The sequence below is a fragment of the Prolixibacter bellariivorans ATCC BAA-1284 genome (assembly GCF_000621705.1).
Classification (GTDB): Bacteria; Bacteroidota; Bacteroidia; order Bacteroidales; family Prolixibacteraceae; genus Prolixibacter; species Prolixibacter bellariivorans.
In genome coordinates this window covers 230,686-346,028 of record NZ_JHXO01000009.1, presented here as the reverse complement: position 1 = coordinate 346,028, position 115,343 = coordinate 230,686, and the positions used below count along the sequence as shown (strand labels likewise).

Genomic DNA, 115,343 nt, shown 5'->3' with positions numbered 1-115,343 from the left:
TCTTCCGCAAATAATGGGCTCTTGGGGTGAAAAAATATAAGCTCACTACTAAAGCCGTCCTGTTTTGCTAATTGTCTGTTTAATCGAATGGCTGCACGTTGAGCTCCACCTGGCTCGTAGTTGGAGCAGAGTATCAGGATTTTCATTTTTCGATTCGTAGTTATAGGTTAAAGTGCTTCAGCAGGTAGATTTTTTTTTGAGCCGCTGTTAGTCCTTTGGTCAAAATTACTTCTGATTTTATTTTGTTATAATAGTCAGTTGTGCTTTTTATTACTCTTGCTGGAATACCTACAGCAACTGAATTATCTGGAATATCTCTTGTGACAACGGATTTCGCCCCGACAATTACATTATTGCCTATTCTGACTCCAGGCATGATAAGGGCCTCATATCCAATATATACATTATCCCCAACCTCGATTCGGTTGATCTTATCCCATTCAGGATGTTTATCTCTGAAAATCCACATTCCTCCATCATGAGTTTCAAAATGCACCCGTGTTGCGGAAACGTGGTTCCCTATTTTTACCAAATAAGGTTCAGAGCTAAATGAAACATTTAGTAAACGACAATTGTCACCTACCCTAACCCCCATTTTTCTAGCCCATTTAATTTCATTTATTTGCTTCAACGGAAGTAAAAGCAGCTTTTTAATTTTTTGTTTCATGTTTCACTCTTTTAATGTCGTGTTGTATAATTCTATGAATTTTTGCACCATAGACTCCATTCCAAATTGATTTTCGACGATTTGCTTTGCTGCTAGTCCCATTCGTTTCTGTTCCTTTTTTTCTGATAGGATGATCTGAATTTTTGCAGCAAGTTGTTTGAAATTAAAAGGTGGAATTAAATACCCATTGATAGAATTTTTAATCAGTTCCGGACTCCCTCCAAAGTCCGTTGCGATTACCGGAACGCCAAGAGAACAAAACTCCAGTAGAGCATTGGAAATACCTTCTCCATGTATATTCGAGTTCGTTGTCAAAACCCCGATATCACAAATGTTCATAATTGATTCAATATCGTTTTGCTTGCCCAGAAATCGAATCTTTTTCTTATTCGTGCTTATTGCTTCAAGTGCCGAATAATCTCCAGCACCGATACATAGAAAAGTTACGTCCTCTCTTTTCTTTACTAATTCATTGGCAGCGTTAATATAGGTTAGATAGTCTTTTTGTGGATAGAAAGTACCAACCATCGCTATTACATGAGGAGTGGTGATGTTAAATCTCTGTCTTACTGTTGAAGGCGAAGCCAGTTCTGCTATTCTTCTAAAATCAAATCCATTATGTATGGCTGAACTTTTGCGAGTGGGAGCTTCATACGCTTTTAACCCCGCTATTGTATTCGATGTTATTTTATCTGCAAACTTGAAGTTTATTTTTCTAAATAATGGCAGATACATCGGTTTGGTGTTCGAAATTTCACTGTCAATCAAAGGGGTATTTAGTAGTGCTTTCGTTGGTAGAGCATAGAATGTAGTCATCGTGCTCCATGTATGTATAATGTCAGGCTTAAACCTCCTGGCGATAGCAAAAATTCGATAGAAAACAGTTGGATCTTTTTTTAAAAACAACCTGGGTACAAAGTGTAACTTAATCTCTGTTTCAAATATATCTTTATAATGAATGTCTTTTTCAGTTAGGATAAGTTCCATTTTATAATTTCCGGCTTGATGCAATCCTTTTATTAATTCGCATAGTCGACGTTCTCGTCCACCCGATCTTAAGGATTCTATAAAGAATAATATCTTCATCTGTTTAAGGTAGTTGTGATTGTGGTGTAGTGAAAAATAGTTGATGCTCAATTTGCCAGGGATTCCCCAATTTAGTTGGCTTAATTTTTACTTATTCGGTTGATTAGTGTGATTATTTTTTTCGATACAATCTTGAAATCGAATTCGTTTGCTGCAACTTTTTGGGCATTTTGTACCAGTGAGTTTGTATCTGTATTTAAGCATTTACTTATCTGTTCTGCGAATTCCTCCGTATTATAATGTTTTGCGAGAAAAGCACTTTTTTCATCCAAATAATTGCTTATTTCTCCCCATTTATTAGATATTATTGGGCTTTTGCATGCTGCATATTCCCCAATTTTATGAGGAAAACGTGCTTTATGTTGAACTGTCTCGGGTAGTGGTATTAGTAAAGCGTTTGCATTTTTATAGTAACTTATAAGTAGACTATACGGAATATTACTTTCAATTGTTATTAGATTAGCTTTGGAACTTTTTTCTACATAAATTCTCACCTTTTGTATGCTTTCCTGTTTACCCGAGATGATAAGTTTAAGACTTACTTTGTCTTTTGTGATACAAAATGAATCGATAACAAAAAATATGGACTCCAAATAGCTTGCTGAACTACAGTATAAGATGAAGTTTTGTTCGTTTGTAATTGGTTTGATGCTATCAATGTAATTAACATCACATATGATTGGTACCTTCGCAAATTTCAGCGACGGCTTTTTATTTTTATAGAAATTAATTAAATAATCGCTTATTAATATCATTCCGTCGCACAAATAGCTGCTAAAAGTATTGAATAGGCGATGATTCAATACTTTGTTCTCCATACCCAATAGTTCATTGACATCTATAATGTACTTATACCCTAATATTAAGGACAGAATACGGTAGTAGAGGGTTGTAAAAAATGGAGAGCGTACACCCAACATCACATTTATCTGACCTTTCTTTTTGTAGTGGGCAAGCAATCGGGGTTCATTGAGGGTGCCGATGAATTTGTTTACGTTTCTTGTTATAAATCGCTCAGATCTGTATGCTTTCGGTGCGGCACATTCATAAGGTATTATGTTTTCGTAGTTTCCTTTTCTTAAAACTCTTTTATTTGCTTCTGTTCCGTATCTCGTTATTACCCTGCAATTCGCTCCGCTGTGAATTAATCCTCTCGTAATTAATATTTGTCGTTGTATTGTGGCCAATCCGTAAGGAAATCCTAAGGAGCCTACATATATAATGTTTTGTTTCATTTATTAATTATTGATTGGAAAGACTGTTATAAAGATTTTGGGAGTGCGTATATACATTACGCACGGTTAGCGATTTACCGAGTAGAGTTTCTCTTTCAATATCTGAATTTCTTTTATACGGCTTTCATATTTCGTTCCATCCTCAATGTACCAAGCTTTCCGATTTTTAATAATTTTAGCCGGTGTACCTCCCAACATTACCCCATCTCTTTCACAGTTCTTATTGACCATTGAATTTGCACTTATTGTAATGTTATTACCCAGGTTTATTCCTCCACTTATGATTACACCTGTTGAAATATAGGCATTGTCACCTATTATCTTTTTTTTAGATCCCGCGATACAAACACACGTGTGAAGTACGCAATTCGCTCCTACCTTAACATTGTTATTAACTACTATGGTTCCATAATGAGGTATAAACAAGCCTGGACCAAAGACATTGATTGGTATGCTAAATCCTAACTTTAGACTAGTCCTTCTAAATAGGTAGTTGAACCATTTATAACGAAGGCTCCCTACCAGACCTTTGGAGCAATTATGAATATATTCTGTCCTTCTTAGCAAATAATGAAAGCGATCGATCTTACTCCGTGAAAAGAGACTTACAATGGGGCTGAAAAATGGAACCTTTTTCCTACCAGCAATTATTCGGTCTGCCTCAAGGTAATACCTGTAATCAGTAAGACTTTTTATCATAGTTTAGTTTTCTATTCTGGAGATTACTTTTGCTGGATTCCCTGCTGCGATGACGTTTTCTGGTATGTCTTTGGTTACGATACTTCCTGCTCCAATTACGCTATTTTCACCAATTGTCACACCTTTTAGTACCTTAACGCCTTCTCCAAGCCATACATTATCTCCGATTTTAACGGGTCTACATTTTCCGCTTCTTGGGTCCTGTAGATGCCAGTCCGAATCTGTTATCAATGTATTTGCTCCGCATTTTACGTTTTTCCCGATTTTTATAGACATAAATGCACCTATTACTGTTCCGCTGAAGCCGCTATAATCTCCTATTTCTAAGTTGGATTGAGATACATGGGTAGCAATTATACAAGGTCGGTTAATGCCTATTAAGTTAAAACTATTTGCAATAGATGTAAAACGGCAATGGTTGCCAATTTTGATTGAACTATCTGGAGCCTTTTTTAATATCGCATTGCCACAACAACGACAGGCTTTTCCAAGTTTGATATTCCACAGGTATTTTGCTTTAATATAGAAAATGAGGCTCCAAAGGGTGCATTCAGTGCTCATTCTTATGTGGCGAAGTTTGTTAATACCAATCATCTTGATTTCACTTTAAATGTTTATCACGTATGTTTTATCGCAAATATTTATGCGTGATGATAAAGGCGCTAATACGATTTTAAAAATTCATTGTATATGGATATCTGGTTGTCAATAAAGTTTTCGGGGGCGTTTCTTATTATGCCTGTTTCCCGCGCATTTTTCCCCAATTTCGTTGCAAGACTTTTATCGCTTAATACCTTTTCAACCTGTGCTGCACATGATATATGATCGCCTATTGGAAAGTATAATGCAGATTCTCCGTCTTTAGCTAGTTCTGTCATAGCGCTGCTATATGACACCACTACCGGTGCGCCAAGGTACATTGCCTCTGCCAAAGCCAGGCAATAAGTTTCGATATAAGATGGAATAACAACAACGGAAGCTTGTTGGATCTCCTTTATAATTTCATTCACGTCTAAGGGGCCTAGCCACTCGATTGCGTCCTCAACGTTGCATTTTTTTGCCTCACTTATCAGCCAATTAGTATATCCATCCCTTCTCCAGGTACTTTTCGTTGTAGGAATATTTCCAGCAATCCGAACTTTAAGATTGGGGTATTTTTCTTTTAAAACAGACAAAGCTCTGAATACTACATAAAGTCCTTTGTAGGGGACAGAGCCAGAACTTGACGTAAAGATTGTCGGTTCTGACGATGACGAGTGTTGCCATGTTGCAGCATTATAAAACTGTTTCCTTAAAAGCATTTTGGTTGAATAAATCTTGGCAGATGGATTTGAGTGCTGCACGACAGAATTCACCCATTCCGATTGAACCGAAATATGATCAGTTCCTTTAATAATAATCTGTTCCAGCTTTCCCCGTTCACGAAAGCTCTTTTTTTTCTTTTGTAGCAATAGCTTGGGAAATAAAATCTCCTTTAGTCCAATACAACTAAGTACATCTTTAGTTGAAAGACCGCCGTAGTATACTTTTTCGTATAAATGAAGCATACCTTGCATTTCCAGGATAACAGGCGATTTTATTATTTTATTTACGGCGAGCATGCCCCAGTAACTTTCTGTTCCCCATATCTGTATCAAATCCGGCATTAGGTGGCTTTCGATGTCCTTAATAGCTCGGATTGTTTCTTTTGAGGGTAATCCTTTCTTACTGAGCTTTTCCTTTGGTACTAGCCATTGCTTTATTGCTCCGGCGTCCGATCGGGTAACTTTTTTGACATTGCCAAAAGTAATATTGGATAATTCGAATCCTGAATCTACCAATGCTTCGCTGGTTGCCTCGAGCCAAGTACCAGTCCCTCTCAGTTTCTTATTACTGAATGCTACATTACATAACCATAAAATTTTTTTCATCGGCACGTTATTCAATGTTAACTTTTATTTTTCAAGTTTGAATTTTTGAATGGCAAGAGCGGGAAGCTGTTGCATAATCTCTTTGTATTTGAAATTTATTATTAGCATCTGTTCAGATAAATTTCTAAAACTTGCATTGTAACATAACATCACGCAACACCATATCAGTATTTGCCTAAATGAAAATTCGAGCGTATTACCTGAGAATAGAAATATCACATTAGCAAAAAGGACTAATGACATTGCCTTGCAAATGGTATTTTTTGAGCGGAAAAAACCAAGGAAAGCTCCTTTTAACAAGATGTAAACGTATAAAAACAGCAGGATTAATCCTCCTTTTAAAATAAATTGTAAATAGCCTGTTTCGATTACGTTTCGATATGACTGTCCTTCAAGTACTGGACAATAGTATGTTCCATTTATTCCCCGACCAAATATCCAGTCAAGGGGTTTTCCTTTGAAATCAGTAAAGAAGTAATCCTCCACACCGCTTCTTGTATTCTGATTAAAACGATCCGCTAAAACATTAAACGCAGATGAATCGGAAAATGAAGCAGCAATTATGCTAACCAAAATGAGTACTGACAGGATAATGAACACTTTCTTCCCTTTGGATTTTTTGTTTGTGAAGAAGTACATATAGCCAATAAAAATCAGATAGGTCAAATGAAAGGCAATATAGCTTCTTCTTCCATAAAGGATGGCTGTAGCCAAACTTAATATGAGTCCTATAAAACCAACTTTAATGTATTTGGGTGGAGCAAACTTGTATGACATTACCAAGAAGGCACTCGGTAGTGTGAAATACCCAGGAACCTGTCCCATATTGACATCGTCCCTTATATCGCTCCAGGCTCCGGTTAATAGAGACATATGTGAAGTTAGAAATATCTCTTTGAAATTGAATAGAATAAATAAAATTCCAATTAATGAAGAGATATAAGAAAGACGGAAGATGGTTTGAATATTTATACGTTTACTTCCCAAGAAAACAATCAAAGGTGTTAAGAAGCCCATTACTCCATACTTATCCGTCACTATACGGATAATGGTTACCTTGGTAATTGGTGCGTCTCCCCACCTTAGAAGAACAGAAAGGATGTATATAATCAGAAGATAAAAAATAACTCTTGTGCTATTGTCTAGTGGGGGAAATAACGTAATTCGATAATAAGCAAACGCACAAAAGAAGATTAATACTCCAAATAAAGAGGTGAAATTGGCTATTGAACTTGAAATTTGAAAAATGATATTGTGAGCTATTGTGCTAATTAGGACTCCGGAAATAGCAAATGCTAATGGGTAGGATATTTTTTGATCTGTAAAATAGAGCATATGGTAACCTCTTTTTATGGGAAAATTAGTCTGGTGGAATCTTTTGCTGTTTAAACTATTTTTAGCTTAAGATTTTTCAGTTCCCAATGCTTTTTTGAGAAAGGCTTTTGAGATTATTCGTTCTTCTCTGATGATTTTATGTGTAAGTTCATAATCCGGAGCCCCCCTATTAATGCAATTTCTGGCGAGGGCCTCGCTAACGCTATTCACGATGTTCGATTTTAAATTGAACCGAACACTTAAGTCTACAAATCTTGATTTTCGCTTTTCATCAACATAGTAAGCCAAAAGATTGACATTGGATTTAACTCCAAAGACTACTCCATGAAAGGAGTCGGTATAGAAAAAGTCTGCACTGGCAATTAGCGAAACCCATTCATCCGGAGTTAAGGACCAATAGGTCTTATCTGCCCATGGGAAGAATTTGATATGGTTTTCGCTTAAGATTATCGCAATAACAGGGATGTTACCCCGTACTTTCTTAATTTCCCTTATCATGTTTTCATGTCCTCCCTTTATTTCGTTTCCAATAATGTACGCTAGTATATATTTCTTATACGGAGCTTTAAACGAATGTAAAAACTGAGGGAAATCAACTAAAAAAGTTGGATCCAAAACAACTGGTGTGTTCAATCCTGTTAGTTCTTCAACGAAAGCTTGCGTTTCCAGATTGCGAACAGATAGGAAGTCAAATTGATTTAACGAGTTGGCAATATTCGCTTTATATTTCTCATCTGTTTTGTTGATTGCACAACACGGTGCATAACTAATCCGTTTGCCTTTAAATTCAGGTTTCCAACCGATGAAATATGTTGCATTTTTATGGTGAGCGGGGCCCCAAACCTGGTCACTTCCCACAACAATTGCATTATACCTTTGGGAAATTTCTCCAATTGTATTTAAGTCACATGGCTCTGTCAGATTCAAATGCTTTTTTTGAAATTTATTGAATCGGTTAACCATTTTCGAAGCATAAACCAGCTTCACGAATGCGTGTTTTAGTGCAAAGGACAAACCGTTTTGCTTAATTCCAATGTTTCGGTAAAAAGGCGCTTTCTTCTTGGTGAAGTCAGGATTATACTGAAGTACTTCTACATCATGGCCCATTTCTTTCAACACTTCTTGTAGGGCAAGGCATTGCAATTGAGCTCCGAAGTTTATAGAGAATTGGAATGTTAAAGTGGCTATTTTCATAAATATCTCGTTGATTTTTTATCAGGAAAAAGAGGTAAATCGGGGAATAGACATAGATTAACTTATAAATCTATTGGTTACATCTATTTTGTACCGCTTGGAGGCTGCTATTTTGAATTTTTGAGGAGGGAGGCCGCATGCAACCATTGCTATAAAAACCTCAGAATCTTTTATTTTGCAGAGTTTCCTCAATTCTACGTCCTTTTCCGGCCATGTACTACAATTGAGTATGCAGGCAGCAATTTTTTGAAAATGTAGTGAATATAATAAGTTCATTGCATACAGCCCTCCGTCAATATATGCCTGATTACGTTCATAATGCCTGTTGAAAACTCCGAGCTCAGCTGTAATTACGATTAATTTATTTGTTAAATGTCCGAAGCCCCTGTTACCTCCTTGCTCTTCCAGTATTTCATTGATTTGCTCACTTTGGGTATAGACATAAGTCCTCCAGCATTGCCGATTGCAGGCCGAAGGTGTATTCTGTGCTAGCTTAAGTGATTCAGTAAGGGAACTCAATGGTATATCTTTTCCTGTGAAGTTTCGAACACTTGCTCTTGAATTCGAAAACTCATCAAATGAACTTTCTGCGTTTTTGAAATATAGAACGTCAGTTGTTTCGATTTGTGATGAAGCAGTGAGAGCAGGAGCATAGTTCCTTATATTTTGAATTTCATTTTCTGTTTCGGGTTGTAGCGCAAAATTTAAACTATTATGAAATGTCTTATATTCTAAGATGACCTGGACTGCATATTTCAACTGCTCCTCATTGTCGCCATATTTTTTTATGTAGTTTATGCAGTTATGGCATAATTCAATTACTTTTTGTTGTCCAAATCCAGGTCGAAACTCAGGCATTGTTAATCCCTTCTCAATTGTATGATATGTCTTTATGATGTTGCCAATCATTTTTGTTGAAGTGTTTGGCGAGAAGGAATCTGAATGAGATAGATATTTTTTATAATCGTAGTCATATGATTTTCGTAAGATCTTCTGAGTCAGAAAAAACTTCTTTTTATCTTTCAAATATATATATATACTGTTTGGCACAATTTGTAACAGAGCCTTTTTTATCATGATCTGAAGATTTTGATTTTTTTAATTGTTTGAAGAATCGGTTGCCTTTCGTTTTTGGACAAGCCTAGAATATAAATTGAAGCTGCGGTTGTCAAAAATCCTGATAGAATAATTATCACAAAGCGTAATATTCCAATTTCAAATTCTCTCATTAAGAAAAATGGTAAAATATAAGAAATACAGGATACTAATAATGTTGGTAGTACAACTTTTAAGACAAACTGTGTAACAGATAGTCCTATCATTCTCTTTAGCATTTCCAATCGTAGGAAAAGACAGATAATAGAGTTTGCAATTGTTAAATAAAATATGGTTTCTACCGGGTAATTCATTTTATATAGGAAATAAGACAGAGGCAGTGTAATGAGCATGACACTGCCTACAGTTGCTTGGTATACCTTTATTTTTCCGGTTGCTTGCGCTGCTGTTTTTAAAGAGAAGGAGAGGGAATCAATTAGTGCTGTAATTATAATAAGCCTTGTAAATAGTATCGTGTAATTAGGCACTTCTTTTAACCAAATGTTGAAAATGAAGTTCGTTTCTAACAAGACTGGCATCGAAAGGATGAATAATAAGTAATAGGAGATTTTCGAACTCAGAAAAACTAGATTCAACATTTCAACATTTTCGCCTGAAGCATAATATTTAATGATTTGTGGACGCGTAGCGGTCATGAAGTTTTGTACAAATTGACTAATAGTACTATTTATACGATATGCTATTGCTCTTGCGCTATTTACTACCGGTCCGAAGAAGATATTTAGAATGATATTGACTCCCTGATTGCTGAAAATGGATGCTAATGCACCAAATAGATTCCAGCCTGAATAACTGAAGAGTTCTTTAAACAGTGTCTTCTCCCAATAAAAAGACAGATGGCACTCTTCAAATTTTTTAATGCAATAGGTTCTGTAAATAAACGTTACAATGGTTGTTACACCAAACATAAGAACAGCATACAGCTTTAACTTGTCGAATGGAAACAATACCAGTAGGTAGACAATTAATAGTTTCAGTGTAACTTCGATAATACTTACCCAGGCATATACATTCATTTTTTCGTGGGCAATGATGGAAGCATCGTAGGGTATGGTGAACATGGTCATCAGGAAAGACAATACAGCAAACTGATAGACCCAATGAGCTGCCACTATTCGATCCGGCGGAATGGTCATTCTATGGTTTAAAAACCAAAGTCCTACTGTCTCAGCCAATATCAAAATGACTATTCCCAAAACGATATAAATGTTCATGGTCATGCTAAAGGTTTTCTTTAGCTGCTCCATGTTGTTTTTCCCTATCTCAAACGCAAAGAAACGTTGAGATGCTGAAGCCATCGTTCCACTCAGGAACGAGAACATTGTTACTACGCCACCGACTACATTGTAAATTCCATAATCAATAATTCCTAATGTATCCAACACAACTCTCACGGTATAAAGGGAAACTCCCATCGTAAGAAGCATACGGATATAGAGCATGAATGTATTTTTCGCAATACGCCTGTTGTTTTCAGTAGCTGACATTCAGAATTCGTTTAGTGTATGATTTCTGCTACAATATTTTAGTTGTAGAAGCGCTGATACCACGTTGCAAATTGCTGAATGCCCTCAGGTAACTTAACACAAGGTTTATAGTCGATTGCTTTCTCCAGACTCAAGGTATCGGCCCAGGTTCGTGGTACATCCCCTGGCTGCATAGGGTGCATTATTTTGTTGGCTTTCTGGCCTATGGCTTCTTCTATGGTTGAGATAAACTGAAGCAAACTTACCGGAGCTCCATTGCCAATATTGTAGACTGCGGCCGGATGATCCGTTGTTGTAGATGTGGTCAATGTACGTTTAATCCCTTCCACAATGTCGTCTATGTAGGTAAAATCGCGTTCCATTTTACCATTATTGAATACCTTGATTGGCTCATCGTTCGAAATTGCCTTGGTAAATAGCATCGGGGCCATATCTGGTCTTCCCCATGGGCCGTACACCGTGAAGAATCGCAAGCCTGTTGTTGGAATTTGATAAAGATGACTGTAGGTATGTGCCATCAATTCGTTACTCTTTTTGGTGCTGGCATACAAGCTTACTGGATGATCTACCTGGTCGACTTCGGAAAATGGAATCTTAGCGTTTGCCCCATATACCGAGGATGACGATGCATAAACAAGGTGTTTGACGGGGTTGTGGCGGCATGCCTCTAATATATTAAAGAAACCGACGATATTGCTTTGGATATAAGCTTCCGGGTTTTCAATGCTGTAGCGCACTCCCGCCTGAGCAGCCAGGTTCACCACACAATCGAATTGTTCTTGCTCAAATAATTGATTAAGCTTGTTTTTATCTTCCAGGTTTAACCGGATGAAGCGGTATTCGGGATGAGTAACCGAAGTCAACAATTTCCCGAACGGGATCTCCTGATAGGTCCTGTTTTTTCCACCCGAGTGGTCGTGCTCATTGTCAGAGTAAATACCCGTTTCTGCTAAACGGGCATATTTCAGGCTAACATCATAGTAGTCATTAATGTTATCTAATCCAACAACTTGGTTTTTGTCTTTTAAAAGCTTTTGAACCAAGTGGAACCCGATAAAACCGGCTGAACCTGTTATAAGAATTTTCATATAATATGATTGAATATTGATTGATGTAAGTTGTTGTTTAGCACTATAGTCTTCATCATCTTTCTGACATGATGAGAACATCATCCTGTTACCTTCTTCTTTTTGGGGCGTTTTTAAGCTTTAAACCTAATAGTCTTTTCATGGCAAGCATACTTTTTTTACCCCTGGGGTTCAATTTCCTACCTTTAGGGTGAGCTTTTCTATGTTGTTCCTGGAATTTTTCTGTTTTAGGGAGCGCTATCCCATTCCGGAGGCAGACTTCTCTGTTGTTAACCCGCGGCTTCCTAATTTTTTGGTATGAGCTTTCGGCTTTGTGCCGGAAGGTTCTTGCTCTGGAGGTACACGATTTTCTCTTTTTTGCGAAATATTCCGGCTCAATGAGAGAAGATGCAACGTTTTTCGGAGAAGTTTCTCGCAAAATCACGAAAAACTCCACCTTTGAAGGCTCTCGTTTCTCTCTTTTTTTTGAATCGGTCTCTGTTTGATGTTCTGCATCCTACCCCGGAAGAGAAACTTCCTATTTAAAGAGAGGTTAGACGGTAGCTGTTATAATGTTTTCAGATAAAAAAAATGTTAAGTTTTAAAAGAGATTCCGATCTCGACGCTACGGTCGGGATTTCGCTTCGCTCAACTTCTTTCTTTAACCTTGTATCTTTGAGGTTCAGTATAATCTTTATACTTAATTGTTCATTTTTCATTATTAATTACTCATTGATTCAAAGGTTTTGCTTTGTCTATCTTCTTTCTCACATTCCCAGGTTCTTTCCGTTGTGATAAACTTCCCCGGAGGTTATGCAAAAACCGGGTCGGTTCGGATTTAGCCTATTTCGTTGTATCCGGATTTTTGTTTATCCGCCACGAGAAGCGCAGACTCAATTCGTCGGCGATAGCTTTGGCACCCGGAACATTGTTGTGAGCAGCTGTTTTAATCATGCTGTAGAACAACAGTGCTGCCTGGTAAGCTTCGGAACCAGCTGCCATGATGCTGTCATCAAGCGCCTCCATCAATGGGGTCAGCTGTTGGGCATACTCGCGTAGACTGGTCGTAGCATTCAAATCGGTTGTGAATTCGCCAACTGATATGTACGGTGGCACCAATTCTTCCTTCTGTTGTGCGTATTCATTGGCCTTGGTTGTGAAGGCCAGTGTTTTGTCACCCATCTTGGGTAACCCAATGCGCTCCTCTTTGGTTAGTGTGATTAACTTCGGGAGCAGGGTAGTGTTTAATGTTGCGATGGCTTGCTTAATGGCATCATCTTCTTCCTGTGTCAGGTTAAGTGAAATTAAATTATTCATATCGAATAGATTTGATTAGTATAAATAATCTGTCGGCATAACCTTTTGTATTATTAAGTTAATCAAAATATTCGAATGAAATCATTTAATGGTCTAATTTTTTGCTTCCCTTTTATGATTAGAATGATGAACCGGTGCTTGTATGAGCTTGATAATATGATTTAAACCATTGTGTGAAGTACTCCATGCCTGTTTCCAGATCGGTTTGCGGTGCATAGCCCGTTGTTGTTTTTAATACATAGCTTTCAGCCCATGAACGTTTGGTTTCTCCAAGCTGCATCAGACATTCCTTCTTCCTAGCAGTTCCTCCCAATTTCTTCTCCAATATTTCGATCATTGTCAGTAATGATTCGGGTTGGCTTCTCCCTATGTTTATAACCTTAGAGAATGGATTCTCAGAGGGAGTTTCTGATAAGATCCGGACTGTGGCTTCAACAGCATCGTCGATGTAAGTGAAGTCACGTGTCATGTCCCCTCCATTATATAAGTTAATAGACTCCCGGTTAACTATTGCTGAAGCAAAACGGGTGGGGGCCATATCGGATCTTCCCCATGGGCCATATAGCGTGAAATACCGTAGGGCGGTTGTTGGAATATGGTACAGATGACTGTAAACATGGGCCATTAATTCATTGCTCCGTTTGGCTGCAGCCAAAATGCTGACCGGCTTATCCGCTTTGTCGGTTTCCATGAAGGGTATTTTGGGATTCTCTCCGTACACGGAAGAAGAAGAAGCATAAATCAGGTGTCTCACCGGGTGTTTTTGGCACGCCTTCAATAGGTTGGTGAAAATGAGTATTTCGTTTTGGAGACAGTCATCAGGATTATTGATGCTAAGACGGTCGCATGAGTAACCTGCCAGATGTACAACATAATCGAACCGTCCGGCTGCGAAGAGTGTAAGTAATGCCTTTTCATCTTTCATGTCCAGTCGGATGAAACGATAATTGGAAGTGAAGATAGAGCTAAGCATTTTTCCAAGCGGAAGTTCCGTATTTCCCCGGGATTCCTTTTGGGAGGACAGACTTTCCTCGGGCAAATGGATGCCGGTTTCGGCTAACCTCGCGTATTTTAGTTGTGCATTTTCGTCGAATTCAATGCTATCCAACCCCGTAACCTGATGAGGGGTTTTTAGTAATTGTTGAACTACATGATATCCGATAAAACCGGCTGCACCGGTCACTAGAATTCTCATATCAACAGCATTAAATTATTAAGTGGCAATAGAGGAGAATCTTGACTGCCTCCTCATGCGTCATTTGTTTTATCCCCTTCCAATTGATTGGAGTTCGAATCCGATGTTATTCAGTTCTTCACGATTGAGAATATTCCGCCCGTCGAACACGAATGCCGGTTTTCGCATGGCATCGTATATTTTCTGCCAGTCGTAGGTGCGGAACTCGTCCCATTCAGTTAGTACCGCTATTGCATGGGCTTGTTCCATTGCCGCGTACGGTGTTTTGTGCACGTGGACGAGACGACGAATCGCTTCTGAACTGAGTGTTTCCGGTGGGTCAGATTGTTTCGCTCTGTCCGCAATGACAGCTTGTGGGCGACGATGTTGCTGTAAGTATTCCAGGTCGGCGTAAATGCGTTCGGTCGGTACCTTAGGGTCGTAGATGTGGATCTCGGCTCGATCCTGGAGGAGTTCGTCGGCTACGTAAATGGCAGCTGACTCTCTTGTATCATTGGTATCCTTTTTGAAAGCCCAGCCCAGAAAGGCTATTTTCTTACCTGATACGGTATTAAAGAGGGTATCGATAATTTGCTTGGCAAAACGCTGTTTCTGGTAATCGTTCAGTTTTACAACCTGCTCCCAGTAGTCGGCTACCTCGGGCAGATTGAAATGGCGACAGAGGTATACGAGGTTGAGAATATCCTTTTGGAAGCAGCTTCCGCCAAAACCAACGGAAGATTTCAGAAACTTGGGGCCGATGCGGCTATCGGTTCCGATGGCGTGTGCTACCTCGTCTACATCGGCGCCGGTCTTTTCACACAAGGCCGAGAGGGCGTTAATGGATGAGATACGCTGTGCCAGGAAGGCATTCGCTGTGAGTTTCGACAACTCGGATGACCAGATGCGGGTGGTGAGGATACGTTCGCCGGGCACCCAGTTGGCATAGATCGTTGCCAGTGCCTCGATGGCTCGTTGGCCATCCTCGTCTTCTTCGCCTCCAATGAGTACGCGGTCGGGGTTATGTAAATCCTTCACGGCGGTTCCTTCTGCCAGAAATTCAGGATTGCTTAAAACTGTGAATCGGGGAGCGGGAGAAGGGGAGTTGGGGCGAGCGGGTGCTGCATTCATGATGGTACGAATGGCCTGGGCGGTGCGAACCGGCAGGGTGGATTTTTCGACGATGATTTTGTCCTCTGTGGCGACATCGGCAATCTGCCGGGCGCAGAGCTCCACGTATTTCAGGTCGGCGGCCATGCCCTTGCCAATGCCGTAAGTTTTGGTGGGGGTATTGACGGAGATGAAAATCATCTGTGCTTCGCGGATGGCACCTTCCACATCGGTGGAGAAAAAGAGGTTGCGATCGCGGGATTCGGCTACTACCTGGTCGAGACCGGGTTCGTACACCGGCAGCTTGCTGAGGTCGATGTCGTTCCAGTCGGCAATACGCTTTTCGTTAATATCTACTACGGTTACTTTGATGTGGGGGCATTTCTGCGCGATAACGGCCATAGTCGGCCCACCCACGTATCCGGCGCCTATGCAGGCGATGTTTGTTACTTTATTCGGAATCATTTCTATTTTGCTTGAAAGTTTTTAAGCTGTTTGAGTTGTAAAATCACTATGTAAAACCGGGACATGTACACTGTTGGCTCACTGATGAATTGAAGAATTAGAAAACCCAAATTACCAATCTTAAAACCAATTTCAGGTCACCTTCCAGATTGCTCATATTTTCCCGTCCGGTTATACATAGTTTATTTTGAATATCAATTATTTTACTACAGATTTTTGTTTTTTGCCATAAGTATACAGTGCGCATCCGGCAGCATTTGTTGCCCACATTCCCATCGTTATTCGAGATGAACCAATCCTATATCAGCGAACCAGGTTATGTTTGCGAACGGTTGCTTATTCCGGATACGCCTGTAATGCTCTTGTATTCTGATCTTATTCATATTTGGTTGGGAATTATAAGCTCCTATTTAACGTCATTGGTCGTGTATGTTGTGTTTTTCATTATCTGGTGACTTTATTTAATTGCGACAAGTTTCCCTGGCCTCTCATTTTTTCTCAAATAATCGAAGCAATACGCGTGATGATGATGTAGCCATGAGAACCCAGTGTGGAACCAATCTTAAAAAAGAGAGAAATTGTAAAACCCAAATACAAACTTATTCCACAAAGGTGGGAGGTTCTGCAATGGCTATCATCATCAATTTACTACTGCTCTGGTAGCTTTTTAGTCACTATTTGCGAGGGTGGCGGACGTTTTCGAATAAAATACGTTTGCAGCCAAATGTGACCAAAACACCAACTGGAAAATCGGTACTTTCCAATATTTCGTACATATCAAAGCGGTGTTCGTCCTCGATACAATTCGTGGTAAGTATGCGAATTGCTATGTTGTTAAATGCGATAAAATCCGGATGCATTTCGTTTTTTATTTGTTGCTCCATCGGATTGTCTTTTGTGAGACGACGATGGGGGAGGTTCATTCGTAGGAGCTCTGTTTCTAGCGCATTTAGGTAGAGTATTTGTTGAAGTCCGGGCCCAAGGACGTTATGAATGTTGATGAATGCAGTGATAAGTTGTCTTGTTTCTTTTGCAGCTGTTGTTACCATTGGTCATTCGTTTTATTTGGTGAACAAATAGTTTGTCAATGGTTTAGATGAATATCCGGATTTTACAATCTTGTGGTAGCTTTGCTCGTTCGTATTCACTTTGTTGTGAACATCGAACGATATTAAAATAATGGAGAAACCTGGGGGGCCAACCCAAAAGGCAAAATAGGTTGGCAGAATTTGCACGTTGACATGAATTGCGGATTAAGGAGGATCAGGGAGCACTGATCCAGAAAATTGGAGTAAAAAGAAAAGTTCATGTCATTGAATAGAATAAGGAAGGTTTCCCAGGTTTCATCCACTATTTCTTGTGTATCTTACGATTTGTTTTGTTTACGATTGGTGAACAACAAATTGAGCGGCTTTCTTTTTCTTTTTTTAGCCGTGTTTTGTTCGTAACTGCCGTACCCGTACCCATATCCGTACCCATATCCGTACCCGTATCCTGAGCCGAATCGCGAATGCTGAACATCGTTGTAGAGTATGCCCACGTTTTTCAGTTGTTGCTTTTTAATTTCAGATACTGCTCTTTCCAGTGCGGGGCGGAGGGTAACCCCTTGTCGGATAACATAGATAAATCCATCTACATATTGTGCATATTGGAATATGTCGGCGACCAATACAGGCGGAGAATCGATGATAACCACATCAAACTGTTCTTGCAATTGTTCAATGAGTACGCCCAATTTCTCTTCTGTTAATAGTTCTCCCGGGTTCGGCGGGTAATCGCCCGACGGAATTATTTTCAGCTTTGGGTGTCGGCTCCCGAAAATAATTTCCTCACGTGTATGCTGTCCGGTAAGATAGGATGAAATACCGATGCCTTTCGGAAGGTGAAGCTCACTGGCCAGATTGGACCGCCGGAGATCTAAATCGAGAATGACGGTTGAGCGCCCCATTAGTGCAAATGATGCCGCAGTACTTAATGAAGAAAAGGTTTTTCCCTCCCCGGGGCCTGTGGAGGTAATGGCGATGACAAATTCTTCTTTTCCCCTGATCAGATAACGAATCTTTTGTCGCAATGCCCTGTAGGCTTCGCCGACCGGACTGTTGGGAGTATCCAGAACCGAGGTGCGTTTGTTTTCTCCTTCCGGGGAGTGAGGCACATTTGCCAGCACTGGGATATTCGTTAGTTTTTCAATTTCTTCGTCGCTTCTGATTTTGTTGTCCATTAATCCCCATACGGAGAACGCTATTGCTGGTAGAAGTACTCCCAGGAGAAAGGCGAGGAGGTAGTCCATTTTTTTGTTGGGGCTTACCGGTTGATTGCTGTCAGGCATCGCGGGGTCAATAATATCATTGTCCGGTGTGTTGGATGCTTTGGCTATTTTCGCCTCCGACAATTTTTGTAACAGAAAAGTGTATGTGTCGTTATTAAGGCGGTATTTACGCTCTATGTTCACATAGTTTCTTTCAATCCCCGGTAATTGGTTTGTGGCTCTCTTTAGGTTATTCAGTCGCTTGGAAATGTCTGACAGTGCCATGTTGTTTTGTTTGAGGATGTTGAGACTATTTTCCACTACTGCTTTTTGAGTGACCCTAATTTGTGTCCGGAGTTGGATAACGGAAGGGTGGTTCGGATCAATTACCGCTGTCTTCAGCGTTTTTAAACTGAGTGTTTGGCTGGTGAGTTGCTGTAAAAGATTTACTATCATCGGGTCGTCAACTCCCATGGTCGAGGGAGCGGCGATTTGTTCAATGCTGTTGTTCGATTTCAAGTATTGGAGCAAGTAACGATAATATGCCTGTTGTGTTGTTAATTGTTCTTTTTGTTCTTCCAGGGTGACCATTTGGTCGAGCAACTGCTGTGACTGATACGAGATGTCGAGTAATTTATTCTTGCTCTGAAAGCTTTCCCTGCGTTGTTCGGACTTGACGAGTGAGTCACTAACACTGGAGAGTTGACTGCTGATAAACTGTATGGTACGGGTTGCCATCGCATTTTTCTTCTCCAGGTTTTGGTCTTGGTAAACCTCCATTAGTTGATTGATAAAATCGATATCTTTTTGCGGAGTTGGAGAGAGCATGGATAATTTCAGCAACGTCGCATCTTTATTTACCGTTTCAATGGTTAGATTTTTTCGGAAAACATTAACCAACCCGTTATGATTATGGAAGGAAAAACGATAGGTTCCGGAAGGAATTGGCTCTCCGTTTTTAGGAACAACGCAAAATGAGAACTGGGAATCTGTAGTAGTTTTATTTATTGAAAAGGGAATTGTTTTATCTATTTCCTCTGGTTTTTGTAAAACTGTTTTGTTTTCGTAATTATAGATGGCTGGTTTTTCCCCTTTTACTTTTAGTTCGCTGGTGTGCCCCTTGTCGTCGACTGTAAACTCGAATGTTGCTCCTATGAGCTGTGGATGCCCTTTGTTCCATTTTACCACAAAGGGGCTTTTGTGATAAAGTTCGCTGGTATGCCCCCAGTTAACAACATAATATGATACTTCGTCATGTAGTTTGTCAACTGCATCGCTAATGATGGTCCATGATTTTAGTATCTGTCTTTGGTTTTCCAGGTTTTGCTTTCCCTGGAACAGGTCGAATCCCTGAAAGACATCAGATGCGTTAAACGAAGTGCCGGAACTGGAACCATCCAGGGGGTTGTTTCCCTTACTTTCATTGACTAACAGGGAAGCAGATACGGCATATTGAGGATTGGTAAGCTTGTGGTAAAACCATGCGGTAATAAGCGCTATACCAGCGGTTAGTGCAAATACGTACCAATATGAGCGGTAGATGGAAAAGTATTTGCGAAAGTCTATTTTTTCTTCTTCCTCGAAGAACGGAACGGAAACAAGTTGTGGTTGCTTTTCTTTCATTTTGTATCGGGTGGGGTATTTAACTTTTTCTAATATTGGTTTGGGAAATAAGAGATCGCTACCACTTTATTTTTTCATGGCATTATACAATAGAACCGCTGTTGATATGGTGCTGAAAACGGTGGTGAACGGCAGTGTTTTTGCTCCATATACCCGATGTTTGGGTGGTACGTAAATAACATCGTTGGGTTGGACAAGGTAGTATGCTGATGTGAGGATGCGACTGTCGGTTAAGTCCAGTGTTACGATATTTTGTTTCCCGTCAGTTTTGCGTATTAGTCGTATTTTCTTGCGATTTCCAAAATCATTCAAATCCCCGGCTTCGCCCAATGCTTGAAAAATCGTCATACTATTTTTCAGCATATTGTATTGTCCCGGGCTCTCCACATCTCCCAACACCGTAATTGTTCGATTCACTAATTTGACAACAACCGATGAGTTATTAATGACCTGATTGATTCGGTTTTGCAACTGGGTTCTTAACTCTTCAATCGTTTTTCCTTCGGCGTGGATATCCCCAAGATAGGGGAGGTGTATGTTTCCTTGAGAATCGACGACATATGTGACTAATTCTAGTGAAGCCTCCGATGTAATGTTTTGACCGGGTTGGCTGAGATTTAGAAAGTCGGTAGTTTGTTGATTTTCTGTGATAAAACTGATATAAAGATTGTCATTCTTACTGATCTTGTATTGCTTAGTGGGGGGCATCATAACAGTGGAATCGCTCTCCTGCAGATTATGTAAGTACGTTATTTCTTTTAGCGGTGTAGTGCAGGAGGATAAGAAAAGAATACTTAGGATGAGTGCTGTATAGATTAACTTTAATCGTTGCATTTTTGTTTTTCGAATTTTGTGGTTATTCATTGTAAAATGAAGAATTAATTGTTTTAGGTGAGCCATGGGGCTTTTGGTATGAAATGGTTTTGCTAATTTTTGCTTTGATTTCAAAAACAGTTAATACATCACTTAATTTCACCTTCTGTTTAATGATGTTGCCATCGTCGTTTCCGAGTAATAATGCAGTATGATCCTTTGTAACAGCAGATAATCTTCTAATTAAAAGTCCGTAGGAACAAAGAATAACATAAAGTCTATGCGGAATGAGGTTTTCGATATTTTCCTGGTGTTGAATAATTAACCAGTCATTGAACATTAAAGTGGGCTCCATAGTGTCTTCGTTGTACTGATAACAATAGAGTTTCTCCTTTTCTTTTGTTAGTAGCGGAATTTGGAATTGAGGGAGTTGGTCATAGAATTGTTGTTGGTTGTAATTCTTTATCCATTCCAGTGTCAAGCGACTCTCGATGAGTCTTGCCGTCGCAAGATCTTTTTTTAGGTTTTCTCCTGGAAGGCTTAGTGTATTGCCTAATAGCCGCTGTTGGGTGTCGAATACATCGATAGGATTTACTTGGTAATGCAAGAAAAATTGTCGTAATACCTCGATGGTTACATCCCGTCTTCCTTTTAGTATTTCATTCAGTGATTGCGGACTATAATTAATGCTCTTCGCAAAACGCGCATAGGATACAATTTGTCCTGAGTTTTTCAGATGCTCAACGAATTTCGCAAAATTTTGACTTACTGTGCTTTGTTCTTTCCCGTTCATTGAGTAAATACATTTAGCTGGAATTAACACTTCGAGTGTTTCGACACAAAGGGTTTCCTTGTTATCTGTAGTGACAATTTTATGTTGTTATCAAATTTTATAACGCATAGCTTCGCCACTTCAGTCCCAATACTTGGCTGTCATCAATAAAAATATATGTGTTTGATGCCTAGTGGTATATGATGCTGTTACTAGGGATAATGATTCGTCTAATATGTTTTCTCCGGAGTTTTTACTGCTAATTATAGACAAAGCTCCGCCTTTTCAATCCCTTTGTGGGAATGACTTCGAATAATATACGTTTAACTAACTGTTATACAGTGTAACTCTATCTATTTGAGTGTCTTTTATTTCATAGTTTTCAGATAAATAGTTCTTTAAGTGCATCTGATACAGCTTCGCCACTTCAGTCCCATGACAGAGATGAGTTTGAAAAGATTGTACCTATAGTTGTTTTTGAAAAAGGATGAGGTCGTTATTTAATAATGCTTTTTTTATTAAACAAGCTGAATTTTCCTCATTTTTTCTTCGGTTATAAATCGATAATAGGAATTGATATGGAGCAAATATATGCATTGTTTTTGGTTAGACAAATTACGGATTATTTATTTTGTTTGTTTTTTATAATGTTTTTGTTTGGATAACGTTATTTTTACATAGAGGGGGATGTAAAAGTGAATGGGATGATGATGATTTTGTTTGTTTGATAATGTGTATGTTACTCGTTTAAAGCTGATTGAGTGTTTGCGTGTGATTTGTTTTAATGTTGATGCATGATGGCTCCTTGATGTCTTTTTGTTAAAGTATTGTTAATTATATCCTATTTGTTTATAGTATAATCTGTGATGCATGGATAGTTTATATTTGTTTTGTGTTTTATAAATAATGGGGTTATGTGTTATAGTATATTTAGGGCTTGTATGATCGAAATAGTTATGTGATGTCGTTTTTGGATAGATTCATACTCGTAATGGTTATCTTAGGAGGCGTTTGTCTTTTTTTGATTCTCAGCATATGATTCTTGCTTTTCGTAATCAGATTGTATGCGAAAGAATTTATGAACTTAGTTTATGCATATTCGAATACGTCGGTTTGCACTGGTGATTTGCTATTTAGGCTTTGTTTTGCTTAAATTACGTTGGGGCGGGTTTTTCAAAACATGTCTTGAGAAGATTGGATTAAAAGAAGCACTTTTTAACTCCTTAAGTGGTGACGAGGTTTGTTGAAGCTCTATTTCATCGTACAGTAAAGAAAAGTACGATGAAATAGAGACTTTTTCGAAGTTGAATTGTGAGGCAATCGTGTTTTAGAGGTAGTGAGTGATTGGCTGACTGTAGTACATGTGTTGCTTATTGTACTTGAGAATGCTTATTGATTGCCAAGTTTTGGAGTAATCTTCGCTGTCACTTGGTACATCGCGTGTATTTCGGACTCGTGAATCTGTAATTTAATTTTACTTTGATTGTCTCCCTGTAGAATGATTTTATTGTCGTCCGAATATTCATCTAATCTTAATATGTGAAGGCCGTGCAAACTTAATACAATATATATTTCGCCATTGGTTAATTCGCCACTACTTACATTCTTCTTTTTGGCGATCAGTATATCGTTGTGCTCCAAGGTAGGATGCATCATATTTCCCCCATAGCATATGCTTATAAAATCTTGACCTTCATCTTTTTTAATTGGAATCTCAATGTGGTGAAGGTTTTCGTAGAATGACGGGTCATTGTAGTTCAGCATCCAATTTAATATTTGAGAACTTTCTATGAATTTTATTCTGGGAAACGGGTTTGCCGGCAGATGTGATGCGTTCCCTTCCTTATTATCCTGTAATTCTTCTGAAGAGTGAAAAGTATCAAATAATTGTCTTGGATCGACCGTGTAGTTCTGGAAGAATTGGTACAGAACTTCAATATTCACATTCCTTCTTCCTTTTAGTATTTCATTTAGTGATTGTGGCCTGTAGTTGAGATTTTTAGCGAGTTGAGCATATGAGTTTATTTTTTTCTCTGCTTTCAGTGCTTTCACTATATCAGCAAACCTTTGGCTGATGAAATTTTGTTTAAAGTGGTGCATCTTTTCGAATCGATTATTGAGTGATTTTTAAGTTTTTACAATACTTGATATAAACATAATATTAGAGTCTGTGCCAAAAACAATTGCATCATTTTTGATGATTAAATATTTTGTAAACCTCTTCTGATGTTTACGCTTGTTTTGTTTCAGAGAGACATCATTTGATGAGGTATGCTTTTCGTATAGTCAAGTTGGAGGCTTCTATTTGGCTGTTCTTGCTTCATAATTCAGACATTTTTTCTTTTTAAAAAGACTAAATAATCTATTATGCCTTTCTATCAAAGCCTATTGATGTTAATGAATTTTTAATTTTTTTTGTGTGTTTTGTCACTGTTTCTTGTTAAAATATTTTTCCGATGAGGCCAAGAGTTTTAAAATGTTTGTTTGGTAATTATTTGTTTTCTGCTAATGTGTCTCATCGCGAGTATGTCGTTGCGCTGTTTGATACGTGTTTTCAGCAAATGTGTGATTACAAGTACATTTTTGCCCCTTCATGTGGAGGTGAAAAAATCCTTTTGTTCTAACGGAAATCCATGATTTTCTGTTATTTTCGTCTGTAACTAACCAATCAACTAACAAACCAAACACATGAAAACACGCATATTCTTCTCCCTGCTTTTTTGTTTGATGGCTACAACCGCTTTTGCGGGAAGCGGTCAATGGCAGAATCTTTTCAATGGTAACGATCTATCCGGTTGGAAACAGATAAACGGCAATGCTCCCTTTGAAGTAGTTGACGGGAAAATTGTCGGGACGACCATCACCGGCTCACCCAACTCGTTTCTGGCTTCGCAAAAGAGTTATGGCGACTTTATTCTTGAATATGAAATGAAAATGGATGAAGGCCTGAACTCGGGCGTTCAGATTCGCAGTTTGAGTACACCGGATTATCAGAATGGCCGTGTACATGGCTACCAGGTAGAGTGTGATGATTCGGAGCGGGCCTGGTCGGCCGGCATTTACGACGAAGCCCGTCGTGGCTGGCTCTATCCGATGGAGTATAATCCGAAGGCAAAGACGGCTTTCAAAAAAGGTGGGTGGAACAAATACCGGGTAGAGGCGATTGGAAATACCATCCGGACCTGGTTGAACGGCGTGCCCTGCGCTAACCTGGTGGACGACATGACGCCCGAAGGTTTCATTGCTTTGCAGGTGCATTCCATTGGTGATGATCAGACGCATGCCGGTAAGCAAATCCGGTGGCGAAATATCCGCATCATGACGGATAACCTGGAAAATGAACGCCAGCTGATGCCTGATGTACGAGAAGTCAGCTATCTGAATAACAAACTTACCGACTGGGAAAAAGCACATGGCTGGAAGTTGCTGTGGGATGGCAAAACCACCAATGGCTGGCGAAGGGCACGGGCAGAGGATTTCCCCGATAAAGGTTGGATTATTGCAAATGGGGTATTGACGGTGAATGCGTCGGATGGAAAGGAATCTGCCAATGGCGGTGATATTATTACGACCCAACGGTACCAGAACTTTGTACTGGAAGTGGATTTCAAACTCACGGAAGGAGCCAATTCGGGTATCAAGTATTTTGTGCAAACCGGTTTGAATAACGGCCCGGGTTCATCCATTGGGTGTGAGTACCAGCTACTGGACGACCAGAGGCATCCTGACGCGAAACTGGGTGTGGATGGCAACCGCACGCTGGCTTCGCTTTATGACCTGATTCCGGCCAATGCCCAGTATTTTGATCCGGCGCAGATGGTGAAGCGTTTCAACGGGATTGGTGCCTGGAACCGGGCACGAATCGAAGTGCGCGGAGATACGGTGATGCATTTTCTGAATGGGGTGAAAGAGGTGGAATATGTCCGGAATAACCAAATGTGGGATGCGCTGGTAGCTTACAGCAAATACAAAAAATACGAGAATTTCGGGAACTTTAAAGATGGACATATCCTGCTGCAGGACCACGGGAATGAGGTTCATTTCCGGAACATAAAGATCAAGCCGTTGTAATCAGTTTTGGACCGGCCGGGTGTATCAATCCGGGGTCGTCTGCCTGCGGATTCTTGATGGTGGGAGCAATGGGATAGGCATTCATGCGTTCAGCCGGATAAGGTTGAAGCATGGCAGCTATTTCATTAAGTGGTGTCGATGTGTTGAGCCACTCTCTTTCCTGTTCCCGATGTAGAATAACCGGAGCCCTTTCGTGGGGAAGTTTTCTAATCAGCTCATTGGCGGCACTTGTAATAATGGAGAAAGAAGGGATTTCTTCCCCGTTTTCAGGATTCAACCACGTATCGTATATTCCTGCGAAAGCGAAAGGACGGACTTTGTTGCGGAGATAAACCAGGAAAGGTTTGCTCAAACCATGGCCATCGGTTCCCTGGATATAGGCATCCGCTGGAACGAGGCAGCGCTGTTGCTGAATGAGGTGCCGAATTCTAGGTAGTTTTAAATCTTTTACGTCAATGTGACTGACGAATGCGATTTTATCTTTTGAGGGAAAAGGCATAGAACCCCAAAGATAGTGTTGCAGAGTTTCCGGTTGTTGAGACGTGATGACTGGGGCATATTTCCCGGGAGCGATGTTGTAAGATGGTGTCCATTGTATATTCCCGGGTGCGAAAACCTGAAACCTTTTCCGGATAGTATTTGGTTTTTGTACGAAAATATATCGGTCACACATAGTTTGGATTTGAGATGATTATTCAAGTTACAAAAATTATAAACAAAAGATTGTCAGGGAATATGCTGCCAGTATAGATTGGAACTTTTTCTTTTTTATGATAATTTTATGAAGCTTATTTTCGGTGACGTAAATCCGAAAACATTGAATACTGACAACCGAACTGTAACTAAATCTGATACGATGAAAAAAAATGTTTTTAAGTGGATGGGAGTAGCTGCTCTGGTGGCGTTGTATGCCTGTGGTGGCGCCGGACAAAAAGAGAAAAAACAGGAGAGTGCTTTTACCGGAGCTGCCGGTGAGGTCAAGCTCCTGGTACTCGATCCCGGGCATTTCCACGCCGGCCTGGTACAAAAAAGGATGTACAAGCAAATTTCACCCGATGTACATGTGTTTGCTCCGGAGGGGAGCGATGTTCAGGCTTACCTCGCCCAGATGGAAGGCTATAACAGCAGACCGGAAAATCCAACCACCTGGAATGAGATTGTGTACACCGGGCCGGACTTTCTACAGAAAATGTTAGCTGAAAAACCGGGCAATGTAGTTGTTCTTTCGGGAAATAATCAGGCGAAAACAGAATACATCAGCCAGTCGGTTAGTGCCGGACTAAATGTGCTGGCCGACAAGCCGATGGTTATCTCACCGGAAAAGTTCCCGGAACTGGAGTCGGCTTTCAAAAAAGCGGAAGAGAAAGGCGTATTGTTGTACGATATCATGACCGAGCGGTACGAGGTAACTACACGATTGCAAAAAGAACTATCGCGCCTACCCGATATTTTTGGGGAACTTCAGACAGGAACCCCCGATGAGCCAGCCGTTGTGGAAGAGAGTGTTCATCATTTTTATAAGACCGTTTCCGGGAAACCGGTACAACGGCCTGCCTGGTTTTTTGATGTGGAACAGCAGGGCGAAGGCTTGGTTGACGTGGGAACGCATTTGGTAGATTTGGTACAGTGGACTTGTTTCCCTAATCAGGCATTGCAGAAGGCTGATGTTCAAATTCTGAAGGCCAGTCATTGGTCTACTCAGGTTACTACCGATGAATTCGAAAAAGTGACCGGCATAGCGGACTTTCCTTCTTACCTTGATAAGTATATAGTGGAAAATCAATTGGAAGTTATGGCCAACGGAGAGATGACCTATCAGCTGAAAGGTGTCAACGCGCGGGTGAAAGTGGAATGGAACTATGAGGCACCTGAAGGAGGAGGTGATACGCATTATTCGTTTATGCGGGGGAAGCTTTGCGACTTGGTCATCCGGCAGGGGAAAGAGGAAAATTACCTGCCAACGTTGTATGTGGAAGCACATTCGGAGGTGGATTTGGGGACCTTTACCGGAAACCTGGAAAAAGCAGTTATTCAGGATATGCCGATAACCGGTTTGTCGCTGGAAAAAACGGGAGACCGGGCCTGGAAAGTAGTTATTCCGGAGCAGTATCGTGTAGGGCACGAAGCACATTTTGCCCAGGTAACTGAAAAATACCTGCAATATCTGGTGAAGGGGAAAATGCCATCGTGGGAAGTGCCGAATATGATCACAAAATATTATACCACTACCGAAGGCCTCAGGATGGCCAGACGAATTGAGTAAGAGAATATTCTCGCCTTAGAAAAGCCACCTTGCGTAGGTGGCTTTTTTTAATCTTTCTCAGTTCTTATTAAAAAGCGAACCAGCTTAGCGTAAAGCTCAGCAGGATTAATGGGTTTGGTCATGAAGTCATTCATGCCTACACTTTGCGCTTTTCGGCGGGTTTCGTCCATTGTGGCAGCCGACAGGGCGATGATGGGAATTTTTTGGATTTTCTCATCCGATAGCTTCCGGATGTGAAGAGTCGCTTCCAGGCCGTCCATTTCAGGCATTTGAATGTCCATTAGAATCAAATCGTATGTATTGCGGCTGATCTTTTTCAGAGCAACCAAACCGTTTTCTGCCCGGTCGATGGTTAGGTTCCATTTCTTGAAAAGCTGGGTTGTGAGGTAGTAGTTGATGTCGTTGTCTTCTACCATTAACACTTTTTTATCGGTAAAATCGGCAACCGGTATGTTATCTGATTTCAGCTTCTGACGTTTGTCCTTCATGACCAGCTCCGGTGGAACTTTTTCCATCCGAAGGGTAAAGAGAAACTCTGAACCTTCACCTTCTTTACTTTTGACGGTAATGTTACCACCCATCAGATCGACGAGTCGTTTGCTAATGGTCAAGCCAAGTCCTGTCCCGCCATAGTTTCGTTGCGTACTCAAGTCAGCTTGTGAGTATAGCTTGAATATCTCCTTTTGTTTGTTTTCGGGAATGCCGATGCCCGTATCGCGGATTGAAAAGTTCAGATATACGTAATGTTCACTCTGTTTTTCCGTTTTTATCGAAATCCGGACCGAACCTTCTTCAGTAAATTTTACCGCGTTACTGGTCAGGTTATTCAAAACCTGAGTCAGCCGGGTTTTGTCTCCTTTTATCCATCGGGGAACGTCATCATCTATCTCTGAAACCAATTCCACACCTTTTGGCTTTGCTGATGGTCCGAAGGCACCAGTGAGATCTTCCACCAGGCCAGGTAGATCGATGATGGTTTTCTCTAGCTTGATTTTCCCTGCCTCAATTTTGTTGAAATCGAGGAGATCGTTAATGAGGAACAGGAGATTTTCGGCGGAAAATTTCAGCGTGTGCAGGTTCTTCAGTTGTGATTTGCTGGGCTTCTGATCGAGAAGTAAGTCGGTCAATCCGATGACGGAAGTGAGTGGCGTGCGTATTTCGTGTCCCATGATGGACATAAATTCCGCTTTCTCCCGCATGGCTTGTTCTGCCTGTTGTTTGGCAATCAGAAGATGTTCGTTCAGCGTCAACTGCTGTAAAATGATGCTGGCCTGATGTAACAACGGTTCGATAAGCTCTCTTTCAAGTGGAGCAGCGCCTTCCTGTTTCAGAAAGTGAATTCCACCATAGATTGACTCTTGCTGCACAATTCCTGCCGAGAATACATCGGTAATGGACAGTTGTTGTTCCAGTTTTTTAGCCAGCTCTTCCGGCAGATTTTGCCGGGTAATGGCTGACCAGCCATCTTTATGTTTTAGAATTCTGTTATGCGACAGGAAGTTTTGAATGTCCCGGGTCAAATTAAATTCCTTTTGAAAAAGATTCTCTCCCAGCTCCTCATTTATCTTGTCTATTCGTTCATCGGAAATGCCGGAAATGGCGTGAATTTTATAGTTCTTTTCTTCTTGATTGACCTTTAAGTAAACAGCCAGGTATCCGGGAAGATGCGGTTTCAGCATACTTTCGAGATAATGGAATACTTCATCGATGCTGTTTAACCGAATGAAATGCATGGCGGTACGTGCCAGTACGGTAATCTTTTCGCGGATAGCTCCAACGCGGCGCTCGCTTTTTTTCTGGTATGAAATATCGAACAATATGCTCAGGAAATTTCCTTTTTCACCGGTTGCCTCGCTTAGCAAATGTGAATGGGCAAGCACCGGAACAATACCTCCGTTTTGATGTACAAATTCCAACTCTGCCGGACGAATTTCCTGCCCTTTGGCCATTGCTTTTAAGCGGCAGTGAAGCTTTTGCTTGCTTTTGTCGGTTAGCAGGTTAAAAACGTTCAGTTGCTGAATGGGATAATCCGGAGGTAACCCCAGTTTTTTTAATCCTATTTTATTCAGATGAATAAGCTTTCCATCAGTTGTATATTGCATATAGATCTCCGGAAAATCTTCCAGCAAATCATGGATGGATATGTTTGCAGCTGCACTTTCTGATTTTTCGGTAAAGGGTTCTATGCTCAGGAGATTTACTTCGTTGTACCGAATTGCCTGGATTAACAACATTTTATCGTTCGTGCCGCGGATCAACTGTTTGGCTTTTCCATCATCTTCCAATTGATTGGAAAAATGTTCGTAATCAGCTGGAGTGGCAAAGAAAAGGTCAACCTTTTCGGGAACCTCTCCAAAAAGCTCACTGACCTGCAATGTGTACTCGACAATTTCTCCTTGTCGGGTTTCAATCAGCAAGCCGATTTGCGTATGCGGGGTGCCATTTACTCGGTGTCCGGGGGAGACTTTTTCTGGTTGATTTTTCATTACTTTTCAGTTCGGTATAATAATTTACAAAATGTTTCCGAGCTGGAAATGCGGCAATTACATAATTTTCCGGACAAGTGTGTTGATAACCTTTATCTGAATTAAGTATGTATTTATGGATGGTTATTGTTAATGTGTTGCAAATCAGTCGTAAATAAGACTGGTGGGGAGTTTTAGGGGACTACGAAATCTGGATTTTGTTTGTTAAAAAAAAGCAGATCAAAAGAGAGTTATTTCCCTGATGACCTGCATGTAAGGACTTTTATTGTTCATTTGCCGGATACATGACATTTTTAATTTGTCGCCAGGTAACCAGTTTGATGTTGTTGTCGGAGAGTAGTCTCTTCATTTTATCACTTGTCATCAGGTCATAATCATTTTGTCTCCATTGAGCGCCAAAATCATCGTGGTGGATCATCACTGCCCGGCTTTCATCATTGTCATAGGCCAAATGAACGATAATCTGGTTGAGGCCGGGCTGCATATTTTCGACAAATTCCCGATAAGGTTGTAGCCAGTTACCAGCAACAGGCGCCTGATTTAGCATGAACAGATGATCAACCAGGACGTTATCTTTGGCAATCTGTTCCAGAAATTGCGGAGCGGCAGCCAGTAGCATGTCTTTAGGGGCGAGGACGGGCACGCGGTATTCATGACCCAGTTTCAGCAATATTTGGTAAAAGGCCGGATTCACCATGACAGATCCCATATGATTATCGAAATGAGTGGGATGGATGCCAAATGCCATAGCCCGTTCGATTTGCGCACGTAGCTCTTTTTCCACCTCAGCCGGATTGGCCTTTGCCCCAAATGCTTCAACTGTCGGATAAAAATAGCCCTGTTTATTTTGTAATGATGGTACCAAATCGGCGGAGGTTACCGGTCCGAATTTGTAGTTTTCCCATTCGGAGGTAAGTGTAAGATGAATACCGATATCTGCTTTCGGATTGGTTTTGGCGAAAGAAGCGATTTCGGGAAACCAGGGACAAGGAACCATGATGCTTCCCGAGGTAATCCCTCCTTTGTTAAAAGCACTGATGACCGCGCTGTTAGTGCCGTGTGATAAGCCTAAGTCATCGGCATGAATGATGAGTAATTTGGCATCTTTGTCATAGCCCAGTTTTTCGGCGAGATTTTGTGTTTGCTGTGCAACGAGTCCCTGAGTACTCAGAGATAACATAAGAATTCCAATTAAGATAGTTTTTAGTTTCATGACGTTCTTAGTTAGTTTTCGGTCATGAAATTACAAAAGCCGGGGGAATTCCGGCAGAATTGGGAAAGAAACATTACGTTATATTGGTGTCGGCTCAGTTGAACTGCTTTTTAAAGCACATCTTCCGTTTCAAATGGGAGGTCGAAAAAGAACAGAGAACCCTGCTCGTTGTTTTTTCCCAGCCAGATGTCTCCGCCGAGCATGTGAACGTAGGCTTTGGATATGGCCAGTCCCAAACCGGCACCTTGGTGATTCCTGGTCCGGGCGTGTTCGGCCTGTATGAAGCGTCCAAAGATCTTGTCCCGCATTTCATTCGGAATGCCAATACCGGTATCCCGGACATAAAATAATATCCGATCGTCTTTATGGGAATAACCGAAGGTGATCTCTCCCTCTTTTGTGAATTTCAGGGCATTCTTAATCAGGTTCGTTAGAATCTGGTTAAGCTTTAGTTTATCCGTGTTAAACACGATATTGGTTCGATCACCCCTATTGCGGGTATAGCTGATTTTCAATCCTTTCTTTTCGGCTTCGGGCTTGAAGAAAGCAAGTAATTCCTTCATTAGCTCTTCGGCGTCGACCTTTTGTTTGTGGATAGTGACCTGTCCGGCTTCAATCTTTGATATATCAATCAAGTCACTAATGATGTTCATTAGTCGATTCCCACTTTCGTTGATGATTTTGAGGTACTCAAGTCGTTCGGTGTCGGTTTCCGATTCCTGAAGTAATTCCGAAAATCCCAGAATACCGTTCATGGGAGTCCTGATTTCATGAGACATGTTTGCCAGAAAGGCGCTTTTCAGGCGATCACTTTCTTCAGCTTTCTCTTTAGCCTGCTTGAGTTCGCGATTATATTTTTCAATTTGTTTGTGGCTGCGCGCTAATTCCAGTTCGGCTTGTTTTCGCTGGGTAATATCGATGATTGTCCCGATGTATCCCACGATTTTTTGGTGCATGTTGTATTCCGGAATGGTCATTCCCATCACCCATACAATGGTACCGTCGGGTCTGACAAACCGGTATTCAGCCCGCGAGGGTTGTTGGGTTTCCACACTGACATTCCAGTTGTATTTAACGGTTTGAATATCATCCGGCATAACCGCTTTCAGCCAACCGTTCCCCAGGGCTGATTGTTCGTCGATACCGGAAAGTTGGCACCACTGTGGATTCACGTATATTGTGTCTCCCTTTGCATCGGTGCGAAAAATACCTACCGGAGAATAATTGACCAATGTATAAAACAACCGTTCACTTTCCAGCAGTTTTATCTCCATCTGCAGGTGTTCAGTAATATCGTTGGCAAGAATTAATTCTGAAGGCCTGTGTGAGAATTCAATGCGCCGCGTGTAGGTTTCCATAAAAGCAACCTGGCCATTTTTTAACAGGAAAGCCCGAATGTGCACATGGTGAAATTTGGAGTATTTCCGGGAAGTTTCATCCATTATGCCGGCCGAATTGTCTTTTGGTTCTAAGTCGGAGAGGGATAGTTGCAAAAATTCTTCCTTCGGATATCCGAAAGCTTTAATGGCTGCATCATTAGCGGCAGTAATTTTATGGGTCTCCAGGTCATGAAGGAATACCGGTTGCGGGTTCTCTTCAAACAGTAACTGGTAGTTATTTCCTATTTCGGCAAGTTGCTCTTCTGTATCTTTCAGCCGGGTAATATTGATGGTCGTAACCAAAATAGCCGGCTTCCCATTCCATACAAAATCACTCAGCGATAATTCCAGCCAGATTTGATGCCCGGATTTGCTTATGCTTTTAACTACGGTTCGATCTTCAATGTCATTCTTGTTGATATTTTCAACAATATCGGATAGACACTGATATTCAACATGGTCTCTCCCAGCAATTTTAATGCATTTTGATTTTGACATTAGCTGCTCTTTCGGAAATCCCGTTATTTCTTCCAGCGCGTGATTGGCATAAACAACTCTTCTATCAGCTATAATGATGATACCGGAAGTTGTTGTTTCCAGTAGAGCTGCAAAGCGTTGTTCCGATTCCTGCAACTTTCGTGTGCGCTGATTTATTCTTATTTTCAGGAGGATGGAGATGAGTAAAACAAAAATGCCAAGCCCCGATACCAGCAATAAAACATTCAGATAATAATTGGCGTTGTGTTGAATGATATGAATGTCACTGTTACTGCGCACCCAAATTTCGTAGTTCTGGTTAAGCTTTGGGCTGTCATCACGTTGCGCCATAACTCCTGTAATGCTGACAATGTCTCCCCGGCTAAAGCGCTCGACTAATGATTTGGTAAAATCACTGCTAAATACCTTAACCTGGTTTTCTCCATTGTTGTATTCCAAGATCAGGAAGTCGCCCCGGTTCCCTCTGCCTTCACTGATGATGCGAGCTTGCAGCCTGATAAGCCTTCCTTCCAATTGTTCCAAAGGCTGAGTCGTTATTTCCAACGGAGACATGATTCTATCGTCCACCGAGTCAAGCATGGTAATCCTGGCTGAGTCGATTTCTGTTAGTCCCCAGTAATGGCCAATTTTTCCATATACGGCTATGCTATCACCTTCTTTTACAGGGAAGTCGGGGAAATTGCGGTCGTAGGCAATTATTCCACCAGTGGAATCTTCAAGGGCAATAATCATCTGACTCTTAACGAGTAGCCTGGACGGAATGGTGACTCGACCTGTAACCTTTACCCATTGACCCAGGCGGTCGGGAACGAAGTTGCTGTCGCAGTCGGCTTTGGCTTCACCAATAGACATAGTTTTGACTCCATCCTGGCAAAGTGCAGGCTGAGTAAAGACAAAAAATGTCAGAAGCAGATAGACTAATATCAGTAATCTGTTTTTCAAATGGTGGTGACGTTATGCGTGCTAATTGTTCACTGTTTTCCCCTTGTATGCCTTCTTAAAACGATGAAAGAATACGATTGTTTAAATATCAAAATAGAACTTCACTACCATCGGTTTAGGTTTCTTGATTCATTGCGCATGCAGTCTGTTGTCAACACTACAATAACGCGTGTATGCGAGAAATATTATGTTATAATCGGGTGTATTGAAGATTAAAGGTTGAATTAAAACAAAAGGGTTGCGGAACCAATATGCTCCGTAACCCTTTTATTTATTTTCTTGAAAGTCGTTATTTATTTCCCGGCCCGTGCTTCGAGCTGATCTCTTTTCAATGTGATGAGGTGTCCAATGGGGTGTCCATCCCGGTAGGTAATTGCCCTAAGTGTAATAGGACCATCCGGTAATTCGACCGGACCGGTGTATTTGGGGCAGAAATTGTCGGGCATGGTGTCATCGATGGTGTAGTAAATTACCAGATTAGGGATTTCGGTGCTCATGACCAGCATCAACTTGCCGTTTTCCTTTTTGGTAGTAATCTCTGCATCGTATACTGCCTTGGAATAATTGATTTCTTCCACGTCGGCACGGGAAAACTGATTCTCCATCCGGCTGGCAAAGTTATTCCAGTTTTTGGCTGATTTAGGTGACCAGAAGACCTCAGAAAGGGCCCAGGCGCGTGGATAAGTCATATAATCCACATACCTGAACGTCGGGGTTTGCTCTGTCCATAAATTCCCCTGACCTCCGAGAATGTATTTGGGATCGACTCCATCTGGTACCGGCTCGAAACTATACGCTTTCGATACGCGAAGATTGGCATAAATTGGCGGGTCGACCGTTGGGTCGCCCTGGCAGTAATCGAGATAGGCGTATGTGGTCGGAGTCATGACTACTTCGTGCTTCATTTTTGCCGCTTCAATACCGCCTTTCATTCCGCGCCAACTCATAACGGTGGCGTTGGGCGTGATACCGCCTTCGAGAATTTCGTCCCATCCAAGTAACCGTTTACCTTTCGATTCCAGAATTTTTTCTACCCGGTTCATGAAGTAACCTTGAAGCTTTTCTACGTGGGTAATGTGGAGTTTCTTCATGAGTGCCTGGCAACCCGGATCTTTTTCCCAATAGCCTTTGTAACACTCATCTCCACCAACATGAATGTACTGATTGGGAAAGAGTGCAGCCACTTCCGTGAATACTTTGTCAAGAAACTCGTACACCTTTTCATTTGATGGATCAAGCGTATTGTCAACAAACATCTGGAAAGTACCGTCGTCATTCCATTTCGCAAAATTTGAACCCGGATTTACTTTCACACTGGTATCCTGTGTACAGCAGAGTTCCGGATACGAAGCAATCGCAGCCATGCTGTGGCCCGGAACATCAATTTCGGGAATGATGGTGACGTACCGCTCTTTGGCATACTGAATAATTTCCCGGATGTCATCCTGCGTATAATAACCGCCAACGGTTGCTTTCTCGCCGGGTTTCGGAGCTTCCCGATCGCCAAAATGTCCTTCGCGTTTTACCCGCCACGCGCCTACTTCAGTGAGCTTCGGTAACGATTTGATTTCGATGCGCCATCCGTTATCGTCGGTCAGGTGCCAGTGGAAGGTATTGTATTTGAACCGGGCCATCTGGTCGATGTATTCTTCCACCTGTTTTTTGGTAAAGAAGTTGCGACTCACGTCGAGCATCAAACCACGCCAGGCAAAACGCGGGTAATCAGTGATAGATACTGACGGGACATTCCAATCTCCAGCGGTTTTTACTTTGCTCTCAATCTCTTTCGGGAATAATTGCAGGAGTGTTTGCATTCCATAAAACAGGCCAGCTGGTTTATTGGCGGCGACAACAATTCCTTTGGGATTTACATTCAGGGTGTAACCTTCGTCTCCCAGTGTTTTGTCTTCTTTTGAGTTGATGTTGAATTGAATGGTTCCGCCGGTTCCCTTCTTCGCCTCCAGGTTAAAACCAGTTGGCGTATTGATTTTTGCCGTGAGCATATTCGCGACATGTTCCGCATTAGGCATGTTGTAGGTGACAGAAGATGCGGGTGTGAGGGAATAAAATCCGTCAGCCGGTTCCACATTGACCGGTTCAGGAATCAGGTTCAGACTGTTTGTTTGCCCGTTAACAGTCGCAACTGTCCAGACAAGCAACAGTAAAAGCAAGTTTCTCATCGTTTTTATTTAATGGATTAATAATCAGTTGAAGATTAGGTCTGCGTTGTTGAAAACGAACAACGTTGCCGATAAATATAGAAAATGTTCAGAATGATCAGGCAGGTTTTAGAAAGGTTCTTGTCATCACAACAAGGTGTCAAAAATGTATTTGCCAGAGCTGGCTATTGTGTACGACTTCATTCTTTGCTTCAACCGGAATCGGGTAATCATTGCCTGGCTTAATTCTTTCCTAAATTTCATAAGTGATGAGTTATCTTTTCATCCAGTTTTGTATTTTAGGCGGCGCTTGGATGGTCTTCCATTTTGTAAGCTGTTTTTTCGGTTAACCGGAAATAATCACTAATGAACAAATTTCGTTTTCCATGACAGATATTATTAAATCCATTATCCTCGGTATTATTGAAGGGATTACCGAGTTTCTGCCGATTTCATCTACGGGGCACCTTATTATTGCCAATCAGTTTATCTCTTTCGAGGAGAGTTTCACCAACATGTTTGATGTGGTGATTCAATTGGGCGCTATTCTTTCTGTAATTTATTATTTCCGAAAGGATATTATTCCCAAAAGCCTGAACATTGCTGAAAATAAACGCATTTTCGATATTTGGTTCAGGGCGGCTGTCGGAGTGGTACCTGCGTTGATATTGGGAGCTGCCTTCGGTTCCTTCCTGGAAGAAAAATTGTTCAATCCGGTGGTGGTTTCTACCATGTTGGTGATTGGCGGTTTGGTTTTGATTTTCATTGATCGGAAAGACCGGCCTTCCCGCTTTCACGATGTGGCTACGATGGATTACAAAACCGTTCTGCTTATCGGTTTGATTCAGTGTATGGCCATGATTCCCGGAACATCGCGTTCGGCGGCTACCATTATTGGTGCGATGTTGCTGGGAGCTGACCGGAAAACGGCAGCTGAATTCTCCTTTTTCCTGGCCATCCCGACCATGATTGCGGCTTCCGGTTACTCGTTGTTGAAACATCACGCTTCGTTGAATAGCCATGATTTGCTTGTGCTGGGAGTTGGTTTTGTTGTTTCTTTTATTGTGGCATTGCTGGTCATTGCTTTCCTGATGAACTTTATTCGGAAACACACTTTCCAGAGTTTCGGTTACTACCGGATTGTGCTCGGAATTGTCATCCTGGCCTGGATATTTCTTTGGTAAAACAACCTTCTTTTTCAACTAAAATATTTGCCCCGTTTTCTTTCCATTTTTGATGGAGGATTCGGGGTATTTTATTTCGTTTTCGCTGCTTCAATTTTTATTGGAATTTGGTTCCAATTGGTCCTAAAATCCTTTGATTTTTGAAAAAATTTCAATTCCGGTAACCCGCTCGCAACGATACCGCTACAGTAATTTCCATGCTTGCCAAACGGCGCCGCTTATGGCTAACTGCCGAATTATTAGTAAATTTGCATTGTTTTTATTCAAACGTCCGGTTGAAAATCGACCATTTGACCGGTCTCAAAATTGCCTTTCACCAGTGCATGAAAATTGCATTCAGAAATAAGAAAATCGAAAGTTTATGATCAAAAAGAAAAAGCCTGTAATTCTGTTTAAGTACGGCGGGAATGCTATGACCGATGACGAGCTGAAGGAACAGGTGCTTGAGCATATGTGTTCGCTGACAAAAAAGGGATATCATGTGGTCATAGTCCATGGAGGAGGACCGTTTATTAAAGACATTCTGGGAAAAGTTGGCGTTGAATCGGAATTTATCGATGGTCACCGTAAAACTACGCCGGAAGCCTTAAAATATGTGGAGATGGCGTTGAAAGGCGAAGTAAACGGCAGTCTGGTCAATCTGGTCAATCGTATAGGATACAAAGCGGTTGGCCTTTCCGGAAAGGATGGAAAAATGGCTGTTGCAACCAAACGGCTTCACCGGAAGATGGTTGACGGAAAATGGACGAGTTTTGATCTGGGACAAGTGGGAGACGTGGAACATATCAATCCGCAATTGCCCGAATATTTGTTGAATGATGGGTACATCCCGGTCGTCACTTGTATTGCGTCGGATGAAGATGGAAACGACTACAACATCAACGCCGATATGTTTGCCGGTCACCTGGCCGGAGCATTGAATGCCGAGCAATACATTGTCCTGACAGATGTCGATGGCTTGCGGATGGACAAAGACAAACCGGAAACGCTCATCGACAAACTGCATGTGGCGGAAATTCCGTCATTGGTTGAGGATGGTGTTATTCAGGGAGGAATGCTTCCGAAGATGGACGCCTGTCGCATTGCGCTGGCTGACGGAGCCGGTTCAGCACGTATTATCAACGGAACCCAACCCGAACAGATATCAGACCTAATCGGGAAAAACCCGGTTGGCACAACTATAATCAAATAATCATGACGTTAAAAAACAATCAGGCGTATCACGACGTCGATCAGAAGTATTATTTACAAACTTTCAGACGATATCCGATTGTTCTAGAGAAAGGAGACGGGGCAACCGTCTGGGACGTGGAAGGTAACCGCTATGTGGATGCTTTGGCTGGCATCGCGGTGAACAACGTGGGACACAATCATCCCAACGTGGTGAATGCTATTCGCGAACAGGCCGGGAAACTCATTCACATCTCCAATTTCTACCTGAGCCGGCCACAAGCGGAGCTTTCGCAGAGGCTGGTAGAAATGTCCGGCCTCGATCGCGTGTTTTTCAGTAACAGCGGTGCCGAGTCGGTTGAAGGAGCGATTAAAATTGCCCGAAAATATGCTCACAGCAAAGGACATGGCGGAACAGTCATTTCCATGAGCGGATCATTTCATGGCCGAACACTGGCTACCATTGCTACGGGTAAGAAGGCGATGCAGGAAGGATTCGAACCCATCCCGCAAGGTTTTACTCAGGCCACTTTTAATGATATTGAGTCGGTTAAGAAGCTGGTTGATACGGAAACAGCTGCCATTATCGTCGAACCCATTCAGGGAGAAGGCGGAATCAACGTGGCCGATAAGCAGTTTATAACGGATTTGCGCGCCCTGTGTGACGAAAAAGATCTGGTGCTCATTTTCGATGAAATTCAGTGTGGGATGGGACGGACAGGCCGTTGGTTTGCGAAAGACTATTATGGCGTGCAGCCCGATATTATGACCCTGGCCAAAGGACTTGGTGGCGGTGTTCCGGTAGGAGCCATTCTCTCGAATGAAGAAGTAAGCCAGGCGCTCAACTATGGTGACCACGGAACAACGTTTGGCGGAAATCCGCTAGCTTGTGCTGCTGCACTGGCAACCATTCAGACCATCGAAGAAGAGAACTTATTGAAAGCAGCCGTGGAAAAGGGAAAATGGCTGAACGATAAACTATCGGAATTGAATGATTCTTCCATTAAACAAATCAAAGGCAAAGGTTTGATGGTCGGTGTTGAATTCGATTTCGAAACGAAACCGCTGGTGGCTGAAATGTTGAAGAATGGTGTGCTGGCGAACGCCACCGCCGGAAATATCCTGCGTTTGGTGCCGCCATTGAACATCACTTATCCGGAGCTCGAAGAAGTGCTCAGGGTATTGAAGATTTCGTTACAAAATTTAAGAGAGCATGGGTAAGAAGAAAAGAATAGGCATCATAGGAGCCACCGGATATACCGGCTCCGAACTCGTCCGCATTCTCGTTAACCATCCGGAGGTCGAGATTGCACTGATTACTTCCGAAAGTCGCGCCGGCGAAAAATTCTCGGACATCCATACTTCCTTCCGGGGAATTGTCGATATCGTACTGCAGCCGGCTTCTCAGGTTGAACAGACTGACCTCGACCTGGTTTTTTTGGCATTGCCGCACGGAGTTTCCATGGATTTTGTCAAAAAGTATCATCAGAAACCTTTCAAGATTATTGATCTCTCAGGAGACTTCCGACTCGATTCACCGGAGATTTATCATGAGTGGTATCAAAAGGGGCATGTTTACAAAGAAGGTTTTGATAGTGCCGTCTTCGGTTTACCGGAATTGAACCGCGAACATATTAAGCAATCCGAACTGGTAGCCAATCCTGGGTGTTTTCCTACAACTGCGATTTTGGGATTGGCACCGCTGCTCAGTGAAGGCATGATTGAAAGCCGCGGAATTATAGTGGACTCCAAGACCGGCGTTACCGGGGCAGGGGTGAAGCCCAAAGAGGTAACGCATTTTCCGAATGTAAACGATAATTTCAAGGCTTACGGCCTGAAGAAACATCGCCACACCATTGAGATTCAGGATACCTTGAATAAACTCTCTTCCGATGAGGTAAATCTGCAATTTACACCGCATCTGCTACCGGTCGACCGCGGGATTCTTTCGACCATCTACGCACGTCCTGTAAAGGAGGTCACCACTGCTGATTTGAATGCATTGTATTTGCGCTATTACGAAGGTCATCCTTTTGTGCGCATCACACCGGAAGCTCCGTCTATCAAAGATGTGCGGGCATCGAATTATTGCAACATCTACATTACGCATGACGAGAGAACCGGGAATATCATGGTACTAAGTGTCATTGACAACCTGGTAAAAGGAGCCGCCGGTCAGGCCATCCAAAACATGAATCTGATGCTGGGATTCGATGAAACTGCTGGATTAAAGCAGGCCCCGCTGAATCCATAAACCTAATATAATGTTCCGTTATTCTGAAGAGCGTTTTTATGAGCCTCTTCTGAAAACGATGAAAAATGTACTTGCAGAAATGGAGTCAAAACAACGAAACACGATGATTAAGAATATTACGAATGTAAGGGGAATCAAGTGTTGGGGGGCGCACATCGGTGTGAAGTCGATGCGGCGTGACCTGGCCCTTATTTATTCGGAGGTGCCTGCCAGTGCCGCTGCTGTTTTTACGCAGAACCAGGTAGTTGCCGAGCCGATAAAAGTATCGCGCAAGCATATTGCAGACGGCAAGGCGCAGGCTATTGTGGTAAATGCAGGAAATGCCAATGCATGCACCGGTGAACAAGGTCTCGCAGGAGCCGAAGCCATGGCAGAAACCTATGCCAGTGAACTGGGGATTGACAAGGATTTGGTACTTGTTGCATCGACCGGAATTATTGGCGAACCTTTTCCTACCGATGACATTGTGGAAGGGATCAAGGAAAATGTAGACAAGCTGACGAATAAGTCGAATGCCGGGGCTTTTGTGGCCAATGCCATTCTTACGACAGATACCTTTGCTAAAGAGGGATTCATTGAATTCGATGTGAATGGTTATGAAGTAAACCTGGGCGGTATTGCTAAAGGTTCCGGTATGATTCATCCAAACATGGGAACTATGCTGGCTTTTTTGGTAACCGATGTGGCTATCGAACCCAAGTTGCTGAAACGTTTGGTGAAAAAGGCAGTCGACCGTTCATTTAACATGATTACGGTTGATGGTGATACTTCGACCAACGATATGGTAGTAGTATTGGCAAACGGAATGGCCGGGAACGAGGTGTTGACGAAGGAAAAAGATCCGGGCTGTAAAGTATTTTATGAAAACCTGGAGAACATGATGATTCACCTGGCCAAGCTGATTGTTTCGGATGGTGAAGGTTCATCGAAATTTGTGCAATACCAGGTCACTCATGCCCCTGATGAATTAACTGCCCGGAAACTGGTTCGCACGATTTCGGACTCGTCTTTGGTGAAAACGGCTATGTTTGGCCGGGATCCAAACTGGGGACGCATTATCTGCGCTGCAGGAAATGCCGGTGTTCCTTTCGATTACGAGAACGTGGATCTTTATCTCGGAGATGAAGAAACGCAAATTCAGGTGTTGGAGAAGGGAGTTCCGCAGGATTATGATCGTCATTACATGAAGAAACTTCTTCGCGAATCGCACATTTACGTGAAGCTCAATTTAAATAATGGACGTGCTACAGCAACTGGTTGGGGAAGCGATTTGACAACTGACTATGTATTATTCAATTCGGTATATACTACCTGATTTGGAAGGCAATCCGATAAATCATAATTTTATTTTCCCTCTGGTTTTCACACCAGGGGGATTTTTTTCGCTCTAGTGTTTAGTTGGTCTGCACCTGGATGGTAAACATCAATACTCCCAGAACCAGATAGACAATACTCATCAGTCTTGACAAGGATTTCTCGCTGATTTTACTGGCCTGCCGGGCACAGTAGATGCCTGTAAAAATAGCTGCCATCGCAATGGTCAGTCCGGCTGAAATACTCACGTTGCCCATGCTGGCATGGCCAATAACTCCAGAGGCGGCGGTTAGTGACATGATTAAAATGGATGTTCCAAGCGCTTTGTGGATGGGAAAGCGATTGACAAACAGAAGAATCAATAAAATATTCGTTCCTCCTCCGGCACCCATAAAACCCGTCATGAATCCACTTCCTCCGGCAAGCACTGCTGCTGCAACGTTACGCCAGACCGGAATATCTGGTATTTCTGTATCCTGTCCGTCACTGTCGTCACTGTGACGATCGCGGCGAATCCCGTTAATCCAGATGACAATGGCTAATATGATAAGAAGTGACGCGAATGATGAACCTAGTCCATGGTCGGGAATTTTATCAGAGAAACGTGCACCTACCAGTGCCATAATAATAGACGCTAATGCGACAAACCCGCCGGATTTCATGTCGATGTTCCCATTCTTGTAAAATGTATACGCTATGGCGAGTGGAGTGAGCACATCGACCAGTAAACTGGTACCAATGGCTTCGTGAATGGAAAATTTCAAAAGGAGGTGGATGAGGGGAACCACAACCATAACGCCCGAGGCTCCTGTGAGGCCGGTAACCAAGCCGGTAAAAATGCCGATGATAATCAGAAAAGCAATATCCATCAGATACTTATAGGTCAAAAAGACATTGGTGTGCCCTGTAAACATAAGCATTCTGTCAGGTAAATAAAAATCGAAAGAGCTGGTTGAATCGCTAAATCCTTGAGTCTTACCCAATGAATGCTTAAATTTGGCTAAAACGAAATATGATGAAACTTCGGGAATTAATTATGAGAAATCGCAGCTACCGGCGGTTCATAGAGGAATTCCGGATTGACCGGAAGACATTGCTTGATTTGGTTGAATTGACGAGGTATGCCGCATCGGGACGGAATGCACAACCCCTGAAATATAAGCTATGCTACGAGCCCGAAGTTAACGAAAAGGTATTTGAACACCTGGCATGGGCGAGTTACCTGACCGATTGGCCCGGTCCGGAAAAAGGTAAGCGTCCCTCTGCATATATCCTTGTTTTGCTTGACCGGGAAATAGCCGAACATTGCTTTTGTGATGACGGCATTGCTATGCAGAACATTTTACTGGGTGCTGTCGATAAGGGGTTGGGAGGATGTATTTTGCGGGCAGTGCATAAACCGGCTTTGCGCGAATTGTTTCAAATTCCCGAACGATATGATATAATGGATGTTGTTGCGTTGGGAAAACCTGCCGAAGTGATACAGATTGAAGAAGTAGGGCCTGATGGAGACACAAGTTACTACCGTGACGAAGATGATGTTCATCACGTACCCAAACGCAAGCTGGCCGATCTTGTCATTGATTAATGCGTTCTGCGGCAGTAAATTGCTATTTTAGTTTATCCTTGAAGACTTTCCGGAATTTCTCCAGTTTTGGGGTAATCACCAGACGACAATAGGGTTGGTTGCTGTTGTTTTCGTAGTATTCCTGGTGATAGTCTTCCGCCGGATAAAAAATCTTGAATTTCGTAATCTCCGTCACAATCGGGTTATCCCAAATGCCTGCGCTATCAAGTTTCTTCTTGTAGTCTTCAGCTAACTCCTTCTGTTTTTCGTTGTGATAGAAAATCACGGAGCGATATTGCGTTCCTACGTCATGTCCCTGCCGATTCAGTGTTGTTGGGTCGTGGGTTTGCCAAAATACCTTGAGTAATTCCGGATACGAAATGACTTTCGGATCGTAAATTACCTGGATGCACTCGGCATGTCCGGTCTTTCCGGTACAAACTTCCCGGTAGGATGGATTTTTAACGGTACCCCCCGAGTAGCCTGAAATAGCTTCCTTCACTCCTTTTAACTCGCTGAATATAGCCTCGGTACACCAGAAACAACCCGTACCGAAAGTTGCTGTATCGTATTCGGCTTTTTCGTTCATATTCGCTGTTTTCTTTTGAGCATGCCCATCTTGATTTCCATTTTTGGGAAACGAAAATGAGGCAATAATTCCCGCCAAAAGAATGACGGGAATAAATAACATGTATCGGGATGCTTTCATACCTGTTTTGTACGCTGCTTTAGCTCGAAAGTTTCCGGTTGCTATTGTGAAAGTAAGCATCCAGAATGGCCAGGTACCTTTGTTTCTCTTCGGGAAGAAGGAAAGCGGACTCGAAAGAATTTCGTGCCAACCGGTATAAATGATCTTTATTTAGTTGGAGTGCTTTGGTAACAGCCAGGTAATTCTCGTTGACATAGCCTCCAAAATAAGCAGGATCATCTGAATTGACGGTCACTTTCAACCCTTTGTCAAGCATAAGTTTCAGAGGGTGTTCTCCCATGTCTTTAACTACCTGCAACTTTAGATTTGACAAGGGACAAATGGTAAGCGGAACTTGCTCATCTGAAAGTAAAGCAACCAAATCGTTGTCCTCCAGGCTACGGTTTCCATGGTCGATACGAGATACATTCAGGTCATGAAGGGCGCCCCATACATATTCCGAAGGACCTTCCTCGCCTGCATGGGCAACGGTTAAAAATCCTAATTCCCGTGCTTTATCAAAAACTCGCTCGAATTTCTCTGGCGGATTACCTTTTTCAGACGAATCGAGACCAACAGCTACAATTTTATCACGGTAGGGCAGTGCTTCATTTAATGTTTCGAAAGCAGATTCTTCAGAAAGATGACGCAGAAAACTCATGATCAATTTGGAGGAAACTCCAAACTCTTTTCTTCCATTATTCAGCGCATCAATAATTCCTTCGATAACCAGCTGAAAAGGTACGCCGCGGGAAGTATGTGTTTGCGGATCGAAAAATATCTCGGTATGTAGTATTTTATTCTCATGGGCCTTTTGCAGGTAAGCCCAGGTCAGGTCGTAAAAATCCTGACGGGTTTGCAGCACATTGGCTCCGGCATAATATATATCGAGAAAATCCTGCAGTTTGCTGAATTGATATGCATTGCGTAAGTCTTCAACTGAGGAGAAAGGTATTTTCACCTGGTTACGCTCAGCAATTTTAAACATGAGTTCAGGCTCAAAGCTACCCTCAATGTGCAGGTGCAGCTCGGCTTTAGGGAGATTTTTAATAAACTGTTCCATTCGTAAAATTAACGATTCTTGACTAACTCGGTCTGGTTGGTCATCCATCATAACGCATAACCGGGCAAGAGGTTTCATTGGTGCGCCGGGAAAATATCGAAATAGAAGCTATTTGCTTGATATTTTGCTTGTTTTCATTGACTTTGTTGAATGCTTGCCGTAAATTTAAGAACTAACTGACAAAACCAAATCATTAATTAGCGTTCTTTCGTATAGACCAGATTAAATAGAAGGGTAGCGAAACCCCGGAGGCGTTCGTTTTTTATTCAACTGTATGATGCGATAAGTTTTGGGCAATTTATTACTTCCTGTAGTTAATTGAAACAGTTAATTCACTGTTTGCAGCTTAATTAAGTTATTTGCGATTATGCCCCTGGTCTTTCTTACCCTTTTATTTTTTTATCAATACTCGTTTTCTACGAAACTGAAAATGTAGTGCTTGCCTAGGCAGAAGGCAATCTTTTTTGTTGTATCTTCATTCTATTCCGACATAAATCCTGTCAGATTTCTTTTTGAAAACGAATGGAGACTGAGTGTGTTGGACCGGTTTTCTCTCTTTTTAGGGGAAAGAGGTTTTTTCAGGTAACCAGTCCGTTGCCCCTGTGGTATGTGATAAACTAACGATTATTTGTGATGACACGATTGAAGTATCAATTTACACTGGATGATATGCCCCGGGTAGCTGAGTATATTTATCAGACTTTTCAGCGGGATCATGATGATTTTGAGCATTATTCTTCCGATTTTAATCAGGAATTTGAGGAGGCATTGGAAGAACGGATAAATGCTATTCGCGAACTTCCTAATCTGGATTTTCTGGATGAAAAAGTTGCCGAGAAGCAGAAGAAGTTGCTGATTATGACTAGCCACCTGCGTCCCTTACTTAATATTACCGAGATTTATTTGAAGACGACTAAAGATGACGCTCTTGAACAAAATGATGATTTAGATAATATTAATTCATTGCGAACCATCCTGATTGAAAAACGCATATGGGAAATTCAGTCAGGTATTTCCAAACTATTGAGCTACATCGAACAACGTTTGCCGGAATTGGAAGAACGTGGTTTTCCATCCGGGATAATCGATGATTTTCGGTTGTTGTCGAAAAATCTTCAACAGATGGAGATCGAATTGGCTGAAACAATACACGAAAAAGAGGTCATTACCCACGAAAGCGTTCAGGCAATGAATGATTTGTGGGAAGCACTGGAAGATATCTGGTTGGCGTGTCCGGAAGTGTTTGCTAAAGCCCATCCGGAGAAGGTGAGAGATTATTCACCGGAAGAGATCAAGCGTCATATTCACCCAAAGCCTTCACGAAAGGTTATACATTAAAATGATTTGTGAATGAAAAGATTTGAGGTTGCCCGAAAAGGCAGCCTCATTTGTTATACCTTCAGCTCTTCTCCTTCCGATTTGGCAATAATAACCGCACCGCAGGAGTCACTCCACACGTTGGTGGCTGTTCGGAACATATCTAATATCCGGTCGACCGGAAGCACCAGGGCGATTAGTTCGAAAGGCAATCCTAACACATTCAGTAGAATCGTAATGATAACCAGGCTTCCCATAGGTATGGCTGCTGTGCCGATACTGGCCAGCAAAGCGGTAATCAGAATGATGAATTGTTCTTTTAATCCCATGGTGGCACCTTGTGCCTGAGCGATGAACATAACGACAGCAGCGATATAAATGGCTGTTCCATCCATATTGACCGTGGCACCGATAGGCAGTGTGAAATTGGTTATCTTCTCCGAAACACCTGAATTTTCATGCGTATCATTCATGTTCAGGGGTAAGGCTGCAGCCGAGGAAGCAGTGGAAAAGGCTGTCAGCAATGGAGTGGTCACGTTTTTCATGTGCTTGAAAGGCTTCGCCCTTCCTACAAATTTGACCAGTAGCGGTAACGTGATGAAAGCATGAATGAACAATGCTACCAGGACCGTTAGCATAAAAGCGCCCAGACGATAAACCAGATCACCGAAATCCTTTTGGTCGGCAATAACTTTCACAATCAATCCAAATACTCCGTAAGGTGCCAACTTAATGATGAACATGGTAATCTTCATGAACAACTCAAAGCCGGAAGTAAATAAATCGACCAGTAACTGACGATGCTGACTTCCCAGTTTGGCCAAAAATATTCCGATGATTATAGCGACAAAAATGATGGACAACAACTCGTTATCAACCATTGCTTTGAAGATATTGTCCGGGACAATATCAATCAGGGTTTCGCTGAAACTCTTATGCTGAATCTGCAGTTTATCAACGTTTTGTATGGCTGTTAAATCGACGCCAACACCCGGTTTAACTAAATTAACCAAAATTAAACCGGTTGTAATGGCCAACATGCTGGTCACTACATAATAAGCGATAGTTTTTAAGCCGAGCCGACCAAAGTTTCCGTGCCCTCCAATGCTGGCAATACCTGAGATAATAGAGGTGAGGATCAGTGGTATGACAATCATTTTCAGCAGCCGGAGAAAAATGTCTCCCATCCAGCTCACATACGGAACGACGGGTTTAAAAAAAATACCAACTATTACTGCAAGTACAAGAGCAATCAGAATTTGCCAGTGAAGGTCTATCTTTATTTTTTTCATAAACTTACGGGTTATGCACAGCGAAAGGCACGGCATCGAATATAGCGAGAATTGTAGAATCGGCAAAAAACACTGGTATCACGCGGAAGGCGATGCAAACCTGTATTTGTCATTCGAGCATAAGTTTGATCGTCTAAATCCATTTTTTCTTTTTGAAAAAAAACGCCAGGATGACGACGATGCTAATCATGATTCCCCATAATATAAAGTAGGCGTATTTCCAGTGAAGCTCGGGCATGTTGTCGAAATTCATTCCGTAAACGCCAACTAAAAAGGTGAGTGGGATAAAAATGGTGGCAATGATGGTGAGCACTTGCATCACTTTGTTCATGCGAAAACTAATACTTGACAAGTACAAATCTTTCAGCCCGGAAACAGTTTCCCGGTAGGATTCAATGGTTTCGATGATTTGTGTAATGTGCTCATAAATATCGGTGAAATATTTGCGGGTTTTATCTTCAATCAGTTCAATTTCATCGTTCTCCAGTTTTCGCATCGATTCGCGGATCGGATAGGTTATTCTGCGAATCTGAAGCAAATCACCTTTTAATCGATGAATTTCCTGCAGGGCATCTTCGCCCGGCTGATTAAAAATCCGGTCTTCCAGTTTCTCCAAATCATTACCGATGTTTTCGATAATGGTGAAATAATTATCGATGATGACATCGGTTAACGCATAAAAAAGGTAATCTGCTCCCCGTGAGCGAATGGTTCCTTTGGACGAAGAGAGACGATTGATAACAGGTTCAAATACAGTATCGGGCTTTTCCTTAAAACTGATTACATAATTTTTTCCCAGTATGAGACTGATTTGGTCGGTGGTTAAACTGTCATGTTGCTCGCTATAATTAAGCATCTTCAAACTCAACATCACGTAATCGTCTTCATCCTCTACTTTTGGACGTAAATCCGTATTCAGGATATCTTCCATCAATAATGGATGTATTTCATAGTGATTGCCAAGTTTCTCCATCAGTTCCACATCATGCAGCTGATCGATATTAATCCAACTAACCGGAGCCGCATCTTTCCGAGCCATTGCATCCTGTACGGTGGCATTTGCATTTGCCTCAAATTTCGAAGAATCGTAGTCGATGATGGTTAATTCAGGAGCTTCTTCGTGCTTGTCTCCGATAAAAATCATACTGCCAGGTGGTAATCCTGTTTTTTGAGATACCTTCTTTTTCCGTGTACTTTGTTTTTTGGTGTGTGGATTTTTCATAAGTGTTGGTTCTTACTTCTGTCATTATCAGAGATAAGCAGTTTTTGGTGCGGTTTCATCGAGCCGTTGATCATCTGACAAGTCCTGTTTGTACATCTAGTTTAATGCAGAACTAAATTAAGTAAAACATTTAGTATGATCATAGTGGAACAGAAAGGATAGACCATATGAGTTTTGTAAAAAGAAAATGCTCATTCTGTTGTAATCAATCTACATAAGCTTGATCTATTGGATTGTTATGCTAAATTTTTTAACTTATGGTTCAATTGTTTCTAAACCTGACAACCCTCTTCCTTTTTTTGGTTTGTTGTATTGAATAGTAAAAAATAACCAAACGAATATTTGCAATGATTGAACTCTGTATGGAATTAATGCATATCAGGAAGATGGTTTTTAGGGGGAGAATATCTGCATCTGTCAAAGGAACTCCAAGTGGTAATTTATTAGGTTTTTGTTAACTGTGTTTGTAATCAGTTGTTTGTAATAATAAATGTAAACATAGTACTATGTAAATAAACTGTTTTTGAAGGAAAATAAACGATAACCAAAATATGCGAAGAAGTCTGTTGAATTCTGATTTTCGCATTTGAGGTTGCCACTGGTATGTTGTGACTCATTTTTGAAAACTAACCTTGACAACTATGAGTGGTGAGAAGTGAAAGTTTCTTCAAAAAAAACGATAATTGTTTGTGAAATTAGCCTAACAAATGTTCCTATGCTTGATAGAATTATTGAATTTTCCATCCGGAATAAGTTGGTCATAGGTTTGCTGACTCTTGCCCTTATCGGACTGGGAATCTACAACTTTACCAAACTGCCGATTGATGCAGTTCCTGATATCACCAATAACCAGGTGCAGGTCACAACAGTATCTCCATCGTTGGCTCCGCAGGAAGTTGAGCAGTTCATCACTTTTCCTATCGAAGTGGTGATGGCCAACATTCAGGGAGTGAAAGAGATTCGATCCATTTCGCGGTTTGGCCTTTCGGTGGTAACCATTGTGTTCGAAGACCGAATAAACACCCATATTGCCAGGCAGATGGTGAGTGAGCAGATAAAAAGGGCGGAACAGGATATTCCGGCCGGTTATGGTACCCCTGAAATGATGCCGATCACTACTGGCCTTGGCGAGATTTTTCAGTACGTTTTGGTTCCTGAAAAAGGGTATGAAAAGGCATTCAATCCGATGAAGATCCGTACGGTTCAGGATTGGATTGTTAAGCGGCAATTGTCCGGAATTCCCGGTATTGTTGAAATCAGCAGTTTTGGAGGAGAGGTAAAACAGTACGAGGTTGCTGTAAAACCCCGCGATTTGGTGGGAATGAATGTGACCATTACCGAAATTTACAACGCGCTGGTGCGGAACAACGAGAATACGGGTGGTAGTTACATCGAAAAAGGGCCTCACCGCTATTATATACGAGCAGAAGGATTGGTGCGTGATGAAAAAGACATCGGGGATATTTTCATTAAGAATGTAAATGGTTACCCGCTGTTTATTAAAGATGTTGCTAGTGTGAAGCTTTCGTCTCCGCCGCGTTTTGGTGCCATGACAAAAGATGGTAAAGGAGAAACGGTTGGTGGAATCACCTTAATGCTCAAAGGAGCTAATACTTCTCAGGTAATCAAGGAGGTAAGAAAACGGATTGCTCTGGTTCAGAAAAGCCTCCCCGAAGGCTTGATAATAGAACCATATCTCGACCGTTCGCAATTTATCGCAAAAACAATTAATACCGTTAAACAAAACCTGCTGGAAGGAGGTATCATCGTTATCTTCATCCTGATTTTGTTGCTGGGAAATTACCGTTCGGGACTTATTGTTGCGTCGGTTATTCCTCTTTCGATGTTGTTTGCCTTTATCATGATGAACATTTTTGGGGTTACGGCAAACCTGATGAGTTTGGGCGCCATCGACTTCGGTCTGATTGTCGATGGTGCCGTCATTGTGGTGGAGGGAATTGTCTACCTTCTACATCAGCGATTTAACGGCAAGATACTTAAGGCCGCCGAAATGGATGACACTGTTTCGACGGCCACACACCGGGTTGGTCGCTCTGCCGCGTTTGGCGTCATTATCATTCTGATAGTTTACTTGCCAATTCTGGCCTTTACGGGCATTGAAGGAAAGAACTTCAAGCCCATGGCACAAACAGTAAGTTTCGCTCTGTTGGGGGCATTGATTCTGTCGTTAACCTATGTTCCCATGATCAGTGCCGTATTTCTCTCCCATAAGGTGAAGGAGGAACGTAATTTGGCCGACCGGATTATCGATTTTTTGAATCGTTCTCATCAACCGGTTCTAAAATGGGCGTTGAGGCACAAAATAATGGTTCTACTCGTCACCATTGTGTTGTTTGTCATGACCATGTTCTCGTTTTCCCGACTGGGAGGTGAGTTTATGCCGACACTGGAAGAGGGCGATTTGGCTTGTCAAATGACCATCGCCCCGGGGGCGTCACTGGGGCAGAGTATTAAAACCACCACACAGGTCGAAAAAATTCTCCTGAAGCAGTTCCCTGAAGTAAAAACGGTTGTCTCGAAAATCGGAACCGCAGAGATTCCCACCGACCCGATGGCAGTGGAAGATGCGGATATCATGATTATCATGAAGGATAAGAAGGACTGGGTGAGTGCGGATAACCGGGAGGAACTGGTTGCCAAAATGAAAAAGGCACTGGACGTAATTCCAGGGGCATCATTCGATTTCTCACAACCCATTCAGTTGCGATTCAATGAATTGATGACCGGTGTGAAAGCGGATGTGGCTGTTAAGATTTACGGCGACGATATGAATCTGCTTTTCGAGAAAGCGAATGAAGCAGCTACGATTATTCAGGGAGTTCAAGGCGCAGGTGATGTTCGTGTGGAACAGGTTACCGGCCTTCCGCAAATGATGGTTCGTTTCGATCGGGATAAACTGGCTCACTATAATCTCGATATTACAGATGTCAACAATGTTATTCGGACCGCATTTGCCGGCGAGAAGGCTGGCTTGGTGTTCGAAGGAGAACGACGGTTTGATTTGGTTATCCGGTTGGATGAAGCTTACCGTAAAGACATCCGGGCTTTAGAGCGATTACGCATTAATAAACCGGGTGGCGAACTGATTTTGTTGAACCAGGTGGCTAAAGTAACTATGGAGAATGGTCCGATGCAAATTAGTCGCGACAACACGCACAGGCGAATTGTTATCGGTATCAATGTTCGAAACCGCGACGTAGAATCCTTTGTCAATGAAATCAACAATAAGTTGCAGTCTGAAGTAAAATTACCTCCGGGTTATTATTTCAGTTATGGTGGTCAGTTCGAAAACCTGCAATCGGCCAAGAAAAGCTCATCCATTGCTGTTCCGGTTGCGCTCGTGCTGATTTTCATTATGCTCTATTTTGCTTTCAGCTCATTGAAACAGGCTACCATGATTTTTACAGCAATTCCATTGGCTGTTATGGGAGGCGTTTGGACGTTGTTTATGCGAGGTATGCCTTTCAGTATCTCCGCCGGCGTTGGATTTATTGCCCTTTTCGGGATTGTGGTTTTAAATGGTATTGTGCTTATTTCATATTACAATCAACTGGAAGAGGAGGGCGTTAACGATATATATGAACGCGTTCTGCAGGGAACGCGAATGCGCTTGAGGCCGGTGTTGTTAACTGCATCGACTGATGCGCTGGGTTTCCTTCCGATGGCCGTTTCGACGGCAGCTGGTGCCGAAGTGCAGCGTCCGCTGGCGACGGTGGTTATCGGTGGTTTGATAACGTCAACATTCCTCACGCTGGTTATTCTGCCGGTTATCTATTACCTGTTTCATTCCGGAGAGTGGCGGAAGCTTCTCAAATTCAAAAAGAAACCGGTAGTTACGGTGATTCTCTTATTTATGCTCTTCCCGGTAGGAAAAGGTTGGGCACAGGAGCCAACTAAAACGATTACGTTGGATCAGGCAGTGGAAATGGCACTCAATAATAACCTTTCGGTGAAAGCTCGTTCGTTATTGGTGGAACGGGAACAGGCGTTGAAGAAATCTTCCTTCTCTCTGGATCCGCTTATGCTGCAGTATGATAAGGGAAAGATAAACACCAATTATAACGACTACAATTTTCAGGTGCGGCAGCGATTTGAATTTCCAACGATGTACGGAGCGAATGCCCGCCTGGCAAATGAGAATATCCGGCAAAGTGAGTTGGCACTTGGAAAGGAAAAATCGATGCTGACGACACAGGTGAAGATGCTTTACTCCCGCAGTCAGGTTGCGGGTGAGAAGCTCCGCTTACTCAGGCAGCGTGACAGCCTCTTTGGAGCATTAGAGCAAGCGGCTGACATGCAATTGAAAAATGGAAGTATCGACTTGAGTGAGTACAATTTGTTGAAAACAGAAGCACTAAGATATCGTCAGGAATTGATGGCTGCCGAAACAGCTTTTGAGACACAGTTGGGTCAACTGCAGGTTTTCCTGTATTCCGAAGAACGAATCATACCTGTATCTGACGAATTGGAACATTTTCAACCGGTCCGTGTATTGCCTGATACAACATCGAATTCATGGGATTACCGGATGATGCTGCAAGGTGTGGCACAGAAAAATGCGGAAGTCAAACTTTCGGGAAACAACTGGGCTCCAGCTTTTTCAGTCGGTTATTTCGATCAGAGTTTTGATGGTCGAAAAGGTTACGATGGTTGGAGTGTTGGACTTGAAATTCCCATCTGGTTCTGGTCGCAAACAGCCAAAACCAAAGCGCTGAAACTGGAGCGTGAATCAATGACTTATCAGGCAGCTCAGCAGCAGCAACAAGATTGGGCGCTTCAGAAGCAATTGATCATGCAACAGCAACAATTATCCAAAAGCCTGAATATGTATGAATCGGAAATTGTTCCCCGAGCCAGGCAACTGCTAAAAGCTGCAATAAAAAGCCGTGAAGTAGGACAGACCGATTACATCGGATTTTCGCGAATGGCAGGTGAGGCATTTTTGTCCCGGTTCAATTACCTCGATATCCTTCAGCAATATAATGAGATAGTTTTGCAATTGAATTTAGTAATGGGTTCCCCGGAAACAAAATAACCATGAGAAATCAACTTTTTATCATCCTTGCTGCAGTTGTGCTGATTTTTACAGCCTGTGGCAAAAATAAAAACAGTAACAACGAGGAAGCCGGAGCTTCTGACCAGTTGAAACTTAGCCGAGAACAAATTGCCCATACCAATATTGCTTTCGGTCTACCGATGGAGAAAAATATGTCGGACGAAATACCGGCGAGAGGAGTGGTGGCGTTGCCACCGGATGGGCAAGCGCTTGTCAATTCATTCTCATCCGGTATTGTGAAACGGGTTTTTGTGCATATGGGGCAGAAGGTTAGTCGCGGACAGGTTCTGGCGATGCTAACCGGACCGGAGTTGATTATGATGCAGGAGAGCTACCTTAAAAGTGTATACACACTGGAAATGCTTGAGAAAGAATATCAACGCCTTCAGCAACTTGAAGGGGATAATATTTCTTCGCGGAAGCAAATTGATCAGGCGAAGGCGGCTTACTTATCGGAAAAAGCAGGAGCGCAATCGCTTCGCGATAGACTGCGGCTGCAACACATCAATCTTGAAAAATTAATGAGTGATGGCATTCAGAGTGAAATCCCGATTATCAGTCCAATTGATGGGATGATCAACAAGATTAATTTTTCTGTTGGGCAGATACTTTCTCCCGACCAGGTGCTTTTTGAAGTGCTGGATTTAAGTCGATTAGTATTGAAAATTTCCGTTTTGGAACGCGATATTCCCCATATTTCAGTGGGACAAAATGTCATGTTTGTTGCTTCCAATTTGGGCGATAAACCCTATCCTGCCAAAGTAGTAGCCATTGGTGGTAAGGTGGAAGAAACCGCCAAAGTGGTGAGTGTGGTTCTGAAGCCAGCCGAGATGCCCGAAAAACTGCTTCCGGGCATGTTTGTCGCCGCCATGATTCGGGTGGATGCTCATATGGCGCAATGTGTACCTGAAGCTTCGCTGATTTATGATGAAAACAATAATTCCATCCTGTTTTACACGGAAGACGATCCGAAAAAAGCCGCACAGGTAACTTTCCAGCACATCAAAGTGGAACCGGGATATCGGAATAACGGTTTTGTTGAGGTTCGCGGCCTTAATCAATTGCCTGCTAATGCGAACGTTGTTTTCGATGGTGGGTATTATCTATATTCTGAACTGTTGAAAATGCGGGAATAAACCATCGAAAATCTTTTGATTTTCATGTTGGTGGGAATCTTTGTTAAAAAAAATAATTGTCAATAGCATTAAATTTGCCCGGGAGAGTTGATTTCCCGGGTATTATTTTGTTATTTTGAAATGGTTTTGAGCGCATTGAGGCCTTATCTGCCAAAACATTTCTGGCATGATAAATGTATTAATGTAGATATATAAAACAATAACAGAAGCGATTTAGACGTTTCAGAATCAGAAGGTAAGATAATAAGTTTGAAGTATTATGAAGAAAATTTTTGTAATCGTAGCGTTGGTTGCCTTTGTGGCTCAGGGAGTGATGGCAGCAGCACCCGGTAACGGGGACGCAGACGTCCAGCCGGTTAAGCTGACAAAAGCCATGTTCCTGGAGAAGGTGATGAACTATGAGAAAAATCCGAATGAATGGAAATACGAAGGAAGTAAGCCATGTATCATCGATTTCTATGCCGATTGGTGCGGACCGTGTAAACAGGCTTCTCCTATTCTGGACGAACTGGCCAAAAAGTATGCCGGCAAAGTACAGTTTTACAAAGTGGATACACAGGTAGAGCAAGAATTGGCCTCAGTTTTTGGTATTCGTGGCATTCCTGCTTTTTTGTGGGTTCCCATGGATGGTAAACCGACCATGACGAGTGGTATTGCGCGAAGCAAAGAGGAAACCAAAGCTATGTTCGAAAAATTAATCAACCAGGTTTTGTTAGGCAATAAACCAGCTGAATAACTGAATAGCATATATTCAAAACGAAAGAGGCTTTCCTAATCGGGAAGCCTCTTCTTGTATTATGGTATACTTGAATTTTCTCAGATTTCCATGACTACGACGGTATCATACATTTTTCGCTTGTTTCGCGGAATATTGATGGTTGTACCGAATTTGTTTTGCTGAAAATCCACCGGAGTTTTGTCGTCATACAAATAGGCCTTTTTCACTTTCTTACCAAAATCCGGAAGTAAGAGGTTTGTATCCGGCAAATCGAGAACATGTACAAAAATTTTATTGCCTTTCACGGTGGTAACTCCCCAGCTATGCGGAGAAACAGGACCGCCTCTGGTACCATAAACGGTTTCACCATATTGGTCCATCCACTTCCCAATTTCACCAAGCGTTTTAACGAACTCCGGTTGTATTTTCCCGTTAGGCATAGGACCAACATTTAACAGGAAGTTGGAGTTATATCCCGCGGCTTTTACCAGGTAATGAACGAGGTCTTTTGTTGATTTGTAATTATTGTCTTGTAAGTTAAAGCCCCACGAATGGTTCATCGTTTCGCAGGTTTCCAAAGGAAGCTGGCCAATTTCTGATTCACCGCTAAAACCAGTCGTGTTGTGTCCGGGCAGATCTTTTTCGAACATCTGGAAATCTTCTCCCGGTTTGGGCGCCTGATGATGGTTGCTTCCAATAAGGCACGACGGTTGCAGTTTGTGAATGAGGCTGTATGTTTTGTCGAGCCGCCAGTCAGCATCCTTTTTGTCCCACCAGCCATCGAACCAGATGCCGGCAATATCACCGTAATTCGTTAGTAATTCGGTTAGCTGGTCATCCATGTAGTCGAGGTAAGCGTACCAGTCTCCTTTTTCCGGCCGACCGGAATAATGACCAGTGTTACCTCTGGGGTAATAATTATTTTGATACCAGTCGAGCTGGGAATAATAGAAGAAGAGCTTAATGCCCTGTTTATGACATTCATCCGCCAGTTGTCTCAGAACGTCCTTCCCGTAAGGTGTTCTGTCCACAATGTTCCAGTCGGTCAGCTTCGTATCCCACATGCAAAAGCCGTCGTGATGTTTGGAGGTAATGGTGATGTACTTCATTCCGGCCTCTTTGGCTGTTTTCACCCACTCGGCGGCATTAAATTCAATGGGATTGAAGAAAGCCGGAAGCTTCTCGTAGTTTTTCTTATCGATATGCTGGTTGTTCATTACCCATTCGCCATCGCCCAACACCGAGTAAACACCCCAATGAATGAACATACCGAATTTTGCATCCTGGAACCATTGTCGGGCTTCCAGGTTTCCGGGGGTAGGGTGATATGATTCCTGTGCCATAGTCATCGACGAAATCAACGAGATCAGAACGACCCCTGCTATTTTTCTGAAACGCATAGTGTGTTGGTTTAGTTATGATTGGACTAAGTTAATCGAAACTTTCCGGATTTGCAGTGGGAAATGATTATCCTGTTGCCAGTAAATGATTTATACTTCTCCCCGAAGTCCAAGTGCATCAGCTTCCTTTTGCATCCCGGCGATGGTCTCGGCTATCAGTTCTTCCAACGGCATGTCCAGCATTTCTGCGCCCTGCATAATGACTTCGCGGTTGGCACCGGCGGCAAACGATTTGGTTTTCCATTTTTTCTTCACCGATTTCACTGTCAAATCGAGAATGCTGCGCGATGGGCGAACATAAACTGCTGCTGTAATCAGGCCGGTTAGTTCGTCGGTAGCGTACAGCACTTTTTCCATCGGTAGTTGTGGTTTATCATCGGTGCACATTCCCCAGGCGTGGCTCATAATGGCCCGGATGTAATCTTCAGGCCATTTCTGCTCTTCCAGTATTTGGCGGGTCATGGTGCAATGTTGCTCCGGATACTTTTCGTAATCCAAATCGTGCACTAATCCGATAATGCCCCATTTTTCGGGGTCTTCGCCCATCTTTTCAGCAAAGTGTTTCATCACGGCTTCTACGGCCATTCCGTGTCGGACCAGGCTGTCCGAGTCATTGTACTTTTTCAGAAGCTCGAGTGCTTCATCCCGGGTAGGAATTTTCGACATCTGTTTTGTTTTAGATTAGCCTTAAATTTAACAAGAGATTATCGATCGCCCAAGTACTGGAAAAATCATTTTCAGGAGAAATGGGATTAATGATTTTTAATGGGAAAAAGGGTGGGGTAATATCAGGTTTTTCGGCGTGAAGAGCCTGTTTAGAAACAGATGAAAATCCTTTACCGGATTGGCGAATCAGCTAATTTAGCATTTCATGACGCACATCGACTTACAGACAATTCTGAATGAAATTGCCCATGAAGTAGAAACTTTCTACGGCAAGGGTAGTGTGGCCGATTATATCCCGGCATTGGCCAAAGTCCCGGCCCGGCAATTTGGCATGTCGGTTTCGTTATTGAACGGTCAGGAATATGCGGTCGGTGATGCCGATGTACCTTTTTCCATTCAGAGTATATCCAAGGTTTTTACGCTGGTGATGGCTTTTCGCGAAAAAGGCGACGAGGTATGGAATCGTGTGGGACGCGAACCTTCCGGGACACCGTTTAACTCACTTACGCAATTGGAAACGACGGGTGGTTACCCACGTAATCCGTTCATTAATGCCGGAGCGCATGTGGTGTCGGATATGTTGATGGATTTCCTTCCCAATCCGCGCCAATCGCTGCTTGAATTCGTGCGTATGCTAACGTTAAACGATGTCATTGATTATGACCAGGAAGTAGCTGAATCGGAGCGAATTCATGGTGACCGTAACCGGGCATTAGCTTATTACATGAAGAGCTTTGGGAATATTCATCATGAAGTAGACCAACTGCTGGATGTTTATTTTCACCAATGTGCGTTGTCTATGAGTTGCCGTGACCTTTCCCGCAGTTTGCTGTTTCTGGCCAATCATGGTATTGTTCCCCATTCGGGTGAACAGATTTTGAGCGAAAGTCGTTCCAAGCGTTTGGCCTCTTTGATGCTCACCTGCGGTTTGTACGATGAAGCCGGAGAGTTTGCTTTTCGCGTTGGTCTTCCTGGTAAGAGTGGCGTAGGCGGCGGAATTGTCGGTATCATTCCCGGATTGCTGAGTGTTGCAGTTTGGAGCCCGGAACTGGATGTATCGGGAAATTCGGTACTGGCCATGGAAGCGCTGGAACGTTTCACTACCAAGTTGGGCATCTCCGTTTTTTAAGTGAGTAAGTTCGAAGCTCATTTGATCAAGGTCGAAGCTATACCTGTAGAGTTCGAAGGTCACTTGCTCAAGGCGGAAGCTCTACCTGTGAAGTTCAAAATGAATTTGTTCAAGTTCGAAGCTCAACCTTGACATTCCGAAGCTTAATCTTGCAAGTCCGGAGTTGAACCATTCCGAAGAGTTGGCGTTGGCCCTGGTATTTTCATGGCAAAAATTCCGTATTTTCGTTAAAAATTATCATTTCTATGGGCATCGAACGCAAAGACTTTTTGGTACGCCAGTTTGAAGAGCTAGGGCGTGTTATCGCTGTTCTGATGGGGTTTCGTGATAAAGGTGAACCCGAAAGGGCCTTGCATTATGCGACTGACTCGTTGAAAGGCATGCTGGATAATGATCCTGATTATTATTTGTCCTTTTCCGATGAAGAATTCCGGGGTAATCTTCAACATTTGTGGAAAACCGGTATTGCCGGAATGGAAATCCTGTCGGAAATGCTATATCAGCTTGGCTGGATTTATGACGATTTGGGGAAACCGGACCTAGCTTCGAATTGTTTTCGAAAAGTGAAGATTACCTGGGAGGTTCTGGAAAGCGATCAGGGGACGTTCAACATGGAACGTAACATGAAGCTGGAAGTGTTGGACCAGTATATCTCAAATCATGAGTAAAATATACCTTCTGTTAATCCGGTTGTAACTTTTTAAAGCGATTCCTATGCCACTAAATATCTTAAAAAATTATCGCGAACGAAAAATTAAGGAAGCCTGGAAGTTGTATCATGATGGTAAACGGGAAGAGGCTTTCCGGAAAATCCGGTTACTGCTGAAATCAACGAACAAAGAGGTACAACTGGAGGCTTTGCAGATTGCCGGAATGGCCATGTACAAGCTGAAGCGGTTCGATCAGTCTATTAATTATTTTCAAAAAGCCTGTAAACTGGGCAATGCTCGTCATGACTGGTTTAACTTGTCCATGGCTTATGCCAAATCAAAACACGTTCTGGAAGCGGAGGCTGCATTTAACATGATCAATGGAGCATCGACCAAGCACAATTACCAATATGCTATTTCGCAACCGCAGATGTTGTATCAGTATTTTCGCGTCTTGCGCGATTCGGGATTCATGCGCGAAGCTTTTGGTCGTATTAATGAGTTGAAGGCAATGTATTGTGCATTGTACAAATCGGATGACGAATACCTGGCTTCCCGTGGAATGCCCGGCCTTTCATTAATGCTGCGGGAGGCTTTGCCCGTGTTGCAATCATTGGCGGTGGAAAGAGACATGACCTCCTGGCTGGAGGATTTTGGGAAAAGAATAAAAGAGCCGGGCAGCCAGGTTTTGAAAGAGTATGTGACGTTATTGGATGTCTGAATATGTTGACATACCTTTTTTTACCGGCATAGGTCACGTCCGGAATGCTATAAATGTGTTGTCGTCGCGGGTGATTGTTGCTATCGAACCAGGGCCCGGAACCATATCGGAAGTTGGCATGGCTATCAAGATGAAGAAGCCGGTCATTCTGGCTCACATGAAAAGATGATGTTCAGTTTTTCAGTCGCTTAGGAGAAGTAAGCGTTGCTGACACCCCAGACGAAGTTGAACTCTTGTCAGGCACAAACACACCCCTGATGTTCATATTTAATATTGTTCCAAATAAAAATTATTTTATCTTCGGTCCGGATAAATAAATTGGGCTACCTAATCTTTTGTTGCCATTCGGGTAAGAGGATTAGGTACAAATCCATTCCGGACCTAACCGAGTATATGGGGCTGTGCACACCTGCAGCCCCACTACTTAATCATTTTTCTTCCCACTCTTTACCCTGTTCGCTTTTTTCAGCAGATAATAGCCTGTTGCCAGTGCCAGAACGATAAAACCGATTCCGAGCATGGTCAATCCTTCTGTGTCAGCATAATCCAGCAATACGACCTTCCGGGCTACCGCAATGATGGCAACTAGCAGAATGATTTCGGCGTGGAAGACGTTATCTTTCAGATAGACCTTTACGGTTTCAAACAGTTCCAGACCAATCAGGATACTGAAAAACAATCCGAAGACAGAATTGAGATGACTGATATCGAAAAGGACTGCATTTTGATGTGGTTCAAAGAAAAGCACGGTGAAAATCAGGACAGCAAATTCAAAAACCGAGACAACAACGACAATGCCAAGTAGGAGTAACATTGCCCATATAACAAAACGTTCAAATTTCTCAATCAGGTTGTTCATATCCGGCTTCTTTTCAGTGTGATTATTATCTTGCAAAAACGAAGTGTTTTCCCATGTCCGGGACTTCAATGCTAAAGATAGCGTTTAAAATTTATATCTTTTGCCTAACCAAACCAAACTACCAAACCATGCGTAAAAAATGGCTTCTTATCATTTCCAGCGTTGTGCTGGTGCTCGTAGCCGGCGGAATTGTACTTTACTACCAAATGTTTCCGAAACCTGCGATTGATGATACCGTTCGGGCGTCACTCAAGGTAATGCCATTACCGGCTAAGGTAAGAATGAGCGGAAGTGCTGTACCTGCCGATATGGGACTCTCAGTCGTGTTTACCGATTATTCGAGCCCTGTGTTGGACAGAGCTGTTACCCGATTCCGGGAACGTCTTGAGCGAATTACCGAATCAAAGATTCAGGAGAATCGTGCCATCCGGCTCGAGATTCAATGTGGTGGAGAACCGATCTCACCCGATCCGTTGAAGAACAATGAACGATATTCTTTGCGTTTTAAATCAGATCATATCATTCTGGAAGCACCGGGTGTAGAAGGCGTTTTGCATGGCTTGGAAACATTGTCGCAATTACCGGTTAGGGAAGAGGAGCATTACATATGGCCCGGTTACAAGATTGAAGATGCACCAAGGTATGCATGGCGAGGACTGATGATCGATGTTTGCCGACATTGGATTCCTAAAGCGGTTATTCTTCGGAATCTGGACGGAATGGCCGCATTGAAACTGAATGTTCTCCATTTGCACCTGACCGAGTACCAGGGATTTCGGATCGAGAGTAAACTGTACCCGAAACTGCAGGGAATGGGTTCCGGAGGAAATTACTATTCGCAGGATGATATGCGGGAAATCATCCAATATGCTTCAGACAGAGGAATTACGGTTGTTCCGGAATTCGATATTCCCGGACATTCAACCAGTTGGTTTACCGGATATCCGGAACTGGCGAGCGCTCCCGGTCCTTATGTTTGTGATACTGTTTTTGGCGTACTTCATCCGGTTATGGATCCCACAAAGGACAGCGTTTATCTGTTTCTTGATCGTTTTTTGGGTGAGATGGCCGGGCTTTTCCCCGGAAAATATCTTCACATCGGAGGTGATGAGGTCGAGCCGACACAATGGGAGAATAATCCTGACATTCAGTCTTTCATGAAGGAGAATAATATTACGGATGCTCATGGATTGCAGGCTTATTTCAATCACCGGATAAATGAAATTGCGAAAAAACATGGAAAAGTAATGGTTGGCTGGGACGAAATTCTTCATCCCGATTTGACTTCCGATGTGATTGTGCAGTCATGGCGTAGCCAGAAATCGTTATTCGAAGCAGTGCAAAAAGGTGGGCGCGCTATTCTTTCTGCAGGCTGGTATCTCGATCATAAACTTCCGGCCGGGAAACATTACCAGGTCGATCCGGAAATATTGCCCGGTGCTGTCGACATTGAACCGGATAGTGTGAATTGGCAAACATGGGATCTTGAGCTTCAGATGAAAGCCAGTGAAGGAAAGCTTTCTGCTAAGCTTGCGTTATTCGGTACACCCGAAAATGTGCGTGGATTTATGCAGATAATGGGAGCAACTATTGGCTTTAAAACGGTCGGCTTTGATGGAAGGAAACTGGATTTCACCATGGATACAGATTACGGAAAAGCTGAGTTTTCGGGAACGCTGGAAAGCGATTCTCTTACGGGAAAGATGTCTGTCAGCATCATGGGATTTGAAGTGAAGGGCACGAAAGTTGGCGGACCAGAAATGGCGGGAACCAGGCCGGTTGAGTTTGAGAAAATACGACCGTTAAATGAGGAAGAGAAGACACGCATCATAGGGGGTGAGGCATGTATGTGGAGCGAGCTGGTGAATGCCCGGACGATTGATTCACGAATCTGGCCGCGTATGGCAGCTATCGCAGAAAAACTTTGGTCTCCGGCTGCTTTGACAACCAGTGCAGATGATATGTACCGTCGGCTTCCATTTATCTCAGCGGAACTGACAGCAAGAGGATTGACACACGATTCCGATTATCCGGTTTTTCTTGCTGAAATAGGTGGACCTGAATATGCCAGACCATTAAAGATTTTAGCTGACCAATTGGAGGAGGTGAAATATTATGAGCGGCTTGGAATGTATGAGAATCTTACGGTTTATACTCCTCTCAATCGGGTTGTTGATGCAGTGCGACCGGAAAGTTTGCCGGCCCGGCATTTTAATCAGATAACCAGGGAATGGGTAAGTGAACCTGAAAATAACCAGCATTTCCAGGAAATAAAGGGATTGCTTGAGAAATGGAAAGGGAATCATGCCCGATTAGAACCAGCTTTTGCAATGCATCCCCGAATAGCAGAAGTAGCTCACCTTTCAGAGAGTTTATCCTTTCTGGCGGAAGCCGGATTGGAAGCGGTAGATCTGAGAATGAACAAAGAAAAGCCGACTTCTGAGCAGACTGAAGAATGGAATCGAATCATTGATAAAGCTTCTCAGCACAGCGGAGGTTGTCAATTGGCGGTTGTGGACGGATTCCGAAGTTTATTTCAGTTTGAATAAAGAAAATTTATATCCCCTGTTGTGTGAAAAACATGCCTAATCCGCAGGTGAAAAGCCAAGCTCCGTAAAGCGAATGCTCAATAATGCTGGCGACCAATGATTTTGTTTCGATGTAGCGTTTGGTGAATAGTATGCCACCAACGAAGGTGAGGATAATAGCCAGCCAGTTATGGAATATAATGTGCCCAAAAGCGAACATTGCGGCACTGGCCAGGATAATTGTGGTGTTCCTCTGGAAGAGATTCCGGTAACGGTGAACAAAAAATGCCCGGAATGCGATATTTTGCGGAATAACGGAAAAAAGCGGGTAGAAGATAAGCAAGCCCAGCCATAGTAACGGGTGCTTTCGCGGCAGATAAAAAAGGTGTTCCGGTTCCCAGAAATAAACGACAGCCGTCATTAGAAGGGCCACTGGGATGAAATAGAGAAAGATGGTTCCGATGGATTTTCTTGCTTTATTCCAGTTCCACAGTCGTTTTCTCCGAAAGGAGGGATCACGGATGAGTTGTATCAGAAAAATCAACGCTCCGATGGCCAGCACTGGCATGAATGAGATGTCGATAACTTTTGTGAACAATAGAATAGGAACAATCACAAAGATTACCAGAAACTCTGCTATCCTGAATATGCGTTTGCGGTAAAATGAAATAAGTCCTCTCATTAGTGAAAATTGTAACGTGGTTTTCGACGGGGGCGATATTATATATACGTTACAACGAGAGAGATAGTTCAAAATGATCTGAGGTTTTCGGATTTCGAAGTCCGTTTTCTCGCCTTTTTATACCGCTCAGGACCAGAAAAGTCCCTTGAAGAATAGGAAAAACATGGTGCCTGAAATGAGTATTTTTATGAAGGTGGCTACCAGGAATCCAATGAACGAACCAAATCCTGCCCGGAACATTTCTTTGGAACGTTTGCCGGCATACATTTCTCCAATTACCGCACCGGCAAAAGGTCCGATGATGAATCCAACCGGTGGGAAAAACAAGCCTACCAAAAGCCCAATGATGCTTCCCCAAACGCCATATTTACTGCCACCGAATCGCTTCGTTCCCCAAATGGGAATTACATAATCGAGAACGGTGACGACCAAGGCAACTACTCCCCAAATAATGAAGAATTTGGTTGAAAAAGTTACTCTGTCGGAAAAACTGAGGACCACCAGACCGAGGTACGAAAGTGTTGGTCCGGGGAGAGCCGGAAGGACACACCCAATTAAGCCAACTAACATTAAGATGGCACTGGCGGCAATGATAACATAATCCATTAAAATGAGATTTAGTTCAGTGAATTGTAGTATTGTACCAGCTTAATCAAATCCGCTTTGTCTTTGGTTGATAGCTTGTTGGATTTGTAATAATCTGCTATTTCTTTCTGATGTTTTGGGAAAGCTTCCAACAGGTTCTTTTTCTTACTGACATGTTGAGCAGGGAAAGCGCCTACCTGGATGTAAAATTCTTCCAGGGGCCAGTCGAACCGGGCTGGCTTGGGCTCTACGTAAGGTTTCTCTTTTTCTTTTTCGAAGAACTTGATGGTATGTTGTGCCAGGAGCCTGACATTACCATCAGCCAAAATTTCGAAGTAGCCTTCTTTTATTTTTTTATCAGTGAACTGGTATTTAGTATAGGTAAATACGCGATTGCCGAACTCCGCTCTTTTTACGACATCCCTGGGTGAAAATGTCATTGCTTTTCCATCCTTCTCAAACTGCAGTTCATCCTGGTATTGGTCGTATCGCAACGGAACATCTACGTATTTTTCATTCTTAGTCGTAATAACAGTTCCTTTTACAAATTGGTCGTTCAGGTAAGGTGAACCTTTGATATCTTTCAGAGAAAGGTTTTGGATGCCGAAATGTTCTCCTTGTATCATTTTGGAGAATCGTACATCGTCGATGGTTCTGAGAATAACATTTTGTGATTTTCCAATGATTGGTAGTACAAGGAGAAGAAGGATAATGATCTGTTGTTTCTGTTTCATGGATTTCAGGTTATTTGATTTCGTTCGTCTGAAAATATAAAAAATCATAGGATTATGCATCGTTCTTCAGAAGTTTTCAATTGGAGTACTTCTTCTCTTAAAATTGAATTTAATCAAGGGTGTTTTTTTTCGCTTTTAGTATCAATTTTCAGGTCAATTTGTAAACCTTTTTATTGCTGTTACGTTTCAGAGAATGAGTACAGTAGTTTTTTCTATGGTTTGTTTAGTTAAGTTAGGTTAGTTGGTTTAATTCTTGATTGATTTCCTTTGCGTTGGTGTTTTAAGGGTTACAACCCCGGTTCGATTGAACCGGGGTTTTTTTAAATTTGTATTCTTATGAGTTCACATCATCATAACCACCATCATCACGAGCATGCCGCGGTCGATAGTATGACCGGGAAGAAGCTTTTCCTGACCATTATTCTGAACTTCATTATCACAGCCGCTCAAATTGTGGGGGGAATTCTGTCGAACAGTTTGGCACTGATTTCAGACGCGTTACATAATCTGAGTGACGGCGTTGCGGTATTGCTTGCCTGGATTGCTTACCGCTTGGGAAAAAAGCCGGGCACGCCACGCCAAACTTTTGGCTTTCGCCGAAGTGAGATTCTGGCAGCGTTCATCAATTCGGTTGCTCTGATTGCCGTTTCGGCTTACCTGATAGTGGAAGCGGCGCAACGTTTTACCGATGCTACTCCGGTTAACGGTGGCATCATGTTGTGGATGGGGATTATTGGATTGGTAGCAAATGTATTTTCGGTGCTTCTCTTGCAAAAGGATAAAGGAAGCAACATCAATGTCCGGGCAGCTTATCTTCACCTGTTAGGTGATGCACTTACCTCACTGGCCGTTATTATTGGTGCCGTTGTGATTGAAATGTGGCAAATTTACTGGATTGACCCGCTGGTGACTGTCGTCATCAGTGTTTACATTCTTTATCACACAATTGGATTGTTGAAAGAATCAACTTCGGTACTGATGCAGTTTACCCCGTCGGAGGTTGATTTGGTAGAGGCCAAGAAAAAACTGGAAACATTGCCGGAAATCAATAACGTCCATCACCTTCATTCATGGGCGCTTTCGGAAGGAAGTCTCTATTTTGAGGCACATGTTAACCTGCAAAATGATTTACCGACCAGTGAAACACTTAACGTGCGTCACGATATCGAGGAATTGCTGCATCACGAGTACGGCATCGAGCATGTAACACTGCAGTTTGAATACAACAGCCATCACCATCCGGGTATTCTGGTAGATGGTAATGGCTGCTGTTGATCTGTTTTAATCGCCTGTTTTAGTTTACCTGAACGACAAATTCTTTCGGAGCGGTAAGCAAACCAAATGACTCCGGTTGCATTCCATAACGTGAGGTTACCTCAAGAAATTTCTCCCGGTGGGCAGGATCGACTGCAACCAAAAGTCCGCCGCTGGTTTGCGGATCGCAAAGTACCACCTTTTGTTCTTCCGTCAGGGGAGAAATCTTGTGTCCATAACTGTCAAAATTTCGGAAGGTACCACCCGGGAAGGTTTTGTGCTTGATGTAGAAATCAAGATTGTTCAGTGTCGGCACTTTTGCCGAATCGATAGTCGCACTTAGATTGCTTCCTTCGCATATTTCGGATAAATGTCCCAGCAGCCCAAATCCGGTTACGTCGGTAATGGCTGTTACTCCTTCCAGTTCTCCCAGTTCCTGGCCAATTTTATTCAGGGTAATCATCGAGTTGCGGGCGACATCCAAGTCTTCTTCTTTGAGGATGCCTTGTTTTTGCGCTGTGGTTAAAATGCCAACTCCCAATGGTTTGGTCAGGTAAAGTTCGGAACCGGCAACTGCGGAGCTGTTCTTCTTTATGTGCTTTCTCGATGCTATTCCCGTAACAGCCAAGCCAAAAATTGGCTCCGGGCCGTCGATGCTGTGTCCGCCGGCAATGGCAATACCTGCCTGTGCACAGGCTCTTTTCGCTCCTTCAAGAACTTTCCCTGCGGTTTCAGCCGGAAGCTTATCCACCGGCCATACCAAGATTGCAATGGCCATCAGTGGTTTTCCGCCCATAGCATAAATATCACTTATGGCGTTCACTGATGCAATGCCTCCAAAATCATATGGATCATCTACAATAGGAGTGAAGAAATCGGTGGTGGAGATGAGTACCTTTTCATCATCGATGGCATATACCGCAGCATCGTCGAGTGTACCGTTACCTACCAAGAGATTGGGATCGTCAATCTCCGTTTCTGTTTCGGCCAGAATGTTTCGTAAAACCTTTGGGGATATTTTGCATCCGCATCCCGCACCATGTGAATATTGCGTAAGCCTTAGCGGCTTAATGACTGGTTGATTATCTGATTTTTTTTCCATTTTCCGTTTAAAACTTTAATTCGTTTGCTTTTTCCACGAGCTTTCCGGCATCTTCGCGGATATTATTCCCGCTCAAATCGACGCTGGCGCAACTCTTTTTGTATTTATCACGGCTGTAGCGATATGTTTTATCGTAATAACTGAGTAACATGGCTGCGACCTGTTCCAGCTTATCCGTTTGATATAATTCGAGAATCGTGTTGGTTTGTTCTTCCCCAAGCCTTTTGTGTAAAGATAAAATAGCCTTCTCCATTTGAGGTCTTTCAAGCATCCCGTAATCTTTGACAACTCGCTTGACTCGCTCTTCAATTGGTACGTCAATTTCAATGATTCGGGCTTGATTCATGTTTTTCCAAAAGGAATCGGGTAGGAAAACGCGACCGATGCTTTTGCTTTCACCTTCTACCCAAACACGTTTTTCACGGTCGAGTTTCCGTGAAACGGCCAGCAAATTATTCTGGAATTGTTGTGTGGTGGGTTGTTCTCCTTGTCCCACACCGCCAAAAACGGAACCGCGATGATTGGCCAGACCTTCCAGATCCAAAATTTGTTCGCCTTGTTGGTCCAATTCCTGCAACACCTCTGTTTTCCCACTGCCGGTAAATCCTTCCAGAACAATTAGGCGGGGAATGGTCCCAAGTTCTTCCAACAACAGATTGCGGTAAGCCTTGTAACCTCCTTTCAGCGTGAAGCATTGTATGCCTACCCGCTCGAATAGCCAGGCCATACTTTCTGAACGCATTCCTCCACGCCAACAGTGAACAAGCAACTCTCCACCGGAAGCTAAAGCTTGTGCTTCTTTCACAAATCCTGACATTTTAGGACCAACGATATCCAAACCTAGTTCAATGGCCTGAAGCCGGCCCTGCTGCTTGTACACGGTTCCTACTTTGGCTCGTTCGTCATTTGAAAAGAGTGCAATGTTGATCGCTCCCGGAATGTGTCCTTCGGCGTATTCGGCGGGTGAACGAACATCAACTACAGGTGTATATTCTGCTTTATCAAGGAATTCGTTGGGAGACAATATTTGCATGTGGTGAAATTTGGCATAAAATTATGCTTTTCGGGGCGTAAAACAAGAATGTGTTGATTTGGAATTAATGATGTGAAAGTTTTAAGGTTAATTCTTAATACTAGATGATGCTGAAAAGGATTACATCGTCACTTTCAGGAATTCAAGTTCTTTACTCGTCATCGTGGGGACAAATTCGATAATTTCATAATCAGCCACATCATTGATATTGAATGGGTCCTGTGAGAGTACATTTTCGAGCTCTTCTTTGGAGTCCGTATTTGAAAGAATCACTCCACCGGTACGTGGCACTTTTCTTCCGGAAGCAATGAAACTCCCTGCTTCATATTGTTTTTTCAGGTATTCAACGTGCGCTTCCAGATGTTTTTCCACCTCCTCAATCGCGACTTTGTATGTTAGAATTACAATAAACATAATAACCCCTTTTTAATTTGTGGCTCAAAGATATGGAATGCTCAGAAATTGGAGAATTACATACCGATAATGAAAAAGAACCGGAAAAAGTTCTGATTCAGAATAATATCCGGTCCTTTTCTCAAATGTCATTTTATGCGTATTAAATCTGAATTTTAGCGCCCATTATTTTCAAAAACTCACGGATGAAAGCCGGATGAGCTGGCCACGCCGGCGAGGTAACCAAATTCCTATCAACATAAGCATCGGTTACCGGGATATCCTGATATTCGCCTCCGGCCAGAGTTACCTCGGGTCCAACCGCCGGATAGCAGGTCAGCTTTCTTCCTTTTACCACATTGGCTGCTGTTAAAATCTGGGCTCCGTGGCAGATAGCCGCTACGGGCTTGTTTGCAACAAAGAAATGCTTCACAACTTCCAGTAAGTCTTTATTCAGACGCAGGTATTCAGGGGCTCTTCCTCCCGCAATTACCAACCCGTCGTATTGTTCCGCTTTAACATCTTTGAAACTGTAATTCAGTGCAAAATTGTGTCCCGGTTTTTCTGAATAGGTCTGGTCGCCTTCAAAATCATGAATAGCCGTTTTAACGGTTTCCCCTTTTTTCTTTCCGGGGCAAACGGCATGAACTTCGTAGCCTACCATTTCGAGCATCTGAAACGGTACCATGGTTTCGTAATCTTCTGCGAAATCACCGGTTAAAAAAAGAATTTTCTTCATCTTGTTGAATTTTAATTAGTACTGAATGTTATTCGGTTAGATTGGTGAGACCAAGGCAGTGTATAGCTAGAAAACAATTCCTTAACGCATAAAGTTTTCTGGCTTTCCGATTTTAAGATTTGTTATTCAAAGCAAATTGGTCTTATTAATCGGTGAGTTTTTTTCCGAGGAAACTGGCTAAAATTAGCTTCTGTTTCAATACCTTTTGAGCAACATGTTTGGGAGGTGACTCAAAGAAATTGGTTTCGATGTTTACGTTATCTTTTTTGATTGTTCTTTTCCACAATCCTTCCACTTTTCCGTTTACCACAACGACCGGCCAAAATAAGCCATTCCGGGAAACCGCTTTTTTATGGTGCTCAGAAGTAAGAATAGCGCTTCTGTCGCGGTAGCTGATAATAAACTCATCAAATGCTGGTAGGAGATGAACCGACTGATGATTTGTTTTAGAGAATTGAGTATTCGATGAGAACCAATATTCCTGTGAATCTATTATTGCAGATTGCAGTTGCTGTTTTGCCAGTTCGATAGCAAGCTTCACTTGTTTTGCTCTAAGGCCCGACCACCAGGCAAAATCATTTAGGGTGGCAGGTCCATGGCTGGAAAAATATCTCATGGCCAGTTCAGCTAACGCTTCTTCGTAGGGCAGTGTCTTTTTCTTTGGAACTCTTTCTTCCAGCAAGGCGTAGGTTTGTTTGTTGCCTTTCATTGGTCCGCTGCAAATGATTCCGTCCAACTCTGTGTGCATAAGCAAGTGTGCAGCCCTGTTATCCTCATTCGGAATGCCGGCTTCTTTCAATTGAGAGACCAATTCTTCGCGTGGTGAAGCACCGTTTCTCATCAGGTATTCGATGAAAATGTCTTTTACTCTTTTCAGGATATCATCAGTTATGCCTAACTGTTTGTGGCGTGTTTTTAAGGAGTTTTTAATCTGGGGTGCAGTTAATTCAAGCATCCAGTAAATATCGTCAGCCGATACATAGTGCCAGGTGGGACGCATGAGATGTGTGCGGATTATTTCTCCTCGCTCACAAGCCTTTATGACGGATGATATGGTTGAATAGGGTGTTCTTAGTCCAATTGCCCACAGGGCCATGGCAGCATCCTGAGCCTGCATGGCTCCAAGCCATTTGACACTTTGAGATGGTGATGTTCTATTGGATGCAGAAATTTGTTGGTTTAGCAGTCGGGCTGACGCAATTTCGTGTTTCTCCATATAACGATGTTTCCAAGATTGATGGATTTTACAATGTTGTTGGAAGATAGTTCGCTTTCAGAAGAAATGAAAGTTTTCGAATAGATGGATTTAGTTAGTTCTGGTTTGGATTTGAACATAAAAAATGCCGCCACGAAATACAGTCTCTGTATTGAGTGACGGCTTATTTTGTTAAAGTTTTGTCTTCTTTAGTTGTCAGAAACCAAAGTAATTGCCGGGAAACAGTCAGTGAACCAGCATTAGTGCATCGTTCTGACTAAAAGTTTACAGCTGATTACTGATCGAGAAGTTTTACCCTGACAGCAACCGGGCCTTTTGGACCAGGTTCCACTTCGAAGGTAACTTTACTACCTTCAGTAATTTCATCCAGCGTGTTGTTTACATGCACAAACACACTATCCTGAGTCTCAGTATCCCTGATAAAACCATACCCTTTGGAATCGTTGTAATACGTAACCTTTCCTTTTCTGATGGGATCAGGTTGCTCCATATCTTCTTTCTTCGGAATGCTGATTTCAATATCTTCTGCCTTTGTCTTCGTTTTCTTACCAGGATCGGGAGGAGTATCCGTAATCATTCCGTTTTCGTCAACGTAAGCAATCATATCGTCGAGGCTGCCTTTCTTCTCATTGTCCTTCTTGGCTTGCCTTCGCGCTACTTTCTCTTTTCTCTTTTTCTCTTTCTTGTTTCTTACTTCTTTTTTGTTGAAAGTTTCCTGTGATCTACCCATAAATAATTTTAATTGATAATAAACCTGACTGTTTGTATTTACTCCATTTTAGTACCGAATGTTTCGGTCTTTCGTGCCCCGAATGTCAGAAGTGGACAGTTTACTAAAAGGTCCTTCCTTTCATTCGGAAATATTGTTTTGTATGTTGATTACAGTAATTCGGTCCGGTTAAATTGGTTGACTACCAGTGGAAAACAACTGGTCCGCATGTAGCGGTGCCGAAAAAGGATTTAAAAAAAGTGCAGTGATTAACTAATGCGAATGTGGAATTAGTATATGTGCGCTTAATATCAAATCAGAATCAGTGCAAATATAGCGTTTATTTTCAGTGATTTCGAATTAAACAATTTTTTCCTGATTCTGATGCTTTGCGCATATCAGATCGGGCAGATGCCTGCAGATTGTTTGATATGAAAGCAGAACGAAATTATTTCTGACAGTTTTTCTCATTCAGTCAAACGATTACAAGCAGTCCTGCCTATAGTTCCTGCGACTCAAAATAGTTCTCGATTTTTGCCAGTAGCTCAAAACGGTTGACCGGCTTTACAATGAAATCGTCGCAACCTGCTTCCAGACATTTATCCTTGTCTTCAGACATGGCATATGCCGTAACAGCAATCACCGGTAAATCGGGATTCAGACTTTTGAGTGTCTGGGTCGCATCGAGCCCGTTCATAATCGGAAGTTTAATGTCCATCAAAACCAGATCGATGTCCGGATTGTCCCGGTAAAATTCAATTGCTTCCTTACCATCGGAAGCCCAAATGATTTGAATTCCGGTTTTACCAAGTACACTATAAATGTATTGGTAGTTCGATTCCACATCTTCAACAATTAATACTTTGTGCTGCTGCCAGTCGGGCACAAAATGATACTTGTTATCGGTAATGTTGTGTACCATGTTGTTTGTTGTTTTCAGATTTGAAGGTTGAAATGGAAAAGTGACAGAAAAGACTGTCTTTTTTCCCGGAACAGAATTAACGCTCAGGGTTCCACCTAATAGTTCGGCTAATTTTTTAGAAATAGATAAACCCAGTCCGGTTCCACCAAATTGTCTGGTAAGACTGTTGTCGGCCTGTCGGAAAGGTTCGAAAATTACCGGAATTAAATGAGCTGGGATGCCAATTCCGGTATCTTCAACGTAAAACTCAATTTGATTGAAACTATGAGAGGACGGATGTAGCCTGTATCCACATTCGATATGACCTTCACTGGTGAATTTAACCGCATTGTCCATCAGGTTGGTGAACAATTGTTTCATTCTTCTTTTGTCAGTCATAAACGAAACCGGGGTTTCAATGGCGCGACAACAGTTAACTTGCACGCCTGGCTGTGCCAGTTTTGCATATTCCTGGCAAAGACTTTCCAGCATTTTATTGATGTCGCACGGCGATTTCTCGATATCCGTAAAACCGGCTTCCATCCGCGAAATTTCCAAAATATTATCCAGAACACGGAGTAATAAATTGGCATTATTGGTTATGTGTCCGGCAAATTCTTGCCGTTCATCTTCTTCCAGATCGTTGTCAATAAGTAAATTGGTAAAACCAAGAATGACATTCATCGGCGTGCGGATTTCGTGTGAAATATTGGCCAGAAATGCAGATTTGAGCCTTCCTGATTCTTCGGCCATTTCTTTGGCCGCACTTAATTCCGATTGTATTTGCTTGATGTTGGTAATGTCACGTCCACTGGATTGTATCTCACTGATTTCTCCGTTCTCGTCAAGTATCGGGACATTGATCCATTGAATCCAGTTTTCCGGCTGTCCATTGAGAGCTGGTATATAAACTTCGAATGTATGGACCTTCCTTTTTGTGCTAATCGTCTGGATTTGTTCTTGAATGAAGTCCAGCGAAAACTCCGGAATGAAGTCAATCCATTTTTTCCCAATTAGTACCTCACGAGGTTGACCAATGTAACGGGAATAGGCTTCGTTAACAAAAAGAATAGTCGTATCGGGAAGCGAATGACAGACATAATCGGTCATTTCCTGGATAAGCGTTTCGTAGTAATGTCTGCTATTATTCAGCTCGGACGTTCGTTGCTGTACGAGTTCATTAATGTTTTCGCGGTATTGCTTTAGTTCTTTACTAATGTTTTTCTGTTCTGTAATATCCTGAACGGAGGATATGACCAGCATTTCTCCGTTGCTCATAAAGGCGGACGCGCTGTATAATCCAAATTTCAGCTGATCGCCAAGGTTAATGGTAATCTCTTCATTAACAAATTTCTTATCTCTTAATAATCGTTCTCTCAGGTACTCCTGTGTTTCTTGCGAGAAAAATCTCAGGTCGAAAAAGTTGAGTCCCAGTGCTTCCTCTTTCGTTTTCCCCAGTAGGTCTAGAAAACGTTGATTGGCGTCAAGAATCACCCCCGTGGACATTTGCGTAATGGCCATAATTGAGGGACTCAACTGAAATGCCTGGTCAAAACGCTCCTGAACTGAACTTACCTGAGCAATTTCACTCAGTACCCCGACGATACGTGGTTGTCCTGAATGATGACTGAACATCGTTTTACCTTTGCAGGTAATTGACTGGTATTCACCATTTGCCTTTTGGAAGCGAAAGTCAGTTTCGAAAACATGATTTCGTGCTTCTGAAGGAATGTCCAACAGCTTGACAAATTCATGCCTGTTGTTAGGGTGAATATAACGTAGGAAGTCCTCTTTTGGGAGATGATTTTCGGTATAGCCGCATTTAATCATCCAATGCCGGTCAATTACAAATTTTGCCTTGGATGGATTGTACTCCCAATACCATTGCCCGGTTGTATCGAGCATCCAATCTAATTTCTCTTTGTAATGAATGAGCCTTTTGCGGTTGCTGTCCGATATCCAGGCGATGGATAATAAGCGGCTTAATTCTTCCCACAAAGCTTCATTCACCTTGCCTGCGACCTGGGGTACGACTCCCAAGCAGGCGGATTGACTATTGTGGGAGGTGATTGGAAACAGATAAAGTTCTTCGATTTCGATATTTCTGAACTTCATGGCTTGTTCTTCCGGTAGATCCGACTGGCGCAGGTGTATCTTTTTCTGATCTGGCTCAATATAAAAGAGTAGTTCTTTCCAGGTATTTGTCAATGTCCTGGTTTGCTCCGGGACAACCTGAAATTGTTCCTTATCCGATGAACAACTGTACACCGAGGCTTCAGTATGACCTTGCGTATGATATATAAACAGATGTTTGATATCCGGACGAGGACATACGACGTGCAAAAAATGATTTAATTTTCGGTCAAGAGATGTGTTCTGGTTAACCAGCTGGATAATCTGTTCCAGTAATTCCTGATTATTATCTTGCTGTTTGGGTTGTTGATGCTCTTCACGCAAGGTAACCCGAAGAAGATTTGTTTCCGCATCGTCAATGGAGATGAGTTGTGATGCAGCAAGATATTCGACAGATGTTCCTGAGTGGGAAGTTATGCTGAGTTTCTGAAGAATCGGATTGTAGGGTTCCAGAAATGCTTGTTCAAACCAGGTTAACCATTTTGTTCGATCTGATTCGTCGATGATTTGCAGCCATTTGTCCGAATCTGCGGGTAAATCAACTTGCCGGAGATTGGCTATATGGAAGCTGGAGGGAGAGCAATAGAGCAGTTCTCCACGACCGGAAAATAAAAATTCAGGGTCGCGGGAACGAGCCAGAAAACTCTTCCACTTTTCTAACATTTGGCTTGTTCCGACATTCATAAATTCTCACAAAATTCAGTGGGTACGTAACATTACAACGTAACTTTTTTCATTATATGATATTTTAACTGATTTAAATTCAGTGGTTCTTCGTCTGACATCAAACCGTTCTGTTCTGATTCCCCCTCAAAATCCTATTTGTTTTCCACGTTCAAGGTTCTTGGTTTTCCGGTTTCATTCTAATTTTAAATTCCCTATCTTTTTGCCTCGAAAAATTGCGTACTTTACGCCGTTTTTGAATTGTTGAACCTGAATAAACAGATATTTTTGATGGGTAAAGTGTTGATCATTGGTGCCGGTGGAGTGGGAACCGTTGTTGCTCACAAAATGGCCGGACTTCCTGAAGTATTTTCAGAAATTATGCTGGCAAGCCGCACCAAATCAAAGTGCGATGCGATTGCTGAAAAAATAGGTGGGAACCGTATTCAAACGGCTCAGGTAGATGCTGACAGTGTACCTCAATTGGTCGGGTTAATTCGTTCGTTTCAACCGGACCTGGTGGTGAATGTGGCTTTGCCTTATCAGGATTTGACCATCATGGATGCCTGCCTCGAGACAGGAGTTTCCTATTTGGATACGGCTAATTATGAACCGAAAGAAGAAGCCAAATTCGAATATAAATGGCAGTGGGCTTACCACGATCGTTTCAAGGAAGCAGGTTTGACTGCTATCTTAGGTTGCGGTTTCGATCCGGGTGTGACCAGTATTTTTACAGCACATGCGGCAAAACATGTGTTCGACGAAGTTCAGTATCTCGATATTGTTGATTGTAATGCCGGTGATCACGGTAAAGCTTTCGCTACCAATTTCAATCCCGAAATCAATATTCGCGAGGTAACCCAGAAAGGAAAGTACTGGGAGAATGACGACTGGGTTTTGACCGAACCACATGAAATTCACAAGCCTTTGAATTATCCGAATATTGGTCCGAAAGAATCTTACCTGATTTACCATGAGGAGTTGGAATCGCTGGTGAAAAATTTCCCAACGATTAAACGTGCCCGTTTTTGGATGACCTTCGGACAGGAATATCTGACACATCTGCGCGTTATTCAGAATATCGGTATGGCAGGAATCGAGCCGATTATCTATGAAGGAAAAGAGATTGTGCCGATTCAGTTCCTAAAAGCGGTATTGCCGGATCCAGGAGGTCTCGGTGAGAATTACCACGGCGAAACATCCATCGGTTGCCGCATTCGTGGATTGAAAGACGGTAAAGAAAAATCCTACTACATTTATAATAATTGCAGTCACGAAGAGGCATACAAAGAAACCGGTATGCAGGCAGTTAGTTACACAACCGGAGTTCCAGCCATGATTGGAGCCATGATGTTCATGCAGGAAAAATGGAGAAAGCCCGGAGTAAACAATGTAGAGCAGTTTGATCCGGATCCGTTCATGGAGGAATTGAACAAACATGGCTTACCATGGCATGAATTACATGATGTCGATCTGGAATTATAAAACATTGAAAAATATATTTGCTGGAGAGCTGTTTCGTTTTATTTGAGACAGCTCTTTTTTTAAGTGCTATGGCTGAAGATATCAGGAATATTGAAGCGTTTAGAAGGTCGTTGTTCGGATGTGCCGTATTGAAGTTTTTAAACTAAATTAGTAAGTTAAGCGTTTCAGGATGGTGATAACAGTAGTGTTTCGCTGTATGCACCTCACGGATTGGTTTGCTTATTCGAAATCGATCAAATTCACTTGTATGTCGGCTCTCTTCAGAATTTTTCTATTCTCTTTCATTCTTCTGTTGCCATTTGAGACTTTTGCTCAAAAGGAGCCTGTTGTCAAAAAAGTGACCTTCGAGGGAAATGCGACATTGGAAGATGGAGATCTTGCCGGACAAATGAATACGGAAGGCCCCACATTCTTTGATAAATTGCAGTTTTGGAAATCAGCTCCGGCTTTTTCAAAGTACATTCTGGATGATGATATCGAACGGCTGAAAAAGTACTATCAGCGCAATGGATTTTTGCATCCTAAAATCGATTACTCGCTTGATTCTAATAAAGTAGGCAGACGAATTTCAGTTCTAATCCAGATCAACGAGGGAAGACCTTATCTTATCAGTAACGTAGAAGTACAGGATGATACAACACGACTGGATTCGACCATTATAAGCGCTGCCCGAAAAAATTTTCCGGTTAAGCCGGGAAATCGTTTTGTTGATCAGCAGGTATACCAGGCCGAGGATAAATTAACCAATGCTTTTACCAACAAAGGTTATCCGCTGGTGCAGGTTAAACGCGATATCCAGGTCGATACTACAGAACATTCCGTTGGGCTTAACTTTCAGGTGCATCCGGGCCCGGAAGCCTGGTTTGGCAAGATAACCTTTCATGGAGATTCCCTGGTACCCGAAAAATTTATCCGGAACAAGCTTCTGTTTTCTTCAGGTGATCGTTTCTCCCGTAAACAATTGCAACGAACCCAGCAGAAGATTTTCGATACCGAATTATTCAGTTATGTCGTTGTTCGCGCACAGGCAGATAGTATCAGGGGCGATAGTATTCCCGTTGCTATTTATTTAAAGGAAAAACCACGTTGGTCGCTTCAGGCTGGTGTGGGATACGGTTCCGAAGACCGGGTGCGGGTATCGGCGGAACTTACCCGGTTGCATTTTCTGGGAGGGGCGAGGCGACTGATTCTTAACGGGAAACACTCTTATTTTCTTCCTTTTAGCTTCGATGCCAAGTTTATTCAACCTGATATTTTTCTGGATAATCTTGATTTTATTCTGAACCCATATTACATCCGTGAGAATGAAATTGGATTCGAAGTTGATCGGTTAGGATCCGGCGTGACATTTCAAAAAACATTCTCTTCCGGTACTTCAGCCTATCTAATGTATTCACTGGAAAAGGACTGGTTGACTGATAATACACTGGTAACTGCTGATTCGACAGTTAGTCCGCAGGATTCAATTCACAATAAATCGGGAATCACTTTCGGTGTCAGCCGGAATACGACCAACGATATTTTTGATCCGACGAAAGGTTGGAAGTTGGATACCTACATTACCTATATGGGAGTCGGATTTCAATCGAAATATCACTATGTCAAAGTGGAATCGGATGTTCGGCATTACATTCCGTTTAACGGAAACTGGGTGTTTGCTGCGCGTTTGCGTGCTGGTGTGATTCGTCCGCTCAAAGGAGATGAGGAGAGTCCGTTGGAAGACCGGTTTCTTTTGGGAGGAGCCAATTCCTTGCGGGGCTGGGGCCGTAACCAGGTTTCTCCGGTGAACGAAAATGGAATTCCCGTGGGTGGTAACAGTGTCCTGGAAGGAAGTGCGGAATTCCGGTTCCCGGTTTACGAGATTTTTGGAGGGGCGGCATTCATGGATTTTGGTAACGTATGGCCCAATGCTTTTGATTATCGGTTGGGCGGTTTGAAGTACGACGTCGGTCTGGGGATGCGGATAAAAACGCCGATTGGTCCTATTCGACTGGATGTAGCAACTCCGGTTTTCGAGAATAAGTTTCGAACACAATTTTTTATATCCATTGGTCAGGCATTTTAGTATGATGAAGAAAATAGCAAAAATAGTAGGTTGGGTAATCGGCGGAATCCTTGTTTTGATTCTGTCCCTGCTGCTTATTCTTCGTGCCGGAATGCTCAATCAATGGCTGGCTTCCGTCGTTTCGTCCAAAGGAAGTGAAATGCTGCATGCCAACGTGCAACTCGATTCTATCAGTGGAAATCTGTTTGGCGATTTCTATTTGAAAAACTTCTCGCTTTCGCGGAATGATACGATGCTTGTATCGTTCGAAAAACTGGAAGTTCACTATTCCCTGATTTCAATTTTGAAAAAGGACGTTCATATCGAATCCGTCAGTCTTGAAGGCCTTCGCGTATTTGCTCAACAGGAAAACGATTCTACCTGGAACCTGGAACATCTCATTCCGGCTGACACGACAAATGTGCAAACAGATTCGCTTTCAAAAAGCGGGAGTTTCTGGAAAGTAGATGTTGCCGATTTTCAGTTGAAAGATTTTCAGGGAACGGTTTCGTCGCTCGATACTGCTGGCGTTATTCCGAAAAAGCTTTTGGCGAACTTACAACTGGCCTTCCGGTTCGAACCGGAAAAACTGAAGCTCAACTTGCAGCACTTTCAATTGCAAACTCAATCTCCCGATGTTCAGATAAAAACCTTAACGGGAAAAATGGAAATGGAGAATCGGCGATTGAGTTGGTCTGATTTGCACTTTGAAACAAACCGTTCCCAGATGTCTGGTCGGGGAGAAATTCCGCTCGATTCCCTTAACCTGGCTCAAGTGCAATTGGCGTTTCATCCGCTAGATTTCGCAGATATACAACCATTTGTCAGCCAGTCGCTTTACGGTGCGCCTAATATTCAGCTTTCGCTGAAAGGCGGTTTGCAGCAAAACGAGGTGCAATTCAACGTTCAGGAGACAAAGCAACGGCTTTCACTTGATGGTTGGTTCAGTAATCTGCAATCGAACCCGCGGTACAATTTTCAACTGAACATCGACAGTGTAAACGCAGCAACGTGGACCGGCGACACGACATTGACTTCATCCATTTCCGGCCGTTTTTCCGTTGAGGGTAATGGGTTTGATCTGAAAACCAACCAGCTGAAATTGGATGGACACCTGAACGATGCCCGGTATTCCGGTTATACCGTGAAAAAACTGCAGATGAATCTGGATAAACAAGCCGGCAGCATGCATGCCCGGGTCGAGGCAGATACCTGGTTGGGAAGCATGGAAGGTGTTGCGCAGTTAGACAAGATATTTACGCAGCCGGTTTACGAGCTAAAAGCGAAACTGCGGCATCTGGATCCGGCTGATTTTCTGTCCGCCGATACGTTGAAGTCAGATTTGAATCTGGATGTAGAAGTGAGTGGTTCCGGCAAGGATTTGAATAGCTTGCAAGCACAGGCTGAAATTAAATCGGCTGCTTCGGTTCTGTTTGGTCAACCGGTTTCCGATTTCCACACGCGAATTAGTTATCATGCCGGCGACTATCGGATCGACAGTTTACTCTTTGAAGTTCCTGCTTTCCGTCTTTCAGCCAATGGCAAGGGAAATATCCATTCTGCAAATGATTTTTCGGTAACCGTTCAGGCACGCGACATCAACAGTCTGGCTAAGCCCCTGGGATTACCGCCATCGGAAACGACAGGCGCTATAGCCGGTAGCGTGACCGGACCTGCTGATTCACTTCATTTTGTCGGAAATTTGAATCTCCATCACCTTCGTTACGATTCTATCAGGGTGGGTTCTTTTTCAGGAAAAATAGAGGCCATGCTTCATGACAGTTTGTATCATGGTGACGTAAACTTGCAGGCAAACGCGATGAATATTAATGGCATGGCGCTAGAATCGTTGGGATTGAAGAGCCGGTTTAGCAATGGAAGCCTTGAAAACCAGATTGATCTGGTGATGAACGATTCACTTCAGGCGCAAGCCATCGCAAATGTGTATTATAAAGGTGTTCCCCGGATCGATCTAAAGCGGCTTCATCTGAATCTGATTCATTCGGAGTGGACGGGCGGTAGCGATTCTACATCGATAATACCTACCCGTGATTCTATTGTTGTTCGAAATCTGACACTGAGTTCAGAAAAGCAACAGATTGCGGTGGATGGTCGGTTCGCTTTCAAAGGAGCAGAGGATCTGAACCTGTCGCTCGATAATCTGGATTTGTCCCAAATCCCGCATTTTAAGGGAGTGCCTCAAAACATGGGCGGAATTGTTTCTTCCGGTATCCGACTGACAGGCGATGCATCCAGCCCGGAAATACAAGGCTTTCTGGATGTACAAAAACCAGCTCTTGACACCATCAGTTTAAAGCAAATTGCGGCTGACGTGAATTACCAGGACGAACGGCTGACTCTACAGTTAGGTGTGATAGGAGAGCAGGATTCGCTCTTAACCGCCGAACTGGACCTTCCATTGCATCTTTCATTTGCCGATAGCATTTACCTTCTTCGGAAAACTGAACCGGTTCATGGTAGTTTGCGGATCGACAGTTTGGAGATTGCCCGGTTCAACCGGTTTATTGAGAAGCAGGGAATGAAAGTGAGCGGGCTGTTCTCGGCGAATGTTCAGCTTTCGAATACTATTGATGATGTGAAAATTGGCGGCCATGTCCGGCTTGATGGCGGGCAATTTAGTGATGATGAATACGGACTAAAATACCGGGACATCATGTTGCGTAGCGGACTTGAAGGAAACCGGTTTTCTATCGATACGTTGGGGCTAAAATCGGGGAAAGGTTACCTGGGAATGCATGGTTATGTGCAATTGAAATCACAATTGGGAGCAGAGCCGGAGTATATTAAAATGAATATCAGTGGGAAAAATTTCACGCTGACGAGTTCCGATTTACTCGATGCTGTTATTAATACGAATATGCTGCTGGAAGGAACTCCAAAACAGCCCAAATTTTCAGGAAAGCTGACTGTTGTTAAAGCGCATTTGAATGCTGACGCGTTACGTGCACGCCTGGCGGTCAAATCGGCCGATCCGAATCCTCCCTTATTGGTTCAAGCTGTCAACGACGCTTCCTCATTGGATACTACAGGTAGTAAACAGATAACGGTAAAGGATACCGTTTCAGCATTTCAGTCAGTCGATTTTTACCGAAACCTGAGTGGAACCTTCACGGTCCATATCCCAGGAGACTTCTGGATTAAGGGTAAGGATATGAATTTTGAGCTGAAAGGTGATTTACGGGCCGTGAAAGAAGGAAAACCGGTGGATCTTTTTGGCACCTTGATGGTTCAGCGGGGATATTATAAGATGTATGGCAAGCGTTTCGATTTTGAATCGGGGAGCCTGACTTTTACCGGTAGTGATGAAATCAATCCGCAGGTGGATTTTACCATTGTTTATTCTTTCCGGGATGTGGAGAAAAAACTTCGAAAACTCACCTTGCATATTACCGGCCGGGCATTGCAGCCTGAATTTAGCTTCCGGCTCGATAATTCAACCATCGATGAACAGGATGCATTGGCTTACATTTTATTTGGCCGGTCATCAAATCAACTGAGTTCTAGTCAAAGTTCCAGTGTGAACAGTGCTTCCGGTGTGGCGAAAAATTTGGCACTCGGACAGGTTTCTTCGTTATTGAAGGACGCTCTTCAGTCGACACTAAATTTAGATGTGTTGGAGATTTCGGGCGGGGAGGACTGGTCTTCGAGCAGTGTAACCGTTGGAAAATACATTACCAAAAACCTGTTTTTGAGTTATCAACGTACATTTGCTCTCGACAAGAAAACCAAGATTATTGAACCGCAAAAGATTACATTGGAGTACCAGCTCCTTCGCTGGCTATATTTGCAGGCCACGAATCAGACGACTAATTCGGGATTTGATTTAATCGTTAAGAAGTCATGGAAATAAATGGAACATTATCCGGTTTGACTGATTTTTTCCAGCAGCTCCCTTTTTAGTATGGTGATATCGCCATTGTTATCTTCCAGTATACCGTTTTCCTTGAAATCCTTGATTCCCCTTACGACGCTCATGACTGACATTCCTGTGAATTCGGCAATGTCTTTCCGCGTAAGCGAAAGGTGGAACGAATCGCTGTTGTACAGCTGATCGGCGAAGAAAAGAAACGCTTCCGCCAAACGGCCGTTCATTTGCTTCTGTGTTAATGATACCAGTTTCTCGGTTCGATGGGAAAAGTGCTGGTTGATGGCATGGATAATGGATGCGGCAAACTGACCATTTTGGCGCACAAACTTTTCAAATATATGGATATCCATGGCGCAAATCACCGAGTCTTCAACGGCGGCAATGGAGAACTGCAGAATGCTATTCATATACAATGAAGAGAGTCCCATCAATTTTCCACTTGGATAGAAATTGAGAATCAGATTGTTGTCTTTATCAATTTCACGGTAGATTTTGGTGAGTCCCTTTTTCAGGAACAATATATGCGTGACAAACGACCCCTGTTTGGCAATAACTTCTCCCTTTCGGTAATGCAATTCGACCCGGCGTTCGTCAACGGACATCAGCTCTTCTTCGGTCAGTTTTTCGAAGCAGGCCGACTTATTTTGACATAAAAGACATGAAGATTTTGTGCTACTATCAATCATTCCAGTTCCTTACAATTTCTCTTTTACCCATGTTACTTCGCACATAAACATACATCTATTTATAAATGTACACAAGGCTATTTTAACCTATGCGCGTTTATGTATTGGACTTTCTGAATGTGATGTTCCATTTCTTATAAACATTCATATATGTAGGTATTATTACATCAAGATATTTAGGTTATTAAATTAAACAACAAGCCGATGAATATTAAGAACATAGGAATTTCATTCTTGATTCTGTTTGGGTTTTGGTTGTTACTAAACGGCACATTTTCGACGCCTGTTATCGTCACGGGATTAATCGTTTCCCTGATTATTCCGATGTGGTTTTGCGCCCGTTGTGATGTGTTTGCAGACATGCGACTGACTCCCAAAGCGTTTTTTTACACCTTCATTTACCTCTTTGTTTTCGGGTTTGAGTTGGTTAAGTCCAATCTCGATGTTACCCGTCGGGTAATTTCTCCCAAACTCCCCATTAACCCGGGTATTGTGAAGGTTAAAACCAAGTTGAAATCAAAAATGGCCCGGTTGATTCTGGCAAATTCCATTACGCTGACGCCCGGAACGTTTACCCTGGCAATTGAGAAAAAGTACCTCTATGTCCATTGGATCGATGTACAAGATAAGGATGTTGAGGCAGCTACGAAAGACATTGTTCAGAAATTCGAAAAATACCTGGAGGTGATTTATGGTTAATACAATTCTCACTATCAGTGTCGTATTGATACTGCTGTCGATATTGCTCTCACTTTACCGGTTTATCAAAGGTCCTAATACGGCCGACCGTGTTATTGCCTTTGATGTGATGACGATTGCATCTATCGGCTTGATTGGCCTGATAGCCTACTTCGACAACCGAATCGTCTACCTGGATGTGGCTGTGGTATATGGTTTACTGAGCTTCATCGGGGTTATTGTTGTGGCAAAATTCCTAGAAAAAAGTTTGTGATATGGAAACATTGAAAATAATTGGCGCGGTGATTACCCTGATGGGTTCAATAGCTCTTTTACTGGGAGCACTTGGACTTGTGCGGATGCCCGATTTATACAATCGCATCCAGACGGGAACCAAGGCGTCAACCTTCGGAACTATGCTTACGCTATTCGGACTGGTCTTTATTTTTCCCGGTTGGACCGGAAAACTGATCATTCTGATACTGTTTGTCGGAATCTCCAATCCGGTTTCATCGCACGTATTAGCACGAAATGCTTATCGCGCGGGGGTACCGTTGACCGGCAAAACTACTGTCGACCGTTTGGCTGAAGACATGGAAAAGAAAAATGTTGAACCCAAAAACGATGCGCAATGATTTTATTACTGATTACTATCGTTCTGGGCGTGGTTATGCTGATTGCAGCCTTGATTGCAGTGTATAACAAGGACATGAAAACAGCCATTATTGCCGCCGGTTTAACCAGCCTGTTTGCATCGGTGCTTTATGTGTTGCTGGCTGCTCCTGATGTGGCCCTGACGGAAGCATCCATCGGTAGCGGACTGACGACGCTCATTTTCTTCTATGTGTATAACAAAATAAGACGAAATAATGCTCAGGAATAGTTTAATACTGCTGGTGTTGCTCGGATTTGCCGCTGCTGTTTTTCCACTGGTACATTCGTACGAAGCGAAAGACACGCTGACCGGCGTTGCAGAGCACTATGCCAACTACGGAAAAGAAGAGGTGGGAGCTGCGAACCTGGTTTCGGCCGTGGTAGTCACCTACCGTGGATTCGATACCTTAGGCGAAGTAACCATCCTGTTTCTGGCCTCGGCCGTTATCGGTCTTTTTCTGAAGGTTTCGGAAACACATACGAAGGATTCCCGTTCCGTTTTCTTTAAATCGACGGAAATCCTGGTCACTGCTTCACGACTATTGGTTCCCATGATAATGTTATTGGGGGCTTATATCTTCATTAACGGTCACTTGACTCCGGGTGGAGGTTTCCAGGGAGGAGCGGTCATCGCTTCGGCATTTGCCCTGTTACTGCTTTCGCGGCCACAGAAGCAATTTAGCCACAAGCTAATTTCGGTAATCGAATCGATTTCCGGAATCACATTTGTTTTCATTGGTCTGCTCGGAATTCTGTTGGCTGGTGGTTTTCTCGATAACCACATCTTCGCCATGGGAAAATTCGGTACGCTGTTAAGTGCCGGTGCCATCCCGATTATCTATATCCTTATCGGATTGAAGGTCGGTTCCGAACTGACCGGTATTGTCCGTAATCTGAAAGAATCTCAAAAAGTAGGATAAATGCAACTCTTTAGTATAGAATATATCAGTCTGGTAGTTGGTTTCCTGATTCTGCTCATCGGAATCTGGGGCATTCTCACCCGGAAAAATATCCTGAAGATGGTGATTGGCTTCTCGCTTTTCGATACCGGTACACACATCATTATTGTGGCGCTGGGGTATGTGAGAAACAAAACAGCTCCGATTCTGGACCAGGCGAATCTGCAAACCAATACTGCACAGAAAATTGTCGATCCGGTGCCTCAGGCGCTGGTACTGACAGCGATTGTGATTGGCCTTGGTGTAACAGCTCTGATGCTGGTTTACGCCATGAAGCTTCATAACGAAAAGAAAACGTTGAACATCGAAAAATATAACGACTTGAAATGGTAGCACCTATCTACATCATCGCTACGTTGCTGGGAGTTGCATTCGCCCTGGGTTTATTTGGCAAGAAAATGAACTCAATGGCGGGCTTACTTTCAGTAGTAGCGCTCGGTTTTGCATCCTTCATCTCACTCGAATGGCTGGCCGGTTTCTGGTTGTACGACAGGGCTGCCGAGTACATTTATACGGCTGGCTTTAAACCGCCGTTCTCCATCAACCTTTTGATGGGAAAAGATGAAGCGTTATTTACTTCCCTGATTAACATCGCCGGATTTTTCGGTACCGTTTATCTCTGGGATAAGTTAAAGAAAATTGGTTCGAACGGTTACGTCACCCTGATGGGGATGATTCTCGGTCTGAACGTGATCATCATGACCCGTGACTTATTCAACCTATTTGTTTTCCTCGAAATCAGCAGCATTGCAACAGCCGGTCTGATAATCTTCAGTCAAAATCTGAAGACTATCGCCGCTGGCTTTAAATACATGCTGGCCACCGGAATTATCTCCGGAATCCTGTTGCTGGGAATCATTTTCATGTACTATTTTACCGGTACCCTGAATATTGATGACTTCCTGGCCGTTCATTCCCTTGCGGTGAAAGGATTTGGCGTGGCGGTCTTCTTTGTACTGATTTCCATTGTACTCGAACTGAAACCTTTCCCGGCTAACGGTTGGGGACTGGATGTATACGAAAGTGCCGATTCGGGCATTGCCGCAATGATTTCCGCCGGAACAGCTACAGCATCATTCTTCGTGATGTATAAATTGTTGCCGCTGGGAACTCCGCAGTTTCACATGGTATTGGCCGGTATTGGTTTGGCAACATTCATTGGTTCGAACCTGATGGGCCTGAAACAAACCAATCCGAATCGTTTGTTGGGGTATTCCTCCATCGGACAAGTTGGTTTGCTGGTGACTATCCTGGGACTTTCCGAATTTCTGGGCGAGCGTACTACATTCATTGCTTATAGCATTCTCATCAGCCACTTCCTGGCGAAAGCCGGATTATTCTGGATTTCCGGAATCGTGAAACGGTCGGAAATTAAAGAATGGGCTGTACTGCGTAATAACCGTTTGTTGCTGATTCTTTTCGGTGTGTTCATCTTCACACTGATTGGTTTCCCGCCGTTTCCTTCTTTCTTCGGAAAATGGGATCTGGTGTTGAATATGGCCAGTAACAACCAGTATTTCTGGATTGTTGGTATTCTGATTGGTTCACTGCTCGAGGGTGTTTACCTCTTCCGTTGGTTGGGATATGCCCTGAAACTGGACAATGCAGAAATGCCTGCTTTCGAAGTGAAATGGAATAAAGTCCTACCGATTGCAGTTTTCGGTGCCGCTACTTTTGTGGTTGGCTATTTCGTTAGTTCCATTCACCCTTACGCGAAAATCATCAATTACATTCCACTGGCAGTAGCTCTGGCATTCGTGCTGATTGACTTCCTTCCGGTGTATGTAAAAAATACCCTGGCTATTCTGGCCATGGCTTACTACTATTATTACCTCTACCCAACACTTTCCAGTTTTGGTGCTGTGTTTGGAGCCATCTTCATGGTGGGAGGTATCGTAACCCTGATTGCCGGTTACGCGTTTAAAGGTCAGCGTCGCGGTTTTTACCCGTTTGCTCTGATGATGTTTGCCGGCCTGATTGGTTTGATTGAAGCGAAAACAACGCTGGGATTCTTTTACGCCTGGGAGGTGATGACCGTTGGTTCATATTTCCTCATTATTCGGGGTAAGAAATCGATGCCGCACGCATTGAGCTACATGCTCTTCTCGATGGGAGGTGCCTACCTGATGCTGGCCGGTTTTGCCATCGCGTCGGTTGGACAGTTTAACCTCGATATGAGCACGCTCTCACATGTGCTGGTTCACCCAACCTGGGTATTCATCCTGTTGGCAGTTGGTTTCCTAACGAAAACCGCGTCGCTTGGATTGCATATCTGGCTGCCGGGCGCACACGCCGAAGCAGAAACTGATGTTTCTCCAATGGTTTCGGCCATTCTGCTGAAAGCCGGCGTTTTCGGTCTGGTAACATTGTTCCTGGCCATGGGTGATCAGTTGATTGGCGGAGACGTCAGCGTGATTTACCTGCTGGGCTGGCTTGGAGCCATTACTGCCGTAATGGGTAACCTGATGGCAGCTTTCCAGGAAGATGCCAAGCGTTTGCTGGCTTACTCCAGTGTGGGCGTGTTAGGCTACATTTTGTTTGGCCTGTCGCTGATGTCACACCTGGGTTGGTTATCGGCTGTTTCCATTTCGGTAACACACTTCATGTTTAAATCGTTGCTCTTCCTTGCTATCGGTGGGGTTGTATGGCGTGTGAAAACAAAAGAAATGTACCGCATGGGTGGACTCATCAAACGGATGCCGTTCTCCTTCTTTTCGGTACTCATCGGTATCATCGTTCTCGCTGGTTTGCCACCGTTGTCCGGTTTCTCAGGAAAATGGATTTTCTACAACGCCGTGATGGCGAAAGAGTGGTACCTGCAGGGAGCGTTGATTTTCTTCTCCGGAATGATTGCTTTCCTCTATACTTTCCGGTTGATTCACTCTGTATTCCTTGGTCAGTTGAAAGACGAACACCGCGAAGTGAAAGAAGCTCCGTTCTGGATTTTGGTTCCGCAGTACATGATCATCGGCGTATTGCTGTACTTCTCAGCAATTCCGAACTCACTGCTGAAACCGATTGGTAAGATTATCTCTCCTTACTTCCCGACAGGAGGTTTGGAATGGACAGGCCAGCATGCTGTTAGTACTTACGGTTACTGGAACGGTTTGGTCATCTTCTACATTGTAATAGCCATTTTTGTTACCGTTCTGGTTTGGTTAATCATTAATAACCGCAAGGCTCAGAAAGTGAAACAGTTCAACATTGTCTTTGCTGCCGAGCGTCCGTTCAAACCGGAAACTTCACATTACGCCTATAACTTCTATGCGCACTACCGAAAAGCCATTGGTATTCTGGTTGAACCGAAAATCACCGGCTGGTGGGAAGGTGTTGCCGAATGGGCACATGCTATGGGCGATAAATTCCGGAAAATCTACAACGGTAACGGACAATCGTACCTGATTCATATTATGGCATTCATCGTTATCATTTACCTAATTTCATTTGGAGGTTTTTAAATGGGAACTATTGTAACGAAAATACTATACGCGCTGCTCACCCTGTTTATTGTGACCAACTACGGATTGATTCTTTCCGGTGTGGTTCGCAAGATTGGAGCAAGAGTTGGGCGCCGGCATGGCATACGGTTTTACCAGCCATACATCGACTTAATTAAGAACTATACATTCCGTACCCGGATTACTCACGGCATCATGTACTACATTGGCCCGGTTTTCCGGTTAACCGGAGGAATTGGTTTGCTACTTTTTCTGCCTGTGATTTACGGTTCACCGGTATTCGATAACTTCTCATTCGCCGGAGACTTAACCTTCGTGCTCTACTTCCAGTTCTTTGGTGTACTGGGAATGGCACTGGGAGCCGGTGAAAGCGGTCACCCGTATTCGGCACTGGGTGTTTCACGCGGTCTGGCACAGACTACCGCAATGGAGCTTCCGCTGACACTGGGTGTTCTGGCACTGGCAGTTCAGTATCATACCTTGAATATTCATGAAATCGTAGCTGCACAGCAGGGAAGCATCCTCCACTGGACGCTCTTCACCAACCCGTTGGCTGCTATCGCTATGATGCTGTCGTTCCTGGCCATGATGGGACGTTCGCCATTCGACGTGGTACTGGCACCGCAGGAAATTCCGATTGGCCCGCCAACCGAGTACCATTCAGCCTTGCTGGGTGTACTGCAGCTTAACCGGGCCATTTTTCCGGCAGCCAAGCTCATCCTGTTCATGAATCTGCTGTTTGGTGGAGCTACCAACTGGGGCGAACTGGTTATCAAAACCTTCTTCATATACATGTGGTCGGTGTTTGTTGGAATCGCTTACCCGCGTTTCCGGGTCGACCAGTCGGTGCGGTGGTACTTTGGTATCCCGCTGTTAATTGGGGTGGCCGCCATCCTGGTAGTCAAATACTTTTAAAGCTTAGTTGACATGGGTAAAGAATATATAGAAAAAAGGACCGTCATCTCACCGGAAGGTAATCCAATTGAGGTGGATCCGTTGAAGGATTACTTCTGCGATGCCGCTCCTAAATCATGCAAATCGGCCAGTGGCATCATCGAAAAGTTTGCCAACTGGGCCCGAAGCGAATCACTCTGGGTGCTTGGTTTCGGAACCGGGTGTGGTGCCATTGAAATGCGCCCGCTCATGACGCCCCGTTTCGACGCCTACCGTTTTGGTATCCAGTGGCGGCCGACGCCCCGTCAGGCTTCGGTGTTCGTTATCTCCGGTTACCTATCGGTGAAAACGCTGAAACGTGTGGTTCGCAGTTACGAACAGATGCAGAACCCCAAATTTGTGGTAGCGTTAGGAAGCTGTACCATCAACGGTGGAATGTACTGGGACAGTTACAATACCATTAACCGTCTCGACCATTATATGCCGGTTGACGTGTACATCGCTGGTTGTATGCCGCGCCCGGAAGCACTCCTGGCCGGTTTCGACAAACTGAAGCATATCATCCGTGAAGGAAGAGGAGAGGGTGCCAACAAGTACGCTGAGAACTTCGACTGGTACAAAGGCAACCAGAAGAAAATCATCAAGGACTGGGATATGCCCGATTATAACTGGTAAACTGGTTTGAACCTGTAAAAAAGAAGATTATGCAAACGATTATAGAAAATCTGCAAAAGCACTTTCAGGTGGTCAGCTATCACCAGCAACGGGAAAACCTGGGTTTTCTGATTGCCTCAAAAGAGGTGGCTGTCGGTTTGATTACGCACCTGAGAGACTATGAAGGTTTCGCTCATCTGGTGCTGTTGACGGCTGTTGACTGGATTGAAGACGAGCATTTTCAGCTGACCTACCTGCTTCACCATCCTGAAAAGAAAGTGGATTTGGGTGTTCGGGTGATGATTAGCCGCGAAAACGCTGAGATGTACTCCATCCACCACTTGTGGGAGCAGGCTCGCACTTATCAGCGCGAACTGCGCGAAATGTTTGGTATCAACTTCCCCGGCAGTCCGGATGTGGACAAGCCGTTCATCCTCGAGGGGTGGGAAGAGATTCCGCCTTACCGGCGCGATTTCGACACCAAAGAGTATTCGGAGAAAACGTATTTCCCCCGTCCGGGACGCGAAACACACGATCCGGCGGAATACATGAAGAAAAAGCTTTATCCCAATGAGTAAGAAGCTGCTGAAATGGAACGAGGACAGAACCCTCTTCCCCGAAAAAAATAGCGAGGGCAAGATTGACGTGGATTACGATTCGCACAAATTCATGAAAATCTGGCACGGCCCTCAGCACCCCGGTATCACCGGAAACATGTCGCTGGAGCTAACTTTGCTGGGCGATGAAGTAATGGATTGCGAAACACACGTGGGCTACCTGCACCGTGGTTTCGAAAAGCTGATGGAGCGCCGGAAATACATTCAGTGTTTCCCGATTGTATGCCGTGTAGCGGTTCCTGAACCCGATTTTAATGAGTACTGTTTCGCTTCCGCGATGGAAGAGCTGGCCGGCATCGAAGTGCCGGAAGCTGCCGAGTGGTTGCGTACTCTCGTATTGGAAATGTCTCGTCTGCAGAGCTTCCTAGCATGGATTGGCGGACAGGCCGGTTCACTCGGACAAGGTATCATCGGACAATGGACGATTTACCTGCGTGACCTGATTCTCGATCGTTTCGAGGAACTCACCGGAGGCCGTATCTACCACATGTACATGCTGCCCGGCGGTGTTCGTGGCTTACTGCCCGACGGTTTCCGCGAGCGGATGACACAAAACCTCGACGACATCGATAAGTTCATGAAAGATGTCAAGAAGGTGATGTTTGACAATTACGTCTTCAAGAAACGTACGGTAGGTATGGGTGTTATCGACCCGGCCTGGATTAATCCTTTTGGAATTACCGGCCCTAATGCTCGTGCAGCGGGTGTGGCCAAAGATGTTCGTAAGGACAATCCCTACCTGAAATATCCGGAGCTCGATTTCGAACCTGTTGTGGGAAAAGATTCTGACATCTACACCCGTGCCGATGTTCGTCGCCGCGATTTGCTGATGACCGTTGATTTGATTCGTCAGATCATGGCGAAGATTCCGGATAAAGGCGATATCCGTGCGAAAACCCCGAACGTACTGCACTGGAAAGTGCCGGCCGGCGAAACCTACAGTCGTGCGGAATGTACCCGCGGTGAGTACGGTTACTATATGGTTTCTGACGGAACTGAATACCCGCGCCGAATCAATGTACGCGGACCGAGTTATACGCACGCTGTGGCCCTTCTCGAGAAGATGATTGTGAATGCCAACATCGCTGATGTGGCCGGATTAATGGTTTCATTGCATACGTATCCACCTGAAATTGAACGATAGTTATGACAAAGTTAAATGATATACTGTCCCCGTTCACAGCCTGGAAACATGTGGTCCGCGAACCCGTGACCATCAAGGATCCGCTGAACCGTGAGGCTGCCGACCGGTACCGGGGATTTCATAAAAACGATATCAGTGAATGTATTGGTTGCGGTACCTGCGAGTCCATTTGTCAGAATGCTGCCATCGACCTGGTGCCGGTGGACGGCGTCGAAACAAAGGATGGCGACAGTGGTCTGCGTCCCCGTGTTGACTACGGACGCTGCTGCTGGTGTGGTCTGTGTGTGGATGTTTGTACCACCAATTCGCTTTCGCTGAGTAATGAATATACCTGGGTTGACGAAGACCCGGATAACTTCCGCTTCGTTCCCGGAGCTGAGAACAAGTCGTGGGATAACCGCGAAAAAGGTTACAAGAAACCGGGTAACGGTTACGAACTCTACAGTCCCGTTCGCGAGTCGATGGAAGAACTGGAACCGGAGCAACGCGACCAGTCATTCATCGAAATTGTACAGGGATACTCGAAAGAGCAGGCTGAGAAGGAAGCCGACCGTTGTGTGGAATGTGGTATCTGTGTGGCTACCTGTCCCGCTCACATGGGAATTCCGGAGTACATTAAAGCCATCCGTAACGATGATTTGAACGAAGGTTTACGTGTGCTGTACGATACCAACCCGCTGCCTGAGATTTGCGGCCGTATCTGTACCCACAAGTGTGAAACCGTTTGTTCGGTTGGTCATCATGGTGACCCGTTATCGATTCGCTGGCTGAAGCGTTACATCGCTGACCAAAACCCGGCTGAAGAGTACAAGAAAATCCTCAATACCGAGACTCTTCAACCTACCGGGAAGAAAGTCGCTATCATCGGTTCAGGACCTTCAGGCCTGTCGGCTGCACACTACCTGGCCCTCATGGGTTACCAGTGTACCATCTACGAAAAATTGCCGGCTGCCGGTGGTATGATGCGTTTCGGTATTCCGGAATATCGTCTGCCGTACGATCAGCTCGACAAGGATATCAACTACATCCTTTCCCTTGGCGTGGAAATCAAATACAACATGACCATCGGCAAGGATATCACTCTTGAAGAGTTGAATAAGCAATACGATGCTGTTTTCTCAGGAACGGGATTGCACATGGGACGGAGTACCCGCGTACCCGGAACCGATCATCCGGAAGTTTACCAGGCCGTCGATTTGCTGCGTGATATCGTGCTGGGCAACGAAGTGCCGGTGAAAGAGAAAATCGTGGTAATTGGTGGTGGAAACGTGGCGATGGATATCACCCGTTCGCTGGCCCGTTTGCAGAAACAGAAATTCGGTAAGGTGGATATGCTGACTACTTCGCTCGAATCGGAAGACATTATGCCGGCCGACCGTGAAGAGGTAATCGAAGCGCGCGAAGAGAACGCCGTTATCGATCCGGGATGGGGACCAGTTGAAATCGAAACTGAAGGTGATAAGGTGAAAGGCCTGCACGTGGTGAAATGCCTTTCGGTATTCGATGAAAACCGTCGTTTCGCTCCGAAGTTCGATGAAGAGCAGAAGAAGTTCTTCCCGGCCGATATGGTCGTCGAATCCATCGGACAAGGAATGGACCTTTCCTACCTGTCGGAAGAGTTCAAAGAACAACTGAAGATGGATCCGCGTGGTCGCATCCTCGTGAACGACGATTTCCAAACCAGTGTCGACTGGCTGTTCGCCGGTGGTGATATGATCCAGGGACCTGATGTAATTCACGGTATTGCCAATGGCCATAAAGCGGCTATGGGTATCGATAAATATTTGTCTGATAAATAAATTTAAATCAAGGTTATATTGGAATAAAAGGAGTTGATGAATGATTACCCCTACCCCGAATTTTCGGGACCCGCAAGGGGACTTTAAGCCTCCCCTAGTGGGGAAGCCCCGAGTCTTCGGGGGGAGGGGTGATTTCTAAGTTGTCTAATCTTCGTAATTTCAATAACAACCTCATAAAAACTTAAGACAATGACCGATCTTTCGACGAAATACATGGGATTGGATTTGAGAAATCCCATTATTGCCGCCAGTTCCGGCCTGACCGATTCGGTTGAGAATATCGTGAAGCTGGAAATTAACGGCGCGGGTGCTGTGGTACTCAAGTCGCTCTTCGAAGAGCAAATCATGATGGACATCGACGAACAGCGCATGAATAACATGTATGGTTCGTACGACAATGTGGAAGACTACATTGGCTTTTACACCAAAAAGCACCGCATCGATAATTACTTGCAGCTCATTCGCGACAGCAAAAAGAAAACTTCTATTCCGGTTATCGCCAGCATCAATTGTGTGTCGGCTTCGGAGTGGACTGAATTTGCCAGCCGTATTCAGGAAGCGGGTGCCGATGCGCTCGAACTGAACATGTTCATCATGCCGTCCGATGGTAATTACGCCGGCGCTGATATCGAGCAGATTTACTTCGATATCATCGAAGCCATAAAACAGCACATCACCATTCCGGTGGCCCTGAAGATTAGTAACTTCTTCTCGGGTATGGCCAACTTTGCCATAAAGCTATCGGAATCCGGAATTTCATCGCTGGTGCTGTTCAACCGTTTCTACCGTCCGGATGTGGACCTGGAGAAGATGAAAATTACCTCGTCGCACATTTACAGCAACCCCGATGAGAATGCCATGGTCCTTCGCTGGATTGGCATCCTGAAAGGAAAACTGGCCTGCGATATGGCGGCTTCGACCGGTATCCACGATGGAAAAACCATCCTGAAGAACCTGTTGGTTGGCGCTAACGCGGTAGAAGTAGCTTCGGCTATCTACAAAAACGGTATGGGCGTTATCCCGCAAATGCTGACCGAAATGACCGAATGGATGAAAGCGCACAACTACAACTCGGTAAGTGAACTCATTGGCAAACTGAGCCAGGAGAGTGTAACCAAACCGATGATTTACGAACGCGCCCAGTTCATGAAGTACTTTTCGGATGTAAAATAGAACCACCTGCCGGGACACCGGCATTCAATACTACCGGGTATCACAACGACGTTCTGCTTTATAACGTTACTCTCTGTCGTTGCTGGTGCCCGGTTTGTTTTTATCTATCCCGTCCCTGTTTTATCCTACCGGGAAAAGCGTAACTTTGCTGCCTGTTTAGAAGAAAAATCACGGCAGTTATGGCTATCGATCTGAATAAAATTCCTTCGCCCTGTTATGTGCTCGACGAAGGTTTGTTGCGAAAAAATCTCGAACTTATCCGGGGCGTGAGAGACGCTGCGGGTGTGGATATCATCCTCGCATTTAAAGGCTTCGCCATGTGGAGCGCTTTTCCCATTGTTCGCGAATACATCAGCGGTGCGACAGCCAGTGGAGCGTATGAGGCCCGTTTAGCAGTGGAGGAGATGAAGTCCCTGGCGCATACCTATTCGCCTGCTTATACCGAGGACGATTTCGACGAGGTACTCGAATGTTCGTCGCACATCACCTTCAATTCCCTTTCGCAACTGGAACGGTTCCTGCCGGCCGTGAAAAACTATTCCCGTAAGATATCCGTCGGTCTCCGGGTCAATCCCGAATTCTCGGAAGTAGATACCGATTTATATAATCCCTGTTCGCCGGGAACGCGTTTAGGCATCTTATCCTCGCAACTGGGCGAAGAACTGCCTGAAGGGGTAGAAGGTCTCCATTTTCATACACTGTGCGAGTCGAACTCTGTTGATTTGGAGAAAACCCTGGCGGCGTTCGAAGAGCGTTTTGCCCGTTTCTTGCCGAAAGTAAAATGGGTGAACATGGGCGGCGGCCACCTGATGACCCGCAAAGGTTACGATACGCAGCATTTGATCAATCTCCTGAAAGCGTTCCGCGAAAAGTGGGATGTGCAGGTGATTCTGGAACCGGGCAGCGCGTTTGCCTGGGAAACCGGTGTGCTGAAATCGACCGTGGTGGATGTGGTGGAGAACAAAGGCATCCGGACAGCGGTGCTCAACGTATCGTTTACGGCGCACATGCCCGACTGCCTCGAAATGCCATACAAACCCCGTATCCAGGGCGCACACTTCGACCCGGTAGATGACAAACCGGCCTACCGCATGGGTGGCAATTCCTGCCTCGCCGGTGATTTTGTCGGCTACTGGTCGTTCGACGAAGAGCTGCAACCCGGCGACTCGATTGTTTTCGAAGATATGATTCACTACACGATGGTGAAAACCACCATGTTCAACGGAGTCGCCCATCCGTCCATCGGCATCTGGAACGACGAGACCGGCTTTCGGTTAATGCGAGAGTTCAGTTATTCAGATTATAAGCAGCGGTTGTCGTAATATTTTCGCGGATAGCCACGGATTTTATTCACTGATTTACGCCGATAGGCTTCGTTGTTGTGGGGAAGGACGAAGGGGCGAAATGCTTTTCGCCCCGTAGCAGTGCCCGCATGAAAAGAGGCGCACATTCGGGTCACGATTGAAAAGGAAAGGCTGTCGCGCCGCACATACCCACCAACTTCTAACCGAACATTTCATGTAATGCCGTCGGGGGCGAATACCGCACAGTGGTTACCGTTTGATGGTGGTCAGGAGAATCCCAACGGTACCTTAAATCCTCCTCCGGCCTTCGGCCACCTCCTCCTGGAGGAGGATAGTTTGCGAGCTGCAGCTCAATGATGGATTGCGGCATCTTTTGCAACGCGTTACCGCTAAGTGGTAAAAGGTGAATCACCCGGGAACGTTATTCTTTACTCTTGGCATCGCTGCCGTGGTCTCTCAACTGGGCATCAAACCAAACATGAAGCGCATCGATTACGGCAGCATCCTTCGAAGCAAATGTGAGCTTTGCACCGTCCGGTAATTGCTGATAGTCAACCGTAAACTTGCCTTTTGAACCCGAAAGTGTTTTGAGTCCCGGCATATGCATCCCGTGAAGGGTTTTTGGGTCTTTAAAATCGGCTTTCGAAAACAAGTTTCTTTCTTTACTAAGGTGTTTTCGGATCATCGAAATTTGCAATGTATCAGCAGGGTCTTTTGCCTTGATCCGTAAAATGCCGCCGTTGTTGGTTTTGATAAAATAATGGGTGACTTTATTCATGTCGAAAGGCATCACCATATGACTCCGGGAGTGTATCATTTCCTGCCGCTGCATCAGGGTTGAATCTTTCCTCATTAAGCATGGATGGTGATGGTTATTCCGGGCCAGTACATTGCCGGAAAGAAACGGGCTTGCAAAAACCATTATGGCAAAAACAGTTTTTAGTTGACCAGGCATTGAAAATCTTCTCATATTCGTCTCCTAATGATTGTTCTGAATAGTAATTATGAGACATACGACCCGGTAAAAGGTTGAGCTCACATCGGAACTCTTTTGTTAAAGAAACTTAATCGTTGACGCTTGTATGTAACGAATAAGGATGTCATCCCTCGAAGGGATAACATCCTTTTAACTATCGTAAATCTCAATATGGCTTCAAGCCCTACTGCTTCATTGGTTCCTTATTGGCTTCCTGGCTTGTTGTGCTGTCCCGGGTCATCTTGGATAAAACTGCTTTCATCTGCTGCAGCTCTTTCCCATAACCGGCCCAGTTATTCTGTTTCAGATATTCGGTGGCTTTGTTGTAATGGTCAAGTGCTTCCTTGGCTTTCGCCGAAAGGGAAGTCTTAACGATGTTGACGATATCTTTTACCTGTGGTGCCGACAACGTGTCTTGTGAGCCGGAGCTATTGAAAATCGCCTGGAGTGCTTCTTCCAGCGTTTTCTTCATCTCAATATGATCGTTGTAGGTCACAATCACCCGTTTCAGTTCCGGGATTTTGCCCTGGTCTGATTGCAGATAGACAGGCTCCACATACAGGAACGAATTTTTTATCGGGATGATCAACTGGTTTCCTTTGAAAACCTGCGAGCCTTGCTGTCCCCAAAGGGTAAGCTGGGAAGAGATGTCAGGTTGCTGATTAATTCTGGCTTCAACCTGCATGGGCCCGTAAATCAATTTATCCTTCGGAAGTGAATAGACAATCAGATCGCCGTAATTAGGGGCGTCGCAACGGGCGCACATCCATGCAATCATATTATCCTTCTTGGAAGGAGTCAGTGGCAGCATGAGGATATACTCTTCTTTTTGGGTTTCAGGCAAGCGCATGATAATGTAATAAGGGAACATTTTCTGCTGCTCGTTATTATAGCTTTCATTCGGAACCTGCCAATAGTCTTCCTGGTTGTAAAAAACCTTCGGATCGGTCATGTGATATACATTGTACATCTGTGTTTGTATATTGAACAGATCGGTGGGATAGCGGATGTGAGCCTTTAAAAATTCCGGCATGTCGCTAAACGGTTTGAAAAGCTTCGGATAGATTTTCTCATACGTTTGAATAATCGGGTCGTTGGGATTAATCACATAATAGGAAACATCTCCGTTGTACGCATTGATCACCACCTTAACCGAATTATTGATGTAGTTGAAACCACGTTCACTCAGGTTTTGTGTGACAGGCTCAGAGTAAGGAAACATATTGCTCGTGGTGTAGGCATCGTGTATCCAGTAGAGTTGTCCGTCGTCTCCGACGACCATATAAGGCTGGCTGTCGTATGAAAGAAACGGAGCAATGGTTTTGTCACGCTGCGTAATATTCCGGTAGAACATAATGCGGCTTTGGTTTGTCAGATAGCCGGTCAGCAGAATTTTGATGTCTGAAAATTTCCAGGCAAAAACCAGGCGCTTAAACAAACCGGAAATACGAACGCCTCCCTTGCCGGCATAACTGGTATATACATTATCGTCGCCCTTCGGGTAATCAAACTCTTTGGCGGTGGTGTTGACCAAAACAAACTGGTTGGACTCTTCGCCATAGTAAATTCCCATTTGCTTTAACTTAAGCGGGACAGTGGTTGTCGGAGGAATGTCCTTGACAACCAGGTTGGGCATACCGTTAGGCAATATCTCATTCACGGGGTTCATCACCACACCGTAACCGTGGGTAAAGATCAAATGGGTGTTGACCCAGGTTTGTGCCCGGTTGGGAATTTGCGAAACAGGTAATTCTCTTCCGGCCAATGCTACTTCAGTATATTTGTCGAAATGATACCGATCGACCTGCACACTGTTAAAATCGTAATAGAGGCGAATTTCCTGCAGCTGTTTGTAGGTTTGTATCAACGGTCTTCTGTCCCATAGCCGTATGTTTTCTATGGTATTGCGGTTTTCCTCAATGTCCTTATAGGTAATCTTGTCGTCGACAGGAAAAGGTTTGACCTTAATTTTATTTAAGCCATAAGCTTCCCGCGTTAGTTTTATATTATTCAGAATATACGGTGTCTCTTTTTGCAGTTCGTTGGGCTTCACAACGTATTGTTCTATTATGCTGGGGTAAATCCACACAAAGCCAATTAAGACGAATACCCAAACTCCAACGGCATACAAAATAATTTTCTTTTTCCGGAAGGCCCGGGATAAAAACAAAAGCAATGTGATAGCAAGGCTCACAACAAAAAGTGCCCAATAGGCCGGGATTTGTGCGTGTACATCCACATACGAGGGGCCGTAAGCTGCTCCGTGGGAGGAATATAAAATGTTATACAGTTTCAGGAAATAGGATACCGAAATGCCCAGCACGAAGAATCCGGTCAGGCTCAATAAATGTCTTCTGACGGGTTTGAGAACCTGAAAACCTTTCCCGACTGACGAAAAGACGTTATCGAGATAATAGGACGCCATAACGGCAATGAAAGTCATCCCCACCATGAAAAGATACCAGCTGGTGATGAACTGGTAAACCGGAAGTTTGAATACGTAAAATCCGGCATCTTTGTGAAAAATCGGCTCCTGAATACCAAAAGAAGAAGCATGGATGAATTGCAGGAAATTGTTCCATTGGTCGACAGCATATGAACCCATAAATTTGCCAAGCAACAACGTCAGTATAGCCCAGATCCAAAAGATTGTTTTCCCTTTGTAGAGCTGTAAAATAACTTGTCGGGGGTCGTCTTCCGGCAGGTAGATGTTCTGCCTGCTCAGTTGGCCCCTGCGATGGGCCAGGCGAAGGTGAAGACTAAAAAACAGGACAAAAACCAGGAAGAATACGACAAACGAAACAATCTTGGCAATAATCATGGTACTAAATACCGAGCCATAGTGCAGATTGTTGAACCAGAGCCAGTCGCCGTAGTAGTTTAAGAACAGGTTTAACAAGTAGAAAGCCACGATAATGGCAACAATGACGGAGATGATCTTTCTGTTTCTTTTCATCGATTTTCCTGTTATGGTGAAGAACTAAAATGGAAAAATACGCTTCTTGGGGCAAGACTGATGCGGTGAAGGTACACTTTATTTCATCATCGTATCCGGAATAAGCCGCCTTATTATGTATGACTCATCTTCCCGGGCTGGGGTAAAAGGAACTAAAAAAGGATGTCATCCCTCCGGGGGATGACATCCTTAGGAATTGAGGTTGGGAAGAGATTGGACTTGTCGCCCCTGAGTATTAGAGGGAGCTATACTCAGTCATGCCCTATACCAATTAGCGTTTGGTGCTTTTCTTTTATTGATTTCATTACTTTTCCATATAGTACTTGGTCGAATAAGCAGTATACGATGGATTTATATGCTCAAAGAAAATTCTTGTTAAGGTTCCAAATGATAACCACATACTCTTGTTCCCATCAATCTTAATTTTTATTCCTCGATGATTGTGTTCAAAAATATCATAGGCTTTTACCATTTCCTTTGCTTTTGTTGTTTGTTTTCTACTAGCCCATTCAGCTTTAAATCCGTAATGGCTATACAGTTCCATGTAGTTATCTAACTCAAGCATAAAATACATTTTTACTCGACTGAAAATTATATCGAAAATAAAGTCTGTGCTGAAGGGGAGAAAAAATAATGGTTTATTAAGAGAATCAATTATACTTAATGCATCGACTATTATATAGTTTGGTTTTTCTTTTTGTTCGCAAATCGCTTTTAAAATTAGGTGTCCGGCAAATCTTTTCTCACCTTTATATATTCCGATATGTAAGCAACCTTCAATTACATCGTATGCCCAAAAATTTCTTTCTTGTAGTTGTTTTTCGAGTAAAGACAATCTTTCTGAAAATATTGGAGTTGGTTCATTTGGAGTAAAAATTCTAACTTCTTTGCCAGAAGTTGGGTCGATTCCCTTGTCAGTACTCAGAATTTGATGAACATCGTGTAATGTTTTATGCTGTTTAATTGTCCGCTCAAGTTGTTCAATCATTTTAGGTTCGGAAGAAAAGGTCTTTAATACATCTTGAGGTGTTTTTTCTGGATCGCTTAATTCTTGAATAACTTCCAAAATTTCTAGATTTTTTTTCTCCTTCTTTGATTTCTGCTATTATAAACTGACCATCAACAATTCCCATTAAATCGCCGACTTGAACATTATTTGTAATGTCGGTAATTAGCACAAAATTCATTGGATTGGAATTATAATCTTCGGCAACTTTTATTGCAGATTCCAAATTTACTTCTCTTAGTTTTTTCTCTCCTGATACATTTAAATAAAGTCTACGCGAAATTCAAAGTTGTCCTTGTATAAGTTGCCAAACCAAAGCATCGGCACAATGTTTAAATAACTTTACAATGTTTTCAAGATGTTTTTTTTTATTTATTAATTCAGGAATTTCTTCTTTATTTCTTTCAACTCTTGCCTTTTTTAGATTCTGTTTTACAACTTCTTGTTCATCTTGAATGAGAAGAATATTTTTTATAATTCTATTTTGGGCTCCTTTAAAACCGTCATGGCTAAATCGGATAAAATCTTCAGCGTATTTTTCTCTATGCTCTATAAATTCTTCAATAGAAATTTTTTTTGAGTCGAGTAGTGCGTTAATACCATTTCCACAGGCTGCATCAGATGTGGCTCGTAGCTCTATTTCAATTTCCGAAATATTATAAATATCCATTAGTATTTTTTTTGTTTTTTATGTAATACTTATTCAGCATGAACGCTAGCTAGGAGATATTGTAATGCTTGTTATTGATTTTATGTCATTAGATGAGTTGTGGTTATACATTCATTTAGGGATGGATTGTGTACTTATTATGTTCTGTCAGGTATTCTTCATCTTGGTTTTGACCAGTCGTTTCGTTTTCACCACTGAAATTAGCGTTTTTTATCATAAAACAAAAGCGGGGCAAAGGCGATTTATTGCGCGCGCAGCAGGAGATAGGCTATGAGGTATTAATTTTTGATCATGGCTTCCCCGGCGAGTAAATGGCTCATGGACTTTTGCCCATGGCTTCCCCGGCGAGTAAACGGCTCATGGACTTTTGCCCATGGCTTCCCCGGCGAGTAAATGGTTCATGGACTTTTGCCCATGGCTTCTCCGGCAAGTAAATGGCTTATGAACTTTTGATCACGACCTCTTTTCGGGGATAGTCGTTACAGGGTAATCACCTTGTCGGCGGCCTTTTGCAACTGCACGATGTCCATCATGGTGCCGGCTATTCCCGCTTCCATTTTGTCGAGCAGGTCGAAATGCCGCAGGCAGGTTTTGCAGGCCAGCAGTTTGACGCCTTTTTGCTCCAGCTCCTTCATGATGTCAATCACCGGCGAACCTTCACAAATCAGTTTGACGCCGCCGTTATACAGGGCAATGAAACGGGGCGGTTCCGCTTCTTCGTTCATCAGGTTTAAATAGTTGGTGACAAGTTGCAGTCCCAGCGCTTCGTCGCCGGTGCCCATGCCATATTGCGATAGCAGGAGGAGTGTGTTTTTCAGGTTTTCCATGAGGACCAATTTAGTCAAAAACCGGCAAATGATGATGGACGAAACGTGAGAATTATATGGGATATTGGGCAGGAGAGTGGCAATGGGCTGCACATATTTGCTCGTTTCTTTCCTGATGCCGGGGCGGTCTGCAATCCTCACCCGGTAGCGGAGCCCGGCCACCACTCAGCGGAGTCTGACCACCACTTGGCGAACAATCCCCACTAGTCGGCGAAGTCTGCCCACCACTTAGCGAACGATCCCCACCAGTCAGCGAAGTCCGGCCACCACTTAGCGAACAACCCCCACCAGTCAGCGAGGTCCGCCCACCACTTAGCGAACAGTCCCCACCAATGGGGAGCCTTAACGGACGGCAACGGGGCGTTGTGCATACCGCTGCGTCCACGGGCACATCACCAAACACCGCAGGCAGGTGGTACAGTGCGCTATATCGACTATCTCGTCCCGTGAGGTCTTGATATTCCATGTTTTCCCTTTGAGTGCCCCGGGGACACACACGTCCACGCAGACTTGGCACTCTCCGCACATTGACTCTTCTGGCGAATATAGAACGGTTTCTAACGGGGCATCCGTCAAAACGGTGCACATGCTGACGGCACTTCCGTATTCGGGCGTGACCAGTAAATCGTGTTTTCCCATCCATCCCATACCGGCCAGGTGGGCAATGGTTTTGTGGGGCAACGAAGTCTGCTGTATTGCTTCGTTATAAGAGCCGGTTTGGGCTAAATTCTCTTCCGACTGGGAATATGCGGTAAATCCTTTCTGTGTAAGAAAATCAGCCAGCTCATCAGCCAGCCGGTCTGTTTTCCTTTCTTTCAGATGGAATTCATCCCGATGAATCGCTTCGCGTTTAATCTTCTGCTGAATGTAATCGGGCTGATTGGTTATTTCCTGAATGTATTCGGGGGTTAAGGCAATTCCAAACAGAATAGCATAAGGAAATCCCTTGTTTTGCTCTTCCGGCAAGGCCGAAACATCGACAAACCGGATAAAATCGACACTGTACCGGTTGAGTTGCTCTGTCAGTTCAGTCTGAATGGACATGTTGGTTGGTTTGGTAAGCTTCTCATAAAGATACAATGAAGAACTCGATGTGTGAAATTCATTATCCACGAGATTTTTCTGCTTCGGATAGTCTTGCACAGTGGTATCTCGAAACTTGGTTAAAGAGGCTGTACTAAAAGTCAAACTGCACAATTTAAAACTTTCAAATTATAAGTAAGTCTGCTTTTACCCCTCCAAACCTCCCCTAAAGGGGCGGCTTAAAGTCCCCTTTAGGGGATTTAGGGGTGAGATTTTGGAGGCAACTTTCAAATTGACGGTTCTGAAAATGTTCTCTGTACTTTTTGAGACGGCCTCATTCTTATACTACGAAGAATTAAGATGCCAAACTCCTTTATCCGATTTTTCTATATTTGCACAACAAGCCTGAATGGATGACACGAAAAATGGAGAACCCGGTCACGGGTGTGAAGGTTGAGATATTGGTCAGTACCGCGGAGAGCCAAGGCAAGCTTTTTAAAATACGCAGTACCATGAAAGCGCGGCAAATGAACCGGGCGCCTTATCATTACCACGGCCATTTCAGTGAGCATTTTCGTGTAGTGGAAGGGCAACTCAACCTGATTGTCGGTGACAACAAAGAGCATCTAACGCTGAAGGCCGGCGAATCTTACCTGGTGAAACCCCTATGTCCGCATACCTTCTGGAACGAATCTTCCGAGCCAGTGACGTATACCGTAGAGGTAACGCCAGCCAAACAATTCGAAAAAGCGTTACGGCTCAATCATGCACTGGCGGCTGCCGGGAAAGCATCCCCGAAAGGAACGCCTTCCAACATTTTTCACATGGCTATACTGGCACAATTGGGCGATACGTGGTTATACGGAATTCCCATTGGGTTACAGAAATCGGCGTTTTTCATTGCGGCCGCGGTAGCCAAGGGAGTAGGGATGGATAAGAAACTTCAGGCACTGTTGCCGGGGGACGGAAACAAATAGGAACGGTGTTGATTCACCGATTACTGAAACGAATTATTGAAAAGATAAACACATGAAAAGTGTGGCCATCATCGGGGCCGGAGCAGCCGGCCTGACGTGTTTGAAAAGCTTATTGGAATACGGTATCGAGCCGGTCGTTTTTGAACGAAGTGACCGGTTCGGGGGACTATGGAAGCTTAACGAAAATGAGCAGGAATGCGACACGGCGGCTTACCGGTCTTTGATAACCAATACCTCGAAACAGATGATGGCCTTTTCTGATTTCCCGTTTGAGAAGGAGGTAGCTGATTTTCCTTCGCGGGAAGTGGTTTCGGAGTACCTGAAAAACTACACAGAACAATTTCATTTAGCTGAATACATCAGCTTTAATACAACAGTTATCCACGCTGATAAGCAATCGGAAGGACGATTTATCGTTGAGGTGGAATCGGGAGGCAATAGCGAAACACACATATTCGACTGGCTGATCATTGCCAATGGCCGGCATGAGAAAACATCCATGCCGGACATCGAAGGCTTGGATACGTTTACCGGAAGGGTATTGCACAGCCGTGACTATTTCTCGCCGGAGAGCTTCGAAGGCAAGAAGGTACTGGCTGTGGGAGCGGGGAGCAGTGCCATCGATATTGCGTCGGAAGTAGCGGAGATAGCTTCCGGTGCGTTTCTTTCCATGCGGAGCCCGTCGTGGCTGGTGCCCCGGTTCATCGATAACAAAGCGTACGACTTGCAACTGACCAAGTTGTCGGCCAGTCTGCCGAAAGTAGTTCGGGAAAAGGCTTTCCGTAGCAAGCTGATGAAAGCGTACCGGCAGTACGATGACGAAGCTATCCGGCAATACTTTGGAACGCCCGACCATTCCCTCGATTTGGAGAAGCAACGGTTTGTGCCGAATGATTTGTTGTTGAAACGACTGGAACAAGGAAAACTGAACGTGAAGCCGGTGATTCAATTTATTTCCGGTAACCAGGTAACGTTTGAAGACGGCAGCACCGAAACGGTGGATACGATTATTTTTGCTACCGGCTACCAGATTGACATCCCCTTTATAGAATCATCTGTTACGAAAGTGGAGAATAACTATGTTCCGTTGTATCAGCAAATATTCTCTCCCAATACCAGGCATTTGGCTATGTGCGGCATGTGTTACATTGTCGGGCCGATTTTGCCGGCTCTCGAAATGCAGGGAAGGTACATCGCCGAAGTAATTGCCGGGCATACGCAGCTTCCTTCCCCGGAAGTCATGAAACAAGAGGTGGAAAAACACCGCAGGCTTTGTGAGGAACGAAAGGTCAATCCGATGCGGGTGCAAACGCTGACGTACCTCGATGTCATTGCCCAAATCATTGGCGTATCGCCGAAAGTGTGGGGCAACCTGGGAAGCTTGCTCCAATTGCTGACCGGACCGGTTGTCGCTGCCCGTTACCGGTTGAATGGTCGCCAAAGTCAAAAGGAACTGGCGCGGAAGGTCTTGAAGAATTTGCGCCGGGGGTAATCGAATTTATTCCTGATACTTCTTAATCACCAGGTATTTCAGCTCGGTATCGCTCACGTTGCGGATGCCGTGCGTGACATTCGAAGGGCAATAAAAACTGGCGTACGGACCGGTTGTTTTGGTTTCCCGTCGAGGTAAAATTCTGCCGTACTTTTCATGCATTTTTATAATAGTTGCGATATAATCTAACTATTGCTACCATCGAACCAATGAGTAAGAAATAAATCAATACGTATTTCCCTTGAAAAATACTTTCTTTAAATAAGTTTGTCATTGAAATAACCAGTAAAACAACTCCCAAAATCCAAATTGTAGTCAATAAAATGAGTTGTTTTTTAGAAGGATGATTTATCCAATTTGTCTTTGTCGTTTTCATCGTAAAATCAAATTTGACGTGTAATTATCTTTCCGGAAACATCGCCTGGCGAAGCCAGTCTGTACGATGCTATTTTTGATATTTCTTAATCACCAGGTATTTCAGTTCCATATCGCCCAGGTTGCGGATGTCGTGCTTACCTTCGGCGGGCAATAGAAGCTGGTGGTTGGGGCATCAAGCTTCCTTCAAATTATTTTCCGGACTTTTAATGTATCGCACAAAGGCTTCGGCATAGTCGCATCCGAACTCCATTCCGCGAAATACTTCCATTCTCGCATGATCATTCGGGTACCATTCGTCAACTTTCTGACTGACGTGCGCATAACAAGCCTGGTGTTTTTGCTGTATCACACTGGTGATATCGATGTAATCGGTAGGCGTAAAGTTTTGTGATTGGGCCCCGGTCATTGCTTCGCCGAAATAGAGAGTCGGTTTGGGTTTCATCCGTAACCAGGCATCGTATACCAGGTTGGAACAAATCCGGTGGTCGCGGTGTGTATCGATGGGCCAGTGCGTAACGATGATATCCGGGTTTTCCTTTTTCAGAAAATCGCTGACGGGAGCGTATTTTTCCCTTGTTATTTCGGTATTCCCGTCGATTTGTCCCAGGAACTCAGCGCGACATTTCAGAATCTTGCAGGCCGTCAGTGCTTCAGCGGTGCGAATCTTTGCCGCTTCTTCATGCGATTTCCCCTCTATGCCGGCTTCGCCCCGCGTCAGATACGCTGAGACCACTTCGTGCCCTGCATTGGCATATAAGGCCATTAGACCGCCGCATATCGTCTCCGGGTCATCGGGATGGGCGCCAAACACTACCACTTTCTTCTTTTTTTCAGATGGAGTAGCTGTAGCGCTTCCCATCGCATTTGCCTGGGTGATTCCCATCGTCGCACCAATGGTGAGGGGTACCGTCTGGGTCAGGAATTGTCTCCGTGAATTTTTTGTCATAGCGTTTGGTGTTTAGTTATGAGCATAAAAGTAGTGGAAAACCGTTACATATCAATTGTCTGGCATGAAGCGAATTTCTTAAGCATGTATATCGGCTAGTTTATTATTTGATTTCTTGCCACCAGCTCTTTTCGTACCTCTTCATACGATAAATCGTGAAGTGGAACTTTCTTATCCAAAGCCATCGATGCCATTACTCCCGAACTTTGGCCCAGAATCATAAAAACGGGTTCCATCCGGATAGAACCAAAAGCGATATGAGAACTTGACACAGCCACTGGAACAAGTAAATTGCTGCACTCTTCTTTTTGGGGGAGTACGGTTCCCATGGCGATTTGATAAGGCTTGTGCGGGTGAACGCCAATATCGCCTTCGTTTTGAACGTATCCATCCGGCGTAATGTATCGTTGCACATTATGCGAATCCATCGTGTAGGAACCCATGCCGATGGATGTCGTTACCGGCGTTCTGCCAAGCACTTCATTCTCGGTCATAATATACTCACCAATCATTCTTCTTGCTTCGCGAACGTAAATCTGATGAGGCCAGTGTCCATTATCGACGAATTCGTCTTTTGCATATCCCCATTTGTTCATCTCTTGCCGAACTTCGGAAGGAACACGTCGGTCGTTTGCCAGGAAGTAAAGCAGTCCCTTTTGATAGGCCTCATGTTCACGTATGATACGAGCTCTTTGCTCGTAAGACGCTTCCGGATATTCGTAATTCATCCCGATGTAATCGGAGCTGAATGGTCCGTGGTTATTGACATCGGTCTTATAGTTGGGGATGGGATCGAATTTGTCGAAGGTTTGGTTCCAGCCGGCCTCATATATCCTGGCCAGCAGTTCATATTTCGTGGAATCATATCCAGCCGGTTTTTCAAATGGAACACGATTCTCCTCATGCTTTGTGAGGCACAATCTGAAACAATAGGCCTGAACCCGATAATCCGCTTCGCCTTTTTTCCCCGGAGGGTCTGTTGAAATATAAGCTAAAACCCCGCTCGAAGAATCACCGGGAATTTTATACGGGCTTATCTTCATATCTCCAAAATTGTGGCCGTGATGAAATGTACCCACCTGAACTCCATTCCATGTTTCGTTGTACTCACTATTCGATTCCCTTCCAACATGGTAACTCACACCGGCAGCGGCCAACAGATCTCCCTCATAAGTGGCATCAATATAGATTTTGGCTTTGAAAAGTGTTCCATTCAACATCTTTATTGATTTGATGGAACCATTTGTTACTTCAACGCCGTCATTCCTATCCAGCCAATGATCGCGGTATACTGCTATTTTGTTCTCCTCGATAAAATTCTCGAATACGTTTTCGGCAACATGCGGTTCAAAAATCCACATCGACTTGGTGCCTCCATCTATGGCAGGTGTATCCTGGCCTTTATTGCCGTATTCGGATTTCGATTGCCAGTTCCATGCTTCCTCTTTGTCATAGTAAGTATACAACCGTTGGTAGAATTCCTTTGCAATGCCACCGATAATATTCTTGTCGCCTGTGTCAGTAAAACCGAGTCCGTTAGAACTCATGCCTCCTAAATGCTTTTCCGGACAGACAATAACCACGTGTTTGTTCGAACGGGTTAATTCGACAGCTGCTGTTATGGCGGCAGGCGTTCCTCCGTAAATAACTACATCGGCACTAATAACTTGATGTTTGTTTGTAGAGCTGCAGCCGGATAAACAGACAAACAGCAATAAGACAAAACTGCTTTTGATCACACTTAATTTCATCGTTCTTTCATTTGGTTTAGTAGTCATATCGGTTGGTTAAACCACGATGAATATACTAAATGTTATCGTTTGGTGTCTTATTTTCAGTGTAATACTTGCTGGTGTTACCAGAGATGGAATTACAAGCCGGGAAAAGAATAAAATCAATCCCGCTATCCCGACAGCGCTTTAATTCTTAGCACCTGTTTTACTCATGGTTCATGTTTTCCAGGTAAGGAAGAGGTGAAACCAGTTCAAATTCTTTCGATACATCGAAAAACAGGTTGAGCAGGTTCAGGTGTTCACGGCCGATAATCAGCAGGATTCTGTCATCACTGTTGTGTTTTATCCGCTGTATGTTTCGGAAGATACGCAGGTTCCGGTTGAACCAACGGCCGGTTTCGAAGTCAACGCCCATAAAATCGCCCGGCTTTTCCTCATACTTGAAAGGGTTTAGCAAGTATACCGAAAGCCGTTCCCTGATGGCAGCCGGGTCATTCAGCTTTTTCAATTCCCCGATGATGTTTTTCACTTTGGTTGCCTTGCGGTGCGTTTCATAAACTGAATCGGGCGAGTTTCGGTAGTATTCTGTGAATTTACTTTGCCGGATGCTGTCTTTAAACAATGTTTCAACAGACTGATAATGCCTTCCCCAGTCGTTGACACAATAGATGACCGGTACGTCCGATTGTTTCCCGATACGAAAGCCCAGCTGGTAAATCTCACCTTTCCTTAAGGTGAATTGGTCAGCGCGGTAAAGTGCGTACATAGAGTCTATTTTGCCTTGCTGGTCGGGCGTTACTTCAATGGCAATGATGGTGGGTCGAAACTCACTAATGGCATTGGCTACCGAGATGATTTCCGACTGCCAGGGTTCTTCGAGGACCGATATTTTATCGTTCTCTTTTGTTTTAATGGCATCCAGATTCGGGTAGGCAAAATGAAATACGCCCAGCGTCATGATTTGGGTTGACGGAGGGATTTCATCGCTTTGCGCCAGTGCGTTGGTGAAGAGAAATACTCCCAGTAGAAAGGTCAGTAGTTTGTGCATGTCTTTATGTTAATTGCAAACTATAAGACGCCAACCGTCCGGAAGTTGTTACATGAATGGGGGCGAATTTTGAGTATAAACTTTTCGATGGTTTATCTGGTGACAAAATTCTTCTCAACGAATCTTTGAAGTTCCTCCACATCAGTTATCCGGGTGATTCGTCTCAACCGGTTATTGTTGAGTTTGAAAAATGTGTTATTTTTTAACTCCAGCACTCACTATGGATACATAAAGAGTGCTGGATGATAGGTGTGGCAATACCTCTACAGATGTTATTATCGGGCGTAAATAGTTATTTTTTTATCATTTTGCCTTGTGCCATAATCTCCTCTCCATCGGTTATTCGATACAGATAAATACCATTTTTGAAGTTGGAGATATCAATATTCGTATTGGAACTCTGCATGGGCGCATTAAGTATTTTTTTACCTGTCATGTCATATAGATTGATTTTTAGGTTTTTGCCGGTCGTGTTTAATTCGTTGTTCACTTCAACACTAAATGAATTACTGGTGGGATTGGGAAACACTCTTAATGATTTTAGCGCATATCCATCTTTTACACCGGTTGTTGTAGCTTTTTGTATTTGATAAATTTTACTCGCACCATAGTCAGATACATACATCCTGTTTTTTGAGTCAAAAACAATGTCTCGGGGTGCATTTAAGCCTGATGCAAATAATTCTACATTACCTAAACTGTCAACCTCATATATTTTTCCGCCTGTTGTTTCATTCGTGGAAACCTCAGAAACATATACGTTATCATCATTGTCAATCCCGATTCCACATATAAAATTGGTTATAGAGGAGTCGACGGGAAATTTGGCAAAGTTCATATCTAAGGAGCTGACATATCCCAAACTGTCAAATTTGACTTTTGCTAAAGTTGAGTGAGTTGTGATATATAAATCACCTGATTTTGAGAATTCCAAATCAATTACTCCATTGGGGAATGACGATATAAAGTAGGGATGAGAATTCAGAAAAGCGTTATGAGTATCATTGAGCTTATATTCCGAAATGTAGCCGTACTTTAAATAATCCTGGTTTGCCATAATATTATTAACAACAAATACTTCATTATTTGAATTAATGGACAATCCCCGTGGATCATTAAACTCACCAGTGGTTGCAAAATAAATCGTTTCTATGTTTAAATCCGGAGTTATTCTGTAAAAATTTCCGTCATCTCTATTGGCATCTAAGAAGAAAATATTTCCTGCTTTGTCTGCTTTAATATACTGAGGTTGATAGGTCAGATTTGCAAAATCAACCAAGACGGAATCTTTAACATAATTGCCGCTGTCGATTACGGCAACGGTAAGCTTTGTTGGTGGTGTAATTCTATTTACTATTACTAAATTACTATCGGCATTGAAACACATGCCCATTGGGAGTTCTGTTTGCAGCAATGTTTTCATCTCGTACCCGGGAAACTGTGCATCGATTGTTTGTGATTTGGCGACGCTTACTGATAAAATAAGGCTGAACAACAATATTTTTGCTTTCATCATTTAATAATTTTGTTTGGGGATATTTTGTACTAGTAACCTTCCTTAGGTGGTTATCTCACTCTGTTATTTGTTATTATTCCGTCTGTTTAAGGCGGGAAGTAAGCCTTGCGAAGCGTGATAATTGGATCTGTCGGCATTTGTTGGTTGTTAGAACTCATCTAAGATAAAAAAATTACATAATAATATTTTGGTCAGTTATCCGAGATATCGAATGTTGTCATTCCTTATCAGCTTTTAAATGATAAACCCGGTAGGCTCTCGGTTTTAAAGCCGGTAAATCATCCGTCGGTTGATCAAGATAAAAATAGGCGGTGGAGGAGACATCGTCGGAGCGATAGAAATTGGTCCATCCGTTATAGGGGATGGTTGCCAGATTCACTACCGTATCTTTCTTATAAATGAGATGCAACGTATGGCCATCGTGGATGGTGACCGGTATCAGGTTAGCTCCTTTCTTCTGCATGTCGATTACCTGGGCTTTGGGGGCTCCCCCGATTTGCTGAATGGTGACGCGGCAATCGGAACCAAAATAGATGGGGTCGGGTATGTGATAGCGGTAGAAGGCCCATTGCTTGTTTTTGCTATCGGCCAGGGTACAGCCCGAGTACCGCGAAATGAATTGGCCCTGTCCCCATGCCGTGGCGATGTAATCTTCCGTTCCGGTTCCGGCCAGCGTCGGAAATTTCGTATCGCCGTCGAGGTACATTTTTACTTCGCCTTCGCCCCACCACGAATCTCTGTAGGCCGGGTTAGCATTCACCCCGATGTTGGTTCCCAGGAAGCGTCCTTTGCCTGATACATCGGGAAGGATGGTATAATCGACGCCCGGTGTGGTGGCGGTGTCCCGGTTCCAGTAGCAATGGAAATAGAGGTTATCTTTTTTCCAGGGAGTCAACAGATAATCGATGTCGTAGAACAGGGCCGAAACCGGTTGGTCCGATTCGTTGGTGAGTGTAATTTTTGCCCCGGTTTTGAACGGCATTTGAATGAAACTCACAAATGAGCGCCCCTCCGGGTCAGCAAACAGTTCGTTCTCGAAAGCGGTCATCCGGCCTAAACCTACACCAAAGAAATCGCCGAAAGGAGCGGAGACAGCTGGTTTGCTTTCACCGTCCCAATACATATCGATGCGGAGTGAACGCAGCATTTCCGGGCTCCGGTCGTTGATGGTCACCCACATCCGGTTGATAACGCCGCTACCTTTGATGTCCATCAACACCTGGGTAGCGCCGGCGCCGATGCTGTCCTGCGGATGTCCTTTCGCCCCAAAGTTCTCCATGCCGCCTTTGCCCTTTTCGCCGTGTGGGTTCTCGAAGCTAATCCACCGCGATTGGGTTTGTTCCGGAAAGGAATACATCGATTGGCCAGGCTGCTCCGCCTTTTGCTGGCAGGAAACCAGGAAGAGGAGTGCAACGATGAGTAGGTTGGCGGTGTTTTTCATGGCGTGTTGGTTTAGTTGGTTTGCATGTCGACGAAGAATTGTATGAGTAGTGACAGATAGCGTGGCACTTTCCTGTCAAGTTACACGAAAGTTTACACGGGATAAAACCCTTGATTTTACTACTGTCTCGGCTATTATTTTTATACATCGTTAGGCAATATTTTTATTCCCAAGAAAATAGAACGCTTGGTCAATTGTCAGAATAATCTGCAAAGCCCGCATTTGTGTATAACTATCTGTGGTTGCCACACCATGAGCAACTGAATGTCTGCTTGAAGGTATATCCTTTTCTAAATCAAAACCTTTAAAAATAGAATCATTAAGATAAAACATAAATTCATTTGTAAATCCAAGGGTCGCTAATGTTTTAAAATTCTGTTTGCCAGACTCAACGATGTACTCCTTAATCTGCTTTGTGGATGGGCTTTTATTCCCTGTTTCATGGTAACAAGCCATACGGATTATTCCTTCAAGCTCAGTCACTAGAT

93 protein-coding genes (2 of these 93 only partly in view) are annotated in these 115,343 nt (G+C 43.5%); 37 read left to right on the top strand and 56 right to left on the bottom strand.

The window, feature by feature from the left end:
* The 19 genes from T426_RS0113245 to T426_RS0113140 all read right to left on the bottom strand — a co-directional run.
* Nucleotides 1-146, bottom strand: the start of a protein-coding gene (locus T426_RS0113245; protein WP_025863826.1) for a glycosyltransferase family 4 protein. The gene continues 946 nt to the left of window position 1, outside the view; only the first 146 of its 1,092 coding nucleotides appear in the window; its start codon is at nt 144-146; the stop codon falls past the left edge of the window.
* Between the two features lie 14 nt (nt 147-160).
* Entirely contained in the window at nt 161-667 is a 507-nt protein-coding gene (locus tag T426_RS0113240) for an acyltransferase (protein ID WP_036985441.1), read from the bottom strand.
* Between the two features lie 3 nt (nt 668-670).
* Nucleotides 671-1,753 (bottom strand): glycosyltransferase, encoded by a 1,083-nt coding sequence (locus T426_RS0113235; protein WP_027585824.1) that lies wholly within the window; start codon nt 1,751-1,753, stop codon nt 671-673.
* A gap of 80 nt (nt 1,754-1,833) precedes the next feature.
* Nucleotides 1,834-2,988: a glycosyltransferase gene (locus tag T426_RS0113230; protein ID WP_027585823.1), complete on the bottom strand. Its 1,155-nt coding sequence runs from the start codon at nt 2,986-2,988 to the stop codon at nt 1,834-1,836.
* 702 nt (nt 2,989-3,690) lie between these two features.
* The gene (locus tag T426_RS26200; RefSeq protein WP_025863832.1) at nt 3,691-4,281 is read right to left on the bottom strand and encodes an acyltransferase; all 591 of its coding nucleotides are present in this window, start codon (nt 4,279-4,281) and stop codon (nt 3,691-3,693) included.
* 68 nt (nt 4,282-4,349) lie between these two features.
* Nucleotides 4,350-5,597 carry a glycosyltransferase family 4 protein gene (locus T426_RS0113215; protein WP_027585822.1) on the bottom strand — a complete coding sequence of 416 codons (1,248 nt, stop codon included), beginning with the start codon at nt 5,595-5,597 and terminating at the stop codon, nt 4,350-4,352.
* 24 nt (nt 5,598-5,621) lie between these two features.
* Nucleotides 5,622-6,932: a hypothetical protein gene (locus T426_RS0113210; RefSeq protein ID WP_027585821.1), complete on the bottom strand. Its 1,311-nt coding sequence runs from the start codon at nt 6,930-6,932 to the stop codon at nt 5,622-5,624.
* 66 nt (nt 6,933-6,998) lie between these two features.
* Nucleotides 6,999-8,126: a polysaccharide pyruvyl transferase family protein gene (locus tag T426_RS0113205; protein WP_027585820.1), complete on the bottom strand. Its 1,128-nt coding sequence runs from the start codon at nt 8,124-8,126 to the stop codon at nt 6,999-7,001.
* A 57-nt stretch (nt 8,127-8,183) separates the two neighbouring features.
* Complete coding sequence (locus T426_RS0113200) at nt 8,184-9,203, bottom strand: nitroreductase family protein (RefSeq protein WP_025863839.1); 1,020 nt, start codon at nt 9,201-9,203, stop codon at nt 8,184-8,186.
* Complete coding sequence (locus tag T426_RS0113195) at nt 9,200-10,729, bottom strand: lipopolysaccharide biosynthesis protein (RefSeq protein WP_025863840.1); 1,530 nt, start codon at nt 10,727-10,729, stop codon at nt 9,200-9,202. Before T426_RS0113195 ends, T426_RS0113200 begins: the two co-directional genes overlap by 4 nt.
* A gap of 38 nt (nt 10,730-10,767) precedes the next feature.
* The gene (locus T426_RS0113190; protein ID WP_025863841.1) at nt 10,768-11,817 is read right to left on the bottom strand and encodes an NAD-dependent epimerase/dehydratase family protein; all 1,050 of its coding nucleotides are present in this window, start codon (nt 11,815-11,817) and stop codon (nt 10,768-10,770) included.
* 822 nt (nt 11,818-12,639) lie between these two features.
* Nucleotides 12,640-13,113, bottom strand: coding sequence for a hypothetical protein (locus T426_RS23685; protein WP_025863843.1), 474 nt, complete (start codon nt 13,111-13,113; stop codon nt 12,640-12,642).
* A gap of 118 nt (nt 13,114-13,231) precedes the next feature.
* Nucleotides 13,232-14,308: an NAD-dependent epimerase/dehydratase family protein gene (locus tag T426_RS23680; protein ID WP_025863844.1), complete on the bottom strand. Its 1,077-nt coding sequence runs from the start codon at nt 14,306-14,308 to the stop codon at nt 13,232-13,234.
* 69 nt (nt 14,309-14,377) lie between these two features.
* Nucleotides 14,378-15,862 (bottom strand): UDP-glucose 6-dehydrogenase, encoded by a 1,485-nt coding sequence (locus T426_RS0113165; protein WP_036984374.1) that lies wholly within the window; start codon nt 15,860-15,862, stop codon nt 14,378-14,380.
* A gap of 674 nt (nt 15,863-16,536) precedes the next feature.
* Nucleotides 16,537-16,911 carry a GxxExxY protein gene (locus T426_RS0113160; RefSeq protein ID WP_025863846.1) on the bottom strand — a complete coding sequence of 125 codons (375 nt, stop codon included), beginning with the start codon at nt 16,909-16,911 and terminating at the stop codon, nt 16,537-16,539.
* Between the two features lie 317 nt (nt 16,912-17,228).
* Complete coding sequence (locus T426_RS0113155) at nt 17,229-19,733, bottom strand: GumC family protein (RefSeq protein ID WP_025863847.1); 2,505 nt, start codon at nt 19,731-19,733, stop codon at nt 17,229-17,231.
* Between the two features lie 66 nt (nt 19,734-19,799).
* Nucleotides 19,800-20,567, bottom strand: coding sequence for a polysaccharide biosynthesis/export family protein (locus T426_RS0113150; protein WP_159103301.1), 768 nt, complete (start codon nt 20,565-20,567; stop codon nt 19,800-19,802).
* Nucleotides 20,568-20,589: 22 nt separating this feature from the next.
* Nucleotides 20,590-21,339 (bottom strand): transcriptional regulator, encoded by a 750-nt coding sequence (locus T426_RS0113145; RefSeq protein WP_025863849.1) that lies wholly within the window; start codon nt 21,337-21,339, stop codon nt 20,590-20,592.
* Nucleotides 21,340-22,707: 1,368 nt separating this feature from the next.
* Nucleotides 22,708-23,418 (bottom strand): hypothetical protein, encoded by a 711-nt coding sequence (locus T426_RS0113140; RefSeq protein ID WP_027585819.1) that lies wholly within the window; start codon nt 23,416-23,418, stop codon nt 22,708-22,710.
* Between the two features lie 588 nt (nt 23,419-24,006).
* On the opposite strand from T426_RS0113140, the gene T426_RS0113135 reads away from it, so the two are divergent.
* Complete coding sequence (locus T426_RS0113135; protein ID WP_025863852.1) at nt 24,007-25,389, top strand: 3-keto-disaccharide hydrolase; 1,383 nt, start codon at nt 24,007-24,009, stop codon at nt 25,387-25,389.
* Here T426_RS0113135 and T426_RS0113130 read toward each other — a convergent pair.
* Nucleotides 25,376-26,062, bottom strand: coding sequence for an SOS response-associated peptidase (locus T426_RS0113130; protein WP_025863853.1), 687 nt, complete (start codon nt 26,060-26,062; stop codon nt 25,376-25,378). The two genes, T426_RS0113135 and T426_RS0113130, sit on opposite strands and share 14 nt — an antisense overlap.
* Nucleotides 26,063-26,245: 183 nt before the next feature.
* Between T426_RS0113130 and T426_RS0113125 the strand changes: the two genes are divergently transcribed.
* Nucleotides 26,246-27,652 carry a putative oxidoreductase C-terminal domain-containing protein gene (locus T426_RS0113125; protein WP_025863854.1) on the top strand — a complete coding sequence of 469 codons (1,407 nt, stop codon included), beginning with the start codon at nt 26,246-26,248 and terminating at the stop codon, nt 27,650-27,652.
* Nucleotides 27,653-27,699: 47 nt separating this feature from the next.
* On the opposite strand, the gene T426_RS25185 is transcribed toward T426_RS0113125, so the two are convergent.
* The 4 genes from T426_RS25185 to T426_RS0113105 all read right to left on the bottom strand — a co-directional run bounded on the left by T426_RS25185 (nt 27,700) and on the right by T426_RS0113105 (nt 36,350).
* Nucleotides 27,700-30,138, bottom strand: coding sequence for an ATP-binding protein (locus tag T426_RS25185; RefSeq protein ID WP_025863855.1), 2,439 nt, complete (start codon nt 30,136-30,138; stop codon nt 27,700-27,702).
* A gap of 262 nt (nt 30,139-30,400) precedes the next feature.
* The gene (locus tag T426_RS0113115; RefSeq protein WP_025863856.1) at nt 30,401-31,351 is read right to left on the bottom strand and encodes a polysaccharide deacetylase family protein; all 951 of its coding nucleotides are present in this window, start codon (nt 31,349-31,351) and stop codon (nt 30,401-30,403) included.
* 110 nt (nt 31,352-31,461) lie between these two features.
* Complete coding sequence (locus T426_RS25180; RefSeq protein ID WP_025863857.1) at nt 31,462-34,080, bottom strand: PAS domain S-box protein; 2,619 nt, start codon at nt 34,078-34,080, stop codon at nt 31,462-31,464.
* Between the two features lie 383 nt (nt 34,081-34,463).
* Nucleotides 34,464-36,350: a beta-N-acetylhexosaminidase gene (locus T426_RS0113105; protein ID WP_025863858.1), complete on the bottom strand. Its 1,887-nt coding sequence runs from the start codon at nt 36,348-36,350 to the stop codon at nt 34,464-34,466.
* 365 nt (nt 36,351-36,715) lie between these two features.
* Here T426_RS0113105 and T426_RS0113100 point away from each other — a divergent pair, with 365 nt between their 5' ends.
* The 5 genes from T426_RS0113100 (at nt 36,716) to argJ (ending at nt 42,252) form a co-directional block, all read left to right on the top strand.
* Entirely contained in the window at nt 36,716-37,513 is a 798-nt protein-coding gene (locus tag T426_RS0113100; RefSeq protein WP_025863859.1) for an undecaprenyl-diphosphate phosphatase, read from the top strand.
* A gap of 361 nt (nt 37,514-37,874) precedes the next feature.
* Complete coding sequence (gene argB / locus T426_RS0113090; protein ID WP_036984375.1) at nt 37,875-38,705, top strand: acetylglutamate kinase; 831 nt, start codon at nt 37,875-37,877, stop codon at nt 38,703-38,705.
* A 2-nt stretch (nt 38,706-38,707) separates the two neighbouring features.
* The gene (locus T426_RS0113085) at nt 38,708-39,904 is read left to right on the top strand and encodes an aspartate aminotransferase family protein (protein WP_027585815.1); all 1,197 of its coding nucleotides are present in this window, start codon (nt 38,708-38,710) and stop codon (nt 39,902-39,904) included.
* Entirely contained in the window at nt 39,897-40,937 is a 1,041-nt protein-coding gene (argC, locus tag T426_RS0113080; RefSeq protein WP_025863860.1) for an N-acetyl-gamma-glutamyl-phosphate reductase, read from the top strand. The genes T426_RS0113085 and argC overlap by 8 nt, the downstream gene beginning before the upstream one ends.
* 103 nt (nt 40,938-41,040) lie before the next feature.
* Nucleotides 41,041-42,252 carry a bifunctional glutamate N-acetyltransferase/amino-acid acetyltransferase ArgJ gene (gene argJ / locus T426_RS0113075; RefSeq protein WP_025863861.1) on the top strand — a complete coding sequence of 404 codons (1,212 nt, stop codon included), beginning with the start codon at nt 41,041-41,043 and terminating at the stop codon, nt 42,250-42,252.
* A 79-nt stretch (nt 42,253-42,331) separates the two neighbouring features.
* Here the strand turns inward: argJ and T426_RS0113070 are convergent, their stop codons facing one another.
* Complete coding sequence (locus T426_RS0113070) at nt 42,332-43,165, bottom strand: sulfite exporter TauE/SafE family protein (RefSeq protein WP_025863862.1); 834 nt, start codon at nt 43,163-43,165, stop codon at nt 42,332-42,334.
* 122 nt (nt 43,166-43,287) lie between these two features.
* Between T426_RS0113070 and T426_RS0113065 the strand changes: the two genes are divergently transcribed.
* Nucleotides 43,288-43,839, top strand: a complete 552-nt coding sequence (locus T426_RS0113065) for a nitroreductase family protein (RefSeq protein WP_234406588.1) — start codon at nt 43,288-43,290, stop codon at nt 43,837-43,839.
* 22 nt (nt 43,840-43,861) lie between these two features.
* Here the strand turns inward: T426_RS0113065 and msrA are convergent, their stop codons facing one another.
* Nucleotides 43,862-44,527: a peptide-methionine (S)-S-oxide reductase MsrA gene (gene msrA / locus T426_RS0113060; protein WP_025863864.1), complete on the bottom strand. Its 666-nt coding sequence runs from the start codon at nt 44,525-44,527 to the stop codon at nt 43,862-43,864.
* 19 nt (nt 44,528-44,546) lie between these two features.
* The gene (locus T426_RS0113055) at nt 44,547-45,569 is read right to left on the bottom strand and encodes an adenosine deaminase (RefSeq protein ID WP_025863865.1); all 1,023 of its coding nucleotides are present in this window, start codon (nt 45,567-45,569) and stop codon (nt 44,547-44,549) included.
* Nucleotides 45,570-46,202: 633 nt separating this feature from the next.
* Between T426_RS0113055 and T426_RS0113050 the strand changes: the two genes are divergently transcribed.
* A complete protein-coding gene (locus T426_RS0113050; RefSeq protein WP_025863866.1) occupies nt 46,203-46,907 on the top strand; it encodes a hypothetical protein in 705 nt (234 codons plus the stop codon).
* Nucleotides 46,908-46,960: 53 nt separating this feature from the next.
* Here the strand turns inward: T426_RS0113050 and T426_RS0113045 are convergent, their stop codons facing one another.
* Together T426_RS0113045 and corA are read right to left on the bottom strand one after the other, a co-directional pair.
* Nucleotides 46,961-48,178: a dicarboxylate/amino acid:cation symporter gene (locus T426_RS0113045; RefSeq protein WP_025863867.1), complete on the bottom strand. Its 1,218-nt coding sequence runs from the start codon at nt 48,176-48,178 to the stop codon at nt 46,961-46,963.
* 133 nt (nt 48,179-48,311) lie between these two features.
* Nucleotides 48,312-49,400: a magnesium/cobalt transporter CorA gene (corA, locus tag T426_RS0113040; protein WP_027585813.1), complete on the bottom strand. Its 1,089-nt coding sequence runs from the start codon at nt 49,398-49,400 to the stop codon at nt 48,312-48,314.
* 715 nt (nt 49,401-50,115) lie between these two features.
* Between corA and T426_RS0113035 the strand changes: the two genes are divergently transcribed.
* From T426_RS0113035 to T426_RS0113025, 3 genes are all read left to right on the top strand, one after another.
* Nucleotides 50,116-54,456 (top strand): CusA/CzcA family heavy metal efflux RND transporter, encoded by a 4,341-nt coding sequence (locus T426_RS0113035; RefSeq protein WP_025863869.1) that lies wholly within the window; start codon nt 50,116-50,118, stop codon nt 54,454-54,456.
* 2 nt (nt 54,457-54,458) lie between these two features.
* Nucleotides 54,459-55,613: an efflux RND transporter periplasmic adaptor subunit gene (locus T426_RS0113030; protein WP_025863870.1), complete on the top strand. Its 1,155-nt coding sequence runs from the start codon at nt 54,459-54,461 to the stop codon at nt 55,611-55,613.
* Nucleotides 55,614-55,872: 259 nt separating this feature from the next.
* Nucleotides 55,873-56,349, top strand: coding sequence for a thioredoxin family protein (locus tag T426_RS0113025; RefSeq protein ID WP_025863871.1), 477 nt, complete (start codon nt 55,873-55,875; stop codon nt 56,347-56,349).
* A gap of 80 nt (nt 56,350-56,429) precedes the next feature.
* Here T426_RS0113025 and T426_RS0113020 read toward each other — a convergent pair whose 3' ends face one another.
* Together T426_RS0113020 and T426_RS0113015 are read right to left on the bottom strand one after the other, a co-directional pair.
* Entirely contained in the window at nt 56,430-57,731 is a 1,302-nt protein-coding gene (locus T426_RS0113020; protein ID WP_025863872.1) for an alpha-L-fucosidase, read from the bottom strand.
* A 90-nt stretch (nt 57,732-57,821) separates the two neighbouring features.
* On the bottom strand, nt 57,822-58,397 hold the full coding sequence (locus tag T426_RS0113015) for an HDIG domain-containing metalloprotein (RefSeq protein WP_025863873.1): 576 nt from the start codon (nt 58,395-58,397) through the stop codon (nt 57,822-57,824).
* A 205-nt stretch (nt 58,398-58,602) separates the two neighbouring features.
* On the opposite strand from T426_RS0113015, the gene T426_RS0113010 reads away from it, so the two are divergent.
* The 4 genes from T426_RS0113010 (at nt 58,603) to T426_RS25785 (ending at nt 61,066) form a co-directional block, all read left to right on the top strand.
* The gene (locus tag T426_RS0113010; RefSeq protein ID WP_234406589.1) at nt 58,603-59,526 is read left to right on the top strand and encodes a glutaminase; all 924 of its coding nucleotides are present in this window, start codon (nt 58,603-58,605) and stop codon (nt 59,524-59,526) included.
* Between the two features lie 245 nt (nt 59,527-59,771).
* Nucleotides 59,772-60,194 carry a tetratricopeptide repeat protein gene (locus T426_RS0113005; protein WP_025863875.1) on the top strand — a complete coding sequence of 141 codons (423 nt, stop codon included), beginning with the start codon at nt 59,772-59,774 and terminating at the stop codon, nt 60,192-60,194.
* Between the two features lie 46 nt (nt 60,195-60,240).
* On the top strand, nt 60,241-60,897 hold the full coding sequence (locus T426_RS0113000) for a tetratricopeptide repeat protein (RefSeq protein WP_027585812.1): 657 nt from the start codon (nt 60,241-60,243) through the stop codon (nt 60,895-60,897).
* The gene (locus T426_RS25785) at nt 60,890-61,066 is read left to right on the top strand and encodes an SLOG cluster 4 domain-containing protein (RefSeq protein ID WP_153637596.1); all 177 of its coding nucleotides are present in this window, start codon (nt 60,890-60,892) and stop codon (nt 61,064-61,066) included. The genes T426_RS0113000 and T426_RS25785 overlap by 8 nt, the downstream gene beginning before the upstream one ends.
* Nucleotides 61,067-61,321: 255 nt before the next feature.
* Here the strand turns inward: T426_RS25785 and T426_RS0112990 are convergent, their stop codons facing one another.
* The gene (locus T426_RS0112990; RefSeq protein WP_025863878.1) at nt 61,322-61,756 is read right to left on the bottom strand and encodes a phosphate-starvation-inducible PsiE family protein; all 435 of its coding nucleotides are present in this window, start codon (nt 61,754-61,756) and stop codon (nt 61,322-61,324) included.
* Nucleotides 61,757-61,884: 128 nt separating this feature from the next.
* On the opposite strand from T426_RS0112990, the gene T426_RS0112985 reads away from it, so the two are divergent.
* Nucleotides 61,885-64,305 carry a beta-N-acetylhexosaminidase gene (locus T426_RS0112985; protein WP_025863879.1) on the top strand — a complete coding sequence of 807 codons (2,421 nt, stop codon included), beginning with the start codon at nt 61,885-61,887 and terminating at the stop codon, nt 64,303-64,305.
* Nucleotides 64,306-64,312: 7 nt separating this feature from the next.
* Here T426_RS0112985 and T426_RS0112980 read toward each other — a convergent pair whose 3' ends face one another.
* The 3 genes from T426_RS0112980 to T426_RS0112970 form a co-directional block, all read right to left on the bottom strand.
* Complete coding sequence (locus T426_RS0112980; RefSeq protein ID WP_027585811.1) at nt 64,313-64,966, bottom strand: CPBP family intramembrane glutamic endopeptidase; 654 nt, start codon at nt 64,964-64,966, stop codon at nt 64,313-64,315.
* Between the two features lie 126 nt (nt 64,967-65,092).
* A complete protein-coding gene (locus T426_RS0112975) occupies nt 65,093-65,572 on the bottom strand; it encodes a DUF456 domain-containing protein (RefSeq protein ID WP_025863881.1) in 480 nt (159 codons plus the stop codon).
* Between the two features lie 11 nt (nt 65,573-65,583).
* On the bottom strand, nt 65,584-66,285 hold the full coding sequence (locus T426_RS0112970; protein ID WP_148303706.1) for a hypothetical protein: 702 nt from the start codon (nt 66,283-66,285) through the stop codon (nt 65,584-65,586).
* A gap of 336 nt (nt 66,286-66,621) precedes the next feature.
* Here T426_RS0112970 and T426_RS0112965 point away from each other — a divergent pair, with 336 nt between their 5' ends.
* Nucleotides 66,622-67,560 carry a cation diffusion facilitator family transporter gene (locus T426_RS0112965; protein WP_025863883.1) on the top strand — a complete coding sequence of 313 codons (939 nt, stop codon included), beginning with the start codon at nt 66,622-66,624 and terminating at the stop codon, nt 67,558-67,560.
* 19 nt (nt 67,561-67,579) lie between these two features.
* Here T426_RS0112965 and selD read toward each other — a convergent pair whose 3' ends face one another.
* From selD to T426_RS0112925, 7 genes are all read right to left on the bottom strand, one after another.
* Complete coding sequence (gene selD / locus T426_RS0112960; RefSeq protein ID WP_025863884.1) at nt 67,580-68,641, bottom strand: selenide, water dikinase SelD; 1,062 nt, start codon at nt 68,639-68,641, stop codon at nt 67,580-67,582.
* 7 nt (nt 68,642-68,648) lie between these two features.
* Nucleotides 68,649-69,674, bottom strand: coding sequence for a tRNA 2-selenouridine(34) synthase MnmH (mnmH, locus tag T426_RS0112955; protein WP_025863885.1), 1,026 nt, complete (start codon nt 69,672-69,674; stop codon nt 68,649-68,651).
* Nucleotides 69,675-69,794: 120 nt separating this feature from the next.
* Complete coding sequence (locus tag T426_RS0112950; RefSeq protein WP_025863886.1) at nt 69,795-70,088, bottom strand: YciI family protein; 294 nt, start codon at nt 70,086-70,088, stop codon at nt 69,795-69,797.
* Between the two features lie 142 nt (nt 70,089-70,230).
* On the bottom strand, nt 70,231-70,806 hold the full coding sequence (locus T426_RS0112940; RefSeq protein WP_025863887.1) for a DJ-1/PfpI family protein: 576 nt from the start codon (nt 70,804-70,806) through the stop codon (nt 70,231-70,233).
* Between the two features lie 145 nt (nt 70,807-70,951).
* Entirely contained in the window at nt 70,952-72,022 is a 1,071-nt protein-coding gene (locus T426_RS23665) for a winged helix DNA-binding domain-containing protein (protein ID WP_025863888.1), read from the bottom strand.
* Between the two features lie 274 nt (nt 72,023-72,296).
* Entirely contained in the window at nt 72,297-72,752 is a 456-nt protein-coding gene (locus tag T426_RS0112930) for a cold-shock protein (protein ID WP_025863889.1), read from the bottom strand.
* A 478-nt stretch (nt 72,753-73,230) separates the two neighbouring features.
* Nucleotides 73,231-76,428, bottom strand: a complete 3,198-nt coding sequence (locus T426_RS0112925) for a PAS domain S-box protein (protein WP_169737686.1) — start codon at nt 76,426-76,428, stop codon at nt 73,231-73,233.
* A 291-nt stretch (nt 76,429-76,719) separates the two neighbouring features.
* On the opposite strand from T426_RS0112925, the gene T426_RS0112920 reads away from it, so the two are divergent.
* The 3 genes from T426_RS0112920 (at nt 76,720) to T426_RS0112910 (ending at nt 83,828) form a co-directional block, all read left to right on the top strand.
* The gene (locus tag T426_RS0112920; protein ID WP_025863891.1) at nt 76,720-77,913 is read left to right on the top strand and encodes a saccharopine dehydrogenase family protein; all 1,194 of its coding nucleotides are present in this window, start codon (nt 76,720-76,722) and stop codon (nt 77,911-77,913) included.
* Between the two features lie 247 nt (nt 77,914-78,160).
* Nucleotides 78,161-79,978 carry an outer membrane protein assembly factor BamA gene (bamA, locus tag T426_RS0112915; RefSeq protein ID WP_025863892.1) on the top strand — a complete coding sequence of 606 codons (1,818 nt, stop codon included), beginning with the start codon at nt 78,161-78,163 and terminating at the stop codon, nt 79,976-79,978.
* A gap of 1 nt (nt 79,979) precedes the next feature.
* Nucleotides 79,980-83,828 carry a translocation/assembly module TamB gene (locus T426_RS0112910; RefSeq protein WP_027585808.1) on the top strand — a complete coding sequence of 1,283 codons (3,849 nt, stop codon included), beginning with the start codon at nt 79,980-79,982 and terminating at the stop codon, nt 83,826-83,828.
* A gap of 8 nt (nt 83,829-83,836) precedes the next feature.
* Here the strand turns inward: T426_RS0112910 and T426_RS0112905 are convergent, their stop codons facing one another.
* The gene (locus T426_RS0112905) at nt 83,837-84,532 is read right to left on the bottom strand and encodes a Crp/Fnr family transcriptional regulator (RefSeq protein WP_025863895.1); all 696 of its coding nucleotides are present in this window, start codon (nt 84,530-84,532) and stop codon (nt 83,837-83,839) included.
* Between the two features lie 204 nt (nt 84,533-84,736).
* On the opposite strand from T426_RS0112905, the gene T426_RS0112900 reads away from it, so the two are divergent.
* The 14 genes from T426_RS0112900 (at nt 84,737) to nspC (ending at nt 97,884) form a co-directional block, all read left to right on the top strand.
* Nucleotides 84,737-85,231 (top strand): Na+/H+ antiporter subunit E, encoded by a 495-nt coding sequence (locus T426_RS0112900; protein ID WP_025863896.1) that lies wholly within the window; start codon nt 84,737-84,739, stop codon nt 85,229-85,231.
* Complete coding sequence (locus T426_RS0112895) at nt 85,224-85,484, top strand: MrpF/PhaF family protein (protein ID WP_025863897.1); 261 nt, start codon at nt 85,224-85,226, stop codon at nt 85,482-85,484. The genes T426_RS0112900 and T426_RS0112895 overlap by 8 nt, the downstream gene beginning before the upstream one ends.
* Before the next feature lies 1 nt (nt 85,485).
* Entirely contained in the window at nt 85,486-85,845 is a 360-nt protein-coding gene (gene mnhG, locus T426_RS0112890; protein ID WP_027585806.1) for a monovalent cation/H(+) antiporter subunit G, read from the top strand.
* Nucleotides 85,842-86,093, top strand: coding sequence for a Na(+)/H(+) antiporter subunit B (locus T426_RS0112885; RefSeq protein WP_025863899.1), 252 nt, complete (start codon nt 85,842-85,844; stop codon nt 86,091-86,093). Before mnhG ends, T426_RS0112885 begins: the two co-directional genes overlap by 4 nt.
* Complete coding sequence (mbhE, locus tag T426_RS0112880) at nt 86,080-86,784, top strand: hydrogen gas-evolving membrane-bound hydrogenase subunit E (RefSeq protein WP_025863900.1); 705 nt, start codon at nt 86,080-86,082, stop codon at nt 86,782-86,784. The genes T426_RS0112885 and mbhE overlap by 14 nt, the downstream gene beginning before the upstream one ends.
* Nucleotides 86,785-87,156 (top strand): sodium:proton antiporter, encoded by a 372-nt coding sequence (locus T426_RS0112875; protein ID WP_025863901.1) that lies wholly within the window; start codon nt 86,785-86,787, stop codon nt 87,154-87,156.
* Nucleotides 87,150-90,281 carry a proton-conducting transporter transmembrane domain-containing protein gene (locus T426_RS0112870; RefSeq protein ID WP_025863902.1) on the top strand — a complete coding sequence of 1,044 codons (3,132 nt, stop codon included), beginning with the start codon at nt 87,150-87,152 and terminating at the stop codon, nt 90,279-90,281. The genes T426_RS0112875 and T426_RS0112870 overlap by 7 nt, the downstream gene beginning before the upstream one ends.
* Nucleotides 90,282-91,196 carry a respiratory chain complex I subunit 1 family protein gene (locus T426_RS0112865; RefSeq protein ID WP_025863903.1) on the top strand — a complete coding sequence of 305 codons (915 nt, stop codon included), beginning with the start codon at nt 90,282-90,284 and terminating at the stop codon, nt 91,194-91,196. It begins immediately after the preceding gene.
* 12 nt (nt 91,197-91,208) lie between these two features.
* Nucleotides 91,209-91,850, top strand: a complete 642-nt coding sequence (locus T426_RS0112860; protein ID WP_025863904.1) for an NADH-quinone oxidoreductase subunit B — start codon at nt 91,209-91,211, stop codon at nt 91,848-91,850.
* A 29-nt stretch (nt 91,851-91,879) separates the two neighbouring features.
* Nucleotides 91,880-92,407, top strand: a complete 528-nt coding sequence (locus T426_RS0112855) for an NADH-quinone oxidoreductase subunit C (RefSeq protein WP_036984376.1) — start codon at nt 91,880-91,882, stop codon at nt 92,405-92,407.
* A complete protein-coding gene (locus tag T426_RS0112850; RefSeq protein ID WP_082229548.1) occupies nt 92,400-93,590 on the top strand; it encodes an NADH-quinone oxidoreductase subunit D in 1,191 nt (396 codons plus the stop codon). Before T426_RS0112855 ends, T426_RS0112850 begins: the two co-directional genes overlap by 8 nt.
* A gap of 2 nt (nt 93,591-93,592) precedes the next feature.
* Complete coding sequence (locus T426_RS0112845; RefSeq protein ID WP_148303707.1) at nt 93,593-95,389, top strand: FAD-dependent oxidoreductase; 1,797 nt, start codon at nt 93,593-93,595, stop codon at nt 95,387-95,389.
* A gap of 189 nt (nt 95,390-95,578) precedes the next feature.
* Nucleotides 95,579-96,562 carry a dihydroorotate dehydrogenase-like protein gene (locus T426_RS0112840; RefSeq protein ID WP_025863907.1) on the top strand — a complete coding sequence of 328 codons (984 nt, stop codon included), beginning with the start codon at nt 95,579-95,581 and terminating at the stop codon, nt 96,560-96,562.
* Between the two features lie 179 nt (nt 96,563-96,741).
* On the top strand, nt 96,742-97,884 hold the full coding sequence (nspC, locus tag T426_RS0112835) for a carboxynorspermidine decarboxylase (RefSeq protein ID WP_027585803.1): 1,143 nt from the start codon (nt 96,742-96,744) through the stop codon (nt 97,882-97,884).
* Nucleotides 97,885-98,287: 403 nt separating this feature from the next.
* Here the strand turns inward: nspC and T426_RS23660 are convergent, their stop codons facing one another.
* From T426_RS23660 to T426_RS0112790, 6 genes are all read right to left on the bottom strand, one after another.
* A complete protein-coding gene (locus T426_RS23660; RefSeq protein WP_051568991.1) occupies nt 98,288-98,788 on the bottom strand; it encodes a hypothetical protein in 501 nt (166 codons plus the stop codon).
* A 238-nt stretch (nt 98,789-99,026) separates the two neighbouring features.
* Nucleotides 99,027-101,798 carry a UPF0182 family membrane protein gene (locus T426_RS0112820; protein ID WP_027585801.1) on the bottom strand — a complete coding sequence of 924 codons (2,772 nt, stop codon included), beginning with the start codon at nt 101,796-101,798 and terminating at the stop codon, nt 99,027-99,029.
* A gap of 304 nt (nt 101,799-102,102) precedes the next feature.
* Nucleotides 102,103-102,864, bottom strand: coding sequence for a hypothetical protein (locus T426_RS0112815; RefSeq protein WP_148303708.1), 762 nt, complete (start codon nt 102,862-102,864; stop codon nt 102,103-102,105).
* A gap of 223 nt (nt 102,865-103,087) precedes the next feature.
* Nucleotides 103,088-103,474, bottom strand: a complete 387-nt coding sequence (locus tag T426_RS0112805) for a hypothetical protein (protein WP_027585799.1) — start codon at nt 103,472-103,474, stop codon at nt 103,088-103,090.
* A 479-nt stretch (nt 103,475-103,953) separates the two neighbouring features.
* Nucleotides 103,954-104,466 carry a DsrE family protein gene (locus T426_RS0112795; protein ID WP_025863911.1) on the bottom strand — a complete coding sequence of 171 codons (513 nt, stop codon included), beginning with the start codon at nt 104,464-104,466 and terminating at the stop codon, nt 103,954-103,956.
* A 177-nt stretch (nt 104,467-104,643) separates the two neighbouring features.
* Entirely contained in the window at nt 104,644-105,345 is a 702-nt protein-coding gene (locus tag T426_RS0112790) for an epoxyqueuosine reductase (RefSeq protein WP_051568990.1), read from the bottom strand.
* A gap of 392 nt (nt 105,346-105,737) precedes the next feature.
* On the opposite strand from T426_RS0112790, the gene T426_RS25175 reads away from it, so the two are divergent.
* Nucleotides 105,738-106,301, top strand: a complete 564-nt coding sequence (locus T426_RS25175; protein WP_025863913.1) for a cupin domain-containing protein — start codon at nt 105,738-105,740, stop codon at nt 106,299-106,301.
* Between the two features lie 52 nt (nt 106,302-106,353).
* Nucleotides 106,354-107,793 (top strand): NAD(P)-binding domain-containing protein, encoded by a 1,440-nt coding sequence (locus tag T426_RS0112780; protein WP_025863914.1) that lies wholly within the window; start codon nt 106,354-106,356, stop codon nt 107,791-107,793.
* Between the two features lie 6 nt (nt 107,794-107,799).
* Here T426_RS0112780 and T426_RS25565 read toward each other — a convergent pair whose 3' ends face one another.
* The 7 genes from T426_RS25565 to T426_RS0112730 form a co-directional block, all read right to left on the bottom strand.
* On the bottom strand, nt 107,800-107,955 hold the full coding sequence (locus T426_RS25565; protein WP_174820392.1) for a cupin domain-containing protein: 156 nt from the start codon (nt 107,953-107,955) through the stop codon (nt 107,800-107,802).
* A gap of 388 nt (nt 107,956-108,343) precedes the next feature.
* On the bottom strand, nt 108,344-109,117 hold the full coding sequence (locus T426_RS25170) for a PIG-L deacetylase family protein (protein WP_025863916.1): 774 nt from the start codon (nt 109,115-109,117) through the stop codon (nt 108,344-108,346).
* Between the two features lie 95 nt (nt 109,118-109,212).
* Nucleotides 109,213-110,868: an FAD-dependent oxidoreductase gene (locus tag T426_RS0112755; RefSeq protein WP_027585796.1), complete on the bottom strand. Its 1,656-nt coding sequence runs from the start codon at nt 110,866-110,868 to the stop codon at nt 109,213-109,215.
* A 187-nt stretch (nt 110,869-111,055) separates the two neighbouring features.
* Nucleotides 111,056-111,898, bottom strand: a complete 843-nt coding sequence (locus T426_RS0112750; protein ID WP_025863917.1) for a DUF5694 domain-containing protein — start codon at nt 111,896-111,898, stop codon at nt 111,056-111,058.
* Between the two features lie 292 nt (nt 111,899-112,190).
* Nucleotides 112,191-113,414 (bottom strand): T9SS type A sorting domain-containing protein, encoded by a 1,224-nt coding sequence (locus T426_RS0112740; RefSeq protein WP_025863918.1) that lies wholly within the window; start codon nt 113,412-113,414, stop codon nt 112,191-112,193.
* Between the two features lie 217 nt (nt 113,415-113,631).
* Entirely contained in the window at nt 113,632-114,855 is a 1,224-nt protein-coding gene (locus T426_RS23645; RefSeq protein ID WP_025863919.1) for a glycoside hydrolase family 172 protein, read from the bottom strand.
* 150 nt (nt 114,856-115,005) lie between these two features.
* A protein-coding gene (locus T426_RS0112730) for a hypothetical protein (RefSeq protein ID WP_025863920.1) crosses the window boundary here: on the bottom strand, nt 115,006-115,343 show its 3' portion. 808 nt of this gene lie beyond the right edge of the window; only the last 338 of its 1,146 coding nucleotides appear in the window; its start codon lies beyond the right edge, outside the window — the gene reads right to left on this strand; it ends in the stop codon at nt 115,006-115,008.

What these genes read in the sequence shown, in the direction of transcription:
- T426_RS0112850 (WP_082229548.1), top strand. Translation starts at nt 92,400, where the DNA reads ATGAGTAAGAAGCTGCTGAAATGGAACGAGGACAGAACCCTCTTCCCC.
- T426_RS0113105 (WP_025863858.1), bottom strand. Translation starts at nt 36,350, where the DNA reads ATGAGAAACTTGCTTTTACTGTTGCTTGTCTGGACAGTTGCGACTGTT.
- T426_RS0113160 (WP_025863846.1), bottom strand. Translation starts at nt 16,911, where the DNA reads ATGGTAACAACAGCTGCAAAAGAAACAAGACAACTTATCACTGCATTC.
- T426_RS0112970 (WP_148303706.1), bottom strand. Translation starts at nt 66,285, where the DNA reads ATGAAACAGAAACAACAGATCATTATCCTTCTTCTCCTTGTACTACCA.
- T426_RS0112750 (WP_025863917.1), bottom strand. Translation starts at nt 111,898, where the DNA reads ATGCACAAACTACTGACCTTTCTACTGGGAGTATTTCTCTTCACCAAC.
- T426_RS0113150 (WP_159103301.1), bottom strand. Translation starts at nt 20,567, where the DNA reads ATGCAACGATTAAAGTTAATCTATACAGCACTCATCCTAAGTATTCTT.
- T426_RS0113010 (WP_234406589.1), top strand. Translation starts at nt 58,603, where the DNA reads ATGACGCACATCGACTTACAGACAATTCTGAATGAAATTGCCCATGAA.
- msrA (WP_025863864.1), bottom strand. Translation starts at nt 44,527, where the DNA reads ATGAAAGCATCCCGATACATGTTATTTATTCCCGTCATTCTTTTGGCG.
- T426_RS0113200 (WP_025863839.1), bottom strand. Translation starts at nt 9,203, where the DNA reads ATGATAAAAAAGGCTCTGTTACAAATTGTGCCAAACAGTATATATATA.
- T426_RS0113085 (WP_027585815.1), top strand. Translation starts at nt 38,708, where the DNA reads ATGACGTTAAAAAACAATCAGGCGTATCACGACGTCGATCAGAAGTAT.
- T426_RS0113240 (WP_036985441.1), bottom strand. Translation starts at nt 667, where the DNA reads ATGAAACAAAAAATTAAAAAGCTGCTTTTACTTCCGTTGAAGCAAATA.
- T426_RS25170 (WP_025863916.1), bottom strand. Translation starts at nt 109,117, where the DNA reads ATGACAAAAAATTCACGGAGACAATTCCTGACCCAGACGGTACCCCTC.
- T426_RS23645 (WP_025863919.1), bottom strand. Translation starts at nt 114,855, where the DNA reads ATGAAAAACACCGCCAACCTACTCATCGTTGCACTCCTCTTCCTGGTT.
- T426_RS0113005 (WP_025863875.1), top strand. Translation starts at nt 59,772, where the DNA reads ATGGGCATCGAACGCAAAGACTTTTTGGTACGCCAGTTTGAAGAGCTA.
- T426_RS0113045 (WP_025863867.1), bottom strand. Translation starts at nt 48,178, where the DNA reads ATGAAAAAAATAAAGATAGACCTTCACTGGCAAATTCTGATTGCTCTT.
- T426_RS0113135 (WP_025863852.1), top strand. Translation starts at nt 24,007, where the DNA reads ATGAAAACACGCATATTCTTCTCCCTGCTTTTTTGTTTGATGGCTACA.
- T426_RS0113100 (WP_025863859.1), top strand. Translation starts at nt 36,716, where the DNA reads ATGACAGATATTATTAAATCCATTATCCTCGGTATTATTGAAGGGATT.
- T426_RS0112820 (WP_027585801.1), bottom strand. Translation starts at nt 101,798, where the DNA reads ATGAAAAGAAACAGAAAGATCATCTCCGTCATTGTTGCCATTATCGTG.
- corA (WP_027585813.1), bottom strand. Translation starts at nt 49,400, where the DNA reads ATGAAAAATCCACACACCAAAAAACAAAGTACACGGAAAAAGAAGGTA.
- T426_RS0113020 (WP_025863872.1), bottom strand. Translation starts at nt 57,731, where the DNA reads ATGCGTTTCAGAAAAATAGCAGGGGTCGTTCTGATCTCGTTGATTTCG.
- T426_RS0113230 (WP_027585823.1), bottom strand. Translation starts at nt 2,988, where the DNA reads ATGAAACAAAACATTATATATGTAGGCTCCTTAGGATTTCCTTACGGA.
- T426_RS0113070 (WP_025863862.1), bottom strand. Translation starts at nt 43,165, where the DNA reads ATGTTTACAGGGCACACCAATGTCTTTTTGACCTATAAGTATCTGATG.
- T426_RS0113165 (WP_036984374.1), bottom strand. Translation starts at nt 15,862, where the DNA reads ATGATTCCGAATAAAGTAACAAACATCGCCTGCATAGGCGCCGGATAC.
- T426_RS0112845 (WP_148303707.1), top strand. Translation starts at nt 93,593, where the DNA reads ATGACAAAGTTAAATGATATACTGTCCCCGTTCACAGCCTGGAAACAT.
- T426_RS0113050 (WP_025863866.1), top strand. Translation starts at nt 46,203, where the DNA reads ATGACACGATTGAAGTATCAATTTACACTGGATGATATGCCCCGGGTA.
- T426_RS0113205 (WP_027585820.1), bottom strand. Translation starts at nt 8,126, where the DNA reads ATGAAAATAGCCACTTTAACATTCCAATTCTCTATAAACTTCGGAGCT.
- T426_RS0112875 (WP_025863901.1), top strand. Translation starts at nt 86,785, where the DNA reads ATGCAACTCTTTAGTATAGAATATATCAGTCTGGTAGTTGGTTTCCTG.
- T426_RS0112930 (WP_025863889.1), bottom strand. Translation starts at nt 72,752, where the DNA reads ATGGGTAGATCACAGGAAACTTTCAACAAAAAAGAAGTAAGAAACAAG.
- T426_RS0113125 (WP_025863854.1), top strand. Translation starts at nt 26,246, where the DNA reads ATGAAAAAAAATGTTTTTAAGTGGATGGGAGTAGCTGCTCTGGTGGCG.
- mnmH (WP_025863885.1), bottom strand. Translation starts at nt 69,674, where the DNA reads ATGCAAATATTGTCTCCCAACGAATTCCTTGATAAAGCAGAATATACA.
- T426_RS0113055 (WP_025863865.1), bottom strand. Translation starts at nt 45,569, where the DNA reads ATGGAACAGTTTATTAAAAATCTCCCTAAAGCCGAGCTGCACCTGCAC.
- T426_RS0113190 (WP_025863841.1), bottom strand. Translation starts at nt 11,817, where the DNA reads ATGAAAATTCTTATAACAGGTTCAGCCGGTTTTATCGGGTTCCACTTG.
- T426_RS23665 (WP_025863888.1), bottom strand. Translation starts at nt 72,022, where the DNA reads ATGGAGAAACACGAAATTGCGTCAGCCCGACTGCTAAACCAACAAATT.
- T426_RS0112840 (WP_025863907.1), top strand. Translation starts at nt 95,579, where the DNA reads ATGACCGATCTTTCGACGAAATACATGGGATTGGATTTGAGAAATCCC.
- argB (WP_036984375.1), top strand. Translation starts at nt 37,875, where the DNA reads ATGATCAAAAAGAAAAAGCCTGTAATTCTGTTTAAGTACGGCGGGAAT.
- T426_RS0112900 (WP_025863896.1), top strand. Translation starts at nt 84,737, where the DNA reads ATGAATATTAAGAACATAGGAATTTCATTCTTGATTCTGTTTGGGTTT.
- T426_RS0112910 (WP_027585808.1), top strand. Translation starts at nt 79,980, where the DNA reads ATGATGAAGAAAATAGCAAAAATAGTAGGTTGGGTAATCGGCGGAATC.
- T426_RS0112940 (WP_025863887.1), bottom strand. Translation starts at nt 70,806, where the DNA reads ATGAAGAAAATTCTTTTTTTAACCGGTGATTTCGCAGAAGATTACGAA.
- T426_RS25180 (WP_025863857.1), bottom strand. Translation starts at nt 34,080, where the DNA reads ATGTCTATTGGTGAAGCCAAAGCCGACTGCGACAGCAACTTCGTTCCC.
- T426_RS0112755 (WP_027585796.1), bottom strand. Translation starts at nt 110,868, where the DNA reads ATGAAATTAAGTGTGATCAAAAGCAGTTTTGTCTTATTGCTGTTTGTC.
- T426_RS0112855 (WP_036984376.1), top strand. Translation starts at nt 91,880, where the DNA reads ATGCAAACGATTATAGAAAATCTGCAAAAGCACTTTCAGGTGGTCAGC.
- T426_RS23680 (WP_025863844.1), bottom strand. Translation starts at nt 14,308, where the DNA reads ATGAGAATTCTAGTGACCGGTGCAGCCGGTTTTATCGGATATCATGTA.
- T426_RS0113030 (WP_025863870.1), top strand. Translation starts at nt 54,459, where the DNA reads ATGAGAAATCAACTTTTTATCATCCTTGCTGCAGTTGTGCTGATTTTT.
- T426_RS25565 (WP_174820392.1), bottom strand. Translation starts at nt 107,955, where the DNA reads ATGCATGAAAAGTACGGCAGAATTTTACCTCGACGGGAAACCAAAACA.
- T426_RS0113155 (WP_025863847.1), bottom strand. Translation starts at nt 19,733, where the DNA reads ATGAAAGAAAAGCAACCACAACTTGTTTCCGTTCCGTTCTTCGAGGAA.
- T426_RS0113210 (WP_027585821.1), bottom strand. Translation starts at nt 6,932, where the DNA reads ATGCTCTATTTTACAGATCAAAAAATATCCTACCCATTAGCATTTGCT.
- bamA (WP_025863892.1), top strand. Translation starts at nt 78,161, where the DNA reads ATGTCGGCTCTCTTCAGAATTTTTCTATTCTCTTTCATTCTTCTGTTG.
- T426_RS23660 (WP_051568991.1), bottom strand. Translation starts at nt 98,788, where the DNA reads ATGGTTTTTGCAAGCCCGTTTCTTTCCGGCAATGTACTGGCCCGGAAT.
- T426_RS25185 (WP_025863855.1), bottom strand. Translation starts at nt 30,138, where the DNA reads ATGAAAAATCAACCAGAAAAAGTCTCCCCCGGACACCGAGTAAATGGC.
- T426_RS0113025 (WP_025863871.1), top strand. Translation starts at nt 55,873, where the DNA reads ATGAAGAAAATTTTTGTAATCGTAGCGTTGGTTGCCTTTGTGGCTCAG.
- T426_RS0112920 (WP_025863891.1), top strand. Translation starts at nt 76,720, where the DNA reads ATGGGTAAAGTGTTGATCATTGGTGCCGGTGGAGTGGGAACCGTTGTT.
- T426_RS0112885 (WP_025863899.1), top strand. Translation starts at nt 85,842, where the DNA reads ATGATTTTATTACTGATTACTATCGTTCTGGGCGTGGTTATGCTGATT.
- T426_RS0112895 (WP_025863897.1), top strand. Translation starts at nt 85,224, where the DNA reads ATGGTTAATACAATTCTCACTATCAGTGTCGTATTGATACTGCTGTCG.
- T426_RS0112965 (WP_025863883.1), top strand. Translation starts at nt 66,622, where the DNA reads ATGAGTTCACATCATCATAACCACCATCATCACGAGCATGCCGCGGTC.
- T426_RS0113065 (WP_234406588.1), top strand. Translation starts at nt 43,288, where the DNA reads ATGAGAAATCGCAGCTACCGGCGGTTCATAGAGGAATTCCGGATTGAC.
- T426_RS0112790 (WP_051568990.1), bottom strand. Translation starts at nt 105,345, where the DNA reads ATGTCCATTCAGACTGAACTGACAGAGCAACTCAACCGGTACAGTGTC.
- T426_RS0112950 (WP_025863886.1), bottom strand. Translation starts at nt 70,088, where the DNA reads ATGTTTATTGTAATTCTAACATACAAAGTCGCGATTGAGGAGGTGGAA.
- T426_RS0112980 (WP_027585811.1), bottom strand. Translation starts at nt 64,966, where the DNA reads ATGAGAGGACTTATTTCATTTTACCGCAAACGCATATTCAGGATAGCA.
- T426_RS25175 (WP_025863913.1), top strand. Translation starts at nt 105,738, where the DNA reads ATGACACGAAAAATGGAGAACCCGGTCACGGGTGTGAAGGTTGAGATA.
- T426_RS0113140 (WP_027585819.1), bottom strand. Translation starts at nt 23,418, where the DNA reads ATGCACCACTTTAAACAAAATTTCATCAGCCAAAGGTTTGCTGATATA.
- T426_RS0112780 (WP_025863914.1), top strand. Translation starts at nt 106,354, where the DNA reads ATGAAAAGTGTGGCCATCATCGGGGCCGGAGCAGCCGGCCTGACGTGT.
- selD (WP_025863884.1), bottom strand. Translation starts at nt 68,641, where the DNA reads ATGGAAAAAAAATCAGATAATCAACCAGTCATTAAGCCGCTAAGGCTT.
- T426_RS0112860 (WP_025863904.1), top strand. Translation starts at nt 91,209, where the DNA reads ATGGGTAAAGAATATATAGAAAAAAGGACCGTCATCTCACCGGAAGGT.
- T426_RS0113115 (WP_025863856.1), bottom strand. Translation starts at nt 31,351, where the DNA reads ATGAAACTAAAAACTATCTTAATTGGAATTCTTATGTTATCTCTGAGT.
- T426_RS0113130 (WP_025863853.1), bottom strand. Translation starts at nt 26,062, where the DNA reads ATGTGTGACCGATATATTTTCGTACAAAAACCAAATACTATCCGGAAA.
- T426_RS0113015 (WP_025863873.1), bottom strand. Translation starts at nt 58,397, where the DNA reads ATGTCGAAAATTCCTACCCGGGATGAAGCACTCGAGCTTCTGAAAAAG.
- T426_RS0112985 (WP_025863879.1), top strand. Translation starts at nt 61,885, where the DNA reads ATGCGTAAAAAATGGCTTCTTATCATTTCCAGCGTTGTGCTGGTGCTC.
- T426_RS26200 (WP_025863832.1), bottom strand. Translation starts at nt 4,281, where the DNA reads ATGATTGGTATTAACAAACTTCGCCACATAAGAATGAGCACTGAATGC.
- T426_RS0113000 (WP_027585812.1), top strand. Translation starts at nt 60,241, where the DNA reads ATGCCACTAAATATCTTAAAAAATTATCGCGAACGAAAAATTAAGGAA.
- T426_RS0113195 (WP_025863840.1), bottom strand. Translation starts at nt 10,729, where the DNA reads ATGTCAGCTACTGAAAACAACAGGCGTATTGCGAAAAATACATTCATG.
- T426_RS0112905 (WP_025863895.1), bottom strand. Translation starts at nt 84,532, where the DNA reads ATGATTGATAGTAGCACAAAATCTTCATGTCTTTTATGTCAAAATAAG.
- T426_RS23685 (WP_025863843.1), bottom strand. Translation starts at nt 13,113, where the DNA reads ATGAATAATTTAATTTCACTTAACCTGACACAGGAAGAAGATGATGCC.
- T426_RS0112990 (WP_025863878.1), bottom strand. Translation starts at nt 61,756, where the DNA reads ATGAACAACCTGATTGAGAAATTTGAACGTTTTGTTATATGGGCAATG.
- T426_RS0112805 (WP_027585799.1), bottom strand. Translation starts at nt 103,474, where the DNA reads ATGGATATTTATAATATTTCGGAAATTGAAATAGAGCTACGAGCCACA.
- T426_RS0112870 (WP_025863902.1), top strand. Translation starts at nt 87,150, where the DNA reads ATGGTAGCACCTATCTACATCATCGCTACGTTGCTGGGAGTTGCATTC.
- argC (WP_025863860.1), top strand. Translation starts at nt 39,897, where the DNA reads ATGGGTAAGAAGAAAAGAATAGGCATCATAGGAGCCACCGGATATACC.
- argJ (WP_025863861.1), top strand. Translation starts at nt 41,041, where the DNA reads ATGATTAAGAATATTACGAATGTAAGGGGAATCAAGTGTTGGGGGGCG.
- T426_RS0112925 (WP_169737686.1), bottom strand. Translation starts at nt 76,428, where the DNA reads ATGTTAGAAAAGTGGAAGAGTTTTCTGGCTCGTTCCCGCGACCCTGAA.
- T426_RS25785 (WP_153637596.1), top strand. Translation starts at nt 60,890, where the DNA reads ATGTCTGAATATGTTGACATACCTTTTTTTACCGGCATAGGTCACGTC.
- T426_RS0113145 (WP_025863849.1), bottom strand. Translation starts at nt 21,339, where the DNA reads ATGAACGGGAAAGAACAAAGCACAGTAAGTCAAAATTTTGCGAAATTC.
- T426_RS0112740 (WP_025863918.1), bottom strand. Translation starts at nt 113,414, where the DNA reads ATGATGAAAGCAAAAATATTGTTGTTCAGCCTTATTTTATCAGTAAGC.
- T426_RS0112975 (WP_025863881.1), bottom strand. Translation starts at nt 65,572, where the DNA reads ATGGATTATGTTATCATTGCCGCCAGTGCCATCTTAATGTTAGTTGGC.
- nspC (WP_027585803.1), top strand. Translation starts at nt 96,742, where the DNA reads ATGGCTATCGATCTGAATAAAATTCCTTCGCCCTGTTATGTGCTCGAC.
- T426_RS0113035 (WP_025863869.1), top strand. Translation starts at nt 50,116, where the DNA reads ATGCTTGATAGAATTATTGAATTTTCCATCCGGAATAAGTTGGTCATA.
- T426_RS0112865 (WP_025863903.1), top strand. Translation starts at nt 90,282, where the DNA reads ATGGGAACTATTGTAACGAAAATACTATACGCGCTGCTCACCCTGTTT.
- T426_RS0113215 (WP_027585822.1), bottom strand. Translation starts at nt 5,597, where the DNA reads ATGAAAAAAATTTTATGGTTATGTAATGTAGCATTCAGTAATAAGAAA.
- T426_RS0113235 (WP_027585824.1), bottom strand. Translation starts at nt 1,753, where the DNA reads ATGAAGATATTATTCTTTATAGAATCCTTAAGATCGGGTGGACGAGAA.
- mbhE (WP_025863900.1), top strand. Translation starts at nt 86,080, where the DNA reads ATGCTCAGGAATAGTTTAATACTGCTGGTGTTGCTCGGATTTGCCGCT.
- mnhG (WP_027585806.1), top strand. Translation starts at nt 85,486, where the DNA reads ATGGAAACATTGAAAATAATTGGCGCGGTGATTACCCTGATGGGTTCA.